Here is a 115,343-nt window from a genome sequence, read left to right on the forward strand (position 1 = left end):
GAGTACCGCGCATTTGAATAGTGCCAGTAAAGACAAGGTAGACCGCTTAGCGATTAAGCCGTTTAATCCAAGCTTCGCGATTACCCGTTTTGCGATGCAAAAGTTCGGGCATGTTAGCGATGCGATTGCGACAGGGCTTGAACATGGATTTGACTCGGGTCACTCGCTTGATCATGTTTATTATAATCAGCCTAGTGGACAAAATAAATTTGGGCAAGCAATCGATAAATTTTATTTGAGTAATATTGGCTGGCAAGGCATTCGTATACGCCGCGCCCATATATTAGAGCTGGCACGTATAGCACTTGCAGATATCGAAGACAAAAACCAAAGTAGCGCTAAGCCATACCAACCAAAACTATTAGATATCGCTAGTGGTCATGGCTTTTATGCCTTTAACCTGTTGACAGAGTTTACCGATTTGCATGCAGAGCTACGAGATTATGAGATGCATAATATCCAAGCATTGCAAGCAAAAGCAGAGCAGTTAGCGATTGCTGATCGAGTCACTACATGTCAAAAAGATGCTTTTGACGTAGCAAGTTATCCTGATTCTGATAACATAAAATTTGATGTAGCCATCAGCTCAGGCGTGTTTGAATTGTTTTCTGATAATGCGTTACCAACGGCAGCATTGGCAGGTATTTATGACAGTTTAAAAGCGGGCGGCTATTTGATTTACACCAACCAACCGTGGCACCCTGAGCAAGAGTTTATCAGTAAGACGTTGAACAACCATCGTGGCAGTAGTTGGGTGATGCGTTGTCGCTCGCAAGCGGAGATGGATCAATTGGTTGAGCGCGCCGGCTTTAAAAAGGTTGCCATGCGTATCGATCGCTTTGGTATCTTTACCGTGTCATTGGCGATTAAAACGGCATCAATCGATGATAAGTAATAAATGAATAATAAATCCATCAAGCCTTATGAGCGTGTCCAACTTTTTTCCGGAGGTGGCTCGCGTTTTGGCTATTATTTAGGTAGCTATGCGGCATTAGTTGCGCATGATTTGACGCCAGATATGATCATTGGTACTTGCGGCGGGAGCTTATCCGCTTATCTGGTCAACCTAGCTCCTGACCCTAAGGACTTGCAAGCGCTGATGTGCAGCCGCGAGTTGTATCGTGTCATTGCTGCAATCAGACATGTCTCGCCAGATGAAGCCAATAGGCGTGTAAAAATACGTTATATGACTCATGCAGTCAAACGTTGGCGGTTATCAAAGCAGCGAGATAATGGACAAAGTCAGCAGCAAGCAGACAGCTACGAGCGACTATTAGACGAGTTACAGCAGTTGGCGATGTTTCGTATCGATAATGAGGAGCAATGGCTCGATGAGCTATCTAGCTTTGCATCTAGCGAAAATGGCAGTAGCCAGCCTAATGCTAGCACCCCTGAGATAGCCATCATTGCCAGTCGCCTTTATCAAGCGCCTATTGATGGTTTATATAATGAACAATTAAAGCTACAAGAATTGTTATTTGCACCGCCACGCTTTGAGCATTTTGTATCAAGTCTGACTGACGGGGAAATGAGATCACCTGCGCACGCCTTTGCCAGTGAGCGGATACATCAGGCGATAGAGATACGGACTCAATGGGATTTTGCACCAGTGGTTCGTGCCTCTATGGCAGACATGTACTATCTGCCGCCCACGCATATTGCAGAGCTTGGCTGGTGCTTAGGTGGGGTCATTAATCTCACACCGATTGAGCTAGCCTGTCAGTTGGGTGATAGCGTATTTGCGGAGACTAAGGCAGGTTATGACTCATGGCTAGCTGCTCCCGCGATTCAGCGGGTTTTTGGTTTTGATCCTAATGAGCGATTGTCAGCCGTACACGGTTATCAACCGATGGAAGTAACGTCGCACACTAATACTGCTAGCAACAACCATCAGCTACATTGGTTACCGTTTGCCGATAATGAACAGCAGTTAGCAGGTCAAAATGTGCAAAAGCGTTTTAATCTAAAGCAAATGACCGTCGAGCTGATACACGCTGATTATGATGGTTTTGTGCAGCAAATGCAGGCGCAATGGCAATATGGTTACCAGCGCACGGCCGACTATATACAGCAGCATAGTTTATGAAGACTCACGCAGAAGATACCGCCGAAAACCATACGCCGCATATTATTATCGTCGGTGGTACAAGCGGGATTGGTTTGGCACTGGCTGTTCATCATCACCAGCTTGGCTGGCAGGTGAGCGTTGTTGGTAGTAACGTTGCAAAGATAGAAAGCATCAACAGCCAATATCCGACTCTTAAGACTTATGCTTGTGATTTGACTGATGACACGCAAATAAAAAATCTACTACAGACATTGTCCAGTGTTCGCTTTGACAGGCTGATTTATAGTGCGGGTAGTTATTTAAATGAGCGTGTCCAACATCTGAACCAAGCTGACAGTGATAAAATGTTAGCGATTAACTTGCAGGCATTTGAGCAGGTTTTTAGATGGGCAAGTGAGCAGTTAAAGCAGCAACATCAGTCACTGGACTTTGCCAAAGACTGTAGACCAAGCCTCATCTGTATCGCCTCTATCGCTGGCACGATGGATTATCCGTATGCCAGCCTTTATGCGAAAAGTAAGCGTGCGATGATTGCGACTGCTAGCGCTTATCGATTGGCGCTTGACCCTTATGATATTCAAGTGACGTGCATTGCCTCAGGATATATTGACACCCAAGCATTGCATGATTTGAATGATGGTGATGCCAGTCACAAACCATTTATCATGAGTGTGCAGATGGCTGTGGTAGAGGTTATGCAGGCGATTGATAATGACGTAGAACTAGCGATATTTCCACGATCTATGCGCTATATCACTCGGACGCTAAACCACTTACCCAAGCCATTACTCAATTGGATATTACGCAGTAAGCTGGATAAGCCTTCTTAACCAAGCATTGTCTTAATCAAAAATGGGCCGCTCATCCAAATTGCCAATAGAGTAGGGTGAATACTGGTACTCCAATCAGTAAACTATCTACCCGATCTAATACGCCGCCATGTCCAGCCAGCATCGTACCGGTGTCTTTTACCCCATGTTGGCGTTTGAACGCAGACTCTAATAAATCCCCCGCGATACCACTCACGGCTAAACTGTAGGCTGCTAGCAAACAAACTAACCAGCTAAAAGGTGTGAGCCATAATCCTAACGAAGAAGCCAATATAGCTGCAAGTAAACTACCAAAGACCGCGCCTTCAATGCTTTTATTTGGGCTGATGGTTGGTGCTAAACCTCGTTTAAACCATTTATGACCCAGTAATCGTCCGCATAAATATTGGGCAATATCGTTGAACTGGCTAGCGAATAGTACAAACAGTAACACGCCGTACTGCTCACGTTGCCACGTTAATTGCTGCAAGGCGATAAGGCTAATAATCAGTAAAATAAAGGCAGTGCTAAAGACGATATCTAATGCATTTAAATGTGCAGATGCACTGATAGGGGTTGAGATAGGTACTGAAATAGCTGCTGAATGTTTCTCATGAGTGCTGGTGATTGGTTGTAATCCACGCGCTTGGAGCTTACGGATGAGCCATGCCTTGCCATTTAAGCACCATAAGCGTTTGAGCTCGTAGCCGCCGCGTAGCCCGATTAAAATAAAAAAGGCAATGAGTAGCCACTGATAAGGATAAGACTGATCGTACTGACTAGGGTTCTCTAGCTTAGCGATACTGTAGCAAAGACATAGCGCAACCAGCATAAACCACCAAGAGCGTGCAATCAGATAAATCTTAGGCAAGCGAGTACGTAGACGAGGGATAACCAGTATGCCCCAAACCAAACTTACTACCATCATAAGTCCGATAACAAACAGCGTATCAGTAGACATGTTTTAGCACTCAATCAATAGATGGCGTGTAAAGCCTCCTTATAATAATAGCTTAAATGCTACTTTAACCCTAGTGTCAGACATTATCCATGACAGGTATAGAGTCTGTTTTGGTACTCATAGTATGACTGATGGACGCAAGCGGATAGCGTTTGGGCGGCGCAATGATGCTGGTCAACGCTACTTCGTCTAAATTGGGGTAGTCGAGTCGATAATGGCCGCCACGACTCTCAAGGCGCTGATAAGCAGATTGAACGATCAATGTTGCCAGTTGCAATTGTTTTGACAATTGATGTTGCGCTAATTGATTTTGGTCTAATGTAGTATTAGCCAATGGATAGTTTACCAATTGAATATTGCCAAGTTCGTTTTCATCAGAAATATTGTCATCACTCATATCAAGTGGATACCGCTCCATATCTGCAAGCTGCGCTTGCCACTGCTGAATTTGGGTCAGGGCTTGCTCTAATTGTTGGGCACTACGTGTGATGCCCATATTGGCGGTCATGAGTGATTTTAAAGCGTTGATGATTGCGGTGATATCAGTGTCTGAATGAAGCGCCCTATTTGCTGTGTCATGCAGATGCGTTGATGCTATCGTCAACGGCAGGACAATAGGTTGCGTATCTATTAATACTGGCGATGACCACAGGTCAGTGGTTGGCTGCTCAAACGCATCATAGGGTGCGTTATCCAGTTTAACTATTTTGTCTAAATAATGTGGCAAGTGGCTAGCAATATTACGGCCAACCACCACACATTCTAATAAAGAGTTACTTGCCAAACGATTGGCGCCGTGCAGACCTGTATATGCCACTTCACCTGCTGCGTATAGCCCTTGTACATCGGTCAAGCCATCGGTAGAGGCGACCACGCCGCCACAACTATAATGCGCTGTCGGGGCAACGGGGATAGGGTCGGTGGTAATATCGATACCTAGTGGCAATAAGGTTTGATAAATTTGCGGGAAATGCTGCTGCAAAAAGTCTGCTGACAAGTGGCTGACATCAAGATGTACATAGCCCATGCCATTTTTTGAAATTTGCTCTGCTATCGCACGTGCGACGATATCTCGCGGTGCCAACTCTGCGCGCGCATCAACCTCTAGCATAAAGCGCTTGCCTGTCTGCGGGCAATACAGCCGTCCACCCTCACCGCGAAGTGCTTCAGAGATTAAAAAACTGCTGTCATCTAAGGCTAGACCTGTCGGGTGAAATTGCACAAACTCCAAGTTTGCCAGACGGCAGCCGGCTTGCCATGCCATCATCACACCATCACCCACGCACACATTAGGCGCGCTGGCACGTTTAAACAATTGCCCTAAGCCGCCACTCGCGAGTACGACGGCCCGACTATAAACCGTAAACTGACGTTGGTTGTCATGATCGAAAACAGTGGCACCGTAGCATTTTTTATGGTCAGTATTGTCAGAGTTATTTATATCTGACTCACCAATAGCACCGATATTAGGGCGTGTTAATAACGATAAGGCTTCATGATAAGGCAAGATGGTAATGTTAGCAGCGGCCTGCACTTTTACCGTTAAGGCTTCCATCACATGTCGCCCAGTCGCATCATCTGCATGCGCCACACGGCGACAGCCATGTCCACCTTCTTTGGTTAAATGTAGCTCACTAGTGCTTAGGGCAGTGGCTGCTACTGGTAGAGCGTGTGGCTGAGTATCATTAGGGCTGTGTGCCATTTGAGTGAAGGGAACGCCTTGCTCACATAGCCACTGAACCGCCTGTTGCCCTGCACTCAATATATCAGCAGTGTTCGCCGCATCACACAAACCTGCACCAGCGATGAGCGTATCAGACACATGGTCGGTTACGCTGTCAGTTTTATCTAAACTGGCGGCAATACCGCCCTGCGCATAGTGGCTCGAACAGACATCGAGCGCGGCTTTGCTTAAAATAGTAATGTTCAGCGACTTTGGTAAGGATAGCGCGGTACTCAAGCCTGCCAGACCAGCCCCAATAATAAGAACGTCAGTCTTTACAATATTGCTCATATCACTGCTACTCCTGTTATTTTCATAGGAAATAGTACTGGTCTCATAAGCTGATGGCGACTGACTCATGCTAGGCTGCCCCAACGTTAGCGAACAGCGCACGGTCTTTTACGATATCGCCACTGGCAGCGACTCGTTGCTTTTGTGCTTCGGCAAAATCAAGCATACGTTGCAAAGGTTTTCTAGCTGCTGCTGCCAGTTCAGGTGTCATCAGTACTTCACCGCTACTATGAGTTAGGCACTGCTCAATCCCTTTTAGACCATTCATCGCCATCCAAGGGCAGAACGCGCAGCTCTTGCAACTTGCGCTCTCACCAGCAGTTGGTGCGGCCAAAAACCTTTTATTTGGTGAGCGTTTTTGCATCTCATGCAAGATACCCAAATCAGTGGCGACGATAAAGGTATCAGCATCCATCTCATAAGTGGACTGGAGTAGTTTACTGGTTGAACCGACCACATCAGCAAGGGCAACCACGCTATCAGGTGATTCTGGATGTACCAACACTTTAGCATTGGGGTGCTCTTCTTTTAATTGCATCAGTTCAGTGGCTTTAAATTCGTTGTGCACCAGGCAAGAGCCTTGCCACAGCAGCATATCTGCGCCAGTCTCAGCAGCAATATATTTACCCAAATGACGGTCAGGGCCCCAAATGATCGGCTCACCTTGCGCATGTAGATGACGGACGATTTCGATACCGACAGACGATGTCACCACCCAATCAGCTCTTGCTTTCACTGCTGCGCTAGTATTGGCATAGACGACAACCGTACGCTCAGGATGGGCATCGCAGAATGCAGAAAATTCATCAGCAGGGCAGCCCAGATCCAGCGAACATTCCGCTTCCAAATCTGGCATGAGTACGGTTTTTTCCATGCTCAAGATTTTGGCCGACTCGCCCATAAAGCGCACACCAGCGACCACCAAGGTTTGGGCGCTATGGGCTTGTCCAAAACGTGCCATCTCAAGTGAGTCACCGACACAGCCACCTGTCGCCAATGCTAAGTCTTGGATAAAAGGATCAACGTAATAGTGTGCGACTAATACAGCATTGTTATCTTTCAATAATTTTTTAATGTTTTCTTCGACCACAAGGCGTTCAGCACGAGGCAAATCTGCTGGCATCTTAGCTTTGGCATATTCGATGTTCATCTGAGTAGCGATGCGATTGTCCGTGCTCATGATGGGTGCGTCGTAAGGATAAGTTTTCATAATGGCAGCCTCTGTTGGTGCGATAACGATAAATGTGTGTGCTAAAAACAAGATAATTAGCGATAAGAAATTGATTAGTTATATTAATTATGCTCATTTTGAGCATAAATACAAGTGTTTTTTGTATACTTGTCGATTTAGCGTATCTAGTTTTAGCCTTTCTAATGAGAGATAAAACCAAGCGATATTAATTTCGTCAGTTTTATTTATTCATCTAATTTGTTATTTATCCATCGATTTTGATGTTGTATGCTTACAACGACAGGCTATGATAGTTGTAGATTCACGCTATACTAGGGCGTACGTTAGCTATCAAGACTGATGGCTTTTTCATGACATTTCAAAGAGAAAGAGGATAATACCCAAAGCCATGACGTTGTCTTATTCACATGCGCACCAGCAAGGTAGCGGCACGACAGAGGTGGTCGCAGTGTTGGTGGCTATCACAGATCATATCGCTCGTGTCCTGACCGTTGACCAAGGCAAGCTATTGCCAAATGGACCACTTATGCCGCTACATCGCTCGCTGCAGGCAGGCGTACGTCAATGGGTAGAGGAGCAAACGCAGCAGCCGCTTGGATATTTGGAGCAGTTGTATACCTTTGTCGATACCAATAGACGTAATATCGACGGTCATGCGCTGGTGTATGTTAGCTATCTGGGTTTGGTACAAGAGACACAAACGCAAGAGCTCCAAAGCAAAGCGCTATGGCGAGATTGGTACGATTACTTCCCTTGGGAAAACCACCTAGATGGTATGCCTAGCATCATTATGGACTTCATCGTGCCTGTGCTCTTAGAATGGGCTGATACTGCCAAAGACTCGATTATTCGACAGCGTCGACGTCAGCGTATTGGATTATGCTGGGGATTGAGTGAGTCATTTTTGGCAGGTGGCGAGTTCACAGATACTGAATCGGCGAGTGACAACGCTCATGACAGCAGAGAGTGGATTGCAGAGCATGTACTGCTACGCTATGAAATGCTTTATGAAGCAGGATTGATACCTGAAGCACCTAATTATCCGCCCAATTATCAAGCGGTTGTCTTGCCAGATGACTGGTCACAGCGTATAGGCATACCGATGTATTATGATCATCGCCGCGTGATTGCCACTGCTATTTCAAGGCTGCGTGCTAAGATTGAATATCGACCGCTTATCTTTGGTTTGATGCCGGACGTTTTTACTTTATCGCAGTTGCAGCAGAGTGTTGAGGCATTATCAGGCATACGTTTACACAAACAGAATTTTCGCCGCTTGCTTGATTCGCAAAATCTAGTGATGGAGACGGGAGAGAGTAGTAATGCCCAGCGCGGTCGACCCGCCAAGCTATATTGCTTTCGCCATGATATCGAGCTACAAAGCCTATTGATGGATAGTAAGCTTCCTAAACGTAAATAGTTAATAAAATTTGGTCAATTTCACATCTAAATCTACTGGTTAAATAAAAAATTTGTCACCTTTCCTTGCGGGGTAGCCAACTTTACGCTATATTTATGCTCATTTTGAGTTTAAATATTCAGAAGTTTCTATCCATATCATGCCTATATGAGGGTCAAAGATGACAATTGAAAAAGAGCCAGCATTGGATGAAGTATTACTTAAACCCTTGGTTGAAAATGCGCTAACTGAAGATTTGGGCAGACGCGGTGATGTAACTTCACAAGCCACTATCCCAGCTGATATGCAAGCGCAGCTACAGATTAAGGCGAGGCAAGCAGGCGTGATATGCGGTATGGATTTGGCGCGTTTGTCTTTTGCTTTGGTCGATGCGCAAATTGAGTTTGTAGTGCAAGTACAGGATGGGGAAACAGTCGTCGCTGGTACAGTATTGGCCACCGTTCGTGGTAATGCGCGTCACTTGTTGACAGCAGAGCGTACAGCATTGAATTTCATGACGCATCTCAGTGGTATTGCGACAGCGACACGTCAAATTGTCGATAGCGTGGCGCAATATCCTGCGCAAATTACTTGTACGCGTAAGACCATCCCAGGCTTGCGTATTGTGCAAAAATACGCTGTACGCTGCGGCGGTGGCCGCAATCATCGCTTAGGGTTGGATGATGCGATTTTAATTAAAGACAATCATATTGCCATTGCCGGTGATATAAAGACCGCTATTCAACAAGCCCAAGATTTTGCTGGGCATCTGATTCCGATTGAAGTCGAAGTAGATACTTTAGAGCAATTAGAGCAAGCATTAGATGCGGGCGTGAACTTGGTACTGCTAGACAATATGTCGCCAGAAACCCTATCGCAAGCGGTTGCTATGTGCAAAGGTCGGGCAAAGACCGAAGCATCAGGTGGTATTACGCCTGAAACGGTACAGGCAGCTGCAAGTACAGGGGTTGACTTTATCGCGATGGGGTATTTGACGCACAGCACTACTGCCTTGGATATTGGTCTGGATTTTAGTGCGTAAAATAAGTGTTACTAAACGCTTAATGCATTCTGATTGGTAGGCCTTTCATAATAGAAGTGGTTATTGATTTTGTGAGTCGTAATTTTGCGAGTGAGCAATCTATTTACCAATAATAGGGTTCTATATAGACAGATTTTTCGCCAAGATGATGTAAGAGAGTAACTAGCCAAAGTTAATGATTTTATTAGCTTATATGCCTATGTTACAATGTAAGCTACAATGCCGTTTTTAACTGTCTATTGGGTCATCGTTGCACTCGCACGATGGCCTTATCTTTTTGCACAAGTGGTATCAATAAACAAGCGAGCGCTCAGTGAACACTGAAATTATCAAGATAATCTTAGCCTTTATGGTATTGATCAACCCATTTAGTGCATTGACGTTATTTTTGGACTTGACTCGCGGCTATTCGATGAACAATCGACGTAAAGTCGCGCGCGTTGCTTGTCTGACCATTTTTATCACCATCAGCTTTTTTACGCTTGCAGGTGAGACGCTCCTAAAAACCCTTGGTATTTCTATTGGGTCGTTTCAATTGGCGGGCGGTATATTGGTGTTTCTGATTGCATTGAATATGATGAATGGTGACGGTAACCCCGTAAAGCCTGATCAAGAAAATTTCGATGTTGATCATGTGAAGGATGCACCAGTTTCGATGGCTGCTGCCGTTGTACCACTTGCGATACCAATGATGATTGGACCTGGCGGCATCTCTACGGTTATCATTTATTCATCACAAGTCTCAGGCGTTTTGCAGGTATCTGCTATCTTGATTGCTGGCTTATTCATCAGTCTATTTTGTTATTTGGCATTGATGGCTGCAGGTCGTATCAGCCGTTTATTGGGTGATACTGGCCTGAATATTATGAGTCGAATCATGGGTATGCTATTAGCTGCCGTATCTATCGAAATTATCGTTAATGGCCTACGCACGCTGTTCCCTGCTTTGGTATAACGGTTTTATCTGTTAAGCCATAAAAAATTGATTGCTATCACAAGCACCTGATATAAAAAGTAAAAAGCCAAATATGTCTAAACATATTTGGCTTTTTTTTGCGCGGTACATTCAGCTACTATAGTCGTTCAATATAATTTGGATACAAGAAAGGCGAGTAAAAGTAATACAAGTCGTAGACTAAGCGAGACTGACACCGTATCTAATTTATAGAGGATTGACTATATTAACTATGATATAAGTGCCACGCCAAGTACAGCATTAATATACCCACTAACCCATCAAGTATGTTCCATGCTTTTGGCTTCGCAAATAGAGGTCTAAGCAAGCGTGCGCCATAACCCAAGGCAAAAAAGAAACAGAATGACGCACTGACGGCACCCACACCAAATGCCAGTTTGCTACTAGCACCTGTTGAAACCATGCCAACGAGTACCAATGTATCTAGATAGACGTGCGGGTTGAGCCATGTAAAGCCAAAACATAGCAATAGTGCTTTTTTTAAGCTAGTAACGGCCTGACCATCGACGGTCAATGCATGTGATCGTTTGATACTGGCATACAAACTTTGCAGACCATAAACCAGCAAAAATAGTGCGCCTGCCAATCTCGCGATATCTACTGCATGTGGATAACGAGCTGTCACCGCGCCAAAGCCCGCCACGCCTGCTGAGATTAATAATGCATCGCTAACAGCACAGAATAAGCAGATAAAAAAGATATGTTCACGTTTGATGCCTTGTTTTAGCACAAAGGCGTTTTGTGATCCAATTGCTAAGATAAGCGATAGCCCAAGCAAAAAGCCGGAGATATAATCGGTTGTGTTCATAGTAAAGTGCTTATCATTTTGAAGAGTAGGAATATTGACACTTTGCTTACTGGCAGTGCCAAAAAAAGCTGTTAAGATAAGCCATCAAGTGAGTAAGTGCAATAGCAATAAAAGTGAATAGGCGAGGAGCAGAGCAAGTCATGGTCATGAGTTTGACAAGAATGCTACAGTCATTTGGCCAAGCGCCCGATGACCTGCCAACACAAGCGGCTAAGAACGCTCGGGAAATGGGTGCCAGTCAAGAGATAGAGTCGGTCGCTAATGATAGTAATAGTGCTAGTGTCTCTAATGAGGGCAAAAAAGCTAACCATAAGCCTTCTGTGCTGACGCCGCCCGAGCGTGCCAATCGTATTTGTGATGCCTTGGCACAAGTGAGTGATATTCGAACGCCCACGCCTTTGACCGATCGCTATTTGTCCAATCGTGCCCAAATGCGCCCGACCAATAGACCTCCTTTTGACCCCGATACTTTATGGTATCTCAAACATGGATGCTGTCCGATTATGACTGAGCTTGTTGATGTGGTCGACGAAGCCACCCTAAATGCCATGCCCATTGAGGCTGTTGCGATATTAGACCGAATCAATGGTAAGCTGAAGCGCTACCGTGAATGGAGCAGCGAGCTCAACGAACAGCAACAGCAGCAACATAATGAGCGTCAGTTCGTCATCGACAAGCTGGTGTCTGAGAGTATTCCAGAAGCACTACATCATTATGAACAACTACAGCGCTTCAGCCCCCATCGTACCAAAAACAATATGGTCCAAGGTAAGATGACGGCAGGAGATATGTTGACCGATTTGTTTCTTGAGATAGATTATGAGCTTGATGAGTTGCTAGATGAGCTGCATCAAACGGTGATGAATCGTCTGGCCTCCACACACCGTTATGTCAAAAGCCGTACGCAAAGCTAGCGCTCTTTTTAAAAGAGAATGATCATCTATAAACACAATGCACAACAATATAGGGCTTTAATAAAGCCTTATTTTTTTGTTTAATAAAAGCATGACCAATCAATATAATTGGCTACGTTCAAATCGCTTTGCTTAAAGTATGAACCAAAATAATAAAGAATTTGCCAAACCATTCTACCAAGTAATAAGGACAACCTGATGACCCAAGTGACTGCGATGCTCGTGATGTTTATACTATATGGGGTGCTACCAGCCGCTGGGTTATATCTGGGCTATCGTGGCATCAAGAAAGTCACAGCGCCAAAAATGCTCGAATACAAAGCGATGCCGCAATTGGGTTATATCCCTGAAAAGAGCCTACCAGTGGAGGTCAAAACAGCGCTAGACCAAATCAATGAAAAAGGCGAGAAGCTGCGTGTTATTTATGGCGATACCAATAATGATGGCAAAATTGATGATAAAGATACCATTACCGAAACTTATATTATGATTCAAAACTTAATGGACAGGCATGTACCACTCGCCGTTGCAGACTATCGCCGCTTGCATGACTTAGATGTGGGGGATGGTGCGCTCGCTGATACGACCAAAATCAAGCACTCTAACGTCACGGGTAAAGAGGCGCTATTAGATGTACTAAGCACGATTAATACTCAGTTCGATGAGTTGCTGAATGCCTCCTATCATCAGGATGGTCAAAAGTTGCTAGTAACCAATCGATATCTACAATCCCGCTTTGATAATCCTACTGGTAATACAGAGCTTCAAAAGCTTGATCACAATGTCAGTAGTGCCAATAGTGATGTGAGCAGTGATGTAAATATTCAGGCGATTGAAAGTCCAACTGGTACAAATGTGAGTGCTGAGGATATTAAACTATAGATGCAGAGTTTTGTGATTAAAGGACAAAATGAAGAGTAAGCATATATGAGCATCTTAATAGGCATTGGCATTGTAACGACAGTTACTACCTTTTATCTGGGTAAGAAAGGCTGGCAAGCTTTCCATAAAGCTGTTGGTATTACGCCAGGTGTGCTCGTCTATCAGAATGATAATGCACCATTATCATTCTCTACTGTAAAGTGGCAGCAACTAAATTTGCATAAGAAACATCTGCAAAATCTGCCAGAGCAGCAACTGCGGCAATTAAAACGTATCGATGAAAAAGTGAATCATTATCAAGCGTATCAAACAGCGCTACAAGCTCAGCATAATACGCCTGCCATAACAGAACAACAATTTGTACTAAACAAGATGCTGCATACTCGGTTGCCAGAAATGTTAGCCAGTCATCACCATCTAGTAAATGTGAATAGAAATATTCACAAAAGGAGTGGCGACAATGTGAGTACTGACAGTGTAGGCAATGACAATAAAGCGGAAGCTAATGAGTTATTACAGAGCGTTTTAAACAATATTGAGCAGCGTTTAGATAAGTTGCTGGCGCAAATGGATACGCAGCAGTTGCAGGAATTGCGAGTAATGAAAAGCTATATCAATAGTCACGATAGCTAAGTCTACATCGTCAGAATTACAACGACTTGCTATAAATGACATAAAAAAAGCTGCCAATGATTATTCATCACTGGCAGCTTTTTTATGTTTACGCTAAACCTATCAAAGATTTAGAATAATGTTAAACCAACTTAACTAGCGTTTATCGTTGCGGTCACGAGTGTTACGTGTACCACGACTGGCAGGGCTAGCACTGCTCTTAGGTTTTGCGCTGCTGTTGCGATTGTCGCTACCACTGCGGCTATCGCTACGACTGTCAGTAGCACGACGCGCTTTAAGCGGCTTGCTTCTGATACGTTCTTGCTTCTCTTTCGCTGCGCCATGCAGACCCGTACCATAACGAGGACGCAAGCTCACAAGATCAGTCAAAGTATTGATGTCTTTTCTGTCGAGTTCTAAGAAACGACCAGTACGTAACTCTTTTGGTAGGGCAATCGTACCGTAGCGCGTGCGTAGTAGACGGCTAACTTTCAGGCCTTGTGACTCAAATAAGCGGCGTACTTCACGGTTACGGCCTTCTTTCAGCTGGACGTGATACCATTTATTGACGCCTTCACCGCCACCGTCTTTGATATCTTCAAACTTTGCAAGACCGTCTTCTAGCATGACACCAGCCGTTAATGCACGGGCAATCTCAGGTGTCACTTCACCCAATACACGTACCGCATATTCACGAGTGACTTCACCAGAGGGATGCATTAAGCGATGCGCCATTTCACCATCATTGGTAAACAGTAACAGACCCGTTGAATTAATATCCAAGCGACCAACCATCACCCAGCGGTCATGAGTCAGCTTCGGTAAACGCTCAAAAACGGTTGGACGGCCTTCTGGATCTTTAGCAGAGCAGACTTCGCCTTCAGGCTTGTAGTAAGCGATAACACGGCGACGCTTCTCATTTTCAGAGGTGTATTTAATCTGACGGCCATCAACGCGAATCTCATCGCCTTGTTCGACGCGGTCACCAATGGTCGCAGGTCCGTTATTCACGGTAACGCGACCCGCTTTGATGACTTCTTCCATCTGACGGCGTGAACCCAGTCCCATGCGGGCGAGGGCTTTCTGTAATTTTTCGTCTTTCATAATCATAACCTTGAGTCGGTGGGTTTACATTTCTCAATGTAAAAAAATTGGATTGACTATTCTACGCTATTTTGACGACTTTAGCACGTAAACCAATAGCTTATAATCATGAGTATTTATAGCAAGATGAATAATAATAGATAGAAGTCTAGTTTAGTGAATTGCAGTAGGTAAAAAGCGTATTAATAAGTTGTTTTCTAGCACATTTATTTTTAACGAATAATTACAATAAATTGTCTAATCAAGGTCAGTTTTTGTAAACAAATATCTATTGAAGAAATTTCATTTACAGGGTATTGGTCAACCTCCACACAATGATTTGAATACTTAAATAGCGCAGTATATGATCGATTTTTTATGATAAATTATTTTTTATCTGATATTAAAACCATTGAAAATAAAAGGATACAAGGTATCTGTGTATACAATTCACGATCTGTTATATATGAATTTATAAATATTGCGTTGCTCATAGTTTGGGTGTATATTTGATGTATAGATTCATTTTTATGAATGTATTTAGTGCAACATAGTGTGCTGCTTTGATTCACAAATATAAATATGAGTAACTGTTATGGTTTATAAATATTTCATTTTTGTACACAGACGTCTTTTAATAATGAGCTTAACTTGCTTGTTTATTATGGGATTGCTTACAGGTTGCACGATAACTTCAGGACTTCAGTCAGGAGCTTTACCTGAATCTGGCACTTTTACAGCGGAGAATGGCTTACAGTTTCATATTCAGCCTTTAAGTCTGGCAACTTTACCACGTACAGTGGTAGCTACTCCGACTCAAGACCTTTATAACCTAATAAAAACCTCTGGGCGAGTCAGCTATGGCATCGCAAAAGGGGACATACTCAATATTATCCTCACCAACTATCCAGATATCAATGCTTCTACTACTAGCCTAACCGTTGATCAACAGGGATTTGTACAGTTCCCACTGATAGGACGTATTCAAGCCAGTGGGATGAGCGTGCCACAATTTACCGCGGCGCTACAAAGTAAGCTTCAGCGTTATCTTAAATTCTCAGACCCTCAGGTCAAAATTATCAATTATCGTGGCAGCAAGTTTTTTGTAGATGGGGCAGTGAAGCAGTCCGGAGAGTTTGCTATTGCAGATGTGCCGATCTCAGTATATGGGGCTATCTCTATGGCTGGTGGGACGAGTGAGTCTGGAGATTCAAATAATATTGTGCTCAATCGTCAAGGCAGTAGCTATCAATTAGGTATTCAGTCTTTGCAGAAAATGGGCCTATCCGCCAATCAGATATATCTACGAGATGGCGATGCTATCCATGTTAATAGCCAAAGCCGTAATAAAGTCTATGTACTTGGGGAGTTTGGCAAGATTGAGCCAGTCGCGATTCCTGAGCAAGGACTGAGCTTAGCGCATGTGCTAGGCGAATCAAATGGATTGAATTCCAATACAGCCAATGCGGCCAAGGTATACATCGTTCGGGATAACCCGCAGTACCAATATACCAATATTTATTATGTCGATATGCAGAGCCTCACAAGTTTGGCATTGGCCAGCCGCTTTGATATGCAAGCCAATGACATCCTCTACGTCGACCCAACAGGTTTGGCACGCTGGAATCGTATTATTAGCGCGATACTGCCTTCAACCTCTGCAATCAACGTAATCTCGGGACTGTAGGCGTCAACTATAAAAGGCATCAACTATAAAAGGCATGAATGATGGGCGCATTTGATAATATCTTGGTTGTTTGCATCGGCAATATCTGCCGTAGCCCAATGGCAGCTGCGCTATTGACAGAGCGTTATTTAGAAAAGTACATTGACTCTGCTGGGTTATCAGCACTAATAGGACACTCTGCAGATAAGGTGGCGATTGAATTAATGGCCACTCACAATATAGACATAAGCTCACATGTGACAAAGCAAATTAGTGATGTGTTGGTTAAAAATGCCGGTTTAATTTTAACGATGTCAATTGAGCAAACTAAGTGGATAGAGAGTCGATGGCCGTACTGCCGAGGCAAAACATTTCGAATCGGTCACTGGTTAGATAAAGATATCATCGATCCTTATCAGTTGGATGCGGCAATATTTGCGGGCAGCAAACAAGACATTGTCGATAGCCTTGAACAATGGAATGACAAAATTAGTGACGCACCGTCAGTCAAAAATTGGACGCTAAGCGAATGCTATTAATCGATCAACATTGAATAATGAGTATATGGTTATGAATAATATGGATTCAAAAGACCTATCAATGCCTACGGGCGAAAAAGACAATGACAACATCGACTTAATGGCTATGGTTTTGGTTTTGTTGCGTGGTTGGAAAATCATCGTGCTTATGGCAGCACTAGGATTTTTGATAGGATTTTTGTATATCCGTTACGTCAACCCGACCTTTAAAGCAGATGCACTGATACAGATTGAAGAAAATACGCAGGGCGTAGAAGCGCTTGGCGAGAATATCTCGGGTTTGGTTAAAGAGGAAACGAGTAAAACGGAGACCGAAGCCGAGCTCATACGCTCTCGCATGATCCTAGAGCCTGTGGTTGATTTATTGCACTTACGTATTCGGCTGACTGATTCTAATATTGGATACATCGATAGAATAAAGAACAATCGCATCGATACTCAGATAAATACACCTGAGGGTGTATCACTTAATACTAGCAATGGTGTAGTACAGATTGATCAATTTGATGTATCACCCGAATATCTGAATCAAGCCTTTACGCTAGAAAAATCTGCAACAGGATTTGTCTTGAGCAATGGCTTTGATGAGTTTAAAGGTCAACTGGGTCAGCCGAATCAGTTTAAAGGATTGGACGGTCAAATTAATATCACTGTGACTGAACTGCCGAGTGATGGCTATCCTATCAATATTACCAAGCAAACCTTAAAGACCACAACAGATGCTATCAATAGCGCATTGTCTGTTGATGAACGAGGGGAGCAAACCAGTATTATCCAATTGTCTATGATAGGTACGAACCAGCAGCAAGTCACCACCATACTCGATCAGATAGTCCAGTCTTACGTGGATCAAAACCAATCCCGTGGCTCTGAAGAGACCACCAAAACCCTTGCTTTTATGGAAACGCAAATTCCCGCATTAAAAGAAAAGCTTGCGACCTCTGAAACATTATTTAATAATTTCCGCAAAAAATACGGCACCATCGATGTGGGCAAAGAGGCAGAACTGCTATTGAATGAAAAGTCTCGAATTGGTGAGCAACTCAATGACCTTAAACTAAAAAAAGCAGATCTGACCACCTACTATACCGAAGAACATCCAATGGTCATTCAGATAAATGAGCAGCTCAAAGTTCTAAATAATCGGACACAAACAATAGACAATACTGTTGTTGGTTTGCCTGAGATTCAGCGAGAATTTTTGAAGTTATCGGAAGATACTGCCCTGAACAGAGAGATCTATCTGACCATGCTCAAAAATTATGAGCAAATGAAAATCGTTGAAGCTGGTCAAATTGGTTATGCACGCATTTTGGATAGACCAACCAGCACCTTTGATGCCATCGCACCGAATAAATTTCAGATCATTATATTGACCATGCTCATAGGTACGATGCTTGGGGTGATATTGGTTCTACTCAAAAATCTTATTCGAAATGTGGTAAAAGATCCAGAACATTTGGAGTCCAAAACAGGGATACCTGTCATTGCGACGATTCCACGTTCACCCTCAATATCTAAGCTTGGTAAAAACAAAAAAATCACCGATCGCATGCTTGCCCATGTGGATCACAACGGTTTAAGTTACGAAGCAATTAAGAGTTTAAGAACAAATCTTATCTTTGGGATGCCGACAGGGGCCGTAGTTGGGCAGTCTGCCAAAGTCATACTGATCACTGGAGAGAGCCCGGGTGTTGGCAAATCTTTTATCACGGCCAATCTAGCAGAGGTGTTTTCTCAGCTCAACAAAAAGATTTTGGTCATTGATGGAGACATGCGTTTAGGAGAGTTGCATAAGATGTTTGGTATGAGCCAGGATGAAGGTCTGGCCGATTATTTACTACAGGATGAAAGTAGCCTTATTCCAGTGAGTGAACATCAGGTTGATAGTGATATCTCTAAATTGAATCTCGAAAGCTTTATCCAATCGACTGGTATGAAGCATATTGATTTTATATCGCGAGGACGGCAGTCACATAACCCCACCTCATTACTGACAGGAGAAAACTTTACTCATCTGATGGCAACATTGAAAAAGCAGTATGACTATATTGTCATTGATGCACCACCAATACTAGCGGCTTCAGATGCCATGGTATTGGGACAACATGCAGATAAGGTACTCCTAGTGACTAAATTCAATCATTCAGTAGAAGGACAACTGGTCTATGCCATCAAACAGATGGGCAAAGCCAATGTAAAAGTAGATGGCATTATTCTCAATGACGTACAGCAAAGCATTATAAATAAGTATAGCTATCATTACCATTATGCTTATGGGCATAACCAGTAATAGAGTGGCGACGGTATCTTCCATAAGCAATATAACTTAAATAGGTGAGTCTTATGTTGATAAAGACAGAGTCTGACAATGCTTATCAAACATCTCACGATTTCGATCGATGGATGAAGCGTACGGCTCTGTATTTATTATCGCTACCACGATTTGTCAAATGTGCCATTTTATTTGGCATTGATTTTATGTTGTCGGTATCTTGCTTATTTTTAGCATTGATATTACGTCAAGGTTATATTGCTCATCATATTAGCCCTACGTTGTTAATTCTGTACGCTTTCATTCCTGTCATAAGCCTTTACTTGATTGGGTTTTATAGAGGGGCTTCTAGAGGGTTTTTTGATGCAGCTATGGGACGTGTACTACAGCTATTTCTATTACTCATTATCGTTTACCAATTCATTATTTATCTGAATCCGTTACCATCGATGCCACGCTCTGCACCCATCATATTTCTATTCATATTTTTTATTTGGTTATGGAACAGCAGATTGATGATAAGGGCACTATTGACACGTTCACAGAGATTGGATGAAACCGCTAATTCAGACAAATGCTGTGAAAACGTGATTATTTATGGTGCGGGGGAAGCGGGTAGAGAGTTAACAGAGAGTTTGAAATACACGCATAAATACAATGTAGTGGCATATATCGATGACAATCATCAGCTGACAGGTGCTTACTTGCATGGCAAAAAAATATATGCTGATCATGCGCTACCGCTATTGATTGCCCAGCTCAATGTCTCACAAGTGATTTTGGCAATGCCCTCTATGGGCCGTGCGCGCAAAAAACAAATCATGGACAGTCTGTCAGGTATCTCTATCAAGATAAAAGACTTACCAAGCCTACGAGAGCTGGCTGATGAGCAAGTAACCGTGAGCCATATACGGCCAGTAGATATATTAGATGTCCTAGAACGAGACGCCGTGGAGCCGGTAGAAGAGCTACTACAAAAAAATATCACAGGTAAAAGCGTCCTGGTGACAGGAGCAGGTGGTTCTATTGGTAGTGAGCTGTGTCGACAGATCATGAAAAATAAACCAGCCTGTTTGGTACTGTATGAGCAGTCTGAATATGCGCTGTATACCATAGACCAAGAGCTTAGAAATCAAAAAATAGAGCATATGGAATACCAAGACATTGACATCATCAGTATCATTGGAAGCGTGAGCAACGAAAAAAAATTGGCTTATATATTCAAAAATAACCATATAAAAACTATTTATCACGCGGCGGCATACAAGCATGTACCTATTGTCGAGTCTAATCCGTTTGAAGGGGCAATTAACAATACCAAAGGCACTTATCACTGCGCTCGTGCGGCGATACAAGCACATGTTGAAACGTTTGTCTTGATTTCTACTGACAAAGCCGTAAGGCCTACCAATGTCATGGGTGCATCCAAACGCTTGGCCGAACTGGTCTGTCAGGGTCTGAGTCAGAGCAATAGCCATACTTGCTTTAGCATGGTGCGTTTTGGCAATGTTTTGGGGTCATCAGGGTCTGTTGTGCCACTTTTTACCAAACAAATTGAGCAGGGTGGTCCTATTACCATTACTCATCCAGAGATTACCCGCTATTTTATGACGATACCAGAAGCGGCAAGCCTTGTGATCCAAGCAGGTGCAATGGCATTTGGTGGTGAGGTATTTGTACTAGATATGGGTGCACCGGTCAAAATTATTGATCTGGCCAAGCGCATGATTCGTCTGACAGGTTGTGAGCTAAAAGATAACAGTAATCCGAATGGTGATATTGAAATTATCTTTACTGGACTGAGACCGGGTGAAAAGCTCTATGAAGAGCTGATCATTGGAGAAGACAATATCGAAGCTACCTTTCATCCGTTAATCATGCAAGCGATGGAGCACAGTTTTCCTTTGGCTGATATCGAAAAAATACTGTTTGAGTTTGTAGAAAGAGCCAAAAACCAAGATGTGGCATGGCTAAAAACACAGTTTAGGTTTTTTGTAGAGGGGTATCAGGAAGGAAATGATACCGAAATTGAAAAGGCGGATGTAGAACCCATGGGTGTGGTTAGTTAACATTTTAAGAAAAATTGACGTAAGTAAACCAATAGAGTGGTTATAAAGTATGCTGCGACTAGCCAAAGAATTATTTGCCTTGTTAACCATAGATCAGCGTCGACGCTATTTGTCTTTGCAGATCATGATGGTTTTCATGGCGTTTATGGAGCTGTTAGGAATTGCTTCTATAGGTCCTTTTATGGCTTTAGTTGCTGACATGCAGCTGCTTGAAACCAACGCGTTTCTTAATAGTATATATGTAGCCAGTGGTGTTAGTACGCACACAGATTTCTTGTTTATAACGGGTCTGTTTGTACTATTGATGCTAGGTTTGGCTTCTGTCCTATCAATGATTACCACATGGCGTTTGTCTTTATTTGCTTATTCTGTTGGTACAGAGATTAGCGATCGTTTGTATCATTATTATTTACGAAAAGATTGGCTTTTTCATGCTAGTGGAAGTAGTGCTCAATTAACCAAGCAAATTGCAACTGAAGCATTAAGAGTGACAAACTTTATTATTTTGCCATTTATACAAATGAATGCTCGCTTGGTATTAGCCGTATTTATCTCGATTAGCATCTTTATTTATAACCCACTGATAGCAACCGTAGGGGTTGTATTATTTGCTAGCGGCTACGTCATCATATATAGAGTAATCCGCAAACGTATTGCCCTCTACGGAGAATATGTCTCTACTACCTCAACAGATCGGTTTAGATTGATGAATGAAGGTTTCGGGGGTATCAAGGATGTACTACTTTACAATCGTAGACATGATTTTGTTCATCAGTTTGAGACGAGTGGAAAGTTATTTGCTCGCGCTCAAGGCGTGAATACGGCATTGAGTCAAGCGCCTCGCTATTTGATGGAGCTATTGGCTTTTGGTGCAATGATTGGTCTGGTCTTAGTTTTATTGACGACGCGTGACGGCAATTTAAGTCAAGTTTTACCTGTATTGACCGTCTATGCCCTTGCAGGGTTTAAGTTATTACCGGCTTTGCAACAGATATATCATAGTGTTGCTACGATTAGAGGTAATACCGCGGCTTTTGATTCTATAAAAGAAGACTTACTGGCTTCATTAGTCATAGAAGATGAGCAAAGTGATACTTCAGATATATTAGACAATCGATCAATTGATCTATCAAAAATTAAGAATATACGACTGAATAGAGTCAGCTTTACATACCCTAATAAAATATTGCCAGCACTAGACAATATCAATATCAATATACCTGTCAACTCTACAGTGGGTTTTGTCGGTGAGTCGGGATCAGGCAAGTCTACAGCCATCGATTTGCTACTCGGTCTTATTTCACCGAATACAGGAGCATTGATGCTTGATAATATCATTATCGATAAACAAAATAGAAAAGCTTGGCAGCAATACATAGGATTCGTACCGCAAAGTATATTTTTGAGTGAAGGCAGTATCACTGAAAACGTCGCTTTTGGCATATGCCATGATGATATTGATTTAGCAAAAGTCAAACAAGCGGTGAAGCTTGCTCACCTTGAGTCGCTGGTTGAGAGCTTGACTGAAGGTTTAGACACGAAAGTTGGGGAACGAGGGGTTCAACTATCAGGAGGTCAGCGACAGCGTATTGGTATAGCCAGAGCACTATACAATCAAGCTGATGTGTTGGTGTTTGATGAAGCAACAAGTGCCTTAGACGGTATTACTGAAAAAGTCATAATGGATGCTATTGAAGAACTCAGTGGACAAAAAACCATCGTAATGATAGCTCACCGATTGAAAACAGTAAAAAACTGCGATGTCATCTATCTTATGAAGCAAGGCAGAATAGTGGAGCAAGGGACGTACCAACAGCTTATAGATAACAATCCCATGTTTAAAAAAATGGCTGAGTTCTCATAATGAATGCATTATAAGTGTATGAGAAAATTCGTATCGCTTCACAAAGTTTTTAGCAGTAACAGACAGGGATCATAGATTTTTAACTTTTAGACAATTTATGCGTGAGGTGCTAATCATGACCGCATTTGAGAGCCCATTAGTCAGTATCATTGTACCTGTCTACAACGTTGCGCTGTATCTTGATGAGTGTTTGAACTCTATTAAAATGCAAACGTATCAGAACCTTGAAATAATCGTAGTAGAGGATTGCTCAACTGACCATTCTATACAGGTGTTACAACCTTATCTAAAAGACAGGCGCATCAAATTCATTAAAAACGTCAAAAATCTAGGCCTGTCAGCTACCCGTAATAAGGGGATTGATTTGGCTACCGGTGTATACATAATGTTTGTCGATTCTGACGACATCATAGATTTAAGCTTAGTAAAGACCTGTGTCGATTGTGCGACAACAACCAAAGCAGATTTAATCACGTATGGCCATGCACAATTTAGTGACACTCCTGAAACTGTAAAGCAGCCTTGCTCTCCATCTGATTTAGAACTAATAAGCTATAAACAAGGAAATGAGTATTTCAATCTAGACCATTATTGTTGGGCAAATTTCATTCGATTCAGTGTGTTAAAACATTCGAATATCCGTTTCCCAATAGGGTTTTATTATGAGGATGGCCCTTTTCATTGGCATTTAGGTCTTGAGATAAAAAATAGATATTATTTACCAAAAAAAATGTATTTATATCGAAAGCATAGTAAGTCTATTAGTGCACTGAGTAGCGAAAATGGTCGAAAGTTATTAGATGCTTTTACGCTGGAACTAGAGATAATCGCACTTGTAAAGCGTTACAGACGAGATGAATTGAAAAATGTACTGTCAAGGCGCCTTATAGATTTTAACTTTTATAATCTCCTTTATATCGATGATGCATTTTTAGCATCTGCATTGATTAAAGTAAAAGTAGTTGAGAGCTCAATGCGAGAAAATGATTATGAGCAGGTCTTTAATTACCGAAGTATTACAGTTTTATTCTTAACTCTAGTACCTAACTATATATCCTTACCTTTTCTAAGATTGATCCGAATAATTCTGCATAAGATATTTAAACCTACTCGTAAACTAATCCGTAATGCTTTCAAATACTTTTCGTCTAATAACGAAAGTGATGTAACTTATCAGGATGTATAGCATGAAAAAAATATGCTTTATTGCAGGTAATCTTAATAATTCTGGCGGCACAGAAAGAGTGACTAGTGTGGTAGCCAATGAATTGGTTGAAAAAAATTATGATGTTTCAATATTGAGCCTGGTAGATGGTAACGAGCCTTTTTTCACTTTAAATAAAAATATTCAAATTTACTCGTTATATCCTCAGAAAATATCTTTTAAAAAGAATTTTCTACCCACGATTTGGAAGATACGTAAATTTATCAAAGAACACCAAATCGATAGGGTTATTGTTGTTGATAGTAACTCATGCCTATTTACAGTACCTGCATTGTTTGGGCTAGATATAGAGCATATCTGCTGGGAACATTTTAACTTTAATAATGATTTAGGGCGATATAGTAGAAGAGTGGGACGTCAATTAGCAGCGCGATACTGTGATGCCGTGGTTACGTTGACAGAGAGAGATAAGCAGTACTGGTTAAGAGGTACATCGCATAAATCGCAAATAATAGCGATAGCTAATCCTTGTCCTTTTCCACCTCAAACCGATAGCAAAATAAATGGCAGCAATACGGTCTTGACTGTTGGCGAGCTCACAAAAGTAAAAGGATTTGATTTATTGCTCGAAGCTTGGGTTCAAGTAAATAGCACTATGCCGAATTGGAAGCTGGTCATTGTTGGTGAAGGCGAAGATAGGAAAAAGCTAACAAGTTTTATCAACGATCATAACTTGGTAGATAGTGTTGATTTAGTGGGACGTACTTCTGATGTGAGCAAGTATTATGAAAAAGCCGATATATTTTGCTTGAGCTCTCGCTTTGAAGGTTTTCCTATGGTTTTGCTTGAAACATTGGCGTTTGGTTTGCCTGTTGTGAGTTTTGACTGTGATACAGGACCTGCAGAGATATTAGAAGATACAGGTTCTATCCTAGTGCCTAGAAGCAATATAAGCCAGCTTGCTTCATCTTTAATTGATTTGATGAAGGATGAGCCAGCTCGAGAATCAATCAGTTTAAAAGCTAAAGAGAAGTGCGAAAATTATCAGCCAGAGAATATAATAAATCAGTGGATTGAATTATTGGAAAGGTGAAATTAAGTTATGCTAATATTTTAAATTTGATATATATTGGTAGTGACGTTATAGTTTTTAATTAATTTTAAAAAATTGATTATATCTTTAATAAATATATTTAGTAGTGTTGATGTGATTTTAGTTATATTGGATTTTTATATACCACCGAGTCTTTTTTCTATAAAAATAAAGGACGCATCATTTGAAAATTTTAATATTAACAAGTAGCGTCAATAACTCGGGAGGCACAGAGCGAGTAGGCTCTATGCTAGCTAATGGATTGTCTGAGGTCGGATATGAGGTATTGCTAGCGAGCATAGCTGATGGCGATATGCCTTTTTTTTCTATTAATAAAGAAGTTAAATTGTTGTCTTTAATGAGCTTTCCAAAATGTAAGTTATGCCGTATTCCAAATACTATTTATAAATTAAGAAAGTTACTAAAAAAAGAACGCATTGATACATTAATTGTAGTGGACACTTTATGCATTCAGTTTACTTTGCTCGCTGTGCTGGGGCTGCCAGTAAAGCATATATGTTGGGAACATTTCGGCTTTAGTAATAATATAGATAAGCCCCAAAGAAGATTTGCTCGTCAATTGGCGGCCCGATACTGTGATTCCGTTGTCACGTTAACTGAAAAAGACAAACAGCATTGGCTAAATGGCACACAGCATAAATCACAAATCATAGCCATCGCTAATTACTGCCCATTTCCACCTCAGTATTTCGATAAGGAAAAAAATACGAAAATAGTATTATCGGTAGGTAGCTTAACCCATATTAAAGGGTTTGATATGTTACTTGAGGCTTGGATACAGGTTAATAAAGCGCTGCCAGACTGGAAGTTGGTTATAGTAGGAGAGGGAGAGGAGAGACAAAAACTCACAGAGTTTATTGCAGAAAACCACTTGGCAGATAGTGTTGAATTGGTAGGCCGCACCTCTGATATTAGTCAGTATTATAAAGACGCTGAAATTTTTTGCTTAAGTTCTCGCTTTGAAGGTTTTGGTATGGTGTTAATTGAAGCGTTAGCTTTTGGTTTGCCGATAGTCAGTTTTGATTGTGATACAGGACCTGCAGAAGTGTTAGAAGGTACAGGATCTATATTGGTACCTAAGAATGATATAGAACAGTTATCCTTGTCCTTAATTGAGTCCATGAAAGACAAGCAAGGTCGGAAGCTAATTGGGTCAAAAGCTAAAGAGAAATCTGGTTTTTATCAACCAGAAAAAATAATAAAACAGTGGATTAAACTGATTGAGAGTTAAAATAAATTTTATAAAAAATTCATTGCAATGAGTTTTATTAATTAATCTGTCATAGGCTAACAATGAAAATACTATATATCATCACTGGTCTAGGGCAAGGAGGCGCTGAACGAGTTGTTTGCGACTTAGCAGATGAGATGGTCAAACGAGGACATCAAGTCAAAATCATCTATTTTGTAGGTCAGGCACTCACCAGACCGATATGTAAAGATATTGAGTTAATCAAAATTGCCTTAACCAATACAATGTCGCTACCTATAGCGTATGTATTGCTATTAAAAAGCATTAAAGGTTATCAGCCTGATGTTGTGCACTCGCATATGGTACATGCAAACATTTTAACGCGCTTGGTCAAACTAGTGACACCCATAAATAAATTGATATCGACAGCGCATAGTAGCAACGAAGGCGGCGCGCTACGTATGCTAGCCTATCGACTGACCAACCCTTTAGCGGATATAAGTACCAATGTGAGTAATACGGCAGTTGCAGCTTTCGAATCAAAACATGCAGTACCTAAAGGCAGCATGCAAACCATATACAATGGCGTGAATTTTGATGACTTCAGTTATCGTTTGCAGGCAAAAATTGAGATACAAGATGAGTTGGAGTTAGATGAAAGTAGCAAGCTCATTTTAGCAGTCGGTAGTTTCAATGAAGCAAAAAACTACTCTAATTTGCTAATGGCCATCAAGTCTTTAAAAGCCTTCAGCTCTACTCCTTTTGTACTACTCATTGCAGGTGATGGTGAGCTAAGGTCAGAAATTGAAAGGCTGATTGTAGCGTTAGAGTTAGATAAAAACGTTATCTTATTAGGACGAAGGCATGACATATCGACATTGATGTGCGCTTGTGATGTTTTCGTTTTATCCTCTGATTATGAAGGTCTACCAACCGTATTGATTGAAGCGCTCGCTTGCCAAGCTAACGTTGTTTCCACTGATGTTAGCGGTGCACATGAGATATTAGATGGTTATGGCAGCATTGTACCTATTAGACAACCTAAAGCTTTGGCAAAGTCTATCGCAGACACTTTGCTCATTGAAAAAAAGAACATACTGGGACGGCAACATGCTAAAAATAAGTTTGATATAGAGATTGTTTCAGACGAATGGATGAAGGTATATGATGAGAAATAATCAGCACTTCTTCGAACGATTTTCTAATCCCACTATTTTTTTATTAGTTACGACTGTATTTTTTTTTAAGATCATTGCTTTTGTTTTAATGGAATATGGCATTTTAGTCATAAACTTAGGAGGTGGTAGTGATGCCAATTATTACAACTCTTATGCTGAAGGCCTTACAGATACGGCAGTAAATATTTGGCCAATATTATTAAGATGGTTGAATGATATTGGTTTATATTCGCGTGACGTGACTACTTACCTTTTGTTTTTCTTAAGCCTGATAGCTATTCCGATGATGGTGGTTAGGCTTTCAGGTCTGACGTTTAACAAAAATCAGAAGTATTATTTGTACTCCTTGCTGGTTTGTTTGATTCATCCAACCATATTCTTTTTTTCGACAGATATTTTTCGTGATGTATTTATGGCGTTTTGCTTTTTAGCAGGCTGTCTGACAGTAAAGGGGTTTCTGAAAAGTAATAGCCTATTGATTTCTACTTTCTATTTTTTATTGTCTGTTGCAATTGGTTTTTTCTTGATAGAGATTAGAATTTATTTGGGTTACGCTTATTTACTCAGTCTTCTGTTTTTTAAAATAAGGTTTACAAAAAGTAGAGTTGTCTATTTGGGTTTTTTATACTTTTCACTTCTATTTATAGCCAACTATGTAGGTGTTTTAGACTTACTCACTGAATATAGATCTGGGTTTGAGGCGTCAGGAGGTGGTTCAACTCTAGGTCTAAGCTTCTCTAACCCTCTATTATTTATACCTAATTTTATCATCAGCTTTTTGGGACAGATGTTAGGTTTGTATATTACCAACCCATTAGCACTTGTACTGTTCATACTTGAAACCATTCCATTCTTTTTTATGCTTGTATATGTGTTAAAAAATATAAAATTCGCAGACAGCTTTGTACGCTTTCTCATTGTGTTCTTTGTACTTTATGGCAGTGTTTGGCTGATTGGAAATGATAACTTAGGGACAGCAGTTCGTTTGAGAATATATAATTATTTGGCTATATATATCAGTTTCTTCTATGTTTTAAGACTTAAAAGTAGTTCTTTGAGAAAGCTATCCTCTAATAAACGAGAGGGAATTAATAGATGAAAATAATTATTTTAGGCACCATTGCTTATAGTCTCTATGGTTTTCGTGCGGATCTCATCAAAGCGTTGGTTAAACAGCAGCATACTGTCTATGCATTTACGTCTGAATATACTCAAGCAGAGTTAAAGAAGATAGAAATGTTAGGTGCTATACCAGTGACCTATCGTTTGAGTCGAGGGGGTTTGAACCCTTTGTCTGATATCAAAATTACGTATCACTTATCTAAAGTGATTAAAAGTATGGCGCCAGATATTGTGTTCTCTTACTTTTCTAAACCAGTCATCTTTGGAACGTTAGCAGCAAAAATGGCAAAAGTTCCGCAAGTGGTAGGTATGCTTGAGGGGTTAGGGTATTGTTTTACAGACCAACCCGAAGGCCTGAGCAAAAAAGTGAAAGTTATCAAAGCGATTCAGGTTCTGCTATATAAAGTGGTTCTGCCTCAGATAGACACGCTCATATTTTTAAATGCTGATGATCCTAATGATTTGTTGAAGAAGTACAATATACGAGCAAAGCAGGTAGAGGTTCTAGGCGGCATTGGTTTGAGTTTGAGTCATTACGAGTATCAGCCTGTAGTGAATATTCAAAAGCCTATTAAATTTTTATTTATTGGACGCTTATTAAAAGAGAAAGGTATTCATGACTTTATTTCAGCGATAAAAATAGTAAAGAAAACATATCCTGAGGCCTATTTCACTATCTTAGGGGAAATAGATGTATCTAACTTGGGTGCATTGCAAAGGTCAGAGCTAGATGAGCTGATTGCATCAAAAGTCGTCAATTACCCCGGTCAAGTTGATAATGTAAAAGATTGGATTGCCAGTCACCATGTATTTGTATTGCCGTCTTATCGTGAAGGTGTGCCACGTAGCACTCAAGAAGCGATGGCCATTGGAAGGGCTGTTATAACCACTGACGTACCTGGCTGTCGTGAGACAGTCGTTGATAGTGTTAACGGTTTTTTAGTCGAGAAATGGAATCCACAAGCCTTGGCTGAAAAGATGATTTATTTTATAGAGCATCCTGAACAAATCGAGAAGATGGGTATTGAAAGTTATAAAATAGCGCAAGAAAAATTTGATGCCGATAAAGTCAATAAACGATTACTAAATATGTTGGGTTTATAAATGATAAAACGACTATTCGATATCGTAGGTGCGACTGCCGCTCTGGTCGTGTTGTCTCCTGTATATGCTGTGACCGCTTATCAAGTGAATAAGAATCTGGGGTCGCCAGTCTTATTTCGTCAGAGACGTCCTGGTTTATATGGTCAACCGTTTGAGATGATAAAATTTCGCTCAATGAAGGATAGTGTAGATATAAATGGCAATCTATTAGAGGACAGTGAACGTCTGACATCCTTTGGTAAGGCACTGCGTAATACTAGCCTAGATGAGCTGCCTGAGCTATGGAATGTGATTAAGGGAGATATGAGTCTGGTAGGCCCAAGACCGCTACTGATGGAATATTTACCATTATATAGTGCTGAGCAAACTTATCGGCATAGTGTCCGTCCAGGCATTACTGGCTACGCACAAGTGAATGGCCGTAATGCTATTGGATGGGATGAGCGGTTTGCACTTGATACTTGGTATGTGGATAACCAGTCATTGTGGCTAGATATCAAAATTTTATGTAAGACGGTGAAAAAAGTCATCGTCAAAGATGGTATTAGTGCTGATGGGGAAGCGACCATGAGTAAATTCACAGGTAATAGCGTTGATCATAATACGCTTTGATGAGGAATATATGCTAAACACTCCTTTTTCTCCATGGCCAAGTTTTACTCAGCAAGAGGCCGATGCCGTTAGCCAAGTATTGTTATCCAACAAAGTTAATTATTGGACAGGGACCGAGAGTCGTGAATTTGAGACAGAGTTTGCTAATTGGGCAGACAGCAACTACGCCATCGCTGTGGGTAATGGCACGCTAGCGTTAGATTTGGCATTGCAAGCGCTCGATATTAAAGCCGGCGATGAAGTGATTGTCACACCGCGCACCTTTATCGCCAGTATCTCTTGTGTGGTGAACGGTGAAGCAAAACCTGTATTTGCTGATGTCGATGAAGCCACAGGCAACATCACCGCTGACTCTATCAGTGCCGTACTGACGAAAAACACCCGTGCTATTATATGTGTGCATTTGGCAGGCTGGCCATGTGATATGGACAGCATTATGGCCTTGGCTGATGCGCATGACTTATATGTGATAGAAGACTGTGCGCAGGCACATGGGGCACATTACAAAGGCTGTAGCGTGGGCAGTATTGGTCATATTGGCGCATGGAGCTTTTGCCAAGATAAGATTATGACCACAGGCGGTGAGGGCGGTATGGTCACCACCAATGACGAGCAGCTATGGCGCAAGATGTGGGCGTACAAAGACCATGGCAAGAGCTATGCAGCCGTGTATGAGACAGAGCATGCGCCCGGCTATCGCTGGTTACATGAGAGCTTTGGCACCAACTGGCGCATGACTGAGATGCAGTCTGTCATAGGACGTATTCAACTTGAGCGAATGAGTGATTGGACAGCCAAACGTACTGCTAACGCCCACACGATATTAGAGGCCTGTGCCAAGTGGGCAGAGAAGGGTTATTTGGTCGTGCCTACGTTAGAAGACACACCGCATTTTTCAGACTCTAAACATGCGTACTATAAGCTGTATGTATATGTGAATGCAGACAACCTGCCTGAGGATTGGTCACGTGATAGACTCATCCAAGAGATTAATGCGTTAGGTGTACCGTGTTTTTCTGGTACGGCATCAGAGGTGTACTTAGAAAAAGCGTTTGATGATACAGGGTTACGTCCAGAGACTAGATTACCAGTTGCAAAACAGTTGGGTGAGACCAGCTTAATGTTTTTGGTGCACCCCACGCTCACCACTGCTGAGATTGCGCAGACAGTAGAGGCTATTGATAGTGTGTTTGGCTCAATAGCTAAATGAAGCGTTGCTGATACGCATTGATATTCCGTACAGAAACGTCAGTCTGATATCAGTTTTATGGTTTATTGAGTTGTTAATTAAAGATTATTAGCATTTTATTAATCATAATGCGACACTGCTTAATAGAGTCTTTATAGAAATTTATGAGTATCTAACCTAATGCCATGCTAGGATTTTTGGACGCAGGCAGGTACAATATCACTATCAATCATACCTTGATTAAGGATAAGACAGGCATGCAAGCAATTGCGGCGCTGTCTTTATTTTTTTGTCATACCCTCTATTGGAGTTTCTATGTCTATTGCGTCTACTACCCAAGAGTCTGCCACCATTTTAGACGGCAAATCACTTGCCAAACAAATAGAACAACAACTACGCACGCGCGTAGATGCTATCAAGGATAAGACAGGACGCACGCCGAGCTTGGCGACCATATTGGTTGGTGCAGATCCCGCTTCTGCGACTTATGTGCGTATGAAAGGCAATGCCTGTAAGCGTGTTGGTATGGACTCTATACGGGTTGAGATGCCAACCGAGACCACCACTGAACAGCTCATGGCAAAGATAGAAGAGCTGAATAACAATCCAGACGTACATGGCATTTTGCTACAGCATCCTGTCCCTGCACATATCGATGAGCGTGCATGTTTTGAGCAGATCGATTTGGCAAAAGACGTAGATGGCGTGACTTGTCTTGGTTTTGGTCGTATGGGCATGCAGCAGTCAGCCTATGGCTCGTGTACACCGCAGGGCATCATGCATTTGCTAGAGCATCACAATATTGAGCTCTCAGGCAAAGAAGCAGTGGTCGTAGGTCGTAGTGCAATCTTGGGTAAACCAATGGCGATGATGCTATTAAATGCCAACTGTACCGTGACCATTTGTCATTCTAGAACTCAGGATTTGGCATCGCATATTAAGCGTGCTGATATCGTGGTTGGTGCAGTAGGCGTGCCTGAATTGATTAAAGCAGAGTGGATCAAAGCAGGCGCAGTTGTCATCGATGCAGGGTTCCATCCTACCGATGATGGCGGCGTGGGTGATATCGAGCTACAAGGCGTAGAGAATATCGCTAGTGCTTATACGCCAGTGCCGGGCGGTGTGGGCCCAATGACCATCAATACGCTTATCCGCCAGACGGTCGATGCGGCTGAAAAATCAGCGGGTTTGTAGTTCGATTAAAAAAATAGTGATAGGAATACTGATTGCCGATATATGAGGGGCCTGATGCAGTAATAACTCAGGCTAAATCAACCACATTTCAGTTGATAGGACCTAAACATGGCTAAAAAAAACGTGGGTATTCATGAGCGGCTACAGAGTATTGGTAGAGAGTTTGTCGACATTTGCCATTACGTTATCTTATTTTTAATCAGTGTGGTGGTGGTGTGGACGGCAGGCAAGGAGTTTATTGAGATCGTTCAAAAAGGCTCAGCGGACTTAAAAGATATCTTGATGTTGTTTATTTATCTTGAGCTACTAGCCATGATAGGTATTTATTTTAAAACCCACCGTCTGCCCGTACAGTTTTTGATATTCATTGCGATAACGGCGTTGTCACGGCATTTGGTGGTCGATGTGCAAGCCGTTTCAGACTATTTTCATTTGTGGCTGCTAGCGACGATTTCTGTGGCGATTATGCTGCTAAGCGGCGCTATCGTGATACTGACATGGACAGCCAAAACCTTTGGCCGCCCAGAGGACAATCTCGATAAGCAGCATGCAAACCTAATCGTGAATGCATTGTTGCCCGATAATGCGCAAGCGCCTGATAGTCATACCAAGCATCGCCGTGAGTGATATATAATGATCAGAACAAAAAAGGGCTACCAGTGGTAGCCCTTTTTATATCTGATATTTTACATTACAGCCACTTTAGGCGCTTAAAGTTATAGTACAAGTAACTACATAGTGCGATGATAACAACCATGATGACAAGGTAGGCATACTTCCAATGTAGCTCAGGCATAAAATCAAAGTTCATGCCATAGATGCCAGCAATGGCCGTCGGTACGGCTAAGATACCTGCCCATGCTGCCAGCTTACGCACGACCTCATTCTGTCCCATATTGACCATGGCCATATAGGTGTTCATAACCACGCTCAGCATCTCATTGAGACCATTGATGGCATCTAGCGAGTGCAAAAGATGGTCATTAACATCGCGGAAGTAGGGCTTAGCGGCTTGAGAAAATCCAGAGACAATCTCGCTTTTTTTATGATTGATAAAAAAGCTACAAATGTCTTGGACAGGCAGGATAATAGCACGCATATGTACCAGCTGTGACTTGAGCTCGTAGAGGTTTTTTAAGGTACCCTTATCGAACTCGTAGGTAAATACATAGCGTTCTTGCTCACGCAAGTATCGACCCAGTCGGTCGGTGATCGGCATATAGTTATCGACGATAAAATCGAGTATGGCATGTAGCACAAAGATAGGGCCCATGCGAAGCTTTTCGGGGCGACGATGACAATGTTCACGCACAGGTGCATAAGAATTTGATGGCCCATTACGGATGGTAATCAGGTAGTTTTTGCCCATGAATATCGCCGTCGTGCCGTAGCGAATGACGTTGTCCTCTAACTTGGCTGTACGCAGCACCACAAAGACCATATCATTGTCGTAGTTCTCAACTTTGGCACGTTGATGATCTGCAAATGCATCCTCAATCGCCAGCTCATGTAGATCAAAGGCTTCTTTGACCTTCACCATGGTTTCTAGACTGGGGTCATAAAGACCGAGCCAGATAAATTGACCACTATTATTCAGCGCACGACTGACATCATTGAGTGCCACTTTATAAAGGTTTTCACCCGTCTTACGTGAGTAAGCGTAGCAGTTGACGACTTCATCTGCGCTCGATAGGTCAATATCCTCGTAGCGCTCAGAGTCGGGATCATAGACCGTCATGGTCTCAATGGTATCCTCACTCGTCGCAGCGACATCACCATAAATATAACTGTCATCGCTGTCTAGATAAAGATGCTGGTCGTTCATATGGGCATATATATGATCCATATTGGAATCAGGTGCAATGCGAGCTGTCTTCTTAATCAATTGATTATTATCGTTTTCCATACACCCTCCTGTCATATAATCAAAAACGTCAATAATCGAAGTTTACCGTGAGCATGGCTACTGTTTTAGCGTGTGCTCACTTTACCCACAGTAAGTCGGTTTTAGAGTGCATAGCTTTTTAGCGTCTCGATATCTACCAATGCCAGTAGGCTCTCATGACAAGCTTCTAGCTTAATTTGCGGGGCAATATCAAAATCTAACGCCTCAACCCAGCGCAGTGCACAGATACACCAGTAGTCACCAGGTTTGAGACCCGCAAAGTTGTATTCAGGTAGGGGTGTTATAAGGTCATTGCCACGACTGGCAGAGAAGTTTAAAAACTCGCTGGTCATCTTGGCACAGACGGTATGCTGACCGACATCATGGTTGCCTGTATGACAAAACCCATTACGATAATAGCCGGTAATAGGATCGAAGCAGCAGCTGGCAAGCGCCGTGCCTAAGACATTGGTTTGGTTGATGGCAGGGTTTGGGTGGTAATCAGATGACATAAGGCTTCCGAGATAAAAATATGTGTTAGTGTATCATGAGTCTATACCGATGATGCTGCCGTAATCATGCTCATTATCTAATGGTTAACAAAAAATAAACCTCTTGGCTATGCGCCCAATATTAAGCCAAATACATCAGCGATAACGGCTGTGTCCGCTACGACCCTAGCCTGCAGTTGGACAGTAATTAGATAGTGATTGTGGCTAATTGTCACTAGGCGAACCTTGAGTGCTATGCTAAACTAAAGCATAAAGTGCCTTGATTATTTGTCGCCGTTTTTTAGCGCATAAAGATACTCGTCTTATCATTCTAAATTATACTTATTATTCACCCTTTTGCGGTTACCTGGTTTGTTTATAAATAATTGGGTCAATGATGTTGCGCGTTAAATATAAAAACACAACGTCAATACTCGGCAAATCACCTTTTAAGTACCGCATCAGTACCGCGTTTTTGGTAAGCGATACGCCAAACAAGGATTTATTGTGTCTGTTAGTTCTGATTCTGCAAAACCTGCCCAGCCAAATGCTACCAACGAAACAGTGACTCAGTCTGCTGAAAACAGTGCTGTCTCCAATCACAAGCCATTCTTAAGTACCTTTGCCAGCGATGTGGCCAATAGTTGGCTGCTGCCAGACGGTGTGGTTGATGTGTTGTTTGAAGATGCCCATAAGCAAGAAGTGCTTAGACATCAGTTAATCGAGCAGCTTATTACGCATGGTTATCAGCTGGTTTGTCCGCCGATGATTGAATTCACCGAATCTTTGCTAAGCGATGCATCAGAAGATCTTAAGCGTCAAACCTTTAAGATTATTGATCAGCTGACTGGCCGTCTAATGGGTGTACGCGCTGACATTACCCCGCAAATTTTGCGTATAGATGCGCATCACGGCGGTACCGGTATTGCGCGTTATTGCTACGTTGGCGATGTGATTCATACCTTGCCATCTGGTCTGTTCGGCTCACGTACTCCATTACAGTTAGGCGCTGAGATATTTGGTTGTGCGTCACTTGCCGCAGATATCGAGCTGATAGATGTGCTGTTTACGATGGTCAATAAGCTCAATATGAGTGCGACGCTGCATATAGATTTGGGTCACGTGGCGATATTTAAACGCTTGGCTGAGTTGGCTGAATTGTCAGACAGTGATACTGAGCAACTGATGTACTTATATGCCAATAAAAACCTGCCAGAGCTCAAAAGTGTGTGTCGCACGCTACCGATGGGCGATGACTTTTATGTGCTAGCACGTTTCGGTCATGATATCGCTAATCTGTTGGCAAAACTGTCAGACAACGCGCAAAAAGACAGCCAGATCGCAACGGCTGTGGATGAGCTACAACGCCTAAAATCACATCTACAAGAGCAGTGGCAGTGCCCTGTCAGTATCGATGTGACTGAGCTATCAGGTTATCATTATCACACGGGCATCGTATTCAATGGTTATATCAATAGCGAAACGCAGCCACTCGTACGTGGTGGCCGCTTCGATGGTATGCAACGCCAGACACAGACGCTGCGTGAGGCCACCGGCTTTAGTATGGATGTCAGTCGTCTGCTAGCGCATACTCAGCTAGACGCACCGACGGTTGTACTGGTTGATTTTGCCGCCAGCAGTCAGGCAAATAACGATCAAATGCAAACCTTGTTGGGCCAAGTTGAGAGTTTACGTCAGCAGGGTTATCGCGTCACCATGCCATTGGATGCAGAAGACCGTCCAAATGACGTGACGCATCGATTGATCATGACGGATAGTCAATGGCATCTGCAAACGGTTTAATGACCAATTTATTAAGCACAATCACTAAGTATCAGTTATTCACTATAAGCTGTTAAAACGCTAAATGAGTCGTTAGATGCATAAGTACAGGTATCTTCGACAGAGTTAGGTTGGTTTTTAATGGTTATTGCACACACCTCAATACATAAAGGTAAGGATTGATCATGGGTAAGAATGTCGTAGTTTTGGGTAGCCAATGGGGCGATGAAGGTAAAGGTAAAATCGTTGATTTGCTAACCGAAAAAGCCTCAGCAGTCGCACGCTTTCAAGGCGGCCATAACGCTGGTCACACATTGGTTGTCGATGGCAAAACCACTGTCTTGCATCTGATTCCATCAGGTATTTTGCGTGAAGGCGTTACTTGTTTCATCGGTAACGGCGTCGTGCTAGCCCCTGACGCATTGTTAAAAGAGATGAAAGAGCTAGAAGACAATAACGTACCTGTACGTGAGCGTCTGCGCATCTCTCCTAATTGCCCACTAATCATGCCATACCACGTAGCGCTTGACCAAGCACGTGAAGCCAAACGTGGCAGCGGCAAAATCGGTACGACAGGTCGTGGTATCGGTCCTGCGTACGAAGACAAAGTTGCACGCCGTGCCATTAAGCTTGCGGACTTGTTCCGTGAAGACTTAGAAGAGAAACTACGTAACTTAATCGAATATCATAACTTCCAACTGACTCAGTATTATAAAGTTGACGCGATTGATTTTGATGAGACTTTGAAGCTTTGTAAAGAGTGGAAAGAAGAGATTAAAGGCATGGTTACTGATGTAACCGAAGATCTAAATCAATTGCGTCTCGCTGGCGAAAACCTAATGTTCGAAGGTGCGCAAGGTACGTTACTTGATATCGATCATGGTACTTATCCGTTTGTGACCAGCTCAAGTGTAACTGCTGGTGGCGTATCTACTGGTACAGGCATCGGTCCATTGTATTTAGATTACGTATTGGGTATCACTAAAGCTTACACCACGCGTGTTGGTAGCGGCCCATTCCCAACAGAATTGTTCGATGATGTTGGCGCTCATTTGGCCAAAGTTGGTCATGAGTTTGGTGCGACGACTGGTCGTGCGCGTCGCTGTGGTTGGTTCGATGCTGAAGCATTACGCCGTGCAGTAGTACTGAACTCGATGTCAGGTATCTGCTTGACTAAGCTTGACGTATTAGACGGTCTTGAAGAGTTGCTAATCGGTGTGGGCTATAACCTACCTGAGACTGAGTGTGCAGGCGCACATGATGCTGAATTCTATGAGTCAGTCACGCCTAAGTACGAAACCATGCAAGGCTGGAGTGAGTCAACCGTTGGTGTAACCAACTATGACGATTTACCAGAGAACGCTAAAAAATACATCAAACGTATCGAAGCATTGATTGGTTGCCCAGTTGATATTATCTCAACTGGTCCTGATCGCGAAGAGACTATCGTATTGCGTGACCCATACGACGCATAATTGCAGTAACATCTTTGTATTTGTTTCACTATTAATAGCTATATTGATCGATAAAACCCCAGTGCTGAGCACTGGGGTTTTCGCTTTTGTCAGAATTCATAGCATTATCAACCATTAATACATAATAAATTTACTTTTATGCAAGGTATGGTCATAAATTAGCGCTATCATTTATAGTCTTAATCATTATAATAGGCAGCAATCCTATGTTGGCGCTCAGGTTTTAGATTTGACTAACAATAAGTTAGTTAAATCTGCCCAAGTCAACATTGCGGCTAAAGATAAAACAAAGCATTAACTCTTTCATTTTTTACCGAATTTATCATTTATTAGGAGCTTTTCATGGCTAACGAACGTACTTTATCTATCATCAAACCTGACGCAGTTGCTGGCAACCACATCGGTGCTATCTACAGCCGTTTTGAGCAAGCGGGTCTAAAAATCGTTGCAGCTAAAATGATGCAACTTGATGATGAAAAAGCAGGCGGTTTCTACGCTGAGCACGCTGAGCGTCCATTTTACAATGATCTAAAATCGTTCATGATGTCAGGTCCAGTACTAGTATCAGTACTAGAAGGCGAAAACGCTATCGCTCAGCATCGCGAAATCATGGGTGCTACTAACCCTAAAGACGCTGCTGAAGGCACTATCCGTGCAGACTTCGCTAGCAGCATCGATGAAAACGCAGTACATGGTTCAGATTCTGCAGAGTCAGCAGCACGTGAAATCAGCTACTTCTTCAGCGATGATGAAGTATGTGCACGCACGCGTTAATAGCAGCGATTATTAATGTCAGCTAGCATTTAGTATATTGATTGTTGATAATTGGTTTTGCAAGACGGCTTATATCTTATGGGTATAGGCCGTTTTAATTAATTGCTCATGTGCAGCTTCGACTATATCTCCAACTTCGACTATAATAGAGCAAGCTGAATTGAAATCGGTCAAGATTTGCCTCATTATCTTATATTAGTCAGCGTTAGCAATCCTTTGTCAGCATTATTTTACTGGATTTTTGCCAGCCATTTGGTAAAACCAGTTGTCCAAAAATATACGCTCACAAAGGATTGCTCATGCATTCATGCCATACCTATGTACGGCAAAGCTCATATCAATAATTGCATTGCTCATTTACGCTCATGCAAAAAGGTTACCTATTATGTCCACTGTTCAAGCTCCTACTCAACACGTACCTGCCAAACTTACTGATAGCATTAAGCTGGTAGACGAAGCGCACGCAAAGACCAATCTACTTGGCATGACGCAAGCGCAATTGGCTGACTACTTCAAAAGTATCGGTGAAAAACCGTTCCGTGCCACGCAGGTGGTGAGATGGATATATCAGCAAGGCGTGACAGACTTTGAGCAAATGACCAATTTGAGCAAGTCGCTGCGTGATAAATTGTCGCTCAATGCTTGTGTGGTGCCGCCAAAAGTGATTCATCGTCAATATAGCGATGATGGTACACGTAAGTGGGTGTTTGAAGTCACTGGTGGCTCATTGGTTGAGACCGTTCTTATTCCTGCAGATGACAGCAAGTTAAATGGTCGCAAAACCTTGTGTGTGTCTTCGCAAGTGGGCTGCGCATTGGACTGTAGCTTTTGTAGTACTGGCAAGCAAGGGTTTGAGCGTGACTTAACCGCTGCTGAGATTATCGGTCAGTTGTGGGTGGCTAATGCTTCTTATATGACTGACGAGAATGACAGCTTAGAAAACGTCGATCATAGCCTATGGGAAAACAACGTCACCAACGTTGTGATGATGGGTATGGGCGAACCGCTATTGAATTATAAACCAGTGGTTGGCTCAATGGAGCTGATGCTCAGCGATCATGCTTATGGGTTGTCAAAGCGTCGCGTCACTTTATCGACTTCAGGCGTCGTACCTAAGATGTATCAGCTCGCGCAAGATATCGATGTGGCATTGGCTATTTCATTACATGCACCCAACGATGAGCTGCGCAATGAGTTGGTGCCAATTAACAAGAAGTATCCGTTAGAAGAGTTGATCGCTGCGGCAAAAAACTATGTGTTTGACGTCAATCCACGTCACAAAAAACATGTCACGATTGAGTATGTGATGCTTGATGGCGTCAATGACAGCAATGAGCATGCTCACCAGTTGGTTGCGTTATTGGAAGGGTTACCAAGTAAGATTAATCTTATTCCGTTCAATCCGTTCCCACATGCAAACTATGACAAATCAAGCAACAATCGTATTCATGCGTTTAGCAACATATTGAGCGAAGCAGGTTTTGTTTGTACCATTCGTCAAACCCGCGGTGATGATATTGATGCGGCCTGTGGTCAATTGGTTGGGCAAGTGGCGGATCGTACTAGACGCTCAGCCGCATGGCAGCAAAGTATCAAAGACCGTGAAAACGTTTAGGGGATTCTTCAGAAGATAGCCTTAATATCTGATTTGGTATGGATTTTTAACTCTCTTTTATCTGTCGCAACGGTAATGAAAATGTAGCAATAACGGTCAAGGTGGAATAAGGGCGCAATTAGTCACAACTAAATTGTACTTATAGGGGTTAAATCTATTAAACTGATGCCTCGAGGATCGAACGCATTGAATCACAGTTTTATGATGGCGGCTATGATGACTTCTAAAAATTCTTGTCAGTTCAAATATCAAAAAACATTTTTTAATCGTCACAAGCGAGCAGATGCATCGACTGACCGAGCCGTGATGTCAAAGCCGGTTATCCTAGTGGCAGTAATTGCTGGACTGCTGCTAAGCGGCTGTCAAACCACACCGTCTAATGATTTGACTAGCAGCACGCCTTATCAGACATCGACTCGGCCCAGTGATGATCGCAACTTGGATCAGCAAGAGATTGCTCGTGTGCGTACGTCACTTGCGGCTCAATATATCCGCAAAAATGAGCTTGATACGGCGCAGCGTCAGCTCGAAAAAGCCTTTGCTGCCGATAGCCGTTACGCGCCAGCCTATGATATGATGGGTGTTTTGCTGCAACAAGAAGGCAGCCGCATCAATCTTGCAAAAGCCGATGAGTACTTTAAAAAAGCCATCGCGCTCGATAAAGAGTTTGTGCAAGTACACAATAATTATGGTGTTTATTTATCACAAACAAAACGCTATCGTGAGGCGGCAGAGCAGTTCGAGATTGCAGGGGCGTCGCTAGGCTATGAAGGCCGCATCGGTGCGTTAGAGAATCTAGGGCGTACTTATCTTCAGTTAAAGGATAATAGCGCCGCTGCCAAAGCATTTTTGCGGGCACTCGATGGCAATCGCAGTAGCATTATCGCCCATATCGAATTGGTCGATTTGTTGCTAGAGCAGCAGCGTGTGCCGCAAGCCCAACGTCTATATGATGAGACGTTGATGCTGGTGCAAGGGCAGGGTATAAGCCCGCGTTTACTGTTACAAGGTATCAAGCTTGCTGCAGCACAAAACAACATAACAACACGCCAGCAATTGGCACACAACCTTTTATCCGCTTATCCACTCAGTGATGAAGCGAAACAACTTAAGACTTGGCTGAATAATCCAGAGGCACCATGGAAATGACCACCCCATCATCGAATACTCAATCTAACGCTCAGGGATCATTTGGTGCCGTGTTGCAGCAAGCCCGTAAACATAAGAAAGTGAGCTTAGAGGAGGTAGCAGCCGAGCTGTTTATCCTCAAGCGTCATTTAGAAGCCTTAGAGACCGAAAACTTTACTGAGTTGCCGCAAGCTGCCTTTGCTCGCGGTTTTGCGATTAACTATGCCAAATACTTGGGTCTTGATTCTGCAAAAATCGCTAGCAGTTTTGATACCGCTTACCCCAAAGAGCTCAAGGCTAAATCGATTAATAACACCAATACGCCACTGCGTCCGATGGGTACCTTGCAGCGTGACACGCACAATCGCATTCGTTTCAACCCGCTACTGATTTTAGGGGTTGTCGGGCTTATCATCTTGGCCGTATTTTTATTCCGTATGGTAAGTAATGCCAGTCAAGAGAACAACGCGGAGCCAGTGTCTACGGTTGAAGACATATCCGCTATCGAGCAAGCCCAAGGGGCGGCCATCGATAACGATACCAGTGGCGTTGGTGCCTCTGGCTCTGCATTGAACCTAGGAGATGCTGGTACTGCGTTTTTGAATATGAAGCTGACAGCTGATGCAGTGGTTAGTATCACTGATGCGTCTGGTAACAGCTTGATAAGTGGTACTCAGACCGCCGGTGATTATGATTTATCAGGGACGCCGCCGTTCAATGTGCAAATTGACAATATCGACAATGTCAGTTTGATGCTCAATCAGCAAGCAGTCGCTCTAGAGACTTATGCTACAGATAAGCAAGCAACTTTTGAGTTAACCCCATAATGTTAGCCTGACGTGAGTTGCCAGCCTTAATGGCAATTTTCAGTCGCTAACCTATGTGGTTTTTAGTATAGCGACGCTATTTATACACTGTTGATACGCTGATTTTCGTGCATTACCCTGTGTTTTTTTATTTCTGTTTGAAGGATTCATGTATGTCAATGCCATCGCCTATTAATCGTCGTTTGACCAAAAAAATCTATGTCGGTGATGTCGCGGTTGGTGGTGATGCGCCAATCAGCGTCCAAAGTATGACTAACACAGATACTTGCGACGTGGCAGCGACGGTAGCTCAGATTGAGCGCTGCGTTGAAGCTGGTGCTGATCTGATGCGGGTTTCTACACCGACGATGGATACGGTCAAAGCCTTCGGTGAGATTCGAAAGCTAGTCAGCGTACCTTTAATCGCCGACGTGCATTTCGATCATAAGATTGCATTGGCCGTTGCCGAAGCGGGTGCCGACTGTCTGCGCATCAACCCTGGTAATATCGGTAGCGATGCCAAAGTACGTGAAGTCGTCGCCTGTGCCAAGTACCATAACATTCCTATTCGTATTGGCGTCAACGCAGGCTCTCTAGAAAAAGACATTCAGCGTAAGTATACCGAGCCGACCGGCGAGGCAATGCTTGAATCAGCGATGCGTCACATTGACATTTTAGAACGTCTCAATTTTGATCAGTACAAAGTATCTGTTAAAGCCAGTAATGTATTTTTGACATTGGATGCGTATCGTTTGATCTCTGCGCAAATTGACAACCCATTACATTTGGGTGTGACCGAAGCGGGTGTATACCGCACTGGTGCGGTCAAATCTGCGATTGCCCTTGGTGGTCTTTTGCTCGATGGTATTGGCGATACCATTCGTATCTCACTGGCAGCAGAGCCTGAAGAAGAGATTAAGATTGGTTTTGATATTTTAAAATCGCTGAATATTCGCTCTAATGGCGTAAACTTCATTGCTTGCCCAAGCTGCTCACGTCAAGAGTTTGACGTCATCAGAGTTATGACAGCTTTAGAGTCACGTTTAGAAGACATTCGTGAACCGATGAATCTGTCTGTGATTGGTTGCAAGGTAAATGGCCCAGGAGAGGCAAAAGAGGCCGATATCGGTATCGTTGGCGCGGCTCCGCGTTCATTGGTATACCGTATGGGCCAAAAAAGCCACCTAATCGATACCGATAATTTGGTCGACGAAATAGAAAGCATGGTACGTGCCCACGCAGAAGACTTGGCTAAAAAGCGAGAGAATGAGATCATTCGCGTTAGATAAGCCAGACGCTCACTCATATATAGACAATAAAGATAAAAATATTTGTTAAATTTTAAGGACATAACCGTACCATGATCAAAGCTATTAAAGGGTTCAATGATATTTTGCCTAACCAATCAGCAAAATGGCTGCATCTAGAAGCAATATTGGCTGATGTGCTGGGCAGATACGGTTATGAGCATATTCGTTTGCCTATCGTTGAACAGACGGATTTGTTTGCACGAGCGATTGGCGGTGCCACTGACATCGTCGAAAAAGAGATGTATAGCTTTACTGACAAATCAGATCCACCAACGCCATTGGCATTACGTCCTGAAGGGACGGCAGGGGCAGTACGTGCGGTCATCGAGCATAATTTGCTACGTGGCGATACGCCAAAACTCTGGTACATCGGTCCCATGTTTCGTTACGAGCGTCCACAAAAAGGCCGTTATCGTCAGTTTCATCAGTTGGGTGTGGAGAGCTTTGGTAGTGCGCTACCAGACGCTGATGCTGAGCTGATTGCGATGACGCATCTAATGTGGCAAGAGCTAGGCTTGAGCGATGAGATGCATCTGCAACTAAATAGCTTGGGTGAGCTGGATGAGCGCCATGCCTATCGCGAAGCCTTAGTTGAGTATTTGACAGATAAAAAAGACCAGCTAGATGAAGACAGTCAACGTCGCCTGACCACCAATCCGCTACGTATCTTAGACAGTAAAGAAGCAAGCACTCAGGCCCTATTGGCTGACGCGCCAAAACTGGCTGAATTTTTGGGCGAAGAGAGTGTGGCGCATTTTGAGCAGGTGCAGTCTTATCTAACAGCACTTGGTATTACTTTTGAGATCAATCCGCATTTGGTACGTGGTCTAGACTATTATAATAAAACGGTTTTTGAGTGGGTGACTGATAAACTTGGTAGCCAAGCGACCGTTTGTGCTGGTGGTCGCTATGACGGCTTGATCGGACAATTGAAGTCTATCGGCAAAAATGACGATCAGTCAGACAAAAAGCCTGTAAAATCTGAGCCTGCTGTTGGATTTGCGATGGGTCTTGAGCGTTTATTACTATTGATGGAAGTGGTGGCACCGATTGCTGATGTATCTGCTTGTGATGTGTTTGTTGTTGCTCATCCAGAAGTGTACAGTGCAGGCGTGGGTTACGCGCAAAACTTACGCTACAGTCGCCCAGATGTGCGAGTAAAAATGGCGAGCGCCACCAGCTTAAAAGCACAAATGAAAAAAGCGGATAAATCCGGTGCTGCATTGACCATCATCATCGCTCAGCAAGAGATTGATGATAATACGATCAGCATTAAAGACATGCAAACAGGTGAGCAAAAAACGGTTGCACAAGATTGGCTGTCTAATAAAGACAACTTTTTAGGTCAGTAATCGGTTTAGGCTTTCGCATCCGCACCTCAATGTAAATTTATCAGGTAAACACATATGGCTTTGACCCCTAATTCGCCGAATGCAGACAACTCCATGCAAGCGTTAAAACAGTATGGCAGTTATATTATTACTGCTATTTTGGTGGCACTGGCCGCCTATTTTGGTTGGACTTATTGGCAAAACAATCATGCAAGAGTAGATACGGTTGCCGCCGATCAGTATGCAGACATTCAGCGATTGAATGAAGAGGTCAATTTGGCTTCACAAAACCCAGATTTAGAAGCAGAAGCACAGGCGTCTTTAAAGCAAAGCCGTGGCCAGTTGGACAAAGATATCGACGCTTTGGTCAGCACGCATGGTGAGTCAATCTATGCTTGGCAAGCACTGATGATAAAAGCACGTCAGCAAGTAGACAGTGATGATTTTACAGCCGCTGCTGAGACATTTAAGCAAGCATTGGCCATCGATTTGGGTGATGCAGGATTGGAGGCGATTACTCGTCTACGTTATGCCAAAACGCTTTTAGCTGCGGGCGATGCCGATGCAGCATTAGCAGAAGCCAACAATGATATGCCAAGCTCATTTGAAGCCAGTCAACAAGAGCTATTAGGTGATATTTACTTAGTACAAGAAAATAAAGACTCAGCCATCAAATCTTATAACAATGCGTGGAAGCTACTAAGCAGCCGTCAAGAAACGCGTGCAGTACTGGCATTGAAGATGGAAAGTTTGGGTCTGTCTCCTGAACCCATTGCTGAGCAAACCGCCCTTATTCAAGAGTCCGCTGCTATTGAACAGCCACTAGTGGTAGACAGCTCAGAAAGCACTACTAACGAAGGCGCTCAGTAAGTCAGTAGAATAGTATTGAGCATTGGTAATCATTTAACGTTTTTTGCCTATGACCCAATGATGACTGATTTGCTATCGGCCCATTCACCAATTAATAATAATTTATTTGTAGTGAGAACATATAATGACTCAATCTATTCGCTCTAACAACATGCTCAATATGAAAACCATTAAAACCACTGCTATGCATGTTGCGGTACTGGCTGTCATGAGTACGGCAGTCATTGGATGTACCCGTGGTATCAAGCCAGTGGTTAACGATCCGGTCAAATTGGTACAAATCGCTCAGCCAATCAGCGTGTTACAGCCAGTTTTTAGCACCGATGTTGGCAATAAAAAAGCCAGTAAAAAAGACCCATTGAACTTGCAAGTGGGTTATGCCAATGGTCAAATCGTGACAGCATCGCGTGGCGGCGAGCTAACAGGGTTTAATGCCACAGGCGAGCGTGTATGGTCTATCAATGTTGACGAGCAAATCACTGGCGGTGTCGCTGTGGATGCACTCAGTCAAACGGCGGTGGTCAGTACTCGCAGTGGTAAAATACTGGCATTTGATAGTGCCACTGGTGCAAAACGCTGGCAGCACCAGTTATCAGGTTCTGTATTAACACCTGCACTGATCGCCAATAACCGTGTGGTACTGTCTGCAAATGATGGTTTCTTACATGGTCTATCACTGCAAACAGGGCAGTCGGTATGGCAGTTTGCGACCCAACTCCCTGCCATCAGTGTGCGCGGTAGTGCTGCACCTACTTTACTAGACAACCAAACGGCGTTATTGGCAACGGCTGATGGCCGATTGCATGCGATTACCATTGATAATGGGCTGCCGCAGTGGTCAAGACGTGTCGGTATTGGTACTGGTAGCAGTGAAGTTGAGCGCATGAGCGATGTGGATGGTATGCCTATCGTTGACAAGAACCAGCTATTTGCAATCAGTTACAGCGGCCAGTTGCTAGGAATTGATTTGGCATCGCGTCAAGTGATGTTCGTTAATGAATTGGCAAGCCTAAATGCCTTGGCAGTGAATCCAAAGCAAGTGATTGCTACGAGCTTAGAGGGTAAAGTCATTGCTTATGATCGTACTAGCGGCGAGACCTTATGGGAAAGTGATGCACTGGCTTATCGTGATCTCACCAACCCTGTTATGATTGGCAACTACATTGCCGTTGGCGATCTAGATGGTGTGATACACTTATTTGACCCTGCTACTGGTAACATCGTTAGCCGTGTCGAGACAAAAGGGGCGTTGACCAGCTTGCAAGTACAGGGTAGCCGTTTGATGACTCAGAGCACATCAGGGCAAGTCGCTATCTGGCAACTGACGCGCTAATAAACGAGCAAGACCTTAAATAAATATAACACCTTAAATAAATACAATCAAAAATATGACCACTGATGGGTCATTTTGATAAAATTATTAAGTGCTTATACTCCTTATTGCTTTTTGTGACACAAACGCTGCTTAGTCAGCGTTTAGTGCCTTGTGTAAACTGCTTGTTTAACGACAGGCTTTCGCGTACTCTATGCGACCGATACGCCATAGGCGTTATCCATATATATACTAAATTCAGCCGGTTTTTTAATTTTACAATAGCTGGCTATTGTTTCATCATTTTTTAATTTTCGGCCAAATATAGTGCATTCATACTATTGTTGAACAACTGGTATAAGAATTGCTGTATTGTCCGTCATTATGCCTTTCACTGAGAGTAACCCATGAGTATCAAGCCTGTCGTCGCCTTAATTGGTCGTCCAAACGTCGGTAAATCTACCCTATTTAATCAGTTCACAAAAAGTCGGCAGGCATTGGTTGCTGATCTTTCAGGATTGACTCGTGACCGTCAATACGGTGATGCTACCTATGAAGATAAATCTTTTATTGTGGTAGATACTGGTGGTATTGGTGAAGCCGATGATGGCCAGGGTAATATTGATGACTATATGTCTGAGCAATCACATACCGCCATTCATGAAGCAGATATCATTGTATTTGTGGTTGACGCTCGTGCTGGTATGATCGGTGCAGATGCTGAGATTGGCAAATTCTTGCATACCTTAGGTAAGCCTGTTTATGTGGTTGCCAACAAAGTCGATGGCGTCCATGACTCTGCACCTGCAGAATTCTATGCATTAGGATTGGGCGAACCGTATCCTATGGCTGCCAGCCATGGTCGCGGTGTGGGTAATCTGCTTGAAGTGTTGACCGCTGACATGCCTGAGCAGCTGAACGTGGTAGAGCCAGCAGGCTTGAAACTTGCCATTATCGGTCGTCCAAACGTGGGTAAATCGACGCTCGTCAACCGTCTGTTAGGTGAAGATCGAGTCGTAGTATTCGATATGCCTGGTACGACACGTGACAGTATTTATATTCCTTATAAACGTGAAGGCAAAGACTACGTGTTGATTGATACCGCTGGTGTACGTCGCCGCGGTAAGATTGACGAAAAAGTAGAAAAGTTCTCCGTTATCAAAACCTTGCAGGCGATTGAAGACTCTAATGTGACCGTTATTGTTATCGATGCTCATGAAGGAATTGTCGATCAAGATTTGCACATGATTGGTTATGCCCTAGATGCCGGCCGTGCTCTAGTCGTTGCCATTAATAAATGGGATGGTCTCACTCAAGATCAAAGAGACTATATTAAGATTGAAATGGATCGCCGTTTTAACTTTATCCCTTATGTAAAAATACATCTAATCTCTGCACTACACGGCACAGGCGTGGGTAATTTATACCCCTCTATCTTGCGTGCTTATAAGTCTTCAATGTTTGAAGTATCGACCAATCGTCTGACTCAGATATTGCAAGATGCTGTCACAGCGAATCCACCGCCAACAGTGGCTGGTCGCCGTATCAAACTGCGTTACGCCCATATTGGTGGTCACAACCCACCAGTGATCGTGATTCATGGTAACCAAACCAGCTCGCTTCCTAAGAGCTATCAGCGTTATCTAGAAAACCAATTCCGCCAAGTGTTTAAGCTTGAAGGCACACCGCTTAACGTGATTCTCAAGCAGAATGACAATCCATATGCCAACAAGAGCGATACACCAACCAAAGCGAAGGCACAGCAACTGCGTCAGCGTGAACGTAACCGTACGCAAAAATTCACGACCAAAGACAAAAAGCCTCGTTAATTGTACAATTGACTGATGGATAATCTGTTTTACCGTGCTATTGAGTACGGTAAAACATACCCAAAATAGGGTTAAGTAACTCTGCAATTCTTATGCTGTCACTGAAATCAAAAATCAGTCGCAAAACGCCTAAATGTTTTTCTTATCACGCCTTCAAAATACCTGTACTATAAGTGAAAATTACCTCAAACCAGTAGAGTGATATGAACAGCCGTTCGTCTCAAACCATGCCCGTGCTTATTTGGCGCTCTGTCGTACAAGCTTTAGTTGTGGCTGTGTTGGCAGGTATCTTATTGTCTTTTGTTTATGGCTTGGTACATCACTATCAAGATAAGCATCGACATATCCAGCAATTAGCGGCGCTACTGACAACCAGTGCCTCGACTGTCGATGGTGCAAATGTGGTGGCTGAACAAGTAAATATTTTGTTAGAGAATGAGCCAACGATTCAAAGTATCGTTTTTTATTCAACCACTCAGCCTATCAATGAGGTCAGTCCCTTACTCGATGACTGGAAAAATGCATTGTTTGCTGACACTGTCAGCTTTAACTACCCAGTGGTCAGTAAGTATATCGGCAACGCAGATTCTAAACGTTCAGGCTCTCATCAACGACTAGAGACGGCTTTATTAGAACACAAGAGTGAGAGCGCCGAAAAGACTGCATCAATCACTGACGCCACTGAAAACAGTACATTGATTGGTTATATCAACATTACGATGGATGTAAATATCTTACGGATGCATTGGTTTCGTAGCATCCTATGGTTATGGCTGATAACCGTTACTTTGACAGTGCTCTTTGCGCTATATATCTTCAGAAAACTTAACTGGCCTATCAGAGACATCGAAGCATTGGTCGCTGTCTGTAATACGGTGACAAAAAATCCAGAATTGGAACAATTACCCGTTATTCCGCAGCGTTTTAACTTTCAAGAAATGGTACAAATAAAACAAGCGTTGGTAGTGCTATTCAATCGACTACAAGACACCAAACAAGGCTATGAAGCCCTTGCTGCCTTTGAGCAGCAATTGCACAATAAGGATGTGTCGCTTGATGTACAGCTGCACAACTTTCAAAGCATGATATCTCATGAATTAAAAACGTCATTAAATGCAATTGTAGGTGGTTTGCAGTTGCTAGATGATGACACCTTAAGCAACGAGCAAAAAGACGCGGTTGAAATCATCAGCAATGGCAGTGACAAACTGGTGCTATCACTGGATCAGATTATCCAACTGAACCAAATCCAAAAAGGTCAAATAAGACTGCATACAAACGAGTTCAACCCGCTACAACTGATTGCAGATCTTTTGGCGATATTTGAACCCATTGCTAATCAAAAAGGACTGCGTTTGGTCAGTAATATCCATCATATAGACTACAGTCTGTATGGCGATTCAGGAAAAATCGAACAAGTCTTGTCTCTATTACTCAGTAATGCCATTAAGTTTACGCCAGCGGGGGAGGTCACGATTACCTCGCAACTGACCCATTTTAGTAAGAGCAATCGTTGGCAGATCAGTGTCAAAGATACGGGCATTGGTATTGATAGTGAGCATATAGATGACATCTTCAATCCGTTCTTTCAGGTAGATTCATCACAAACTCGGCAGTATGAAGGGTCGGGTGTTGGGCTGCCTATCGTCAAGCAAATGACCCAGCTTATGGGCGCTAGTATTGAGGTCGAGAGTATGTTGGGCGTAGGCACTCAGTTTACGTTGACCATCGCCATGCCCAACCAACAGCAGTCGAGGCAGCAGCGTCTACTGGCAGGTTTGAACATTATTTGTTTTTATCATCAAGAAATAGGATCGCTGGCAAGCGAGTTAGAATCTTTGGGGGCTACTGTTATCTGTCATCAGAAACCTCAACGGGTCATCGATGAGATGAGTAATAGCAAAATTGAGATGGTGATGTTCGCTGAGGATGTTTTTCCAGATAAAGCGGAATTATTAGCCAAGCGTATTCGTGAATATGAACGTACCGAAAGTGATAAACGTGCCTTATTGATATATTGGTATCCGCAGCATCGAGTGCGTTATATGGACAGCTTTGAATACGGCTTAAAAGCGGCTGGTATTGATTACTGCCATAGCGCTGCTTATAAAGGCAAAGCCTTAGGTGATTTACTCAAGCGCTGGCTGGTATGGACATAATATCTAGTCCAAAAAATCTCATTAAATGAGGCGTTCTTGTATCGTCTGTACGCGTTAGATATCTTTATAGGGACTCTTATCTTAGCCGCTTTTTAATGCTTGATTATCAATAAAAAAGACGCCTCAAATGAGGCGTCTTTTTGGCTTTATGACAAGCATCATGAACAGATAAACGACCTTTTAGAACAGGTTTTTTGCCCAGCGTACGACGCGTTGCCAAGTACGGCTCATAAAGCCAGACTCTTCAACGTCGCTAGTTGCCACGATAGGAACAGAGGCAACTGCTTTACCGTCGATAACGGCCATCATTTTGCCAATTTCTTGGCCTTTTTTGATGGGTGCTTCTAAGCTTTCAGGAATATCAACCACAGTGGTGATTTTATTCTTTTGCGTTTTGCTGGTTAGAATCTGTAAATTGTCACCAATAGCCAGCTCAACCTCATCCGCTTCCCCGAACCATACTGGGATTTTGCTAACGAATTGTCCAGCAGGTGCTTTGGTAACGGTAGTGAAGTGGCCAAAGCCCCAGTTCAATAATTCACGTGATTGATCAGCGCGTGCTTGCTGACTCTTGGTACCCATGATCACAGAAATTAGGCGCATACCTTCGCGATTACTAGAGGCGACCAAACAATAACCTGCCGCATCGGTATGGCCAGTTTTTAGGCCATCGACGGTTGGATCAGTAATGAGCAGGGCGTTACGGTTGCCTTGAGTAATACCGTTATAGGTAAACTCTTTTTCTGAATAGATACTGTAGTAGTCGCCGCTATTTTTGATAATAGAGCGTGCCAGTTTGGCCAAATCCAAAGCAGAAGCCAAATGACCTTCATCAGGCATACCAGTCGCATTGACAAAATGAGAGTTCTCCATGCCAATCTTTTCTGCTTGTTCATTCATCAAGATAGCAAATGAGGCTTCGCTACCAGCGATATGCTCAGCCATCGCTTTTGACGCGTCATTACCTGATTGAATGATAATACCGCGTAACATGTCAATCACGCTGGCAGTTTTATTGACTGGCACATACATACAAGACTGGCTGCTACTGCCACGGCACCAAGCGTTGGCACTCATCAGTACTTGCTCATCTTCTTTGAGATCACCTGATGCTAGGCGCTGCTCAATGATATAACTGGTCATCATTTTGGTTAGAGACGCTGGCGGTAGCGACTCGTTGGCGTTTTTCTGTGCCAAAATCTCACCAGTATTATAGTCCATCAATACATAGGCGGTATTATCCATCTCAGGTGGCTGTATGGCTGCGTTTGCCATCACTGCACTCATCGAGATACTTACACCAACTACCAGCTGTACTAGCTGATTTTTTACACGCTTTACTGTCATATATCATTACACCGCATCATGGAGCCAAATGTATCTATCGCTCATACTCAGTACCAATTTTCATGCATTATTTCAATCAGCATGTCTCAAACACCACCTATCAGGTGATATCGAAATGAAAATAAGAAGGGCGGTACGATAGACATAAAATTAACGCCTTATCTTAGCAAAATGCCAACCGATGGGGAATCGATAAATGCAAAAATAAGGCAGGATAAAAAAGAAAAGTGACGATCTATCAAGTGTTTGCTCTCATCTAAATATATGGGCTCTGATAAGAACGAATACTATACACACAAAAAAGCCTGCTGTAATGTTCGTCAATGACCAACAGAATTACAGCAAGCTTTTCTCTTACATCTATCAAAATAACGAGCGCCTCTCATTATTATGATTGACACTTATTCAACCGCTCTAGCCAATACGATTGTTTGTTTATTATCATTGATTTGGATAACCTGTATCCGGCTAAAGATTCCGACAAATGCGCTTATGGATCATACTCTTGCGACTACAGTCATGGCGTTGACCAAACAATCAACCAAGAAAATAGAGCACAAGTTAGAGATAGTAGTAAAAAATAGAGCTAAAAAATTTTAAGGAGCGAAACCAAAAATTTAGAGGTCACTCAGAACTTATTACTATTCAGAAAAGGTTATTAGTAATCAGCGTTCGCCAAGTCTTCACACAGTGCCTTATTGTCTTGCTTTGAAAAGCCCATGGTCCAGCTACGAATACCTTGTAGTATCTGGCGGTAGTCTTGCTGTGTAGACAGGTATTGAATAGCCGCTTTAGGGTCTTCCAAAGAAGGCATTAACTCATGCAATTGTACCGTGTACGACTTATAAAACCGCTGTTTTTGCTTACCATTAAGCATCGGTGGGCATATCTCTGATAGTACCTGCATGACGGCAATTTCATGTTTGGTAATATTGATACCAGACATATCCAGCGGAATAGTGGTCGCAGGATTATTTGCAGCATGAGATGCTTGAGCCAACATGGCAACAGACGTTATCAGTCCTGCAATCCCAATTTTTGAGGCAGTATTTGCTATCACAGAAGCTATAGATAATATCGATTGATTCTTCATTCAGGATGACACTCGCTTATCATTATTTGATGGTCATATGTTAATGGGTAAAAAAACAAAAGTCACATAAAATATTGATTTATGTGTAGATATCTTGTGAGCCAAGGGTATTTTTTAGAAACATATCAGTAGCATATACCAAGGAAGTTACGCCAATATAAGCACATCGGTTTGTATTGTGCTTCGCGGTTGCTTATTGTAATCTGATGCCCTAGCATCAGCACCATAACAACAAAATGTTCATCTGATATAACATATTGAGCCAACATGAAATTCTTAATTAGCAATGACGATGGTGTGTATGCACCAGGGTTGATGGCATTGTCGCAGGCGCTATCTGCCATCGGAGAGGTTGTGGTCGTGGCCCCAAATGATGAGCAAAGTGGCTATGCCAGTGCGTTAAGTGTCGCCAGGCCCTTGCACACCCATCGATTGCCTTCTGGTTTTATAGCGGTGAATGGCTCGCCAGCAGATTGTGTGCATTTGGCGCTGCATGAGCTGTACCGTGACACGCACTTTGATTGTGTGATTACTGGTATCAACTCAGGGGCTAATTTGGGTCAGGATGTGATGTTTTCGGGTACTTTTGGTGCGGCATTGACCGCACAGCTCTTTGGCATACCTGCCATTGCCACCTCGTTAGTTGGTGGCGGTGTCAAAAGCGGTGGGCAGGAGTCAGCGAGTGATTATCAAATAGCGGCAAATGAGATCATTAAACTATTGAGCAATACGCCAATATTGAATATTCTCAAAAATTTGCCCTATCATGTATTAAACGTTAATATTCCTGATGTAAACAGTAGCAGTGATATTAAGGGTCAAAAAATCACCTCATTGGGGCATAAGCAGATCGCACAGCCTGTCCGTCATATGATTGACCCTCGCGGACGCGATGCGTACTGGCTGTCTCTGCGTAAAGGCAAAAGTGACGCTCCACTATACAAGCTAGCTAACGAGTCTGGAGCACATGAAGTGTCTGTAGCAAATAAAGGAATGCTCGAACATGAATGTTTGTCATCAGCGCAAGAGATGACGGATGATCAGGCAGTGGCTTTGGGCTATATCAGTCTCTCCCCAGTGCGACTGCATCATACCCCAGCCGGCGCACTGGCCAAGCTCTCAGAGCTAGAGTGGTAGGCTCAGCATGAGACAATCAACAAAAATATGAACGATGCCAATGAAAAATACGGTTTTTACTGTATGATTTATCAATCAGCTCGACCAGACTGTAAAGCATCATGAGGATATCGCGCATTGAATATGTCAAAAAGCTTTTAAATGAGCATTGATTGAATGGAAGAAACATCTTAGTAATACCACAATAGATAAGCGACACAAAGAATAGGAACCTTGTATGAAAAACATCATGACTGGATCACGTTTTGCAAAAGCGGCGTTGATCGGCACTATGGCAGTGGCGACGTTGACAGTGGTTGGCTGTGCAACCAAACCAACTTATCAATCGGCCAACCAAGCAGGTCCTAAAATCATCACCAACGCGCAAGGCGTTCCTAACTACCACCGTGTTCAGCGCGGCGATACGGTCAGTCAGATTGCGGCACGTTATCGTCTTAACTATCGCCAAATCGGTGCGATGAATGGCCTAGACAGCAAGTATACGATCTATAGTGGTCAATGGCTCAAACTGTGGCAGGGCAACGCTGCACCAGCCTCGAATAACAACAGCTACAGTGCACCAGCACAGTCGCAAACGACTTATACACCGCCTGTGACACAGACGCCACCGCCAGTATATGAAGTGACGGCCAATGCCACCTCAGGTTATGAGTATCCTAGTAGCAACCAAGTGACTCGTAACTTCGATGCCGCTGCTGGCAATATGGGCATATGGTTTGCTGGGAACATGGGTGACCCAGTACTGGCCAGCCAATCAGGAACGGTGCTTTATTCAGGCAATGGCCTCACAGAATACGGCAATTTAATCATGATTCGCCACAGTGATAACTACATCACGGCTTACGCGCATAACAGTCAGCTACTGGTCAAAGAGGGCGACGCGGTACAGCGTGGCCAGCGTATTGCCAATATGGGCAGCAGCGGCCAGACCAATCAAGTAGGCCTAGAGTTTCAAGTTCGCTTAAATGGCAATCCGATTGACCCACGTGCCGTACTTGGGCGTTAATGTTGAGGTAGGGTCGCTGATGGCTTGGCGACCTTGAGCCATTTTATTTACTCATGTTTGAGACTTTTTATGAAATTTAAAAAACAATACCTCACCTTTATGCCAGCATTAGTCATGGTTGGGTGTACAAGCCAGCAGGCGATGCAGACTAAGCCTGTCCGTCAAGGCAGCGTCGAGATTACTCAGACCCAAACCATTCAGGTCAAACCAACGCCAGCGCCGGTTGTAAAGCCGCAACCAGCACCCAAGCCAAGCTATAACAGTTTTTCTGATTGGAAGTCCGACTTTTCTATGCGTGCGATCTCATCAGGTTATGATGCTCAAATCATTCGCCGATTGCTTGATTCAGCCTATCTGAATCAGCAGGTTATCTCGCTAGATTCAGGGCAGCCTGAGTTTTCTAAGATGCCATGGGAATATGTTGATTCTGCTGTATCGAGTGGGAGAGTGAGCACAGGTAAGCGTAAGTTTGCAGAGCAGCGTGCATTTTTGTCTCAGCTAGAATCGCAATATGGCGTCGATGCAGAAACCATTGCAGCTATTTGGGGCATGGAGTCATCATATGGTGCGGTAACGGGCAATAGTGATCTGCCAAGTTCGCTTGCCAGTCTCGCCTATGATGGTCGTCGGCAAGAATTCGCTGAAGCTCAGTTATTGGCACTTGCAACCCTGCTACAACGCGGTGATGTCTCATGGTCACAGCTTGAGGGCTCTTGGGCAGGCGGTATGGGAGAGACACAGTTTATCCCTGAGACATGGCTCAAACAAGGCGTTGATGGTGATGGTAATGGACATCGTAACCCTTGGGCAACAGGTGATGCACTCGCCTCTACAGCCAACTACCTGAGTAACTCAGGGTGGGTTCGTGGTCTTGCGCCTTTTTATGAGGCAACCGTACCTGCCTCGTTTGACTATTCGACAGTCGGTAGTAAGCAGCCAGCGGCTAGATGGGCCGCGATGGGCGTTGATACCATAGACGATGTGTACCTAGATGCTAATACGCAAATGGAGCTATGGCTGCCAGCTGGTAAAGACGGTCCGGTACTACTGCTCAGTCCAAACTTTGATGTCATCAAGGTTTATAACAATTCATCGAGCTATGCATTAGGGGTGAGTCTGCTGGGCAAGACCATTGATGGACAAAGTGGCCTCAGAAAGTCATGGCCTCGTTATGAGCGTCCATTATCGACCACCCAAGTCGCCACTTTGCAACGTCGTTTGACCAGTATGGGTTATGATACCAAAGGCGCTGATGGCATCGTCGGTACCAATACTCGCATGGCATTTCAACGCTGGCAGGGAGACAATAATCAGACGCCAGATGGCTTTATCACTCAAAGCAGTGCCTCTTCATTGGCCTCATGGTGAGAGAAGCTGTTGCTGTTAATACGTGATGTAAGCGCCGCTATTTTTGACCGCTGATGTTTCATGATTACGTTACTTTGTTCTACAAAAAGCACCTTGCCAAGGTGCTTTTTTTGCCTCAGTCTATGGGTGGTTTTGCTGTTATCTATCGAGACGATGAGTAGGGAGCACTCAAGCTGAATCTACTGCACTTTTGTTAAAACTTATCAGGACAAGGTTCGTACAAGAAAATTACGACTGTGAGTGCTAGACTCTAGGGCGTGTCCTCAATTCAATCGATAGTTATCTAAATGGGTTAAAAATGGCTAAATCTTGCCAAACGGCGTCGAATAGCTGACTAATATCTCGATATTATCTGCGCTATTTTTCTTGTTTGACTGCAATTTATCTCATTTTTATCATCATTTTTAAAATGAGGACACGCCCTAGAAAATGGATTTTTTAAACCACGTTTTTTAACAGCAGTTTTTAGATGATAGTTTTCGAATAACAGTTTTCAAATAATAAATAAATAGAATGACCCAAAGAGTGTGCGATATGATTACCATGGAAGAACTGCAAGCGGCGATAAAGCAGCGTATAAATAACTATAACGATACCGACTTTCCACTACAAAACAGAGCGCTACTCACTTGTGATTTATTAGGCAGTCGCAACCATATCTTGGCGCAAAACATCACCTCGACATTTGATGTGCCCAGGCAGAATCTATCTGCGATGGATGGCTATGCGATTGCTAAAGGTAGCGAGCTATCAATAGACAGCGCTATCGACATTATTGGAGAGTCTCAAGCTGGCTGCGCTTATACAGGTGAACTGGTAGCAGGGCAAGGTGTCCGTATTTTTACCGGTGCGGTAGTGCCAGACGGTTGTAATACGGTTATCATGCAAGAAAACACCAATTTTTCAGATATCAAGGCCACTGTAGACAAGTCGCGGCCTTATGCTATAACGCTATCGCAAGCGGCTCAGGTTGATAAACATATCCGTAAACAGGGCGAAGAAATTGAGTCTGGCGAAGCCGTTCTAAAGATAGGCAAGCGTATTAACCCTGCCGATATTAGCTTACTGGCAAATCTAGGTATTAGCCAAATCCATATATTTGAGCCGCTGACGGTAGGCGTTCTAGCAACTGGCGATGAGCTTGTGGCGATTGGCAATGAGCTGACCAGCTTAGCGCAAATATATAACTCCAATACCCCAACGCTCAAAAGCCTCTTATCAGACTTACCTATTGTTATTCGTGATTATGGCATTGTTCCTGATAACTTAGAGCAGACGACTGCTGCTGTCCATGATGCCATGCAAGACTGCGATGTCATTATCTCCACAGCGGGCGTATCTGTTGGTGATTATGACTTTTTGACCACTGTGATTGAGCAGTTAGGTCAAATCAATCACTATAAAGTAGCGATGAAGCCAGGCAAGCCTTTTGTGTTTGGTGAATTGAACAAAAATCTCGATAAGCCAGTGCTGTACTTTGGTCTACCGGGTAATCCATTATCCACAGTCGTTGGCGCGCTACAGTTTGTGATACCAGCATTGTGGCAGATGTCAGGCGCGGACCCGTTAGAGCAGCCTATGCAGCTGAGTATCCAAGCCACGCTCACCAATGACATCAGAAAGTCAGCAGGTCGTAAAGACTTCCAGCGTGGTGTGTTGTCACAGAATGAAGTAGGTAGTTATGAAGTCGAGAGCTTCACCAGTCAGCAATCTCATAGAATAAAGCAGCTTAGCCGTGCCAATTGTTTTATCGTATTGGATAAGGACAGCGGCAATGTCTCTGCAAATAGTACGGTTACGGTACAGCCTTTTTCTTGGTTATATAATTAATTCTCCATGTGTTAACTTACTATAAGGTGAGTATCAAACAACCGATAATGACTTCTAAAATGGTATGTTAAACGCAAATAATAAAGTAATGCTTATAGATAGTAAGCAATACTGACGGTAGTAAAATATGAGTGATAATAACGGCAACATAGGCAGTGCTCAACAGTACTCGCCACTGGAAAACTATGAACCCCTGACGGATGGATTTTCACGTCGTCTGACTTATTTGCGTCTATCTATCACTGATTTTTGTAATTTTAGCTGTGAATACTGTTTACCAAATGGCTATCAAGGTAAACGCCCTGATGACGAATTGAGTGTGCCTGAGATTGCCACATTGATACGCGGCTTTGCCCAAGTAGGGACTAAAAAAGTCAGGATTACTGGTGGTGAGCCTTCTATCCGCCGCGATGTTGTTGAGATTATAAAAACGATTAAACAAACTGATGGCATCGAGACAGTGGCGATGACTAGTAATGGTTATAAGCTCGGCAAGCATTTAGCCAGTTGGCAAGCCGCAGGATTGGATCAGCTTAATATCAGTATGGATAGCTTTGATGCCGCGACCTTTCATAAGATGACGGGCTTTAATAGTTTGCCGCAGCTGCTCATCGATATGGATACGCTATTAGAAACGACAGATATTAAACTCAAAATAAACGGTGTTTTGATGGCAGAGACGGCCTTTGAAAACCTCATGGATGCCATCGATTATGTAAAAGACAGAAAAGTCACGTATCGTTTTATCGAGTTTATGCAAACCAGTGACAATAGCGATCTGTTTTTTGCCCAGCATGCGCAGTCTGATATCATCACTGACTATCTATTGGATCACGGCTGGCAACCACATGAGCGTGGGAGTAGCGATGGCCCAGCGGTAGAGTACAGTCATCCTGAACATGTAGGCCGTATCGGTATGATCGCGCCTTATGCCGCGCATTTCTGTGATACCTGTAACCGCTTGCGAGTCAGCAGTCAGGGTAAAGTGCATTTATGTCTGTTCGATCAAGGCAATTATGATATTCGTCCGCATCTGCAGCAAAACAATGTGCAAGGACTGGTAAATACTTTACATGACTTTATGCCGATCAAGCCTGAGCACCATCATCTGCACGACTCTAACAGTGGCATCATGCACAATCTATCAATCATTGGTGGTTAAGGTGTTAACCATTAAGCATGACACACGACATTGAAGAGCTAAAGTGCCAACGACATTTTTAAACATACTATAAAATTATATGTATAAAGGACTTTTTATGAGTAAACCTGCTGCACAATTTATCCCACTTAATATTGCTATCTTGACCGTCTCGGACAGTCGTACGCTAGCACAAGACACCTCAGGGCAGTATTTAGCCGATAGTATAGAAGCAGCAGGTCACCATCTGGCAGACCGTCAACTTATCACTGACGATATCTATCATATTAGAGCCGTGATTAGTGGCTGGATTGCGGATCCGAAAGTCCATGCCGTGATAACAACAGGCGGCACAGGGTTTTTTATTAGAGACAGTATGCCAGAAGCAGTAAATGTACTGTTCGATAAATCTATTGATGGCTTTGGTGAAATGTTCCGTCTCATCTCAAAAGGTGAAATCGGCATGTCTACCGTGCAGTCGCGGGCAGTGGCTGGCATGGCAAATGGCACGGGTATATTCTGCTTACCTGGCTCATCAGGTGCGTGCCGTACTGGTTGGGAAAACATCTTAAAAGACCAGTTTGACAACCGTACGCGTCCGTGCAATTTTGTGCCGCATTTTTTGGCACAGAACCCAAGTCACGACTGATATTATCAATGATGACTACCTCAAATCATGTAGATGGCTTGGCAGGCATCGTTATTTTAGCGGGTGGTGCCTCTAAACGTATGGGTACGCCTAAAGCGGAGCTCATTCTGCCGACAGGGGAGCGCCTGCTCGACTATCATGTCCGTCATGCACTTGAGCTAACTGTGGCTGGTCCCAATCTGCCTATTATGATTGCAGACAATGGGCGCGGTTTTGTCATTGATGCAGATTTAATGCAGAACCGACCGCATTCGGCTGTTTCTCATATCCCTGATTATACTTCTAACGAGAGTGATGAGTCGATTGATACGGCTGGTGCATTGGCCGCTATTGAGTCTGCCATGCAAACATTGATTAAGGCAAATGGTTCAGCGACCATAGATAAGAACAAGTCATCATGGCTAATGGTCATTAGCTGCGATAGTTTGATACCAGCGACTGACTTGTGGCACGAATTGCAACGGGCGAGTGTTCAAGCCGCTGATAAAAATGTCATTTGCTTAACAGATGACAGTCACTTATACCCACTATTAGGACTTTATCAATTGGGCATTGAGCCTGACTTAAAAGCCTATATTGATAGTGGACAGCGCCGAGTGATGCAGTTTATCAAGCCTATGGCGCAATCTGTACCCTTTGCAAAGAGCTGGCAGCACTTGACCAATTTTAATACGCCTGAAGATTTTGCACAGGCATGTACGGCTTTAAATAATTTATAAAAAGTCTATCGAGAGAAATCATAAATGAATATCAGTAGCCAAGAAAACAACCAGTCGACCTTGTCTCATTTAGACAGTGACGGTGATATCACTATGGTTGATGTCAGTGGCAAGACCGCCACGACACGCGAGGCTCACGCTGTCGGGCAAGTGCGTTTTCCAAGCGAGATTTATACCCAAATTAAAGCCGCTGATGGCATGACCAAAAAGGGCAGTATCACCCAGACGGCCCATATCGCAGGTATCATGGCGGCCAAGCGTACGTATGACCTCATTCCACTTTGTCATCCATTACCATTAGATAAAATCGGCTTGAGCTTTAAGTATGACGATGCCAGCCATAGTATTAATGTGAGCGCGACTGTCAAAGTCACCCACAAAACAGGGGTTGAGATGGAAGCGCTAACCGCAGTCAGTGTGGCTTGTTTGACCATTTATGACATGACCAAAGCACTGTCACATGATATTGTTATTGATGGTGTTCATTTGGTCAAAAAGACAGGTGGTAAATCCGATTATCAGCATAAATAGCATCATCAGATTTTGTTTGAACACTTAGCCACATAATAAATATGAAGCTCGACAGCTTGCAATAAATGGAAGGTTTTATGAGTACTACTGATGTTATGGATAATGTTGACGTAGAAAAAAACAGTGAATCCTTGATGACTATTAATATTCTGTACTTCGCCAGTCTAGCTGATGAAGCGGGCTGTCATGAGGAAAGGGTGAGCATTGACTCATCAATGTCGCTTATTGATTTATATACACAGTTGAGTCAAACACATCGCTTCAGTCGTCCACAATCAGAGCTGCGAGTGGCGGTGAATGATTATTTCGCTAAGTGGACAGACCCTATTTCTGATGGCGACAGTGTAGTGTTTATCATGCCAGTCGCTGGTGGCTAAATAAATGGATAGATAGGTGTATAGGCGTTCATAACTATTTAACAGACAGTAGAATAAACAGAGAAAATACATGACAGATAATGTTCATAGCCATTCGATGACGATCAAGCGTAGTGTTGATGAGGTATATGCAGTCGCTGAGCGTGATGGTTTTGCTTTATTAGATGTAGCGATTGATGAAGACCGACTCAAAAAGATGCTTGATGACGACAGCTGCGGTGCATTTGTATGCTTTGAAGGGAGAGTTCGCAATCATAATAATGCCACTAGCGTTGATCGTTTGACCTATTATGGTTATGAGGATTTGGCGATCAATCAGGGACGCGCGATCATAGAAGAAGCCAAAAAACGTTTTGAGATTACGCACGCCATTGCGATACATCGTATTGGTGCTCTAGAAGTGGGCGATGTTGCCATCTGGGTGGGCGTGGTTTCTGCGCATCGTTACCCCGCTTTTGATGCCTGCCGCTGGATACTAGACACGGTAAAGGCAGATATTCCGGTATGGAAACAAGAGTATTACGAGGATGATTCATCTAAGTGGCTGAGCAATAATGGGTAAGTTAGCGTTATTAGCATCTACTGGTTTGCTAGTACTATTGAGCGCTTGTACGCAGGATAGCAGCATTAATACAGGGTCTGCTGCCAACTCATCTGAGTATACGCTACGTATCGCTGCTGCTGCCAATTTATCTGATGTACTGCCTAGTATTATTGACAGTTATCAAGCCAATAATAGTGTCTCTACTCAAGATATCGATGTCACATATGCCTCATCTGGTAAGCTGTATGCTCAAATCCAAGCTGGCGCGCCTTACGATGTATTTTTATCAGCCAACCAAGAATTTCCTGCCAAGCTTGCAAAAGAGAAAGAGGGTAGTCATTCAAACGAGATAACATACCCTCCGTTTACGTATGCACAAGGTCAGTTGGCGCTATATAGTGTGACTAAATCATTGAGTGAGCTCAATATAGAATCACTGGCTGATATCTTTACGAATGGTGCAACCGCTAAAATCACCATCGCCAATCCTGAGCTTGCTCCTTATGGCGCGTCTGCAAAAGCCTATCTGCAGTCACAAAAGATATACGATAAATTAAATGCCGAAAAGCGCTTGATACAGTCAGAAAATATCGGTCAAGCCTTTCAATATGCGCATACTGGTAGCGTGGATTATGGATTTGTGGCGCAGTCTCAGCTCATCGCGATAAAGGCTAAGTCTGAGCAGTTTATTACCTTGCCACCAGAGTCTTATCCAGCTATCTTACAAGATGGTATCGTTTTGAATGATAACCCCTCAGCGCTAGCTTTTACTGACTATCTACGCTCAACAGCAGGGCAACAGCATTTCTTACAAGCAGGCTATCTGTCCATTGAGTAATTCGCTAGATTGCCTCTTATACCCATAGAACGAGCCGTGACATTATATGATAGACCCATCGCTCATGTCAGATATGCTCAGCCCACTTTGGGTCAGTATTAAGCTTGCTAGTGTCACTACCTTATGCTTATTATTATTTGCTACGCCTATAGCCTATTGGCTGGCTAAGCCAAGTCGTAGACGATCCATCGGACGGCTCAAAATCGTACTTATGGGCATCATTGCTATGCCCTTAGTATTACCACCTACCGTGATAGGTTTTTATCTCTTATTGCTGCTTAGCCCTAGTATGGGTATCGGTCGTTGGCTAAGCGAGCATAATATTAGCCCGCTGATTTTTACTTTTGAAGGTCTGGTGGTGGGCTCTATCATTTACTCACTGCCTTTTTATATACAGCCTGTATATGCTCAGTTTTTGCGTATTCCGCAAAGCGTCGTAGAAGTGTCTCAGCTATTAGAACCCAGTCGTATCAGACGTTTTATGAGCGTGGCCTTGCCACAAGCGCGGGTAGGTATCATCCTTGGTGCTTTGGTGAGCTTTGCCCATACGATTGGTGAGTTCGGTGTCGTGCTGATGATAGGGGGGAGCATCTCTGGTGAGACTAAGGTGGTATCGATTGCGATATATGAGCAAGTAGAAGCGCTCAACTACGAAGCCGCACACATGATGTCTGGGATCTTGGTTATTATAGGGGTGATCATGGTAGCGTTGATTGCCAGTGTGAGCCGACTGAACCAGCGTCCATAGTATGCGTTGAAATCTCTTTTCGAAGTGTCTCTTTGAGGTGTATTGTAAAGTCTATATATAAAGATGATGTATGCAGATAACTACTAGACAAAATATATAGGCACAAAAAAACCTCAAGTAAAATAATACTTGAGGTTGAAACTTTTGTATTAAAACTAAGTTTTAAATATGGCGCAGCGGACGGGACTCGAACCCGCGACCCCCGGCGTGACAGGCCGGTATTCTAACCAACTGAACTACCGCTGCTAGTCGCTTTAGCATTTTACCTTTATATATAAAAGGCCCACTTGGCTAAAAGAGTGGTGGGTGATGACGGATTCGAACCGCCGACATTCTGCGTGTAAGGCAGACGCTCTACCAACTGAGCTAATCACCCTGAAATAAATTATATATAATTTATTTTTTACTGTCTCTAAAGCTGTCACCCTTTAGTTAAGTATTTTATTCAGTAAGAAGCTGTTTAAGTCCCCTTGCTGTGGGTGTGTATTATATAGATTTACAGATGGCTGTCAAACACTATTTTGAGTTTTTTCTAAAATAATTAAAAATTCCTTTTTGATATCGTCAATATTCAGCTGTTAAGTCAATAGTGACAAGGCGTTGCCAATAATCTGCTAATTATTGTTATCTGTTGTTTGATAGCGAAAAGCTACTATACTATGCATACTTTGTTCGTTGATAGGGCTGATGGAGGCCAATATAAATACTTTTGCTATTAGAGAGACCTTTACCAACTGGTCGTGGGGAGACTTCGCTGGCCTGGGTTTGGGACTGCATATTGTACTGATGATAGTAATGACGCTACGAATTGTTTCGGTGCAGCGTAATATTGGCGTGTCGATAGCTTGGATTGCGGTGCTTTATACCGTTCCTGTGTTTGGATTTGTTGCTTATATACTGCTGGGCGAGCCTATGATTGGGCGCCGCTACCGCGAACGCGTGGATCAAGTAAGCACGATGATGAACGACATGGCACGGCGTGAGCATTTGGTGTTTGATAAAGGGCAAGAACTATTGGCCACTCATTATCGGGGTGTTAGTCAAATAGGCACACGCTGGACAGGGTTTGGCGTATTTCCCAATCATGATATGCAGCTATTGACAACGCCTGCTTCGATTTTTCAGCATTTGATTGATGATATTCATGCAGCACAGCGTATTGTGTTGATGGAGTTTTATATCGTCTATCCCAAAGGTCAGGTATGGGAGGTGATAGAGGCACTGGCTGTGGCGGCGCAGCGCGGGGTCGAGTGTCACATATTAGCCGATAGCGTGGGCAGTCTCAGTTTCATCAATAGTAAGGCATACCGTACCTTAGAAAAGGCAGGCGTGCTTGTTCATCAGTCGTTGCCAGTAGGGTTGTTTAAAACCTTGTTTAAACGTTCTGATTTGCGCAATCATCGCAAAATGGTGGTCATTGATGAACATATTGGCTATATCGGTAGTTTTAATCTGGTCGATCCGAGGTTTTTTAAACAAAATAAAAATGTCGGTCAATGGATTGATGTGGCGATAAGAACGACCAGTCAGCATCCTATTAGTATCAACACCGCGATGGCTAAAGTGATAGTTACCGATATCGGTGCTGAAAATAATGATAATTTAGCTGAGCTGAATCTACGCGTCAACAATTACACCCGTAAACTGTATGTGATGAGCCCCACTATTAACGATTTGAACAGCCGAGTAAAAGTGCTGAGCGATGATATGGAGCATCACGATCAGCCAGATATCGGCGCGACCTCGATTGTGATACCGACCATGCCAGTCGTGGATAAGGTTCTCGCGCAGCTGATTCCTTCGGCGCCGCAGCTGACCGCTCATGTCATTTACAACACGTTGGTGACGGTGATTCATCGTGCTAATAAGCGAATTCGTATTACCACGCCTTATTTTGTCCCTGATGAATCGCTATCGGGGGCGCTAATGATAGCGGCTAAGCGTGGGGTGGAGGTGACGTTGATTGTGCCCGAAAAGGTGGATTCATTTTTGGTACAGCACGCCTCACAGGCCTATTATCAAGAGCTGTTAGATGCTGGCGTGACCATTGCTTTGTTTAAAGGTGGTTTGTTGCATGCCAAAACCGTGGTCATTGATGATGATTATTGTTTGTTTGGCACGGTCAACATCGATATGCGTAGCTTTTATTTAAATATGGAGGTCAGCTTGGCCATTTATACGCCAGAGATGGTCGCTCAAGTGGCCTATTGCCAAGACATCTACTTACAAAACTGCCATATTTTGAGTTTGGAGGAGTGGCAGCAGCGCCCAGGGTCAAAACGGTTGTTCGATAATGTCGTGCGATTGTTCAGTCCTTTATTGTAGCGCCTGAGATTTTGAGTTAAGGTAATCGGTCAGCAGTGCTCTATTATCGTGATGGACGCATCGCTTTTATGATCAACTCATTTGCAAAAAGGACAGGCCCATTTATGTCTGCATCGCCCCTAACACCCCTTGATTATATTGCAGTAGGCTACTGGCAAGATTTTTTAGCTGGGCGCGCCATCGCAGGTGGTATCGCGTATGAAAAAGAGCTACGTGCTTGTGTGTTGGACGAGTCGCTTGAGAGTTTGCAGCGTGTAGATACCTTGTTGTCTCAGGTACGCCGTGATCTGATCAGAGGAGCGCTATGGGACGAGGCGACACTGCTGGGTGATGAGTATTATCGTAACTTTATGGTATTTTTGGGTATTTATGCGGGCCGTGTGTTGGCGTCTCAATGGCAGAATCAGCCGCAGTGGTACGGTCAGTTTGAGCTACGTAAACGCTATCCTAATCTATCATTGATTAACGATGATTTTTATCAGCACATGGCAGTGTCCTATGGTGATAATCAGGATGATACCGTGGTAAAATCATTGTTTTTCGTGTTAGAGCCCATCGGTCTGCGCCTATTTGGGCATATCGATCGTCAGTTTGACTCGGTACAAGGCAATCAGGTAGCGAGCGGCCTATACCAAGCAGTGATTGAAAGACTGCCAAACCTATTAAGCCAATCTAATGGTACAGCTGTCAATGTAGCTGCACAAAATACTGCTGAAGATAATAATGTAGATGTACACCTGAATACGCATATAAGCATCAGCCAATCGACTCATACGCATCAGCCCACACAACAGACGCTGAGCAATCATGACAGCAATGAGTTTCAAGAACACATTGCTGTAGAAATCCGCTCGATTGCCGCTAACGCCTATGAGGTACTGGCCAGCCAAACGGCTATGGACACAAAACCCCTCATTCAGCCTGAGTTGTCTGAACCAGAGCCAAAACCAGAACGCGCCGTCACTGACACTCAGCCTCCTATAAATATAAAGTCGTCGCCAATAGAGCCACTACCAACGAAGCCATCACCCATACTAGACATGTTTGCTCAACTACTCATAGAGCTGGATGAGATTGAGGTGCCACAAACTGCTGGTCAGGATAACTATCAGCAAGCCTGTAAGGTGCTAGATCAGTTTGAGCAGCATATTGATAAGCAAGACAAGCCACGTGACCAGATTGTATTTTCAGATAAACATATAGTGGCAAAAACCCAAGCACTACAACAATTACAGTCATCTGTCGAAGCTGGGAATACCGCGGCTATGCTGCGCCTTGCGATTTATGAACTGCTTAATGAAGGATTGGTCACGGATAAAAAGGATGCGACAGAGGCAGGGACAGCGTTGGTTAAGCAAGCAGCGAGCAAAAATGACAGTCGTGCGCAGCGACTCCTCAGTAAGATGTACTATCAAGGGATAGGGGTGGTGCAAGATACTGACAATGGCAAACATTGGTTAGAGCAGGCGGCAGACAATGGTCACATAGCCGCGGCGAGTCTGGTGCAGCAATGGCAACAAGCAGAAGCTCTAATGATGACACGAAAACAAGAGCAGCACAGTACCAAGCGTTATCTATGGTTATTTGCTGCGGTGATTGTGGTCGCATTATTGATCATAATTATTGTCTGACTGTTTTTAGGGCATGTTTTATTTAATGCATCTAGATGACTGTCGATTTTAAATAAGGCAACTCAACTGATGCGATGTAACTAATCTAATCCAACTGATTTGATTTAACTGGGGCTACTAAATTAATGACATACCTGAGTTCGGTTATTTTGATCCATTAACTTTTAAAATATTATGGTTACGCGTTAAATTCAGGTAAAATTGGCGCGTTTTTATACTTACTCTCTTATTGCTTGATCCATTACTAAATTGGGCTGCTTCATGCCATCATCTCATGTACCATCTGATGTTTCTTCAAAATTGACCGACCCATCGTTAGAGACTGGTCAAACCGTGCACGATACCCCGCTGTATTATCAGGGCTTAATCAGCATAATAAAGCCACTATATCGCCTGCAAGTATGGCGTCGATCTCATAAGCGCGATAACTATCAGCAAGAAATCGATCAGCGTTTTGGTAAGCAATATCCACCGCGACCAGTGATGCATGGCAGCAGTTATAAAGGCGTTGTTTGGTGTCATGCCGTCTCTTTGGGTGAGACCAATACAGTCGCGCCTTTGCTAGACATGTTATTGGCGCATGGTTATCAGATATGGCTGACCAATACCACGCAGACCGGTTTTGCCCGTGGTGCCAGTCGTTTCGCCGTTGAGATTGCTACAGGACAGATGAGTCACAGTTACGTGCCAGTTGATAGTCCCGCAGTGATTGAGACGTTCTTGTCCCATGTACAGCCTATCGCCGCTTTGTTTGTAGAAACGGAGCTATGGGCAAATATTCTGACCAAATTGTCCGAGCACCGTATTCCAAGCATACTCGTCAATGGGCGATTATCGCTGTCTTCTTTTCAAAGTTATCAGAAGATTGGTGCGGTGAGTGCCAGCATGATGAAAAACTTGACGTTGATAATTGCTCAAGACAGTGACTCGGCCAAACGCTTCAGGCAACTGGGTGCTCATAGCGCACAAATCCGTGTGGCAGGTTCGCTCAAATGGGTGATTAATACCCCCAAATCTGATGAAGAAACGGCAGATAAGAAAATGCCTCTAGCACTGCAAAAATCCAAGCTGGCAGAGGAGTTTGGTACAGCATCTCGACCAGTATGGGTAGCGGCAAGCACCCATGATGGAGAGGAGGCGATAGCACTGGCATGGCAACAACAGATATTGTCTAGTCCGGCGCTAGCAGAAGCATTATTGATTATCGTGCCGCGACATCCTGAGCGTTTTGAAGCAGTTGCAACGCTGATCGAAAAGACAGGATTAAAGATGGCAAGGCGTAGTGATACAGGCGTTATCAGTGCGGATACACAAGTTTATCTGGCGGACAGTATGGGCGAGATGATGACGTGGTACGCTCTGGCAAATGTGGCATTCGTAGGTGGCTCATTGGTCGATGTCGGTGGTCATAACCCTGTTGAGCCTGCGAGTGTCGCGACACCTGTTGTCATGGGGATATATACCCAGTCTTGTCAAAACGTGGTGGATACATTGTCTGAGGTCGGCGCACTGTATCAGCCAAACAATGACTTGTATCGTCCAATTACGGCAGACAATAGCAATCACCAGCAGTCAACCGAGCAGCCTAACGCTATGCCTCATAAAAAATCCTCTCGCAAACGCTCAGCTGATGACCATGCACGTCTCTATCAGCAATTGCATAACTGGCTGAGTGACTTGCCCTTATCGATTCAAGCAGGGCAGGCGGGCACGCAAATGACCATGCAGCAGCAAGCCGTATTGGTTCGGCAGTTTACGATGATCGAAGATGCGATTGAGCAGCGTTTGACTCAGAAGCCAAGCCAAGAGCAACATCTGAGCCAAGAACGGCACCTAAGCCAAGAGCAATTATGAACTGTATCTTATTACCAGTTGAAAATGTCTCATCAGGCGTTGCCCATATCACGGCGCTGACGCAGATCAGTCATGTGCAGACAGTGCTGAACGCCGCGGTTGGTGACACACTTAAGATTGGGCAATTGGGTGGTAATCTGGGTACGGCTGTCATCGATAGCATGACGGCTGAATGTATTCAGCTGATTAATGTAAAGCTAGACATGTGCCCACCAGCCAAACTGGATTTGACAGTTGTTCTAGCACTGCCGCGCCCTAAGGTGCTGCGGCGCTTAATCATGGATATGACTGCGCTTGGTGTGCGGGATATTATTTTGGTTAACAGCTATCGAACTCAAAAAAGCTATTGGCAAAGCCCTATGCTCGAGCGTCTTGATGAGTTTGTGTTAGAGGGACTGCAACAAGGGATTGATACCATTGCGCCTACTATCACGTTAGAAAAACGCTTTAAACCCTTTGTAGAGGACAAGCTGGCAAGCTGGATAAAGGGTAGCGCTATCGCCGCGCATCCTTATGGTGCACAATCGTTTTCGCAGTTTTTACGACAACAGCCTTCACTAGGACTGCCCAGCTTGGTCTGTATTGGTGCTGAAGGCGGGTGGATTGATTATGAGATAGCGCTGCTAGCCGCACAGCACTGTGATGCCGTACACATAGGGCCTCGCATATTACGCACAGAAGCGGCGGTCAATGCTATCTTGGGACAGTGGCTACTATAGACTGAAGTATCCAAAGCAAATCTTATTGAGTAATGGCAAAGGCTCAGCCCAAAGAAAGCGTTGATTAATCAAAATGATGCGTCGATTTGTGGGTTAAATAAATGGATTGATAATTAATCTCATTTCCATTAGTATGTGGCTTTGATATGTTACGGTCTTACTAGCGCTGATCATTGGTGTTTTGGGAGCTGTTTTGTGTCACCATCTATCTTACCTTTTTTTTATAGCACCATTATGGGGAAAACCATGTCATTGAACGCTATGAGCGCGACGCTAACGTCTACTAAGCTTATCTTACCTGTTGCCGTATTTGGCATGATGTTGGGTTTGGCGGGTTGTAGCAATTCATCTACCACAGAAGAAAGCGCAGAGACAGACACCACAGCGGCTGGCACTGAACAAGCTGCTATTGATGATGGTGCTACTAGCGCAGATGGTCAAACCATAACGATTTATTCATCACGTAACGAGCAGTTGATTAAGCCATTACTTGATCGTTATACCGAACAGACTGGTGTCAAGATTGAGCTGGTCACAGACCAAACCGGTCCATTGATGGCACGTCTAAAAGCTGAAGGCCAGAACACGCCAGCCGATATGCTGTTGACCGTTGATGCTGGTAACTTATGGCAAGCAGCAGAGCAGGGTCTATTGCAGCCTGTGTCTTCTACCATATTAGAGGCCAACGTGCCTGCAAAATACCGCGATCCAAAAGGTCAGTGGACAGGCTTGTCATTGCGCGCCCGTACTATCTTTTATGACCCAAGCAAAGTCAGTGCCGACCAGTTATCTACGTACGCAGATTTGGCCGATCCAAAGTGGAAAGGTAAGTTATGCCTACGTACGTCTAAAAAGGTCTACAACCAGTCACTTGTGGCCAGTATGATGGAACATTTGGGCGAAGAAAAAACCGGAGAGATCGTTCGTGGTTGGGTCGATAATCTGGCCACTGACGTGTTCAGTGATGACGTAGCGATGCTAGAGGCAATTGCTGCTGGTCAATGTGAAGTCGGTATTGCTAACAGCTATTACTATGGTCGCTTGCTTGATGAAAAACCAGACTTCCCAGTCAGTATATTTTGGGCAAACCAAGGCACGACTGGCACGCACGTAAATATTTCGGGCGCTGGTGTGGTCGCAGGGTCAGACAATCCAGATGGTACATTGAAACTGATTGAATGGTTGTCATCTGATGAAGCGCAAGGTCTTTATGCCAGCTCAGACAAAGAGTTTCCAGTGAAAGAAGGTATTGATGAGTCAGAGATGCTCAGATCGTGGGGCCCATTTAACAAAGATGACATCAGTGTGCAGAAGTTTGGCGAATTGCAAACCCAAGCGATTCAATTGATGGACAAAGCAGGTTATAAATAGGCGTCACTACCAATAGTACCAATCTCAAAAACGATAGTAATTGAGAGGTGAGCTTAGATACTAGTCTAGATATTAGCTTAGATACTGGAACAGTAAGTTGATAAGTTGACTGGCTAAGTTTGATATGGCTCATCGTGTTTTTGAGGTTGGTATGACTTAAGGTTGCTATACGTATGACACGGTAATAATTTATGAGCATAACGCCAGACGCGTCTGTACATCAAAGCGATACAGTCGATGCTGCTATTGAGACTACCCGTAATAATAAGCATCAGATAGTCAGTCAAGACCATGCCGTGCGTAAACGTATCTTTTCAAAATCAGTCTTAGGGCTGATTTCGTTGTTTATGCTGGTGCCAATTTTGATCGTGCTGCTATCGTGGACACAGCCTGTCGCTGATATCTGGACGCACATGGCAGAGTATGTACTGCCACAAGTGCTCAAAAATACGGCGATACTATTGTTTATGGTGACCGTTATTGCAGGCACGGTTGGCACCGGACTTGCTTGGGTAACCAGTATGTACCGGTTTCCTGGGCAGCGGTTTTTTTCGTGGGCGCTGATGCTGCCGCTTGCGATACCGGCTTATGTGCTGGCATTTGTCACGGTCGGCATTGTTGATTTCAGTGGGCCGTTACAGACAGGGTTACGTGATCTTGGCATCAATACTGCGATTCCCTCCGTACGCAATGTATGGGGCGCAGGGCTAGTATTGTCGTTGGCCTTTTATCCTTATGTTTATCTGCTGGCGCGTCAAGCGTTCTTATCACAAGGCAGGCGGGCGATTGAAGCAGGACAGATGCTGGGTTTAAGCCGCCACCGTGTGTTTTTTCGATTGGCATTACCACAAGCACTGCCGTGGATTATCGGCGGATTGTTATTGGCCAGCATGGAGACACTTGCAGACTTTGGCGCAGTGTCAGTCTTCAATGTTGACACTTTTACTACTGCTATCTACAAGGCATGGTTTGGCTTTTTTAGCTTAACCACAGCCGCACAGCTTGCCGCATTGTTGATTGGTGTGGTTTTCATTGTGGTATTATTTGAGCAGTATTGGCAAGCCAAGCGTGGCAGCTCAATCACCCAAGGCAGCAACCAACGTTTTGAGGTCAGTAAACCTGCAAAGATTGCCATGACACTACTGTGTACGTTCATCTTTGCGATTGCTTTTTTGATACCGTTTTTACAACTGATTTATTGGACAGCGTTGAATTTCAGGCAAGATTTTGATGCCCGTTATATTGATTTTGTGACCAATAGCCTGATGATTGCTGGTATGACCACGCTGTTTATTGCCTTTTTGGCGATTATTATTGCGTGGATTAAGCGGCAGTACCCTGATAAATCGACCAAGCTGATGACCACTTTGGCCAACTTAGGTTATGTCGTGCCGGGGACAGTATTGGCTGTAGGCATCTTTATTCCTATTGCATGGATCGACAATCAAATGATTGCGTTCGGTCTTACCTCACATCAGATACTATCAGGCAGTGTCGTCGTCATGTTACTTGCCTTATCGACACGTTTTATGACCGTCAGCTTTCAACCAGTGGATCGTCAGCTACAGCGACTAACAGTCAATCAGGAGGCCGCGGCAAAGCTGCTTAGTGACAGCCCTTATCAGCGCTGGCGTCATGTGATGCTGCCTGTGCTCAGTCCTGGAGTTTTAACGGCATTGCTCATGGGTTTTGTTGAAGTCATGAAAGAGATGCCGATTACCTTAATGACCAGACGTCAAGGCTGGGACACGCTCGCAGTTCGAGTATTTGAGATGACCAGTGAAGGCATGTGGGGGCGAGCAGCATTGCCAAGTCTTCTGATCGTATTGGTTGGTCTGCTCCCTGTGTGGATATTGCTGCGTCAAAGTGAGAAGTATGTCTAAGCAAAGCCTTTGCGTATCTAGCTTGTTTGTCTAGCACTAGCGCGTCTGTCTCTTTTTTCCTTACTGTATTTTGCACTGTTTTATGTATGGTGTATTCATCAATAGCGAACGGGTACCGTCTATGTATACTGATTTAATAAACCCTCCATCAGATGCCAAGTCGATAGAATCACAAATGCCTCTCAATCCTGTGACAAAGTCGCCAGTTAAGAGACCGCAAAGCCCATCCAAAAATGCCTTGAATCAAACCGATGCCTCATATCAAGACAGTAATCAAAGCAGCAATCAAGATAATAAGAAACACACTCACAAACAGACTGAGAAACCTATCGCTACCCATCCATATTTTAGTGTACAGAATCTAGTCGTAGGCTATGACGATACTATCGTCGTCAATGGTCTATCGTTGATGCTGGAGCAAGGAGAAATTGGCTGCTTCTTGGGCTATAGTGGCTGCGGAAAGACCACTGCATTACGTGCCATTGCAGGGCTAGAACAGAGTCGTGGCGGCAGCATATACCTAAACAATCAGCGCCTCACTGAACAGACAAAAAACAGCTCATTTACCGTAGCACCTGCCAAACGCGGTATGGGGATGGTGTTCCAAGATTATGCGCTGTTCGGTCATTTGAGCGTGGCAAAAAACATCGCCTTTGGCCTAAACAAATGGTCATCTGCTGACAAAAAAGCCCGTGTGGCTGAGATGTTGAGCCTTGTCGAGCTGACTGAGCATGCTGACAAACGTCCAAATGAGTTATCTGGTGGTCAGCAGCAGCGCGTGGCGTTGGCAAGAGCATTGGCACCAAAGCCCGAGCTATTGTTGCTCGATGAGCCATTTTCTAATTTAGATGTGGTGCTGCGTGAGTCGTTGGCCATGAGCGTGCGCGATATTCTCAAGCGTACGAATACCACTGCGATTTTGGTCACTCATGATCAAAATGAAGCGTTTGCATTAGCAGATAAAGTGGGAGTGATGGATCAGGGAAGGTTAGTCCAGTGGGCAACACCAAGCGAGCTGTATCACGAGCCTGTCAGTCCGTTTGTCGCGGAGTTTGTCGGTGAAGGCGCTATGATAGACGGCACCATCAAAGAAGGTCATGTCGAGACGGCGCTGGGCAATATTTATCGGCGTATGGAAGTTTATGGCGAGTCAGGCGAACCAAAGTACTGCGAATACGATTATCCAAACGGCACACCAATCAAAGTACTGGTGCGTCCTGATGATATCATTCATGACGATGACAGCACACAAACAGCGTTGGTCGTTGGACGTGTGTTTCGGGGCGCCAACTACTTATATCGGTTGCAGTTAGATGACGGGCAGACCGTCTTATCGTTGGTTGCCAGCCATCACAATCATGAGATTGGCTCGCATATTGGTATCTTGCCGCTGCTAGAGCACGTGGTGGTCTTCGACGAAAAAGACATCAATGCCACCACGTGGTCAGAATACGACAGATCTGAAAGAATAGACGAACATAGCTAATGGCGCTTAATCTTAGTCTATAAGCCTAGCAGGCTGTTCTACTCGTATGCTGAGCGGGTGGCTAATATATGCAAATAGCGACCAAGCCATTTGTACGGCTCTAATTGCGAGTAGCGTAGCTCCATTCTGATCACAGCTTCTGGGTCGTTATTACCACCGCGCTTGAGTGGTGTATAATCATGAAAGACGCGTAGACCGCTGGTGCGTAGGGTTCGGTATTGATGGGCAATGAGCCAAGACTCGACTTCTTCTTTAGCGACAGGATAATTAGGCGTTAGGCTTTTTTGGTTATCAGCTTTGTAGCCAACATTATCTAGTAAGTTAAAATTGCCCATTATCAGGTTACGATAATCGAAACTCGCAGGATTATAAAAGCACAACGATAGCGCGCCATTATCAGTAAGATGCTGATCGAAAAAGTCCATGACAGCCGCAGGCTCAGCCAACCACTCTAGTAGCGCATGACAGAGTATCAAATCGAACTTACCTTTCTCATCGCCGTTTACATTATCTGTTAGCTTTACTGCAAGATCTTGATACGGGCAAACGTGCCATGTGATATCTAATACTTGATCACTCTTTTCCGCACTGGCTTTTGCTTTTTCTAGCATATTCTCAGAGATATCATTGATAATCAGCGTATGACCGAAAGTGGCCAGTTCAACCGAAATCTGAGCCAATCCTGCACCCACATCTAAGATACGCAAAGGCCGACCAAGGTCTTTGCTCATTTGCGTACAATATTCAAAAATATCACGACGCAGTACTGCCAATCGGATGTCGCCTTTTAAACCACCATACACTTTCTTTTCGAAATGATCCGCAATGGCATCAAAGCTGCGGTCAGTACGTGTGTCTGCTGATAATACTTCTGCTTGTTCAACTTCTGCTGGTATGGAGTGGTTTGAGTCAGGTTGGCTGTCTTGAGGTTTAATTGGCATAAGGTATTCAGATCAATAATTAAGAGGGTTAGAGTATAGTCAGCGAACTACCAAACCGCTACGGTATTATCCTCACTAGAGGTACTATATGTACAATCTGCGGTCGGCTGCCTTGTCGCTGTTTTAGATTGCTTTGACTATAAAAAAATATTTAGTATTATCTAGCGTTTCAAACGTCTGTTAATGACCCATTTGAAAATAATTTTCGCTAAAACAATAACGACAAATACGACGATAACAAAGACCCACATACCATTGCCTTGTAGGTTTTCTTGGTAGGCTTTTGCCAAGTATGCTGATAGAGCCATAGCGACTAACAGTGCGCTCCAACGGACATAAGGGACAGCACGATTGTTATGGTTAGGAAAGCTAGTCACATAATCGCTGGAAAAGCTATATAGCACCATTGCTAGAATCCAAACAATCGCAAGAATGATATCCATAATAAGAGTAGCCTGTTAAGTCGTTATTTAAGTGATGTAAAAGATAAGTTAGTGTAGCGGTTAGAAATTTTTTGTCTAGTGTCACCAAAAAAATAGCATCATCGACGTGATTTAAATCATAATATAATCATGAAAAAAGTCAGTCATTTATTTACACACCCTCTCAAAAAATGGCACTCATTGGATGCTGTTTTTTGAGTTTTTACGCTGTTATATGTCAAAGGATATGATATGAAATCAATCAGCACAGTACTACTAACCGTTATTTTGTCTCTGTCATTTGCGGGTCAAGCGCAAGCACGTAATACACCTTGTTCAGGAAAAATGGGCGGCGTATCACATTGTTCAGCAGATGGTAAGTTTGTCTGCAAAAATGGCAAAATCAGTCAATCAAAACAAACGTGTCATTAGTGTTTTTTGGCATGAATTTATTGTGCCAAATATGACAACTAAGAAGCTGTATTGCTTGATTTTAATGGCAGTCAAAGCCCCCTAAATCAGCAAATTTGTGCTAAAATAGTTTCTTTTATTTACTATCAAAAATATCATCATTTTCCCAGTATTTTTCACGCTTTATCGTGCTGCTTTGTTCGCCATACAAATTGATTTTTATCAATGTTTATGGGGGACAATAATCTATCTATAAAGCCTGCAAAATGAATAACAGGGATATGAATGAAGGAGTGTATATGAGCGAGTCGGTCAGTCCTATTGGCATCGTAGATGAACTGAAGCAGTCCTATTTAGACTATGCGATGAGCGTGATTGTCTCGCGTGCACTGCCTGATGTGCGTGATGGGTTCAAACCTGTCCATCGCCGCGTGATGTATGCCATGCATGTGCTATCTAATGACTACAATAAGCCATACAAGAAGTCAGCACGTGTGGTCGGTGATGTCATCGGTAAGTACCATCCGCATGGTGACAGCGCAGTATATGATGCGATCGTCCGTATGGCGCAGGATTTCAGCTTGCGTTATCCGATGGTTGATGGTCAAGGTAACTTTGGCTCGATCGATGATGATCCTCCGGCAGCCATGCGTTATACCGAAGTACGTATGACCAAGCTGACTCACCAAATGCTTGCTGATTTGGACAAAGACACGGTCGATTGGGAAGATAACTATGATGGCTCTGAGCGCATGCCAAGCGTCATGCCAGCGCGTATTCCTAACCTGTTGGTGAATGGTGCAACGGGTATTGCTGTCGGTATGGCGACCAACATGGCGCCGCATAACTTGACCGAAGTGATCAATGCGTGTTTGGCCTATGCCGAAAACCCACAAGTTTCAGCTGAAGAGCTGATGTCACATATTTCAGGTCCTGATTTCCCAACAGGCGGTATTATCTATGGCCGCGCGGGTATTTTAGATGCTTATCGTACAGGTAAAGGTCGCTTGCACATCCGTGGTCGTTACCATATCGAGCCGATGAGCAATGCTGGCGTCAACCGTGATCGCGAGCGTATTGTATTCACCGAAGTGCCGTATCAAGCCAATAAAGCTAAGTTGATTGAACGTATCGCAGAACTCGTACGTGATAAAAAAATTGAAGGCATTAGCGAGATTCGTGATGAGTCTGATAAAGATGGTATGCGTATCGCCATTGACTTGCGCCGTGGTGAAACTGCTGAAGTTATTGTTAATAACTTGTTCTTGCAGACGCCGCTTGAGTCTAGCTTTAGTATCAATATGGTCGCGCTCGATAACGGTCAGCCAAAGATATTGACCTTGCGTCAGCTCATTGCTGCATTTGTCCGTCATCGTCAAGAAGTGGTGACACGTCGTACGATTTATGAATTGAACAAAGCGCGTGTTCGTGGTCACCTGCTCGAAGGCTTAACCGTTGCACTGGCTAATATCGACGAAATTATTGCGACCATTAAAGCGTCTGCAAACCGTGGCTTAGCACGTGAAAGCTTGCTAAATAATACGTGGGGCTCAGGTAGCGTCGTTGCGATGCTTACCGCTGCTGGCAGTCAGTCAGTGCGTCCTGACTATATCGAAGGCGAAGATCCTAAAGCACCGTTTGGTCTAATCGAAGGCGAAGAGCGTTATCGCTTGTCTCTTGAACAGGTCAATGCGATTTTGGATATGCAGTTGCATCGTCTGACTGGTCTTGAGCAAGACAAATTAACTGAAGAATACCAAGACCTATTGCGTGAGATTGCGCATTTAGAATCTATCCTTGGCGACTTTGATAAGTTAATGACCATTATCTCTAATGAGATGATTGAGATTCGTGATAACTTTGGTGACGAGCGCCGTACGGACATTATTGACTCACGTACTGACTTTAGCCGTGAAGACCTGATCCCTGAGCAAACGGTCGTGATGACAGTGTCGCGTACTGGTTATGCTAAGACTCAGCCAATTGACGATTATGTCGCGCAAAAACGTGGCGGTAAAGGTAAGTCTGCCACGGCGATGAAAGAAGATGATGTGATTGATCATTTAGTCGTGACTTCAACGCATTCTACTGTATTGTGCTTCACAGATAGTGGGCGCGTCTTTAGCTTACGTGGTTTTGAAGTGCCGATTGCCAGTCGCGGTGCACGTGGTCGTCCACTCGTTAACCTGATTGGCTTAAATGGTGATGAAACCGTTACGACGATATTACCGATTCCGAAAATTGTAGAGGATACATCGGTCACAGGTGAGATGTCAGACGCAGACATATTAATAGATAGTGATGATGACTCATTAGAAGGCAGCAACCAAGCAGAGCCGCCTTTTGTTTTCTTTGCAACGGCCAATGGGACGGTGAAACGCGTAGAGCTAAAGCAGTTTGCCAACATCCGCTCGAACGGTCTCATTGCAGTTGGTCTAGAAGACGGCGATAAATTGGTCAGCGCTCGTATCACCAGTGGTAGCCAAGAAGTGATGCTATTTGCCTCAAGTGGTAAAGCCATTCGTTTTGATGAAAACGATGCGCGTGCGATGGGCCGTACTGCTAAAGGCGTCCGTGGTATGCGTCTGGCTACTGACGAATTTATCAAATCATTAGTCGTTATCGAAGATGATGTCCGCGAGATTCTGATTGCTTGTGAAAATGGCTTTGGTAAACGTACACTCATTAATGAGTTCAACACCCAAAATCGCGGTGGTGGCGGTGTTATCGCTATCAAAACGAGTGAGCGTAACGGCGCACTCGTTCGTGCCACCAAAGTTGACCCTGAAGATGACATCATCTTAATCTCTGACAAGGGCACACTGGTACGCACACCAGTTGAACATGTGGCCAGTTCTGGTCGTAATACTCAGGGTGTTACCTTGATTCGTTTGTCAAAAGATGAAAAGCTGGTCGCTATGGCACGTGTTGAGCATCAAGAAGGTGACGATGAGCTTATCGATGCCATGAGAGAAGACGGTACATTTGATGTAGAAGGTCAAGAGCAGATAGATATTGATGCGGCGACTGGCAATACGGCGACCACTGACGTTGATGAGGCTATCGATATTGCCAATGACAATGAATGAGATGGCGAATAACTGTCTCAGCCGTTAGCTTTTTGGTCTGATTTCTTATATGATTGTTCTAGAAAAAGCCTCTGACGTTGTCGTCGGAGGCTTTTATTTTTTGATTCAAAATTTTCCCAACTTTTATCGTTATTTAACTTTATCGTTAATAGTTTTTATCGTCAATAACTGTCATCGCTCATACATTACACATAGGATTTAATTTTTTAAGGCTGTTGCTATGCTCACGACCAATCAAACTTTTCAAGGAACCATCGCTTCGGTATCATCGAGCTTTTTATTCGCGATGATGTTTTTGTTTGGGCTATTTATGTTGCCTTTGACGGGTACACAAGTGGCATCATGGCGCGTATTGATGATGCTACTCAGTTTGGTGATATTGGTCAGTTTGACCAAGCAGTGGCAACATGTGTTTGATTATATAAAGACGCTAAAGACAGTCAAGGAATGGCTAATATTTATATTGCCAGCGCCGATTTTGGGCGGACAGATTTGGCTATTTATGTGGGCGCCCGTTAATGGGTTTGGGCTGGATGTGACGTTGGGCTATTTTTTGCTGCCGCTCGTGATGATCGTACTTGGTCGGTTTTTTTATCATGAGTATATGAGTGTATTACAGTGGGTCGCCGCGATATTTGCAGCACTTGGCATCGGTTACGATATCATTCAGTATGGCTCGGTCTCTTGGGTGACGATGTTTGTGTGCTTGGGTTATCCACCGTATTATCTGCTTCGTCGCACGCTTTCTGTCCCGCCAATTACTGGCTTGTTGTTTGATTTGACACTATTGACGCCAGTGGTGCTTATCCTGCTTTATGTGACTGATGGTTTTAGTGTGGCCGCTGAGGACATAAAATTTTGGTATTTATTGCCATTGCTGGGTGCCTTTAGTGCGCTTGCGATGTCGTTGACGATGATTGCCAGTAGCAAGCTACCTGTTTCACTGTTTGGTGCGCTAAGCTACATAGAGCCAATGTTGTTATTTGTGCTTTCTATCACGGTGCTGAGCCAGAGCCATGAAGAAGGCGGCTCGCTCTTTATGTATGGCATGATCACGTTTGCGCTGCTGGTCATGTTGGCTGATAGTGTGAAAGGCTATCTCATTCGTCAGCGTAACGACCGCTTGCATGGCTATAGAGAACTTCAGATTGGCGGCTTTCCGCCACGTCGTCACTTTATCAATCAGCGTATCGATGGTGCGCTAACAGCCCATCGTTTTCGCAAGAAACGCCGCTATCAAAAAAAGCTGGTAAAGATAAAACAAAAAATCGCACAACTTGATATAAAATAAGCACTTACGTGCATTAAATGGACTCATGGCAGAAGTTAAGTCAATAGATGAACACTGGCATTGCTTATCTGTTTTGACTTTGACATAATGCCCGCCATGATGTAAGTACGATACATTCAAAGCGTTTATCTTAGATTGCGCGACGACCTTATTTGCAAAAGCCTCAGACGTTCTCGTCTGAGGCTTTTGTTTTTTTTAAAAATTGCCAAGGATGTGCCCCAATCTTTAAAGGCTGTTGTGATGCTGACTACTAACCAAACCTCGCAAGGCACGATCACTGCGGTGGCTGCCAATTTTTTATACTCATTGTTGTTTCTATTTGGTTTACTGCTACAACCATTGTCAGGGACACAAGTCGCTTCGTGGCGCGTGCTGACGATGTTTTTTAGTCTAGTGCTGCTGGTCACTGTCCTAAAGCAGTGGCAGCATATTTTTGACTATCTAAAAACACTGAAGAACGCAAAAGAGTGGTTTTTATTTATATTACCCACACCGATTTTAGGTGCGCAAATTTGGATCTTCATGTGGGCGCCCGTCAATGGCTTGGGGCTTGAGGTGACGTTAGGCTACTTCTTATATCCGATGATTATGATTGTGGTTGGTCGGTTCTTCTATAATGAAGACATGAGCCTACTCCAATGGGCAGCCATCGGATGCGCAGGCTTTGGTATCGCTTATGATATCTTTCAATATGGTGCTATTTCTTGGGCGACGTTGTTTGTCTGCTTGGGTTACCCGCCGTATTATTTATTGCGTCGCTATCTAGCCGTACCACCCATCACAGGTCTTATATCGGACCTTGTGTTGTTATTGCCAGTCGTATTGGTTGCGCTGTATATGAATGGTGGCTTTGAAGTCGCGATAACCAACCATAAGCTGTGGTATCTGTTGCCATTGTTAGGCATTATTAGTACCGCTGCCATGTCGTTGACAATGATAGCGAGCCAGAAATTGCCAGTCTCATTGTTTGGGACATTGTGCTACCTTGAACCGATATTCTTGTTTGTATTTTCGATCGCAATTTTAGATCGCAGCCTACATGATGGTGGTTCTATGCTGATGTATGGCATGATTTTTGTCGCGCTGCTGATTATGATTGCAGATAGTGCACTGGGCTATATGGCGCGCAAACGTGAAGATCGCTTACATGGTTACAATGAGCCACAAGTCGGGAGTTTCCCACCGCGTCGTCGTCTTAAAAATCGCCGTATCAAGGGCGTACTGATTGCGCACCGGTTTCGTCAAATCAAAAAATATCAGCAAAAGATAGACAAAATGACGCGTAAAATTGAAGCGTTGCATCTAGAATAATGCTGATGAGGTTAGCGTCCTAGTGGTTGATGGAGATGACTCAGCAGGTATTGTTTTCGGTAGGGTTCTACAAACTTGCTGTGTCAAAGGGATATAAATTAGGCTATTATCGAGGGCAGTGCTATCACGCTTTATTGGAGGCGAGGCATCCTTTCTAAGAGACTGTCTCTAAAAAATTAGAGCTGATTTAAAATAATATATGACTAGGACGGTTTATGTTACATCTTCATCATTTAGCAAACTCACGCTCGTTTCGTATCATCTGGCTGTTAGAAGAATTGAACGCCGATTATAAACTGACCTGTTATGAGCGCAACAAAGCATATCGTGCGCCTGATAGCCTAAAAAAAGTGCATCCGATTGGTCATGCTCCGATGCTAGAAGTGGATGATCGCGTACTGATTGAATCAGGTTTTATCATCGAGTATTTGATTAAGCACTATGATAAAGAAAAGCAGTTCAAACCTGATGATAGTAATGAATCGGCATGGGAAGCCTATACTTTTTGGCTACATTTTGCAGAAGCCTCGTTGATGCCACTATTGGTCATGCGTCTGGTGTTTACCAAAGTCGTATCCCAATCACCGATGCTCATTAGACCCATTAGCAAAAAAATCCAAGGCCAAGTCGAGAAAAATATGATCGGCAGTGGTTTAGAAAAAATGCTGGGCATGATGGAGGCGCATTTGAATAAAAACCATTGGTTTGCAGGCAGTGAGTTCAGTGCCGCGGATATTCAGATGCATCTTGCCGTGATTGGGGCCAATGCTGGTGCAGGGTTAGACAAGAATAAGTATGCCAATATCCTAAACTGGCTCAAACGCTGTGAAGAGCGAGATGCCTTTAAACTTGCAGAAAAAAAGGGTGGCCGTCTAAATTTTTAGCCAATACTGGTATAATTACTGACCAATGCTCAAGCAGCCATATAAACCAAAGGCTTTGTTTATCCATAAACAAAGCCTTTTTTAGGATAGAACAATGACAGACTTAAAAAAATCGCATAATGAAACATCAGAGACAGACAATGATGCAAATCGCATCGCCGTCCATAGCATAGATGACAGACAAAAAATCGATAGCCAGCAGGTGTCTATCAAGTCTTGGTCAAAAAAATTACTCGTGGTTATACTATGTGTGGCCAGTTTTTATGGTGGTTGGAAGTCTTATGAGTCCAATATGGTCAATGAGTGTACGGCGAATGGTGGGCAGATGGTAGACGGTCAAAGAACCATGATATGCCAGTTGTCGTAGCTACTGATGCTCATAAATATTGCTGACGCTGAGTGATTCCAAATAAAGTAGACACGTTGTCTTATGACCTGCGACTGAGCTAACTTAACACTCACTACATTATTTGTATATTGAATGGACTATACAAGGTTTAATCTATGCTTAAATTAACCTTTTTAGGCACATCAGCAGGCGTGCCCACCAAACAGCGCAATGTCACCGCATTAGCCATTGAATGTCTAAACACGCATGGCGCTCAACCAAATGGTCAATCACGAGCTGCCAATCACAATAATCAGAACAAAAAGTCGCGCCCATGGCTACTGATAGATTGCGGTGAAGGTACGCAGCAGCAACTGTTACATACCAAGCTCTCTTTGCATCAACTGGTCGCTATCTGCATCACCCATGTGCATGGCGATCACTGCTATGGCCTGCCAGGGTTATTGGCGAGTGCAGCCATGTCAGGACGCCGTGAGCCATTGACACTCATTGCCCCAAAAGCAATTGCTACACTGCTCGAAGCCATTACCTTAACCACGGAATTGTATTTACCCTTTGCTCTAAATTTTGTAGCAATTGAAGAGGTGTTATCTGAGCAAGGTAACACCAATAAGGTTAATATTCGCTTGAGCGACCAGCATCAGCTTGATATCGATATAACACCACTCTCACATCGGGTTGCTTCTCATGCATTTGGTATCACGCAGACCATCCATCATCGCACGCTTGATACGGATAAACTGCTAGCGAAAGGCATCCCTGCAAGCGCACTGTGGGGTAAATTGCAGCAAGGGGAAGACGTTATTACTGAGGATGGGTGCACGCTTTGTGCAGATGATTATGTCAATGATGACCTATCACGAACGCGAGTAGTGGTGGCTGGTGATAACGATACGCCAGCGTGTCTAATGGCTGCACTGGTTGATACGGATTTATTGGTGCATGAAGCAACGTATACACATGAGGTACTGACTAAGATTCAAGCCAAAAATCCAGAGTTTGATCCGATGCATAGCAGTGCGCAATTGGTAGGTGACTTTGCAGAGAAGCGCGGTATGAGTAATTTAATTGTGACGCACTTTAGCGCCCGTTATCAGGGTTTTGATAATCCTAATAGCAAGACGCCAAATATGGCATACATTCGTTTAGATGCTGAGAGCGTTTACAAAGGTAATCTATGGTTAGCGGCAGATTTTGACCAATATATGGTCGATGGCGCAGTTAACTCGGTAGGTAATCAAGAGAGCAGTCAAGAGGGCTGTCAAAAGAAAAACCGCGTGCAGTATATCGGCTCTGCACGCAGTGATTAGATATGGCTGAGCTTAGATATAATTTAGCGTTAGATATGGCTTAGCGCTTACCGTCTGCAATTTCCAATTGCGTTATACCACTCCAGTATCGACTGAACTGGTAAGCAACTCGTCCTGAGCGACCACCACGTTCAGAGGCCCAACGTAGCGCATCCTTTTTGATCTTGTCAGGCATGGTCTGACTTTCCAAAGTATTCTTAGCATCACTATCCATATCAGCTGAGATTTTCTGCTGCTCTAAATTTAGGTAATGCTGAACGATATGCAGATAAGTCTGCTGATCCATAGGATGGAAAGTGAGTGATAAACCGAATCTATCTGACAATGACACGGTCTCATCAATGGCCTCATAAGGATTGACTTCATCCGTCTGTCCATTGTAAATATCAATATTGTCTTTCATCATTTGCGGTAGCAGGCGACGGCGATTACTGGTGGCATAGACCAGTAGTTTGTCTTGCTCAGAGTCTAGCGAGCCATCAAGCACGCTCTTTAGTGTACGATAGCTTTCATCCTGACCATCAAACGCGAGATCATCACAGTATACGATGTAGCGGCAATTAGAATCTGCTGGTAGGGCATTAATGGCAGCGCGAATCTTATCTAATATTTGCAGATCATCGCGAGCAACCTCAATAATACGCAAGCCTTCACTATGATGGGCTTGAAGCAAGGCGCGAATCAATGATGATTTACCGGCACCGCGTGTCCCTGACATTAAGACGTGATTGGCAGGATAACCTTTAATAAACTGACGGGTGTTTTGTACCAGTTTAGACTTTTGCGTATCGATACCATGCAAGTCATCTAAGCTCAAAAACAAGTTGACTGATAAAGGCTCTAAATTGCCAGTGCGTCCACCAACCCAGCGATAAGCAAGTTGGTTCGGATCGATTTCAATAGTCGGTGTAACCTGCTCTTTTAAGTACTGACTGAGTAAGTCTAACAACGGTGCGGGTAGGGCATAAGTAGGCTGATTAGATGGCGTGGTTGGGATTATTGGTTGTGACATAGTGGCTCGAGTATTTAAGGTTGTCTTTAATACCATACCCAAAAATATCATTAACGTGGCTAAACTTTTGGCGCCTACTGAGCGTAGTATTAGGGTGTGTCATCAATTAGCACATTAATACATTTAGTGGCCTTAAAATGGCTAAATTTTGCTAAACATTGTCAGAAATTTTGTCAATATGTTCATATTAACGGCAAATTCTTCCTTGTTTATCTACAATTTTTCTCATTTTAAGTCTCACAGTCTAATTGATAACACGCCCTAGTCAAAATTATTCGCGCTATTATTATTTTTGGAAATGATACGAACGGGAAGGCAGTGATCTCACTATATTATGAGAAACAATACCATGGGAAATAGTGCCAGTAATTTATTTACTATACAAGCGTTGCAGAGACAATCTCAGCAATTATTGCCCATTATTACGCAAGAATTAGTCGCACAACACTTTAGTGAGATAGTACACCAGCGGATTGCTCAGCAAAGCACAGAACAAACACAAGATGAGCATGCGCAGGTTGTCAAAACACAAGATATTAAAACGCAAAACATCGACAATACTTACTTCCAAGGTCTAACACGTGCCCGACATCCACAGTTTGGTCAAGTCATAATTAAATGGCAGTTGAGTGCTGACGCTTACCCTATCTCTCCCGATTTAACTCACGAAGCAGAGGTTTTAGCTGCTGTAAATGCTTTATCAAGAATCAAAAATAATGCAATCGCACCGCTACTATTGGCGCATCATTGCGTAAACGTTCAGATACTAGAACAGCCTTGCAAGCTGGTAATATTAGTCATACCTTATTACCCTAATGGTAGCTTAGTGAGTCAGCTGACTGCTTCAAAACATCCGTCATTGACAGCGTCACAAAAACATCATTTCATCATGCAGTCTGCCTGTTTAATAGCCAATTTGCATCAGGCTGGCTGGCTACATAATGATATTAAACCTAGCAATATTTTGCTAGATTCTTCTTTCGATGATGCCTTGCTAGATAGTGCGGATACTAGCAGCACAATGCCTAATTTATTATTGACTGATTTTGCCTTGGCTGAGAGGCTTAATGAGCTAAAAGAGGCAAGCCATGCTGGTACACCCGCATATCTCGCATCTGAGCGCTGGCAAGGTCAGGGTACAACGGTGCAAAGTGATATCTACGCATTTGGGATAACGATGTATGAAATATTGGCGGGCAGGCGACCATTTCAGGTCAGCGCCAACAGCAATGACAAATTAAAAGCATGGGCGATTCAGCATTGCCAGCAACCTATTCCAAAGTTGTCATCAGAATATAGTCGTTATCAATGTATGGTCGATAAGGCATTGGCGAAGCGGGTAGAGAGACGGTATCGGAATATGGAAGAGGTACTGATAGATTTAACATTATTAAACAATCGCTAAGTTTATTATTTGATTGTCAAAAAGTGATTGTTTGTAGTATTCACATGTTACCCAGTCGTTGTTTTTTATGTTTGAATGGATATTCAGACTCATTTTAAGCGAAGTCGCTATAAGCTAATTTGGGTTTCCGTATTTCATTACAATATTTTATTACAATACAGTGAGAATATCATGGCTAAAGTACTTATCATTACCGGTGATTTTGTTGAAGACTATGAAAACATGGTGCCGTTCCAAGCGCTACTAGCGATGGGGCATGAGGTTGATGCGGTCTGCCCAGATAAAGTGGCAGGTGATAGCATCGCTACCTCAATACACGACTTTGAAGGTGACCAAACTTATACCGAAAAACGCGGTCATAACTTTGTCCTTAATGCGTCTTTTGACGATATTAATGTCGCAGATTATGATGCGTTGTATTTACCAGGTGGACGTGCGCCAGAATACTTGCGTTTGAATGCTAAGGTCATTGCAATGATTCAGCATTTCGCAAATACTGATAAACCGATTGCATCGGTTTGCCATGGTCCACAAATGCTAACGGCTGCTGGCGTATTAAAGGGTAAAAAAGTATCTGCTTATCCTGCGTGTCAGCCAGAAATAGAAATGGCTGGCGCTGAGTATGTCAAGTTACCTATGGATGGCGCTATTACAGATGGCCAACTGGTAACGGCGCCTGCATGGCCTGCCCACCCAGCTATGCTGAAGCAGTTTGTTGCCTTACTATAAGCTTTAATTAGGGTCTGTTGAACATTTTAATATCAAAAAGACCCTAGTATCGAGAGAGGATATTATATGTGCCAACTTTTCATCAGGGCTGATGACAGCTTGTGGCGCTCTAAAACCAAATCACTTCGAATTCAGGGCGTTGTCACCTCAATTCGTTTAGAAGTGTTTTTTTGGGATATATTAGAAGAGTTGTCATTTCGGGATCATATGGCGGTTAATCAGCTGATTACTAAGCTATACCTTGAATCTCTCGATGCTGATCATGATATTGGCAATTTCACCTCTTTTTTGAGAGTTTGCTGTTCTCGCTATTTATCCTTAATAGCCGATGGCGATCTTTCTCGCGAAACAGAATTACCTTTAGAAAAAGTCGATGCAAAAAATATCATTGAACGTGAAACCCTGCGTAAAAAACAACGTAGTGCCTTATTCAATGACAATGAGAAAAATCCATCTGTTCATTAGAACATCCCCTAGTTATGCCTATAGCAAGTGTATGAAAGCATTGATGCAGCGGGTAGAGAGGCGCTATCAGAGTATGGATGAGGTGTTGAAGGACTTAGAAAGGTCATAAAAGCAGATTAATACATCTGGCGAGTTATTTTATAGTTTTAATGCCAAATTTTAGACGTAAAAAAACCTGCTAAAAGCAGGATTTGATATTTGGTCTAAGATGTACTATCCGAAAATGGTGGGGCTGGAGAGACTCGAACTCTCACACCTTGCGGCGCCAGAACCTAAATCTGGTGCGTCTACCAATTCCGCCACAGCCCCATTTTCCGTTACTCTATCATTATTAGCGTTTAAACTCAAACACAATATAGACAGTTAACTGATTCGGTAGTGCGTCTCAGTGGTTGGCTATTATATAGAGTTTGAATAGTTTGGCAACCCCTATTTGCAATTATTTTTAATTAATTTACGTTTATTTTCGATTTTTATTTTAAGTAATTGATATTAATAAATATTTAATTTAGAGAATTGCTACTCTATTTGCTCTTTAGATAGTATCGTTTGGGAAGATAGGTCTAACTGCTGCAACTTACGGGTGAGCGTATTACGTCCCCAGCCAAGTAAGCTGGCGGCTTCTATCTTTTTGCCGCCGCTATGATTCAGTGCTGCCGTTAATAAGACGCGTTCAAATTCAGGCATTGCTGTCTGTAAAATGTCTGTTTTGCCGCTGTCTAAAGACTGCTGTGCCCAATCAGCCAATGCTTGTTGCCAATTTTGACCAATAGCAAGCTGAATCGTCTTAGCATCGGTGTTTATATTATCAGGATTTATACTATCACTGTTTGGCCATTGGGGACTTTGCGTCGAGGCTTGAGATGACAAGCTGTGGTCTGGTTGATGCCATGCTGCATCGGACGGAACATTCTCAAGCAGTTCAGGTGGTAAATCGGTGGCCATGACGGTATCACCAGTCGCCATGACCGTCAGCCACAAGCAGACGTTTTCTAGTTGACGGACATTACCGCGCCAGCCAAACGTTTGCATCAGTTGTAACGCAGCAGGATGTAAGTACTTGGGCGTCGTGTTCATCTGCTCAGCCGCACATTGCATGAAATAGGTGGCCAATGCAGGAATGTCTTCAGGGCGTGTGCGTAGCGGTGGTAGTGGCAGACGTATGACGTTAAGACGATAAAATAAATCCTCACGGAAACGATTCTGCTTCACCAATTCTTCTAGGTTTTGATGGGTGGCCGCAATGATGCGGACGTCTACTTTAATGGGCTGCTGACCACCGACGCGATAAAACTCCCCATTGGCCAGTACCCGAAGCAGTCGCGTCTGCGTGCTAAATGGCATATCGCCAATCTCATCTAAAAATAACGTGCCGCCGTCAGCCTGTTCAAAGCGGCCCTGGCGAGTGGTGGTTGCACCAGTGAACGCGCCTTTTTCGTGACCAAATAGCTCAGACTCAATCAGATCGTGGGGTATCGCTGCCATATTAAGGGCGATAAAGGGTTGCTGTTTACGGGGAGAATGCTGGTGCAAGGCGCTGGCAACCAGCTCTTTACCTGTACCAGACTCTCCCGTAATTAGCACCGAAATAGGCGATTGTGCCAGTCTACCAATGGCGCGAAACACCGTTTGCATGGCAGGTGATTGACCGATGATGCCACTAGGGTTTTTATTGCTTTTGGCATCGGTGGGCGTTCCGGTGTTGCTTTTGAGGTTCTTAGCAGGGCTGTTAGTAGGATTTCTAGCAAGAGAGTTATCAAGTGTCGTCTTAGGTTTTGCTTGTGTGGTTTTATGAGGCATTGCCTGAATGTCGGCAGGCACGTTGGCACTTTCTTGGATATTTGTCCCACTTGAATAATGGCTGCTGTCAATATTTGATGACTCGATGTTCGGCTGATAGTTGATCGCTTTATAAATCGTTGCGACCGCATCGTCCAAATCAAACGGCTTGGGCAAGTACTCAAATGCACCAGTTTGATAGCTATTAATCGCAGAGGTGAGATCCGAATGCGCTGTCATGATGACGATGGGCATGTCAGGGAAGTGCTGATGTACCCAATCACTAAAGGACAAACCATCCATCATTGGCATGCGAATATCGGTCAATATCACATCTGGTAGCTGGGCAACTAATTCTGGCTGCTTTAAGACATCATTGAGACGGGTCCACGCCGCTTGTGCTTGGGTAAAGCTGATAACGGTCAGTCCGGCATCCTCAAAGGTATCAGCCAATACCATACGTAATGCGGAATCGTCATCGATCAACCATAACGTTGCAGGTTGGTCACTTGGCATGTTATTTACAGTTACCATTGCGGGCTGAGCATTGCTTTTAGGTGTTTGGTTGTCGCTGTATTGAGTCATGTATCGGGCCTAATGAGCAATTATTTATGATAAGTTTGGGATGAGTTGTCTTATAATTTAGCAGCTTTATGCACAGATGTCGTTTATGTTTCGGCTAAAGGTTGATTAAAAGGCAGATATAACGTAAATCGAGTCTGCTTATCCTGTGATGATCCTGTCGAGCTGACATCGATCATACCATGATGATGGCTGATGATATCTTGGACGATAGACAACCCAAGACCCGTGCCTGCAGCACGGCTGGTCACCATCGGAAAAAATATCTGTCCAATGAGCGCCGGATCAATCCCTGAACCATTATCCGTGATGGTGATTTGCATCACTTGCTTGTGCTGCTGTCCTACAATTGTATGCTGAAAAGCAACGCGCGTCTGAATGTGTAGGGTTGGCTGGTAATCAGAGTCTCTGTCGGTTTGCACTGCAGCTGTTTGTGATTCTTTAGAATTAGAGATTTTGTTCTGTTGCAGCGTTTGCTCAAACTCAGTCATGGACTCACAGGCGTTATTGATTAAGTTTAAAAAAACTTGAATCAGCTGGTCTTTGTCAGCGGATAGCTCTGGCAACGACAAATCATAATCTCGCTGTAGCACTACTTGCGGATATTGATTCATGACCAGTGTCAACACATGCTCTAGCGGCTCATGGACGTTTAGCGTCTGCCAGTTTGGCAATTGATTGGAGCCCAGCAGTTGTCCGATAAGATGCGTCAAGCGATCCGTCTCTGAGATGATGATATCGGTATAGTTACGCAGCTTTTGATTCATCTTTTGCAAGCCATCACTGGTGTCAGCGCTAGGAGTTGATATCGTGCTGATGGTGGTAGGGTATTGATTGATAGTAGAAGCATCACTGAATTTGATAAATTGCCGCTGCAATAACTGCGCCGCCCCGCGAATACCAGCCAGTGGGTTTTTTATTTCGTGTGCCACTGAGCGTAGCATATGGCGAGCAACAGTATACTGCTGCTGTTGACGCTGCTCATCTGATATACGGCTTTGACGATCTTTGCCCCACATCTCAATGATGAAATAGGGCTGCTGCTCATACACAACTGGTGTCACGCTATAGTCGACCGATAGCGACAAATTACTATTTAATGGCGTTGCAATGATGTGATCGTGATCAATAAAAGGCTGCTGGTAGTTTTGCGCTTGTGCAAACCGTTCTGTCAGCGAATAGGGTCGCTCCTCAAGCGGCGCATGCTCAGTCTCAAGTAAGGTACTGGCTTTTGGTACCAATTCATCAGGTGCCAATAAGGTCAAAATAGACTGGTTAATCAGTCGGCCGCTACTAATGGCCAGCAGTTGCTCAGCTTGGGCGTTTAAGCGGGTGATCGATAGCTCATCATTCACCCACAAGATAGCGGTAAATAAATGCTGTGAGATAAATGCTAAATCAGGGGTTGTTTTGGTGGTAATAAAATCAGCCGTCATGGATAGTGCCCAAAAAAGTGAGGATGCTTAATATAATATTTAACCATAAATCAAGACTATAGAGCGGCAAAACTGGTGATTTTTGCAAAAAAAACGTACAATGCGCTCAGCCAATTTATCTCTAGCAAGGTCAGCCATGTCCAAAACTTCTACCGAGTCAGTGAACACGACAACGACAGCCGCTCTATCAGCCACACAAAACGCTGCGACAGAAACCGTCACTATCTTTAATCCTGCCGCGCCTAGCGTAGTACAAGAGCAGAGCCAGACAGATACCAGCCAACCTTATCACCATAAAGCCAACCACAATCAAAATCGTAGTATCGCACAAAGTAGTGATGTTACGACCGCCAATGCGACTGCCACTATGCCAGTCAGTGCGGCGCCAAAGATTGGTTTTGTGTCATTGGGTTGCCCAAAAGCACTGGTGGATAGTGAGCGTATCATCACTGAGCTGAGCCGCGATGGTTATCAAGTCGCCAGTGATTATGAAGGTGCCGATTTGGTCGTGGTCAATACGTGCGGCTTTATCGAGTCAGCAGTACAAGAGTCGCTCGATGCCATCGGCGAGGCCATCAGCAAAAATGGTAAAGTGATTGTCACAGGTTGTTTGGGCAAAGAAGCGGACAAAATCCGTGCAATGCATCCGGCAGTACTCGCAGTGACTGGCGCGCATGCCTATGACGAAGTCATTACGGCCGTCGCGCAGCATGTGCCCAAACCAAATCGTAGTAAAGATGCCAATTACGACCCAAAGATAGATTTGATCAATGAGGCGGGTATTAAGCTTACGCCAAGTCATTATGCCTATCTAAAAATATCAGAAGGCTGTAATCATCGTTGCACGTTCTGCATTATTCCAAGCTTACGTGGTGATTTAGACTCGCGTCCAATTGATAATGTGATGAATGAAGCGTTGGCACTCAAAAACGCTGGCGTGAAAGAGCTGCTCATCATCTCGCAAGATACCTCAGCTTACGGGCTGGATCTGAAATATAAAACCAGTTTTTGGAATGGGATGCCGCTCAAGTCAAAATTTTATGACTTATGCCAAGCCTTGAACGGTCTGGGTATTTGGGTACGTCTGCACTATGTCTATCCATATCCACACGTAGACAAAGTCGTTGAGCTGATGGGTGAGAAGAAACTCTTGCCTTATTTAGACATTCCGTTTCAGCATGCCAGCCATCGTATCTTAAAAGCGATGAAACGCCCTGCGCACAGTGAAAACACTTTAGAGCGTATCAAAGCATGGCGTGCTATCTGCCCTGATATCGTGATTCGTTCGACCTTTGTGGTCGGCTTCCCTGGTGAGACCGAAGAAGATTTTCAGTGCTTGCTTGATTGGTTGACAGAGGCTCGTCTTGATCGCGTGGGTGCCTTTACCTATTCAGAAGTTGAAGGCGCTGTTGCCAATGCCTTGCCCGACCATGTACCTGAAGACGTTAAGCAATCTCGCTACGAGCGCTTGATGACGCTTCAGCAAGACATCTCCGCACAAAAACTGCAAGAAAAAGTCGGCAAAACCCTCATGGTATTGGTCGATGAGATTGATAGAGAAGAAGGTATCGCCATTTGCCGTAGCTATGCGGATGCGCCTGAAATCGATGGCCATGTCTATGTCGATGACATTACCGATCAGGTCAAAGTGGGTCAGTTTTTGACTGTGACGATTGATGATGCTAGCGAATATGATTTGTTCGGTAGTTATCAGAGGTAGAATACCTGTGTGACAGACACGCAAAAATTGCCCAATGGCGGGCAGTTTTTGCTACAATTAGCGCAATTTAGCCTTTTTAATACGTATGCCTATATAGGCGGCGTTGTGGGCAAACTCGATTTGTATTTTACCGATAATGTTCTTTATAATTCAATGATAAAAGGTGACCTCATGTCTGACAAAAACCCGCGTTACGCTCGTATCTTGCTAAAACTCTCAGGCGAAGCCTTGGCTGGTAGCAAAGACATGGGTATTGATACCGAAGTGCTCGACAAAATGAGCTTGTCTATCGCTCATTTACGTGGATTGGGTGTCCAAGTGGGTATCGTGGTCGGCGGTGGTAACTTATATCGCGGTGCCCAATTACAAAAAGAAGGTTTGGTCGGCCGTGTGACTGGTGACCAAATGGGTATGCTTGCGACTGTGATGAACGGTTTGGCCATGCGTGATGCGCTTGAGCGCCGCAATATCAAAACACGCCTGATGTCAGCCTTGCCAATCGGTGAAGTGACTGAGAGCTATAGCAGTCGTAATGCGATTCGTTATCTCAAAAACGGTGAGGTTTGTATCTTTGTCGCAGGCACGGGCAATCCATTCTTTACTACGGATACCGCTGCTTGTTTGCGTGGTATTGAGATTGAAGCTGGCTTGATCCTAAAAGCGACCAAAGTAGATGGCGTTTATGACAAAGACCCAAGTCTGCATTCTGACGCGGTCAAGTATGACGGCCTGACCTTTGATGAAGTGTTAGAGCAAAAACTTGGCGTGATGGATTTGACGGCTATTGCGTTATGCCGTGAGCATAACGTACCGCTACAAGTGTTTGATATGACCAAACCCAATGCCCTATTGAATGTCATCATGGGCGAAAATGAAGGCACCCGTGTTTTTCATTAATCAGACAGCACACAGATAAATAAAGAGCAATCATTGGTCAATAGCCAGTTGCTTAGACAATTAAAACCTTACATAGTTAACAATAAAGAATTTATCGATAGCGATAAATAAGGACACACAATGATCAAAGAGATTAAGCAAGACGGCGAATCACGCATGCAAAAAACGTTGGAAGCGCTTGAAAGCACTTTTAGCAAAGTTCGTACAGGTCGTGCCCACCCAGGTATGCTGTCAGGTGTGATGGTCAACTACTACGGTTCTGATACGGCACTTAACCAAGTAGCCAGTGTCAACGTTGAAGACTCACGCACATTATTGGTTCAGCCATTTGACCGTACGATGGTACAAGCCATTGATAAAGCGATTCGCGAAGCAGATTTGGGTCTAAACCCAATGACCGCTGATGTGATTCGTGTACCAATGCCAGCATTGACAGAAGAAACACGCCGCGATATGCAAAAACTTGCGCGCAGTGAAGCAGAGAGCAGCCGAGTCTCTATCCGTAATATTCGCCGCGACATGATGAACGACATCAAAGACTTGGCAAAAGAGAAAGAGATATCAGAAGATGACGAGCGCCGCGCGAGTGATGATATCCAAAAAATCACTGACAAATATATCGAAACCATCGATAGCCGCTTGAGCAAAAAAGAAACTGATTTGATGGCCGTTTAAGACGGGCTATTGTGGTTTATCACAATAACTGGTTAAGCGTCACCCTTAATAGTAGACAGCCAATACTTCATTGCTATTGGCTTTTTACTATTATATGCACTATATTTTACCTGCCATAACATATCGATTTTCAGATTTTAATTATGGTAAGTTTGTGAATTGCCCATATCGCACTTTTTAATCGCTGCTATGCACGTTATTATTATTCTACCTTAACAATAAGCACTCTCGCCTATGTCTACCTCAGCCGCTTTGGCTCCTGCTATTATTCCTCGTCATATCGCCATCATTATGGATGGTAACAACCGCTATGGTAAAGCCAATGACTTGGGTAAAGGCCAAGGGCATGTGGCTGGCAAAGACGCGTTAGATCCCATCGTTGAGTACTGTGTTGATACAGGTATAGAGGTGCTGACCGTATTTGCTTTTTCTAGTGAAAACTGGCAACGTCCACCCAGTGAGGTGGCGTTACTCATGCAGCTATTGGCCTCAACCATCCATGATCAAATGCCTCGGATGAACGAGTATCGCATTCGCCTGCGTTTTATTGGCGACCGCAGTCAACTCAGTCATGACTTGCAAGTTTTGATGGCAGATGCTGAAGAAAAAACCGCAGCGTTTGAGGCCATGACCATGGTGATTGCGATCAGTTATGGCGGACAGTGGGATATTGCGCATGCTGCCAAGCGGTTAGCGCAGCAAGTGCAAGCGGGGACGCTAAACGCCGAAGATATCAACAAAGAGATGCTAGGTGAGCACGTGCAACTGGCAGACACGCCAGCGGTAGATATGCTGATACGGACTGGCGGTGAGTATCGGTTGTCCAATTTTTTATTGTGGCAGTCGGCTTACGCTGAACTCTTTTTTACTCCGACACTATGGCCAAACTTTGCAGCAGAAGAGCTGGCGACGATGGTGACAGAGTTTGCCCAGCGTCAACGCCGCTTTGGCAAAACCAGTGAGCAGATAGTCATCGAACAACAGCAATAGTAAAATATTCGTCTTCAAGACGATATCATTTATATGCAGGCGGTGATGAATACTGCTTGCTTGTGATGTGATAAACCGTTTTAATTGGTGTCAATCGCTATCAGTAAGCCATGGTTGATTGGCTGTTATACTGCATTTTTGACCCTATGTTATTCATTATTATAAGGCTCGATAAGTATGTGGCAACGAATTAAGACGGCTATTGTTCTCGTTATTATCGTTGGTATTGCAATGTTTGCGAGCCAAACCCCTATTTTATTTGCACCTCTATTGGCCGTTGGCGTGATTATCGCCGCGCACGAGTGGGCCAAATTAATGCCCAAATGGCGTCAGCCTGTAGTGTTCGTGCTAATGGTTTTAGTGATAACCCTCATATCGCTGATGTTTAAGGTGACTTGGCTGTTTTGGTGGGTGGCTTCACTCGTTATATGGCTGATGGCGCTGTCTTGGGTCAGGGTCTTCCCGACACAGACGAGATGGTATGGTAAGCAGCTGGCTCTGATGGGTGTGGTTATCTTGACCGCGTCAATCACCGCGATGTTTTACCTGTGGCAGCTATCGGCATGGTGGCTACTCTATGTCTTCTTATTGGTCTGGTGTGCAGACAGTGGTGCTTATTTTGTCGGTCGTAAGCTTGGTCGCCGAAAGATGGCACCCAATGTCTCACCCAATAAGAGCATGGAAGGATTGGCAGGTGGTCTTGTCACAGGTCTACTAGTCGTGATTGCGATTAGTGTCTTTAAGCTGCAATTGACAGGTGTGCCACTCATTGCATTTGTCACATTATCAGCGATAACGATTTTGGCTTCTGTACTGGGTGATCTGTTTGAGTCGATGCTCAAACGCCGCGCTGATGTAAAAGACTCTGGCACGATTTTGCCAGGTCATGGCGGCATACTGGATCGTATTGATTCGCTATTATCAGCAACACCGATCTTTGCACTGGGTTTTTGGGCGATACAACAGTTTGGCCTAATCGTGGTATAGCGCGATAGGGTAGCGGTCGCTTGCTATTTCATAAGTTGCCTCTCAATCTGTATCGCTACTCACTAAATTTTTTGATGTTTATCACACCGTATTTATTTTCTTCTTTTATTTATAAGTATCATAGGCACCACTGGTTATGACGCAACGCATCGCCGTACTAGGCGCGACAGGCTCGATTGGTGATAGCACGTTAGCTATCTTAGCGGCACAGTCGCACCAGTATGAAGTATATGCTTTATCAGGCCATCACCGTTTGGACAAATTATTTGCGCTTTGTCAGCAGTTTTTGCCCAAGCGCGTAAGCGTGCCGACAGCAGCGGTCGATGATTTTGCTAAGCGTCTCAGTAGCGCAGGTCTTGATATCGACGTGGTAGGCGGCGAGCAAGGGCTGATAGAGATTGCGACCGACTCTCAAACCGATACGGTGGTTGCGGCTATCGTAGGCGCAGCAGGCTTGCCTTCTACTTTAGCGGCTGCACGTGCAGGCAAGCGTATTCTGCTCGCCAATAAAGAAGCCTTGGTGATGGCAGGGAAGGTCATGATTGATGCGGTCAAAACGCATCATGCTACCTTGCTGCCACTCGATTCAGAGCACAATGCTATTTTTCAATGTCTGCCATCCGCTATTCAGCAAGACAACACCCAAATCCACCAGTCAGAACATGGTGTACGAAAGCTGTGGTTGACGGCGTCAGGTGGTCCATTTTTACAACAGTCTTTTGCTCAAATGCAACAGGCAAGTGTGGCAGAGGCGGTCAAACATCCCAACTGGTCAATGGGTCAAAAGATATCCGTCGACTCGGCGACGATGATGAATAAGGGGCTTGAGCTGATCGAAGCCTGTCATTTATTTGATTTGCCCGAAGACAAAATAAATGTGGTCATTCATCCGCAAAGTATCATTCACTCAATGGTAGAATACAGCGATGGCAGCTTTTTAGCGCAGCTTGGCAGCCCAGATATGAAAACACCCATTGCACATGCGCTTGCCTACCCAAACCGTATCGACAGTGGCTCGCAGCCGCTAGACTTATATGCGCTCAGTGGTTTGGAGTTTATCGAACCTGATCTACAAAAATTTGCCTGTCTGCGTTTGGCTCGTCAAGCCATGCAAGCAGGGACGCAGGCGACTATTGTCTTAAATGCAGCCAATGAGGTCGCAGTGGCCGCATTTTTAAATGGACAAGTTCGCTTAACTGACATTGCAAATATCAATGAGCAAGCCTTAACTGATATACAGCTGCCACCACTAAGCGCGGCGGCTGATATAGAAGACATATTAGCCATTGATCAGATTGCGCGTCATCTTACTGACAAGTTAGTGATGAAGTTAGTGCAATGATAGCCAAATCATAATACGAGTCTTTATTTGAAAAACGACTATAGTCAGTTCAATATAATTTCGATACAAGGAAACCGAGTGCAAGTTATACATTAGTATGCTTAGCGAGGATGACGATGTAACGGATTTATATAGACTTGACTATAGTCAAAAGACGATGTTCAGCATGCTTAAATACAGCTATTAATAAAGATGCTAAGAGACAATACTGAGAAACAATCATGACGTTTTTATTAACGATTCTTGCGGCCATATTTGTCTTAGGGCCACTCATTGCCTTACATGAATGGGGTCATTACATCGTAGCGAGGCTTTGCGGTGTCAAGGTGCTGACGTATTCTATCGGTTTTGGCCCAAAACTATTTGGCTGGACGAGCAAAAAGAGTGGTATTGATTATCGCATCTCCGCGCTACCGCTTGGCGGCTATGTCAAGATGCTCGATGAGCGCGAAGGCGAGGTTGCCAAAGATGAGAAGCATCTGGCCTTTAATCATCAGCATCCGCTAAAAAAAATTGCGATTACCGCTGCTGGCCCTATCATGAATTTTATCATTGCTATCGCTTTGTTTTGGGTGTTGTTTATGACCCCATCTGAACAATTAGCAACCAAAATTGGCAGTGTATTACCAGGCACACCTGCGGCAATCGCACAACTGCCGGCTGGTGATAAAATCGTCGCTATCGACGGGCATGACGTTCAGACGTGGGAAGGGATCAACTATCGCCTCGCTGGGCGTATGGGTGAAACGGATAATGTCAGTATCACGCTGCAGTCGGATGCTCAAAGCAAGCCATCGACCAAAACCTATCAAGCACCTATAACCGACTTTATGCAGGGCGATGCACAGGGCAAAGATGCCTTGAGCAGTTTTGGGATGCTGCCGTGGCAACCTGATATTGCCCCGATTGTCGGCGACTTAACACCTGATGGTGCTGCTAGCCGCCAAGGTCTACAGGTTGGTGATCGTATCACGGCCATCAATGATGAAGCCATCAAAGACTGGATCAGTGCCACACGTATCATTCGTGATAACCCTGAGACGTTGCTGAATTTTACCGTATTGCGTGATGACAAAGTTGTGCAGTTAGCGATCATGCCTCAAGGTAAAAAAGACAATCTGGGCAATGATTATGGGCAAATCGGTGCGATGGTTGAGCAGTCAGAGATCGTCATTCCTGATGCCTATAAAACCACGGTAGCTTATGGCCCTGGTGAGTCACTGGTTAAGTCATTTGAAAAGACGGAACAGCTAGCCGTTATGACGGTCAGCTCGATGGGAAAAATGCTGTCAGGTATGATTGGTTTGGATAATTTGTCAGGTCCTATTACTATTGCCAAAGTGGCCAAACAGAGCTTTGATATCAGTTGGCAGATGGTCTTGTCTACGGCGGCTTTAATCAGTTTGAGTCTGGCGGTACTAAACCTGTTACCCATTCCAGTACTGGACGGTGGTCATATCGTTTATCACTTGATTGAGTTAATACGAGGTAAGCCACTCTCTGACGGGGTACAGATGGTGGGTCTTAACATCGGGCTAGTCTTACTGGCAGGTTTCATGGTGTTAGCAATTGGTAATGACATCAGCCGGCTGTTTTAGTCGATTTATCGATAGTATCTTTGATAAAGCACGATATACTAATGGTTTTACGACTGCTGGGCCTCAATTGTTGTTATGATACACGCAATACTTTGTGTCGCGGTCTCTGTACTAATCGTAATTTTTAGTTTATTTTGTGATGCATTTTATATAAAGTGTTCTGAGTCACCCACACATTGGTTACGACTTTGTGCGAAACGGGCTAGACAACATATACTTTTTACCTTAACTTAAGCAATTTTTTATTGACGGATAGTGTTTATGCGTACGCCTTTATTTATGAGCGCGGCTGGGTTGCCGTTAGTTGTAGCGATGATGAGTATGCCAGTTCATGCTGCAGAATTTGTAGTAACTGACATCGGTTTCAACGGCCTACAACGCCTAACCCCTGATAGCCTCTATCCGGTCTTACCTATTACGGTAGGAGATACGGTAAATGACAGTCGCTTAGCCGCCAGTATTAAGGCGCTATATGCTACTGAGAATTTTGCCGATATTCAAAGCCGTGTCGAAGGCGGTCAGCTAAGGTTTGATGTGGTTGAACGTCCGACCATTACTGAGGTCACTTTTGAGGGCAATAAGCTCATTCCAAAAGAGGGACTTGAGCAGGGACTGAAAAATGCGGGTCTTTCTGCTGGCGATGTACTAAAGCAGTCTACGCTACAAGGCGTGGCCAACGAATTGCAGCAGCAGTATATCAGTCAAGGGTATTACAACAGTAATATTGAAGTAGACCAAACCGTGCTTGATGGCAACCGTGTCAAGCTGGACGTACGCTTTATCGAAGGCAAGCCTTCTAAAGTGGTCGATATCAATATCATTGGTAACAAGCACTTTAGTGATGAAGAGATTAAAGACGTCTTTGCCGTAAAAGAATCGTCTTGGACACGCCTGCTATCAAAGTCTGATCGTTACGCTCAAGAAAAGCTGGCTGCCAGTCTAGAAAACCTAAAAGCCCTATATCAAAACGATGGCTATGTGCGCTTTTCAGTCGATAATGCGGTACTAAATATCAGTGAAGATAAAAGTAGTGTGTTTGTCGAAGTCAGTCTGACTGAAGGTGAGCAATATCAGTTTGGTGATGTAAACTTCTTGGGTAAACCAACGTTTGATACCAATGAGCTAAAAGAGCTGGTAACGTTTGACCCTAATGAAAAATATTCACAAGCCAAACTAGATGCCACGACAGCAGCGCTCAAAAGTCGCTATGGTAATGAGGGTTATTACTTAGCCCAAGTAAGACCAGTACCTCGTATCAATGACGAGACCAAAATGGTCGATATTGATTACTATATTGATCCGGCGCGTCCCATCTATGTTCGCCGTATTAACTTTACGGGCAATATTAAAACTCAAGACGAAGTATTACGCCGTGAGATGCGTCAGTTAGAAGGATCACTTGCCTCAAGTGAAAAAATCCAATTGTCACGCACGCGCTTAATGCGTACAGGCTTCTTTAAAGCCGTCAATGTCGATGTGAAGCCAGTTCCTAACCAGCCAGATCAAGTTGATGTGAGCTATACAGTAGAAGAGCAGCCATCTGGCAGCTCGACCATTGCAGCGGGTTATTCACAGAGTGGCGGTGTGACCTTTCAGTTGGATCTGACTCAGAATAACTTTATGGGTACCGGTAACCGTGTCAAAGCGGCGTTATCACGTTCAGAAACGCGTGATTCTTATAGTTTGGGCTATACCGATCCGTACTTTACAGAAAACGGTGTCTCGCAAGGTCTGAGCGGATACTATCGCAAAACCAAATATGATGATGATAACGTCAGTAATTATGTGACTGACTCATATGGTGCGACGCTTAATTACAGTTATCCTGTTGATGAAACCAAGCGTGTGAGTGCGGGTATCAATGTTGATAATACCAAAGTGCGTGGCGGTCGATACTTGGGAATCTCTAATGTTCAAGAGATTCTAGATGATGGTGGCACACAAACATTTGACGATGATACTGATGGCGTTTCGACATTTAAGAACGACTACCAAACCTATAACTTGTTACTTGGCTGGGACTACAGCACGTTAGACCGTCCAGTGTTCCCGACCAAAGGGATGAGTCACGCAGTTGACGCGACCATCGGTCTAGGTGATGCCAATTACCAAAAACTCGTCTATAGTGGTAACGTATACTACCCATTGTATAAAGGTACCGTCGCTCGTGGTTATACCAAGCTTGGCTATGGTAACGACTTGCCGTTCTACGAAAACTTTTATGCTGGAGGCTACGGCTCAGTACGTGGTTACGAGTCATCTACCCTAGGGCCTAAATCACAAGTCTATTATGACGCGGTCACTGATCCAGATAATCAAACCTTTACCGCAGAAGAGGTCGGTGGTAACGCCCTAGCAACGTTCGGTGCTGAACTGATTTTGCCAATGCCATTTAAAGGTGATTGGGCAGATCAAGTACGTCCTGTATTGTTTGCTGAAGGTGGTCAGGTATTTGATACCTCTGACAAAGAAGATCGAACTTTCAACGACTCAGATGTGCCATTACTGACTCAAGACAATGACTTCCGCTATAGTGCGGGTGCGGGTATCACTTGGTATACGCCAATTGGGCCGATATCACTTAGCTATGCCGTACCTTTCGGGGATAAAGAAGGTGATGAGACTGAAAAAGTCCAATTCCAGATTGGTAATACATTCTAAGAAGTCATCCTTGATTCACGCTGTTTGATTCGGTTCATTTACGGGCTCAAACAAAAGATCATCACGTCTAGTAGGTCGTCAAAACACATGGTTATTTTGACGACCGTTTCATTTATAACCCTACTTTATTAATAATAATTATGATAACGATTGAGCAGCTTATCACTCGAATTGAGCAGCGTCAGCCTGTTGTAAACAAGGCTGAAATATATGCTGAGCAATTGTGTCAACCATTCACTAGCGTCGGTAGCCTGACGACTGCTGATCAAAAGCAACTCAGCTTTTTGGCAGACCCGCACTACATCACTAGTTTGGCCAGTAGTCAGGCAGGTGCTGTATTAGTCACGCAACAATATCGTGACCAAGTACCTGTTAATTCAATCGCTTTAGTCGTTGCCAGCCCTTATTTGGCATATGCTGCTGCCAGTCAGTTGTTTGCCCGTGAGTCACGGTCTGAAGGCATTCACCCAAGCGCTGTGATTGCTGATAGCGCAGTCATTGGTGAGCAGGTCAGTATTGGGCCTTTTTGCGTAATTGGTGACAATGTGCAAGTGGGCGCTCGTAGTTCACTCGCAGCTCACGTGGTCATCGAGGCTAATACCAGTATTGGTACGGATTGTGTGATTAAGTCGCAAGTGGTTATCGGGCACGACTGCAGTATTGGCAGTCATGTGAGGCTGCATGCGGGCGTCAGTATCGGTTCTGAAGGATTTGGGTTTGCACCTACTAAAGATCCTAGCACCACAGGCTGGGAGCGTATTGCTCAGTTAGGCCGTGTGATCATCGGTGATCATGTTCGAATCGGTAGTCAGAGCTGCGTTGATCGTGGCGCTATTGACGATACGGTCATCGGCAACCATGTTATTATTGATAATCTGGTACAAGTGGCACATAACGTACGTATCGGTGATGGTACTGCTATCGCTGCTCAAACGGGTATTGCAGGTAGTACTACTATTGGCAAACGCTGTATCATCGGCGGTGCAGTCGGTATTACAGGACACATCAATATCACCGATGATGTGACTTTGTCTGGTATGACCATGGCCACCAAATCCATAAAAACCGCTGGATCATATTCCTCTGGCACTGCTGCAATGCCCACTGCCAATTGGCGACGTGCGGCTGTACGCTTTCGCCAGCTTGGCAATAACTGATTGCCATATAACCCAATAAAAAACTTAAGATACAGCAAGGAAGCATCCTTATGAACAGCAATAACATAGATACCCCAACTGACGAAGACATTAAAAGCTTGGCTGAGCAAGGTCTGACGCTGCCATTAACTTACCACACTATTAAGCACTATCTGCCGCATCGCTATCCTTTTATGCTGGTGGATAGAATTGTGTGTTGCACCCCTGGTGAGTGCATTACTGGTATCAAAAACGTGACGATTAATGAGGAATTCTTCAACGGTCATTTTCCTGACGAGCCAATCATGCCAGGCGTATTGATGGTAGAAGCCATGGCACAAGTATCAGGTGTGCTTGGGTTTATTAGTGCTGGATTAACCGCAGAAGATGGCTATTTGTATCTTTTTGCAGGGGTTGATAAAGTTCGCTTCAAGCGTCGTGTGATTCCGGGTGATCAGCTGATTATTCGTGCCAAAACAGTGATGCAGAGACATGGTATTTATAAGTTTGATTGTACTGTGCATGTCGAGGACGAGCTGGCCGCTAGTGCTCAAGTTATGATTGCACGTCAAGAGCAGCAAAAGGTCAAAGACGCGAAAGAGGCTTAATTTTTTAGTAAGCCAAAGTGCATGCAAACTTATATTAGATCGACTACTACAACTAGAATTAGCAGTTATATTTGACAACGCAGCTTATTATTAGCCTCATGGTTAGGCTAGATGGGTTGTGTTTTGCTTACTATTTACTCGTATTAAATGATACAAGGGTCCACACTATGAGTCAGATTCATCCCACAGCACTCATCTCCCCATCTGCGCAGATTGATGAGACTGCTATTATTGGTCCTTATTGTATCGTTGGTGACGAGGTGTCAATTGGTGCACATACGGTGTTACATCGTCATGTGGTCGTGACTAAGCTGACTCGTATCGGTGAGCACAATCAAATTTATCAATTTGCCAGCATTGGTGAAGATCCTCAGGATCTAAAGTATGCGGGTGAGCGTACTTGGCTTGAGATTGGCGATCATAATACGATTCGTGAAGCATGCAGCTTACATCGTGGCACTGCTCAAGATGGCGAGCTAACCAAAATTGGCAGTCACAACTTACTGATGGTCAATACGCATGTGGCACATGACTGCGTGATTGGCGATCACAATGTACTGGCCAATAATGTCGGTGTGGCAGGGCATGTGACCATTGGTGATCATACGATTATCGGTGGTAACTCAGGTATTCATCAGTTTTGTACAGTAGATGACTATAGTTTGATTGGCGGTGCCAGTTTAATTCTAAAAGACGTTGCTGCATTTACGATGGTATCTGGCAATCCGGCAAAAGCGCATGGACTCAATATTGAAGGCATGCGCCGTAAAGGCTGGTCAAAAGAGACCATCAATTTTTTACGCGAAGCCTACCGCACAATTTTCAGATCGGGCTTGACGACCGTAAAAGCGCTTGAGGTTCTGAGTAATGAGATGCTGCCAAAAGAGCCAAAGATTCAGTTGCTCATTGACTCCTTACAGAAGAGTCGCCGCGGCGTAGTGCGCTAAACACCTATTTAGGTACTATAAAAGGTAAGCCAAGGTATTGCATTTCACACTTTTAATGTACCAGACTTTTACCAATGAGAGATGATATTGCTAAAGGCCATAACCAATTGTTATGGCCTTTTATGTTTATGAGCACTTGACTTTTTTAGTCGCTTAGCAGAAACTTCACAATTATATATTGTTAGACTCTAGTAACTTATTTTAACCAACCGCTAATCTGTAGTCTCTTTAAGTATCTGTCTTAGACTTTCAATGAGTTTGATAGCTTAAAGGGAATTACTATTGAATTTTAGGAGCGTCGCATGGCAGAGCAAAGGGAAAATTGGTCTAGTAGGACGGGGTTTATTATCGCCGCTGTCGGTTCAGCTGTAGGATTGGGTAATATATGGCGTTTTCCATATGTGGCTTATGATAATGGTGGTGGTGCATTTATGGTGCCATACCTGATCGCTTTATTCACGGCAGGTATTCCACTACTGTTTTTAGATTATATTATTGGGCATAAATATCGTTCAGCGCCGCCGCGCGCTTATAAAAAGATGGTGAAGTCTGCTCAGTTTATCGGATGGTGGCAGACTCTCGTCTCCTTTGTCATTGCCATTTACTATGCTGCCGTCATCGTTTGGGCAGGCAGTTATATGGTGTTCTCTTTTGGCCAGAAATGGGGAGAGGATACGACAACCTTCTTTGTCAGTGACTTTATCAAACACACAGGGGATCTAAACGCGGTATTTGTACCGCAGATGTTTATAGGTCTTATCCTTGTTTGGGCATTGGCGATGTTGATTATGTTTGGCGGTATCCGTAAGGGTGTTGAGCTTGCCAACAAAATCTGTATACCATTACTTATTGTACTGTTCGGTATCATGGTATTCAAAGCGCTGAGCTTACCAGGCGCTGCCGTTGGTTTGAACGCATTCTTTGAGCCAAATTGGGAAAAAATGAAAGATCCTAACGTTTGGCTTGCCGCTTATGGCCATGTGTTTTTCTCACTGTCAGTAGGTTTTGGTATCATGGTTACCTATGCCTCTTACCTTAAAAAGAACACAAACCTCACAGGTGCAGGCTTGGTTGTCGGTTTTGCCAACTCTTCTTTTGAGCTTATCGCAGGTATCGGTATCTTTGCTGCCATTGGTTTTATGGCAGTATCGACAGGCCAAGATGTCGCAGAAGTGGCCAGTGGTGGTGTTGGATTGGCGTTCTTTGTATTCCCAAAAATCATCTCTACGATGGGTGCCAGTGGTGATTTCGTTGGTTTCTTATTCTTCGGATCGTTAGTGGTTGCAGGTATCAGCTCTTTGATTAGTATTCTTGAAGTGCCTATTTCTGCCTTCCAAGATAAATTTGACTGGTCACGCAAGAAAGCCGTTACGGTAATTGGTGGTGTTTGTGCTGCTATATCTATTGTTGCCTTCTCTACCGGCAGCTCGCTGGTATTGGTCGATGTGATCGATCATTTCGCCAACAATATCGGTATCGTCGCTGGTGGTCTGCTGTCAATTGTCAGTGTCACTTGGTTTAACCGCCAAAAAATCCCAGGCCTACTTGATCATATCAACCGCATTTCTAGTGTCAAACTTGGCGGTGCTTGGGTATTCATGCTAACGGTTATTACACCGACTGTCCTTACGATTGCTTTGGGTCTAAAGCTGATCGATTTGGTTCGAGAGCCTTATGAGGGATATTCAACCTCTATCCTATTATTCTTTGGTTGGGGCGTTGTGGTATTCTTTGGATTGGGTGCATTTATTATGACTCGTATCAAAGGTCGATACGATGATGAGGATGACAAATCACGCTTACTTGATGATGCTCGCTAATCAGATTGAAATTTTAATAGGAACTTATTATGAGTACTTCAGCCATTATTTTTATGATTATTTCGATGCTGCTTATCTGGGGTGGTTTGATTGCCGCAATTTTGCATCTAAGAAAGCATCCTGACATTCCTATGAGTGAATTGCCAGATGATCATATTTATTAGTCTCTAATAGCTAATGAACGTGTGAATAAAAAAATGCCAGTCAGGTTTTCCTGACTGGCATTTTTGATTTTATATCTTAAAAAATATACATACAGCCATAGTTAGCGCAAGTTCAGCTCAGGTACCGTTTGACCACGCTTAGTATAGAACTCGACGACAAACTCATCAAATGTGTCTTGTTCAATGGCATCTCTCATGCCCTGCATCAAACGCTGGTAGTAACGCAAGTTATGAATAGTCGCCAACTGAGCACCTAGCATCTCTTTGCATTTATTAAGATGATAGAGGTAAGCTCGGCTGAAGTTCTGGCAAGTATAGCAATCACACTCAGGATCTAGTGAGCCTTCATCGTTACGATACTGGCTATTACGGATACGAACCACGCCAGCGTTGTCTGTATCGCCTGTGACAAAGTAGTGGCCGTTACGCGCGTTACGAGTGGGCATGACGCAATCAAACATATCGACACCGCGACGTACACCTTCAACCAAATCCTCAGGCTTACCAACGCCCATCAAATAGCGTGGCTTATCTGCCGGCATATCATCAGGAAGGTAATCTAGGACATCCATCATCTCATCTTTTGGCTCACCAACAGACAGACCACCAATAGCATAACCATCAAAGCCAATATTTAGCAGACCTTCGAGTGATTGCTGACGCAAATCAGGATACATGCTGCCTTGTACGATACCAAATAAGGCATTGGTGCTACCCAGTCTGTTGTGCTCATCTACGCAGCGCTGTCCCCAACGTAATGATAGCTCTAAAGACTTTTTGGCTTCGTCATGAGTGGCAGGATAAGGCGTACACTCATCAAACTGCATGACGATGTCTGAGTTTAAGCTGTACTGAATTTGCATCGATTTTTCTGGAGACAGAAATACCTTAGCACCGTCGATAGGAGATTTGAAGTCGACACCTTCTTCGGTGATTTTACGCATGGCACCCAGACTGAATACTTGGAAACCACCTGAATCAGTCAGGATAGGCTTGTCCCAATGCATGAACTTATGCAAGCCGCCAAACTTATCAATCACCTCGGTACCTGGACGTAACCATAGATGAAAGGTATTGCCCAAAATAATATCCGCACCGATGGCCTCGATATCACGTGGCAGCATACCCTTGACCGTACCATAAGTACCAACAGGCATAAAAGCAGGAGTTTGCACATCGCCATGATTGAGATGAACTGTACCACGGCGCGCACGCGTTTCGCCGATGGCTGTTTTATGTAAGACAAATTGCATATGATTATCGCTATTTACGCTATGAAAATGGCGATAATTATAGCATTGTTAGCGGTTTTTTTGGACATATAGTCAGAGAATCACTGAACTGCTACGGCGTTGCCCTCCCTAAATGTACTACTTGTACCATCTTCAGTCGGCTGCCTTGTACCCATTTTAGCGTTCTTTAGCTATAGATATTGGATGTCATCGATATACGCTCGATACACACTTTGTTCAATACCGCTTTGTCATAACCAAAAAATACAGATAGCACCCCAAAAGACACAGACAGCAAGTGGCGTCATTGATAAAGTACCACTTATACGGGTGAGGCAATCAGAGTCATCAGAATTATTTTAAGAAGCAGACGTATTTTAAGAAATTAGGGAAATAATATGAAAAAGACAGGTTATTTATTATTAATGGGCGGATTACTGTTGATATCAAAAGGGGCGATGGCTGCTGAGCCAGAAGAGCCAGAGTACACTTTATTGACGCAAACAGGCGACTTTGAGCTGCGTCGTTATGACGATCAGCTCGTGGCGCAAACGTGGGTGAGTGGTGATCAAGACGCCGCCAGTCGAGAAGGGTTCAAAGTGTTAGCGGATTATATCTTTGGTAATAATACAGCACCAACGGGCGGCAGTAGTAAAATTAGCATGACAGCGCCTGTCACGATGCAGTCTGAGGCCAGTGATGAATCACAAAAAATTGCGATGACAGCACCAGTAAGCATGCAGCAGGAGGATGGGAAGTGGCGCGTGCAATTCACTATGCCAAGTCAATATACGATGCAAACGTTACCAAAGCCCAATAATCCAAATGTTGAGATTATTGAAGTGCCTGCACAGACTTATGGTGTGATTAAATTCTCTTGGCTCGCAGGAGAGGACAAAGTAGCGGAAAAAACCGAAGCGTTGCAGACATGGATGCAAGACCAGAATCTGACGCCTACAGGCGAGCCTGAATTAGCACGTTATAACCCACCTTGGACGCTACCATTTTTGCGCCGCAATGAGGTAATGATTGCCTACGAGTCAAAATAGTAGCCGCAGCTCAAGGATATCATTTTTAATAAGTATGTTATTTATCTGCTTCAACGATTCATAGGTTTATAAAAATTAGCCCCATAAAAAAAGACAGCAATCGCTGTCTTTTTTGTATTCAAGGTTTTGGGTAGCTTGTCTAGTTTTTTTGCTCGCGGATGATATTTAGCATACGGCGTAATGGTTCAGCTGCGCCCCATAGGAGTTGATCACCGACAGTAAATGCACCTAGATACTCAGGACCCATATTGAGCTTACGCAGGCGACCTAACGCAACAGTCAAAGTACCAGTAACGGCCACTGGCGTTAAGCGGTTCATGGTGGCTTCTTTGTCATCTTCAACCAAATCCAACCACTCGTTGCCGCTATTTTTCAGCGCCGCTTCGATTTCTTCTAACGGAATGTCTTTTTTGAGCTTAATGGTTAAGCCTTGTGCATGACAGCGCATGGCACCAACGCGGACACACATACCGTCGATGGCAATCTTATCAGCTTCAGAATTACCAAGGATTTTGTTGGTCTCAACACCACCTTTCCATTCTTCTTTTGACTGTTTATTCTCTAGTTGAACATCAATATAAGGAATCAAACTACCTGCTAGTGGCACACCAAAGTACTGAGTAGGAAAGTCTGCTGAACGCTGAGTCTGAGCGATTTTTTTGTCGATCTCAAGAATCGCGCTAGCAGGGTCAGCCAACTCGTCTTTGACCGCATCATGCAATATGCCCATGCCGCTGATAAGCTCGCGCATGTTGTTGGCACCAGAGCCGCTAGCGGCTTGGTATGTCATGGCGCTGACCCATTCCACCCAGCCTCTATTAAACAATTCACCGATGGCCATTAGCATCAACGATACGGTACAGTTACCACCAATGAAGTCTTTTTTACCACTGACTAAGGCACTATCGATGACAGTACGATTGACAGGGTCAAGAATGATGATGCTATCATCTTTCATACGTAGTGTGCTTGCAGCGTCAATCCAATAACCACTCCAACCACCATCACGTAGAGGCTGATGCACTTTTGAGGTGTAATCACCACCTTGGCAGGTGATAATCACATCACAAGCAGCAAGTGCTTCAATATCATGAGCATCCTTTAGTTGACTGGTTTCAATACCCTCGAATGTGGGCGCATTGCCGCCAGCATTACTGGTTGAAAAAAATACAGGTGTGATGCCGTTGAAGTCGTTTTCTTCTTGCATACGTTGTATCAATACTGACCCGACCATACCGCGCCAGCCTACCAAGCCTACTGTTAAATTACTCATGAAATCCAATCCTATTTACAGTTATTTGTTGCATCGTCAACCAGTAACAATGCCGTGAATGGCCTAAAAAAGCAAGACGTTTTGGCCATTATTTGGTCGTTTTTCATGCACAATTAACTATGTTCACTATAACTTTAAGTTATTACTGTTAATTGGGATAGCGCTAGCATTGTAATTATTTATTGTCATTGCCATAGTATCGTTATTCACCAGTAGGCGAAAATTCTATGAAATGCTACAGTAACCTTCACTATCTATAATCAATAGCCAATCTTAGACAAAATATATAGATGACAGCACGAGACTGAGTATCATTTTTTGCTCCGCTGTTGTTTGTCTTTTAGCTCATGATGTCTGTCGTCATTGGCATTATTATCACTTTAACAAACGGTTAGTAACTACTATGGATCTCTCACTCTTCTATTACGGTATACAGTGGTTGGCAGGATTCATCGCATTTGTCACGATTTGGGGCTGGATACCACTTGATAACTGGTGGGTACGTGGCGTTGAGTTTCCACGTATTCAGATCATGGTGCTTGGCATCGTTGCGTGGATTGGTATGCTAGGGTTTTGGTCAGAGTGGCAGACCGGGCAGTGGGCGCTGTTTATTGTGCTTAGTATTACTTTGGCGTTTCAATTGAGAATGATACTGCCTTATACCAAATTATGGAAAAAAGAAGTTCAAAAAGCAAAGGACAAATCGGACAAGCAAGCACATCATATAAAAATCATGGTATCAAACGTCCTTACCCCTAATGATGACACACAAAAACTGGTGGCGTTGGTTGAGCAAAAACAGCCTGATATTTTGATTACTTTAGAAACTGATAAAAAGTGGGAGAAAGCTTTACATCAAATCGAGTCTGACTATCCTTATACGGTAAAAGTGCCGCTTGATAATCTGTATGGCATGCATCTCTATTCTAAGCTTGAGCTGATAGAGCCTGACATTAAGTATTTGATCATAGATGACATACCCTCCATTCATACGCAAATGCGTCTGCAAAGTGGTCGAGTGATTTGGTTGTATTGCTTGCATCCTATGCCGCCAAGTCCAACGGAAGCAGATAAATCAACCACTCGCGATGCTGAGCTACTGATGGTTGGTAAGCACATAAAAGAAAACGATCAAACGGCGATATTGGCAGGTGACTTAAATGATGTGGCATGGTCAAAAACCACTCGCCGTTTTCAGCGCATTTCTGGATTGCTAGATCCTCGTATTGGTCGACACTTTATCAATACCTTTCATGTCAAATACCCATTTCTACGCTGGGCATTGGATCATATTTTCCATAGTGCTTGTTTTACGGTAGTAGATATCAAGCGTATGCCATCGATAGGTTCCGATCATTTTCCTGTGATGACAACTTTGCAGTATGAGCCAGAAGAGGCCAGCCAACAAGAGGGTAATGCCCCTACTGCAGAAGCCAATGATATAAAAGAGACAGATCACAAAATACATGAGGGTAAAAAAGAAGGTAAAAAGGTTTCAGAAGAGCATCGGCAAGAGCAACGCCGTTTTGTTTAAGATAGGGTATGGCTCGTGCATTGGAAAAGCGTAAAACTTGCCACTGTCACGTAAGCATATGCTTACGCTAAATAAGGTTTTTAGCTTCTATTCCTACCAAATTGATTGACCTATAATAGCAACCATCAACACAAGGATACGTAAGGATACAGTGTTGAGATGGTACTAATAAAGCGCAGGTCAGCCCACTGTCTTATATTACTGTTCGCGACTTAGGATGAGTCGACAAGGAAGAAAGATAATAATAATAACGTGAAGTGTAAAAGCTCCGAACCAATCGCCCTAGGTTCGGAGCTTTTCTTTGTGCGTAAGTTTTAACTTATAAATAGCTGGTTTAGGCATGCTAGTGTTATATATATTTACCGCGTTATATACTTCGCAAAAAAGGGTACATGCATTTGCATATACCCTTTTATTATTTCAGCGACTCATTGGTTCTTAGCCAACTACTTGTACGTATGCACCGGCACGTAACTCTTGTAACCAGTCTTCTTTGGCTTGCGGCGCTAGACGTTGATACAACGCTTGACGCGCCATATTGCGACGGTACTGCTCGCTAACATCTTGTTGACGTGTCTCGTCTACTTTCAAAATATGCCAGCCAAACTGGGTTTTGAAGGGTGCAGAATAATCGCCAACCGTTGTGTTTTTCATCACGGTTTCAAATGGGCCGACCATATCTTCTTGGCTTACCCAATCAAGATCCCCACCGCGACCCGCTGACCCTGGATCATCTGAATAGGTCGATGCTAGAGCAGAAAACTCAGCACCATTACGCAGTTGCTCATATAAATCATTGATTTTTTGCTCAGCCAGTGCATCCGTCTGTAGTTCATCTACTTTGACCAAGATATGACGAGTATGCCACTGCGGTATCAGCATTTTAT

97 protein-coding genes and 3 tRNA genes (2 of these 100 cut by a window edge) are annotated in these 115,343 nt (G+C 43.8%); 80 read left to right on the forward strand and 20 right to left on the reverse strand.

What is annotated here, in order from left to right:
- The 3 genes in view from IP510_RS00230 to IP510_RS00240 are tightly spaced (at most 3 nt apart) and all read left to right on the forward strand, a layout consistent with a single transcriptional unit that may run on beyond the window.
- Nucleotides 1-895, forward strand: partial view of an alpha/beta fold hydrolase gene (locus IP510_RS00230; protein ID WP_194362806.1) — the 3' end only. Its footprint begins 1,745 nt before the window's first position; 895 of the gene's 2,640 nt are visible here — the last part of the coding sequence; its start codon lies off the left edge, out of view; the stop codon is at nucleotides 893-895.
- A gap of 3 nt (nucleotides 896-898) precedes the next feature.
- Nucleotides 899-2,086 (forward strand): patatin-like phospholipase family protein, encoded by a 1,188-nt coding sequence (locus tag IP510_RS00235; RefSeq protein ID WP_194362807.1) that lies wholly within the window; start codon nucleotides 899-901, stop codon nucleotides 2,084-2,086.
- Nucleotides 2,083-2,898: an SDR family NAD(P)-dependent oxidoreductase gene (locus tag IP510_RS00240; RefSeq protein ID WP_194362808.1), complete on the forward strand. Its 816-nt coding sequence runs from the start codon at nucleotides 2,083-2,085 to the stop codon at nucleotides 2,896-2,898. The genes IP510_RS00235 and IP510_RS00240 overlap by 4 nt, the downstream gene beginning before the upstream one ends.
- Before the next feature lie 31 nt (nucleotides 2,899-2,929).
- Here IP510_RS00240 and IP510_RS00245 read toward each other — a convergent pair whose 3' ends face one another.
- The 3 genes from IP510_RS00245 to nadA form a co-directional block, all read right to left on the reverse strand.
- The gene (locus IP510_RS00245) at nucleotides 2,930-3,838 is read right to left on the reverse strand and encodes a phosphatidate cytidylyltransferase (protein WP_194362809.1); all 909 of its coding nucleotides are present in this window, start codon (nucleotides 3,836-3,838) and stop codon (nucleotides 2,930-2,932) included.
- A gap of 76 nt (nucleotides 3,839-3,914) precedes the next feature.
- Nucleotides 3,915-5,852, reverse strand: a complete 1,938-nt coding sequence (nadB, locus tag IP510_RS00250; protein WP_194362810.1) for an L-aspartate oxidase — start codon at nucleotides 5,850-5,852, stop codon at nucleotides 3,915-3,917.
- 70 nt (nucleotides 5,853-5,922) lie between these two features.
- The gene (gene nadA / locus IP510_RS00255) at nucleotides 5,923-7,062 is read right to left on the reverse strand and encodes a quinolinate synthase NadA (protein ID WP_194362811.1); all 1,140 of its coding nucleotides are present in this window, start codon (nucleotides 7,060-7,062) and stop codon (nucleotides 5,923-5,925) included.
- Between the two features lie 370 nt (nucleotides 7,063-7,432).
- Here nadA and IP510_RS00260 point away from each other — a divergent pair, with 370 nt between their 5' ends.
- The 3 genes from IP510_RS00260 (at nucleotide 7,433) to IP510_RS00270 (ending at nucleotide 10,440) form a co-directional block, all read left to right on the forward strand.
- Nucleotides 7,433-8,464 carry an NUDIX hydrolase gene (locus IP510_RS00260; protein ID WP_194362812.1) on the forward strand — a complete coding sequence of 344 codons (1,032 nt, stop codon included), beginning with the start codon at nucleotides 7,433-7,435 and terminating at the stop codon, nucleotides 8,462-8,464.
- Between the two features lie 160 nt (nucleotides 8,465-8,624).
- A complete protein-coding gene (gene nadC, locus IP510_RS00265) occupies nucleotides 8,625-9,485 on the forward strand; it encodes a carboxylating nicotinate-nucleotide diphosphorylase (protein ID WP_194362813.1) in 861 nt (286 codons plus the stop codon).
- 313 nt (nucleotides 9,486-9,798) lie between these two features.
- Nucleotides 9,799-10,440, forward strand: coding sequence for a MarC family protein (locus tag IP510_RS00270; RefSeq protein WP_194362814.1), 642 nt, complete (start codon nucleotides 9,799-9,801; stop codon nucleotides 10,438-10,440).
- A gap of 226 nt (nucleotides 10,441-10,666) precedes the next feature.
- Here IP510_RS00270 and IP510_RS00275 read toward each other — a convergent pair whose 3' ends face one another.
- Nucleotides 10,667-11,269, reverse strand: coding sequence for a LysE/ArgO family amino acid transporter (locus IP510_RS00275; protein WP_194362815.1), 603 nt, complete (start codon nucleotides 11,267-11,269; stop codon nucleotides 10,667-10,669).
- 146 nt (nucleotides 11,270-11,415) lie between these two features.
- On the opposite strand from IP510_RS00275, the gene IP510_RS00280 reads away from it, so the two are divergent.
- The 3 genes from IP510_RS00280 to IP510_RS00290 all read left to right on the forward strand — a co-directional run bounded on the left by IP510_RS00280 (nucleotide 11,416) and on the right by IP510_RS00290 (nucleotide 13,698).
- A complete protein-coding gene (locus tag IP510_RS00280) occupies nucleotides 11,416-12,183 on the forward strand; it encodes a hypothetical protein (RefSeq protein ID WP_227669394.1) in 768 nt (255 codons plus the stop codon).
- Between the two features lie 198 nt (nucleotides 12,184-12,381).
- On the forward strand, nucleotides 12,382-13,065 hold the full coding sequence (locus IP510_RS00285; RefSeq protein WP_194362816.1) for a hypothetical protein: 684 nt from the start codon (nucleotides 12,382-12,384) through the stop codon (nucleotides 13,063-13,065).
- Between the two features lie 45 nt (nucleotides 13,066-13,110).
- Entirely contained in the window at nucleotides 13,111-13,698 is a 588-nt protein-coding gene (locus tag IP510_RS00290) for a hypothetical protein (RefSeq protein ID WP_194362817.1), read from the forward strand.
- A gap of 135 nt (nucleotides 13,699-13,833) precedes the next feature.
- Here the strand turns inward: IP510_RS00290 and rluB are convergent, their stop codons facing one another.
- The gene (gene rluB / locus IP510_RS00295) at nucleotides 13,834-14,781 is read right to left on the reverse strand and encodes a 23S rRNA pseudouridine(2605) synthase RluB (protein WP_194362818.1); all 948 of its coding nucleotides are present in this window, start codon (nucleotides 14,779-14,781) and stop codon (nucleotides 13,834-13,836) included.
- A gap of 619 nt (nucleotides 14,782-15,400) precedes the next feature.
- Here rluB and IP510_RS00300 point away from each other — a divergent pair.
- The 15 genes from IP510_RS00300 to IP510_RS00370 all read left to right on the forward strand — a co-directional run bounded on the left by IP510_RS00300 (nucleotide 15,401) and on the right by IP510_RS00370 (nucleotide 33,670).
- Nucleotides 15,401-16,447 (forward strand): polysaccharide biosynthesis/export family protein, encoded by a 1,047-nt coding sequence (locus IP510_RS00300; RefSeq protein WP_227669395.1) that lies wholly within the window; start codon nucleotides 15,401-15,403, stop codon nucleotides 16,445-16,447.
- A gap of 41 nt (nucleotides 16,448-16,488) precedes the next feature.
- Complete coding sequence (locus IP510_RS00305; RefSeq protein ID WP_194362820.1) at nucleotides 16,489-16,965, forward strand: low molecular weight protein-tyrosine-phosphatase; 477 nt, start codon at nucleotides 16,489-16,491, stop codon at nucleotides 16,963-16,965.
- 31 nt (nucleotides 16,966-16,996) lie between these two features.
- Nucleotides 16,997-19,258 (forward strand): polysaccharide biosynthesis tyrosine autokinase, encoded by a 2,262-nt coding sequence (locus tag IP510_RS00310; protein ID WP_227669396.1) that lies wholly within the window; start codon nucleotides 16,997-16,999, stop codon nucleotides 19,256-19,258.
- Nucleotides 19,259-19,311: 53 nt separating this feature from the next.
- Nucleotides 19,312-21,309: a polysaccharide biosynthesis protein gene (locus tag IP510_RS00315; RefSeq protein ID WP_194362822.1), complete on the forward strand. Its 1,998-nt coding sequence runs from the start codon at nucleotides 19,312-19,314 to the stop codon at nucleotides 21,307-21,309.
- Between the two features lie 181 nt (nucleotides 21,310-21,490).
- Nucleotides 21,491-23,173, forward strand: coding sequence for an ABC transporter ATP-binding protein (locus tag IP510_RS00320; protein WP_265087545.1), 1,683 nt, complete (start codon nucleotides 21,491-21,493; stop codon nucleotides 23,171-23,173).
- A 115-nt stretch (nucleotides 23,174-23,288) separates the two neighbouring features.
- The gene (locus IP510_RS00325; RefSeq protein ID WP_194362824.1) at nucleotides 23,289-24,359 is read left to right on the forward strand and encodes a glycosyltransferase family 2 protein; all 1,071 of its coding nucleotides are present in this window, start codon (nucleotides 23,289-23,291) and stop codon (nucleotides 24,357-24,359) included.
- Nucleotide 24,360: 1 nt separating this feature from the next.
- On the forward strand, nucleotides 24,361-25,431 hold the full coding sequence (locus tag IP510_RS00330) for a glycosyltransferase family 4 protein (protein ID WP_194362825.1): 1,071 nt from the start codon (nucleotides 24,361-24,363) through the stop codon (nucleotides 25,429-25,431).
- Between the two features lie 184 nt (nucleotides 25,432-25,615).
- The gene (locus IP510_RS00335; RefSeq protein WP_227669397.1) at nucleotides 25,616-26,683 is read left to right on the forward strand and encodes a glycosyltransferase family 4 protein; all 1,068 of its coding nucleotides are present in this window, start codon (nucleotides 25,616-25,618) and stop codon (nucleotides 26,681-26,683) included.
- 62 nt (nucleotides 26,684-26,745) lie between these two features.
- Nucleotides 26,746-27,822, forward strand: a complete 1,077-nt coding sequence (locus IP510_RS00340) for a glycosyltransferase (RefSeq protein WP_194362826.1) — start codon at nucleotides 26,746-26,748, stop codon at nucleotides 27,820-27,822.
- Nucleotides 27,809-28,921: a hypothetical protein gene (locus IP510_RS00345; protein ID WP_320154162.1), complete on the forward strand. Its 1,113-nt coding sequence runs from the start codon at nucleotides 27,809-27,811 to the stop codon at nucleotides 28,919-28,921. Before IP510_RS00340 ends, IP510_RS00345 begins: the two co-directional genes overlap by 14 nt.
- Nucleotides 28,918-30,048 carry a glycosyltransferase family 4 protein gene (locus IP510_RS00350; RefSeq protein WP_194362827.1) on the forward strand — a complete coding sequence of 377 codons (1,131 nt, stop codon included), beginning with the start codon at nucleotides 28,918-28,920 and terminating at the stop codon, nucleotides 30,046-30,048. Before IP510_RS00345 ends, IP510_RS00350 begins: the two co-directional genes overlap by 4 nt.
- On the forward strand, nucleotides 30,049-30,660 hold the full coding sequence (locus IP510_RS00355; RefSeq protein WP_194362828.1) for a sugar transferase: 612 nt from the start codon (nucleotides 30,049-30,051) through the stop codon (nucleotides 30,658-30,660).
- Between the two features lie 10 nt (nucleotides 30,661-30,670).
- Nucleotides 30,671-31,870: a DegT/DnrJ/EryC1/StrS family aminotransferase gene (locus tag IP510_RS00360; RefSeq protein ID WP_194362829.1), complete on the forward strand. Its 1,200-nt coding sequence runs from the start codon at nucleotides 30,671-30,673 to the stop codon at nucleotides 31,868-31,870.
- A gap of 294 nt (nucleotides 31,871-32,164) precedes the next feature.
- Nucleotides 32,165-33,043, forward strand: coding sequence for a bifunctional methylenetetrahydrofolate dehydrogenase/methenyltetrahydrofolate cyclohydrolase FolD (folD, locus tag IP510_RS00365; protein ID WP_194362830.1), 879 nt, complete (start codon nucleotides 32,165-32,167; stop codon nucleotides 33,041-33,043).
- Nucleotides 33,044-33,151: 108 nt separating this feature from the next.
- Complete coding sequence (locus IP510_RS00370; RefSeq protein WP_194362831.1) at nucleotides 33,152-33,670, forward strand: phosphate-starvation-inducible protein PsiE; 519 nt, start codon at nucleotides 33,152-33,154, stop codon at nucleotides 33,668-33,670.
- 64 nt (nucleotides 33,671-33,734) lie between these two features.
- Here IP510_RS00370 and corA read toward each other — a convergent pair whose 3' ends face one another.
- Nucleotides 33,735-34,889: a magnesium/cobalt transporter CorA gene (gene corA / locus IP510_RS00375; RefSeq protein ID WP_413786439.1), complete on the reverse strand. Its 1,155-nt coding sequence runs from the start codon at nucleotides 34,887-34,889 to the stop codon at nucleotides 33,735-33,737.
- 161 nt (nucleotides 34,890-35,050) lie between these two features.
- The gene (locus IP510_RS00380; protein WP_194362833.1) at nucleotides 35,051-35,440 is read right to left on the reverse strand and encodes a DUF2237 family protein; all 390 of its coding nucleotides are present in this window, start codon (nucleotides 35,438-35,440) and stop codon (nucleotides 35,051-35,053) included.
- Nucleotides 35,441-35,926: 486 nt separating this feature from the next.
- On the opposite strand from IP510_RS00380, the gene IP510_RS00385 reads away from it, so the two are divergent.
- From IP510_RS00385 to IP510_RS00440, 12 genes are all read left to right on the forward strand, one after another.
- Nucleotides 35,927-37,222 (forward strand): ATP phosphoribosyltransferase regulatory subunit, encoded by a 1,296-nt coding sequence (locus tag IP510_RS00385; protein ID WP_194362834.1) that lies wholly within the window; start codon nucleotides 35,927-35,929, stop codon nucleotides 37,220-37,222.
- A gap of 164 nt (nucleotides 37,223-37,386) precedes the next feature.
- Entirely contained in the window at nucleotides 37,387-38,676 is a 1,290-nt protein-coding gene (locus IP510_RS00390) for an adenylosuccinate synthase (protein WP_194362835.1), read from the forward strand.
- 342 nt (nucleotides 38,677-39,018) lie between these two features.
- On the forward strand, nucleotides 39,019-39,450 hold the full coding sequence (gene ndk / locus IP510_RS00395; protein WP_194362836.1) for a nucleoside-diphosphate kinase: 432 nt from the start codon (nucleotides 39,019-39,021) through the stop codon (nucleotides 39,448-39,450).
- A 385-nt stretch (nucleotides 39,451-39,835) separates the two neighbouring features.
- Nucleotides 39,836-41,065 carry a 23S rRNA (adenine(2503)-C(2))-methyltransferase RlmN gene (rlmN, locus tag IP510_RS00400; RefSeq protein WP_194362837.1) on the forward strand — a complete coding sequence of 410 codons (1,230 nt, stop codon included), beginning with the start codon at nucleotides 39,836-39,838 and terminating at the stop codon, nucleotides 41,063-41,065.
- 213 nt (nucleotides 41,066-41,278) lie between these two features.
- Nucleotides 41,279-42,214, forward strand: a complete 936-nt coding sequence (gene pilW, locus IP510_RS00405; RefSeq protein ID WP_227669398.1) for a type IV pilus biogenesis/stability protein PilW — start codon at nucleotides 41,279-41,281, stop codon at nucleotides 42,212-42,214.
- On the forward strand, nucleotides 42,205-43,020 hold the full coding sequence (locus IP510_RS00410; protein ID WP_227669399.1) for a helix-turn-helix domain-containing protein: 816 nt from the start codon (nucleotides 42,205-42,207) through the stop codon (nucleotides 43,018-43,020). Before pilW ends, IP510_RS00410 begins: the two co-directional genes overlap by 10 nt.
- Before the next feature lie 152 nt (nucleotides 43,021-43,172).
- A complete protein-coding gene (gene ispG, locus IP510_RS00415; protein WP_194362838.1) occupies nucleotides 43,173-44,288 on the forward strand; it encodes a flavodoxin-dependent (E)-4-hydroxy-3-methylbut-2-enyl-diphosphate synthase in 1,116 nt (371 codons plus the stop codon).
- 71 nt (nucleotides 44,289-44,359) lie between these two features.
- Nucleotides 44,360-45,661 (forward strand): histidine--tRNA ligase, encoded by a 1,302-nt coding sequence (gene hisS, locus IP510_RS00420; protein ID WP_194362839.1) that lies wholly within the window; start codon nucleotides 44,360-44,362, stop codon nucleotides 45,659-45,661.
- 54 nt (nucleotides 45,662-45,715) lie between these two features.
- On the forward strand, nucleotides 45,716-46,510 hold the full coding sequence (locus tag IP510_RS00425) for a YfgM family protein (RefSeq protein ID WP_194362840.1): 795 nt from the start codon (nucleotides 45,716-45,718) through the stop codon (nucleotides 46,508-46,510).
- A 124-nt stretch (nucleotides 46,511-46,634) separates the two neighbouring features.
- Entirely contained in the window at nucleotides 46,635-47,843 is a 1,209-nt protein-coding gene (gene bamB, locus IP510_RS00430; RefSeq protein WP_194362841.1) for an outer membrane protein assembly factor BamB, read from the forward strand.
- 386 nt (nucleotides 47,844-48,229) lie between these two features.
- Nucleotides 48,230-49,651, forward strand: coding sequence for a ribosome biogenesis GTPase Der (der, locus tag IP510_RS00435; RefSeq protein ID WP_194362842.1), 1,422 nt, complete (start codon nucleotides 48,230-48,232; stop codon nucleotides 49,649-49,651).
- Between the two features lie 203 nt (nucleotides 49,652-49,854).
- Nucleotides 49,855-51,810: a sensor histidine kinase gene (locus tag IP510_RS00440; protein WP_194362843.1), complete on the forward strand. Its 1,956-nt coding sequence runs from the start codon at nucleotides 49,855-49,857 to the stop codon at nucleotides 51,808-51,810.
- A gap of 180 nt (nucleotides 51,811-51,990) precedes the next feature.
- Here IP510_RS00440 and IP510_RS00445 read toward each other — a convergent pair whose 3' ends face one another.
- Both IP510_RS00445 and IP510_RS00450 read right to left on the reverse strand, forming a co-directional pair.
- A complete protein-coding gene (locus IP510_RS00445; RefSeq protein WP_194362844.1) occupies nucleotides 51,991-53,157 on the reverse strand; it encodes a D-alanyl-D-alanine carboxypeptidase family protein in 1,167 nt (388 codons plus the stop codon).
- Between the two features lie 658 nt (nucleotides 53,158-53,815).
- A complete protein-coding gene (locus tag IP510_RS00450) occupies nucleotides 53,816-54,250 on the reverse strand; it encodes an MCR_0457 family protein (protein WP_194362845.1) in 435 nt (144 codons plus the stop codon).
- Nucleotides 54,251-54,517: 267 nt separating this feature from the next.
- Between IP510_RS00450 and surE the strand changes: the two genes are divergently transcribed.
- From surE to modB, 12 genes are all read left to right on the forward strand, one after another.
- Nucleotides 54,518-55,387 (forward strand): 5'/3'-nucleotidase SurE, encoded by an 870-nt coding sequence (surE, locus tag IP510_RS00455; RefSeq protein ID WP_194362846.1) that lies wholly within the window; start codon nucleotides 54,518-54,520, stop codon nucleotides 55,385-55,387.
- Nucleotides 55,388-55,604: 217 nt separating this feature from the next.
- The gene (locus IP510_RS00460) at nucleotides 55,605-56,393 is read left to right on the forward strand and encodes a M23 family metallopeptidase (RefSeq protein WP_194362847.1); all 789 of its coding nucleotides are present in this window, start codon (nucleotides 55,605-55,607) and stop codon (nucleotides 56,391-56,393) included.
- Nucleotides 56,394-56,462: 69 nt separating this feature from the next.
- A complete protein-coding gene (locus IP510_RS00465) occupies nucleotides 56,463-57,761 on the forward strand; it encodes a lytic murein transglycosylase (protein WP_194362848.1) in 1,299 nt (432 codons plus the stop codon).
- Nucleotides 57,762-58,295: 534 nt separating this feature from the next.
- Nucleotides 58,296-59,591, forward strand: coding sequence for a gephyrin-like molybdotransferase Glp (gene glp, locus IP510_RS00470; protein WP_194362849.1), 1,296 nt, complete (start codon nucleotides 58,296-58,298; stop codon nucleotides 59,589-59,591).
- Nucleotides 59,592-59,718: 127 nt separating this feature from the next.
- Complete coding sequence (moaA, locus tag IP510_RS00475) at nucleotides 59,719-60,753, forward strand: GTP 3',8-cyclase MoaA (protein WP_194362850.1); 1,035 nt, start codon at nucleotides 59,719-59,721, stop codon at nucleotides 60,751-60,753.
- A gap of 97 nt (nucleotides 60,754-60,850) precedes the next feature.
- The gene (gene moaB, locus IP510_RS00480; protein WP_194362851.1) at nucleotides 60,851-61,381 is read left to right on the forward strand and encodes a molybdenum cofactor biosynthesis protein B; all 531 of its coding nucleotides are present in this window, start codon (nucleotides 60,851-60,853) and stop codon (nucleotides 61,379-61,381) included.
- A gap of 8 nt (nucleotides 61,382-61,389) precedes the next feature.
- Complete coding sequence (locus tag IP510_RS00485) at nucleotides 61,390-62,100, forward strand: molybdenum cofactor guanylyltransferase (RefSeq protein ID WP_194362852.1); 711 nt, start codon at nucleotides 61,390-61,392, stop codon at nucleotides 62,098-62,100.
- A gap of 24 nt (nucleotides 62,101-62,124) precedes the next feature.
- Complete coding sequence (gene moaC, locus IP510_RS00490; protein ID WP_194362853.1) at nucleotides 62,125-62,631, forward strand: cyclic pyranopterin monophosphate synthase MoaC; 507 nt, start codon at nucleotides 62,125-62,127, stop codon at nucleotides 62,629-62,631.
- Nucleotides 62,632-62,708: 77 nt separating this feature from the next.
- On the forward strand, nucleotides 62,709-63,008 hold the full coding sequence (locus tag IP510_RS00495; RefSeq protein ID WP_227669400.1) for a MoaD/ThiS family protein: 300 nt from the start codon (nucleotides 62,709-62,711) through the stop codon (nucleotides 63,006-63,008).
- A 70-nt stretch (nucleotides 63,009-63,078) separates the two neighbouring features.
- Nucleotides 63,079-63,570 carry a molybdenum cofactor biosynthesis protein MoaE gene (locus IP510_RS00500; RefSeq protein ID WP_194362854.1) on the forward strand — a complete coding sequence of 164 codons (492 nt, stop codon included), beginning with the start codon at nucleotides 63,079-63,081 and terminating at the stop codon, nucleotides 63,568-63,570.
- On the forward strand, nucleotides 63,563-64,390 hold the full coding sequence (modA, locus tag IP510_RS00505; protein ID WP_194362855.1) for a molybdate ABC transporter substrate-binding protein: 828 nt from the start codon (nucleotides 63,563-63,565) through the stop codon (nucleotides 64,388-64,390). The genes IP510_RS00500 and modA overlap by 8 nt, the downstream gene beginning before the upstream one ends.
- Before the next feature lie 46 nt (nucleotides 64,391-64,436).
- Nucleotides 64,437-65,138: a molybdate ABC transporter permease subunit gene (modB, locus tag IP510_RS00510; protein WP_194362856.1), complete on the forward strand. Its 702-nt coding sequence runs from the start codon at nucleotides 64,437-64,439 to the stop codon at nucleotides 65,136-65,138.
- 169 nt (nucleotides 65,139-65,307) lie between these two features.
- On the opposite strand, the gene IP510_RS00515 is transcribed toward modB, so the two are convergent.
- Nucleotides 65,308-65,384 (reverse strand) — tRNA-Asp (locus IP510_RS00515).
- 54 nt (nucleotides 65,385-65,438) lie between these two features.
- Nucleotides 65,439-65,514 (reverse strand) — tRNA-Val (locus tag IP510_RS00520).
- A 311-nt stretch (nucleotides 65,515-65,825) separates the two neighbouring features.
- Here IP510_RS00520 and IP510_RS00525 point away from each other — a divergent pair.
- From IP510_RS00525 to IP510_RS00555, 7 genes are all read left to right on the forward strand, one after another.
- Nucleotides 65,826-67,463, forward strand: coding sequence for a cardiolipin synthase (locus IP510_RS00525; protein ID WP_194362857.1), 1,638 nt, complete (start codon nucleotides 65,826-65,828; stop codon nucleotides 67,461-67,463).
- A 104-nt stretch (nucleotides 67,464-67,567) separates the two neighbouring features.
- Nucleotides 67,568-69,094, forward strand: coding sequence for a tetratricopeptide repeat protein (locus tag IP510_RS00530; RefSeq protein WP_194362858.1), 1,527 nt, complete (start codon nucleotides 67,568-67,570; stop codon nucleotides 69,092-69,094).
- A 261-nt stretch (nucleotides 69,095-69,355) separates the two neighbouring features.
- Nucleotides 69,356-70,948, forward strand: coding sequence for a 3-deoxy-D-manno-octulosonic acid transferase (locus IP510_RS00535; RefSeq protein WP_194362859.1), 1,593 nt, complete (start codon nucleotides 69,356-69,358; stop codon nucleotides 70,946-70,948).
- Nucleotides 70,945-71,667, forward strand: coding sequence for a 16S rRNA (uracil(1498)-N(3))-methyltransferase (locus IP510_RS00540; RefSeq protein WP_194362860.1), 723 nt, complete (start codon nucleotides 70,945-70,947; stop codon nucleotides 71,665-71,667). Before IP510_RS00535 ends, IP510_RS00540 begins: the two co-directional genes overlap by 4 nt.
- Before the next feature lie 246 nt (nucleotides 71,668-71,913).
- Nucleotides 71,914-73,038 (forward strand): extracellular solute-binding protein, encoded by a 1,125-nt coding sequence (locus IP510_RS00545; protein ID WP_194363244.1) that lies wholly within the window; start codon nucleotides 71,914-71,916, stop codon nucleotides 73,036-73,038.
- A gap of 191 nt (nucleotides 73,039-73,229) precedes the next feature.
- A complete protein-coding gene (locus tag IP510_RS00550; RefSeq protein WP_194362861.1) occupies nucleotides 73,230-74,921 on the forward strand; it encodes an ABC transporter permease in 1,692 nt (563 codons plus the stop codon).
- A gap of 121 nt (nucleotides 74,922-75,042) precedes the next feature.
- Nucleotides 75,043-76,407, forward strand: coding sequence for an ABC transporter ATP-binding protein (locus IP510_RS00555; RefSeq protein WP_194362862.1), 1,365 nt, complete (start codon nucleotides 75,043-75,045; stop codon nucleotides 76,405-76,407).
- Between the two features lie 38 nt (nucleotides 76,408-76,445).
- Here the strand turns inward: IP510_RS00555 and IP510_RS00560 are convergent, their stop codons facing one another.
- On the reverse strand, nucleotides 76,446-77,348 hold the full coding sequence (locus IP510_RS00560; RefSeq protein ID WP_194362863.1) for a methyltransferase domain-containing protein: 903 nt from the start codon (nucleotides 77,346-77,348) through the stop codon (nucleotides 76,446-76,448).
- A 161-nt stretch (nucleotides 77,349-77,509) separates the two neighbouring features.
- Complete coding sequence (locus IP510_RS00565; protein ID WP_194362864.1) at nucleotides 77,510-77,791, reverse strand: hypothetical protein; 282 nt, start codon at nucleotides 77,789-77,791, stop codon at nucleotides 77,510-77,512.
- A gap of 231 nt (nucleotides 77,792-78,022) precedes the next feature.
- Between IP510_RS00565 and IP510_RS00570 the strand changes: the two genes are divergently transcribed.
- The 7 genes from IP510_RS00570 to IP510_RS00600 all read left to right on the forward strand — a co-directional run bounded on the left by IP510_RS00570 (nucleotide 78,023) and on the right by IP510_RS00600 (nucleotide 86,415).
- On the forward strand, nucleotides 78,023-78,202 hold the full coding sequence (locus IP510_RS00570) for a hypothetical protein (protein WP_194362865.1): 180 nt from the start codon (nucleotides 78,023-78,025) through the stop codon (nucleotides 78,200-78,202).
- Between the two features lie 278 nt (nucleotides 78,203-78,480).
- Nucleotides 78,481-81,270 carry a DNA gyrase subunit A gene (gene gyrA, locus IP510_RS00575; RefSeq protein ID WP_194362866.1) on the forward strand — a complete coding sequence of 930 codons (2,790 nt, stop codon included), beginning with the start codon at nucleotides 78,481-78,483 and terminating at the stop codon, nucleotides 81,268-81,270.
- Between the two features lie 220 nt (nucleotides 81,271-81,490).
- The gene (gene rarD / locus IP510_RS00580) at nucleotides 81,491-82,561 is read left to right on the forward strand and encodes an EamA family transporter RarD (RefSeq protein WP_194362867.1); all 1,071 of its coding nucleotides are present in this window, start codon (nucleotides 81,491-81,493) and stop codon (nucleotides 82,559-82,561) included.
- 240 nt (nucleotides 82,562-82,801) lie between these two features.
- Complete coding sequence (gene rarD, locus IP510_RS00585) at nucleotides 82,802-83,872, forward strand: EamA family transporter RarD (RefSeq protein WP_194362868.1); 1,071 nt, start codon at nucleotides 82,802-82,804, stop codon at nucleotides 83,870-83,872.
- A 215-nt stretch (nucleotides 83,873-84,087) separates the two neighbouring features.
- A complete protein-coding gene (locus tag IP510_RS00590) occupies nucleotides 84,088-84,756 on the forward strand; it encodes a glutathione S-transferase (protein ID WP_194362869.1) in 669 nt (222 codons plus the stop codon).
- 94 nt (nucleotides 84,757-84,850) lie between these two features.
- Complete coding sequence (locus IP510_RS00595) at nucleotides 84,851-85,123, forward strand: hypothetical protein (RefSeq protein ID WP_194362870.1); 273 nt, start codon at nucleotides 84,851-84,853, stop codon at nucleotides 85,121-85,123.
- Nucleotides 85,124-85,260: 137 nt separating this feature from the next.
- Nucleotides 85,261-86,415, forward strand: a complete 1,155-nt coding sequence (locus tag IP510_RS00600) for a ribonuclease Z (protein ID WP_194362871.1) — start codon at nucleotides 85,261-85,263, stop codon at nucleotides 86,413-86,415.
- A 40-nt stretch (nucleotides 86,416-86,455) separates the two neighbouring features.
- On the opposite strand, the gene IP510_RS00605 is transcribed toward IP510_RS00600, so the two are convergent.
- Nucleotides 86,456-87,427, reverse strand: a complete 972-nt coding sequence (locus IP510_RS00605; protein ID WP_194362872.1) for an ATP-binding protein — start codon at nucleotides 87,425-87,427, stop codon at nucleotides 86,456-86,458.
- Nucleotides 87,428-87,761: 334 nt separating this feature from the next.
- Here IP510_RS00605 and IP510_RS00610 point away from each other — a divergent pair, with 334 nt between their 5' ends.
- The 3 genes from IP510_RS00610 (at nucleotide 87,762) to IP510_RS00620 (ending at nucleotide 90,026) form a co-directional block, all read left to right on the forward strand.
- A complete protein-coding gene (locus IP510_RS00610) occupies nucleotides 87,762-88,832 on the forward strand; it encodes a serine/threonine protein kinase (protein WP_194362873.1) in 1,071 nt (356 codons plus the stop codon).
- Nucleotides 88,833-89,000: 168 nt separating this feature from the next.
- Nucleotides 89,001-89,561 carry a DJ-1/PfpI family protein gene (locus tag IP510_RS00615; RefSeq protein WP_320154165.1) on the forward strand — a complete coding sequence of 187 codons (561 nt, stop codon included), beginning with the start codon at nucleotides 89,001-89,003 and terminating at the stop codon, nucleotides 89,559-89,561.
- Between the two features lie 66 nt (nucleotides 89,562-89,627).
- Complete coding sequence (locus tag IP510_RS00620) at nucleotides 89,628-90,026, forward strand: ribbon-helix-helix domain-containing protein (protein WP_194362875.1); 399 nt, start codon at nucleotides 89,628-89,630, stop codon at nucleotides 90,024-90,026.
- A 224-nt stretch (nucleotides 90,027-90,250) separates the two neighbouring features.
- Here the strand turns inward: IP510_RS00620 and IP510_RS00625 are convergent.
- The 3 genes from IP510_RS00625 to IP510_RS00635 form a co-directional block, all read right to left on the reverse strand.
- A tRNA-Leu gene (locus IP510_RS00625) sits at nucleotides 90,251-90,335 on the reverse strand.
- A 210-nt stretch (nucleotides 90,336-90,545) separates the two neighbouring features.
- Nucleotides 90,546-92,390, reverse strand: coding sequence for a sigma 54-interacting transcriptional regulator (locus IP510_RS00630; protein ID WP_194362876.1), 1,845 nt, complete (start codon nucleotides 92,388-92,390; stop codon nucleotides 90,546-90,548).
- Nucleotides 92,391-92,473: 83 nt separating this feature from the next.
- The gene (locus IP510_RS00635) at nucleotides 92,474-93,823 is read right to left on the reverse strand and encodes a two-component system sensor histidine kinase NtrB (RefSeq protein WP_194362877.1); all 1,350 of its coding nucleotides are present in this window, start codon (nucleotides 93,821-93,823) and stop codon (nucleotides 92,474-92,476) included.
- A gap of 136 nt (nucleotides 93,824-93,959) precedes the next feature.
- Between IP510_RS00635 and rimO the strand changes: the two genes are divergently transcribed.
- The 13 genes from rimO (at nucleotide 93,960) to IP510_RS00700 (ending at nucleotide 109,368) form a co-directional block, all read left to right on the forward strand.
- A complete protein-coding gene (gene rimO / locus IP510_RS00640; protein ID WP_194362878.1) occupies nucleotides 93,960-95,543 on the forward strand; it encodes a 30S ribosomal protein S12 methylthiotransferase RimO in 1,584 nt (527 codons plus the stop codon).
- 171 nt (nucleotides 95,544-95,714) lie between these two features.
- Nucleotides 95,715-96,440: a UMP kinase gene (gene pyrH, locus IP510_RS00645; protein WP_194362879.1), complete on the forward strand. Its 726-nt coding sequence runs from the start codon at nucleotides 95,715-95,717 to the stop codon at nucleotides 96,438-96,440.
- A gap of 120 nt (nucleotides 96,441-96,560) precedes the next feature.
- Complete coding sequence (gene frr / locus IP510_RS00650; protein ID WP_194362880.1) at nucleotides 96,561-97,115, forward strand: ribosome recycling factor; 555 nt, start codon at nucleotides 96,561-96,563, stop codon at nucleotides 97,113-97,115.
- A 234-nt stretch (nucleotides 97,116-97,349) separates the two neighbouring features.
- Nucleotides 97,350-98,105, forward strand: coding sequence for a polyprenyl diphosphate synthase (gene uppS / locus IP510_RS00655; protein ID WP_194362881.1), 756 nt, complete (start codon nucleotides 97,350-97,352; stop codon nucleotides 98,103-98,105).
- Between the two features lie 177 nt (nucleotides 98,106-98,282).
- Entirely contained in the window at nucleotides 98,283-99,092 is an 810-nt protein-coding gene (locus tag IP510_RS00660) for a phosphatidate cytidylyltransferase (RefSeq protein ID WP_194362882.1), read from the forward strand.
- Nucleotides 99,093-99,228: 136 nt separating this feature from the next.
- Complete coding sequence (gene ispC, locus IP510_RS00665) at nucleotides 99,229-100,434, forward strand: 1-deoxy-D-xylulose-5-phosphate reductoisomerase (RefSeq protein WP_194362883.1); 1,206 nt, start codon at nucleotides 99,229-99,231, stop codon at nucleotides 100,432-100,434.
- A gap of 221 nt (nucleotides 100,435-100,655) precedes the next feature.
- The gene (gene rseP, locus IP510_RS00670; protein WP_194362884.1) at nucleotides 100,656-102,032 is read left to right on the forward strand and encodes an RIP metalloprotease RseP; all 1,377 of its coding nucleotides are present in this window, start codon (nucleotides 100,656-100,658) and stop codon (nucleotides 102,030-102,032) included.
- Nucleotides 102,033-102,293: 261 nt separating this feature from the next.
- Nucleotides 102,294-104,693: an outer membrane protein assembly factor BamA gene (gene bamA / locus IP510_RS00675; protein WP_194362885.1), complete on the forward strand. Its 2,400-nt coding sequence runs from the start codon at nucleotides 102,294-102,296 to the stop codon at nucleotides 104,691-104,693.
- A 140-nt stretch (nucleotides 104,694-104,833) separates the two neighbouring features.
- Nucleotides 104,834-105,850, forward strand: a complete 1,017-nt coding sequence (lpxD, locus tag IP510_RS00680; protein WP_194362886.1) for a UDP-3-O-(3-hydroxymyristoyl)glucosamine N-acyltransferase — start codon at nucleotides 104,834-104,836, stop codon at nucleotides 105,848-105,850.
- A 50-nt stretch (nucleotides 105,851-105,900) separates the two neighbouring features.
- Nucleotides 105,901-106,437: a 3-hydroxyacyl-ACP dehydratase FabZ gene (gene fabZ / locus IP510_RS00685; protein WP_194362887.1), complete on the forward strand. Its 537-nt coding sequence runs from the start codon at nucleotides 105,901-105,903 to the stop codon at nucleotides 106,435-106,437.
- 167 nt (nucleotides 106,438-106,604) lie between these two features.
- Nucleotides 106,605-107,384 (forward strand): acyl-ACP--UDP-N-acetylglucosamine O-acyltransferase, encoded by a 780-nt coding sequence (lpxA, locus tag IP510_RS00690; protein WP_194362888.1) that lies wholly within the window; start codon nucleotides 106,605-106,607, stop codon nucleotides 107,382-107,384.
- Between the two features lie 302 nt (nucleotides 107,385-107,686).
- A complete protein-coding gene (locus tag IP510_RS00695) occupies nucleotides 107,687-109,204 on the forward strand; it encodes a sodium-dependent transporter (RefSeq protein WP_194362889.1) in 1,518 nt (505 codons plus the stop codon).
- 29 nt (nucleotides 109,205-109,233) lie between these two features.
- Nucleotides 109,234-109,368 carry a methionine/alanine import family NSS transporter small subunit gene (locus IP510_RS00700; RefSeq protein ID WP_194362890.1) on the forward strand — a complete coding sequence of 45 codons (135 nt, stop codon included), beginning with the start codon at nucleotides 109,234-109,236 and terminating at the stop codon, nucleotides 109,366-109,368.
- Nucleotides 109,369-109,469: 101 nt separating this feature from the next.
- Here IP510_RS00700 and tgt read toward each other — a convergent pair whose 3' ends face one another.
- The gene (tgt, locus tag IP510_RS00705) at nucleotides 109,470-110,621 is read right to left on the reverse strand and encodes a tRNA guanosine(34) transglycosylase Tgt (protein WP_194362891.1); all 1,152 of its coding nucleotides are present in this window, start codon (nucleotides 110,619-110,621) and stop codon (nucleotides 109,470-109,472) included.
- A 377-nt stretch (nucleotides 110,622-110,998) separates the two neighbouring features.
- Here tgt and IP510_RS00710 point away from each other — a divergent pair, with 377 nt between their 5' ends.
- Nucleotides 110,999-111,649, forward strand: coding sequence for an SOUL family heme-binding protein (locus IP510_RS00710; RefSeq protein WP_194362892.1), 651 nt, complete (start codon nucleotides 110,999-111,001; stop codon nucleotides 111,647-111,649).
- A gap of 139 nt (nucleotides 111,650-111,788) precedes the next feature.
- Here IP510_RS00710 and asd read toward each other — a convergent pair whose 3' ends face one another.
- Entirely contained in the window at nucleotides 111,789-112,922 is a 1,134-nt protein-coding gene (gene asd / locus IP510_RS00715; protein WP_194362893.1) for an aspartate-semialdehyde dehydrogenase, read from the reverse strand.
- Nucleotides 112,923-113,325: 403 nt separating this feature from the next.
- Between asd and IP510_RS00720 the strand changes: the two genes are divergently transcribed.
- Nucleotides 113,326-114,456, forward strand: coding sequence for an endonuclease/exonuclease/phosphatase family protein (locus IP510_RS00720; RefSeq protein ID WP_194362894.1), 1,131 nt, complete (start codon nucleotides 113,326-113,328; stop codon nucleotides 114,454-114,456).
- Between the two features lie 438 nt (nucleotides 114,457-114,894).
- Here IP510_RS00720 and IP510_RS00725 read toward each other — a convergent pair whose 3' ends face one another.
- Nucleotides 114,895-115,343, reverse strand: the 3' end of a protein-coding gene (locus tag IP510_RS00725; RefSeq protein WP_194362895.1) for a peptidylprolyl isomerase. Its footprint extends 946 nt past the window's final position; only the last 449 of its 1,395 coding nucleotides appear in the window; its start codon lies beyond the right edge, outside the window; its stop codon occupies nucleotides 114,895-114,897.

The organism is Psychrobacter sp. NG254 (genome assembly GCF_015277735.1).
Lineage (GTDB): Bacteria > Pseudomonadota > Gammaproteobacteria > Pseudomonadales > Moraxellaceae > Psychrobacter.

What these genes read in the sequence shown, in the direction of transcription:
- IP510_RS00235 (WP_194362807.1), top strand. Translation starts at nt 899, where the DNA reads ATGAATAATAAATCCATCAAGCCTTATGAGCGTGTCCAACTTTTTTCC.
- IP510_RS00240 (WP_194362808.1), top strand. Translation starts at nt 2,083, where the DNA reads ATGAAGACTCACGCAGAAGATACCGCCGAAAACCATACGCCGCATATT.
- IP510_RS00245 (WP_194362809.1), bottom strand. Translation starts at nt 3,838, where the DNA reads ATGTCTACTGATACGCTGTTTGTTATCGGACTTATGATGGTAGTAAGT.
- nadB (WP_194362810.1), bottom strand. Translation starts at nt 5,852, where the DNA reads ATGAGCAATATTGTAAAGACTGACGTTCTTATTATTGGGGCTGGTCTG.
- nadA (WP_194362811.1), bottom strand. Translation starts at nt 7,062, where the DNA reads ATGAAAACTTATCCTTACGACGCACCCATCATGAGCACGGACAATCGC.
- IP510_RS00260 (WP_194362812.1), top strand. Translation starts at nt 7,433, where the DNA reads ATGACGTTGTCTTATTCACATGCGCACCAGCAAGGTAGCGGCACGACA.
- nadC (WP_194362813.1), top strand. Translation starts at nt 8,625, where the DNA reads ATGACAATTGAAAAAGAGCCAGCATTGGATGAAGTATTACTTAAACCC.
- IP510_RS00275 (WP_194362815.1), bottom strand. Translation starts at nt 11,269, where the DNA reads ATGAACACAACCGATTATATCTCCGGCTTTTTGCTTGGGCTATCGCTT.
- IP510_RS00280 (WP_227669394.1), top strand. Translation starts at nt 11,416, where the DNA reads ATGAGTTTGACAAGAATGCTACAGTCATTTGGCCAAGCGCCCGATGAC.
- IP510_RS00285 (WP_194362816.1), top strand. Translation starts at nt 12,382, where the DNA reads ATGACCCAAGTGACTGCGATGCTCGTGATGTTTATACTATATGGGGTG.
- IP510_RS00290 (WP_194362817.1), top strand. Translation starts at nt 13,111, where the DNA reads ATGAGCATCTTAATAGGCATTGGCATTGTAACGACAGTTACTACCTTT.
- rluB (WP_194362818.1), bottom strand. Translation starts at nt 14,781, where the DNA reads ATGAAAGACGAAAAATTACAGAAAGCCCTCGCCCGCATGGGACTGGGT.
- IP510_RS00300 (WP_227669395.1), top strand. Translation starts at nt 15,401, where the DNA reads ATGAGCTTAACTTGCTTGTTTATTATGGGATTGCTTACAGGTTGCACG.
- IP510_RS00305 (WP_194362820.1), top strand. Translation starts at nt 16,489, where the DNA reads ATGGGCGCATTTGATAATATCTTGGTTGTTTGCATCGGCAATATCTGC.
- IP510_RS00310 (WP_227669396.1), top strand. Translation starts at nt 16,997, where the DNA reads ATGAATAATATGGATTCAAAAGACCTATCAATGCCTACGGGCGAAAAA.
- IP510_RS00315 (WP_194362822.1), top strand. Translation starts at nt 19,312, where the DNA reads ATGTTGATAAAGACAGAGTCTGACAATGCTTATCAAACATCTCACGAT.
- IP510_RS00320 (WP_265087545.1), top strand. Translation starts at nt 21,491, where the DNA reads ATGGCTTTAGTTGCTGACATGCAGCTGCTTGAAACCAACGCGTTTCTT.
- IP510_RS00325 (WP_194362824.1), top strand. Translation starts at nt 23,289, where the DNA reads ATGACCGCATTTGAGAGCCCATTAGTCAGTATCATTGTACCTGTCTAC.
- IP510_RS00330 (WP_194362825.1), top strand. Translation starts at nt 24,361, where the DNA reads ATGAAAAAAATATGCTTTATTGCAGGTAATCTTAATAATTCTGGCGGC.
- IP510_RS00340 (WP_194362826.1), top strand. Translation starts at nt 26,746, where the DNA reads ATGAAAATACTATATATCATCACTGGTCTAGGGCAAGGAGGCGCTGAA.
- IP510_RS00345 (WP_320154162.1), top strand. Translation starts at nt 27,809, where the DNA reads ATGATGAGAAATAATCAGCACTTCTTCGAACGATTTTCTAATCCCACT.
- IP510_RS00350 (WP_194362827.1), top strand. Translation starts at nt 28,918, where the DNA reads ATGAAAATAATTATTTTAGGCACCATTGCTTATAGTCTCTATGGTTTT.
- IP510_RS00355 (WP_194362828.1), top strand. Translation starts at nt 30,049, where the DNA reads ATGATAAAACGACTATTCGATATCGTAGGTGCGACTGCCGCTCTGGTC.
- IP510_RS00360 (WP_194362829.1), top strand. Translation starts at nt 30,671, where the DNA reads ATGCTAAACACTCCTTTTTCTCCATGGCCAAGTTTTACTCAGCAAGAG.
- folD (WP_194362830.1), top strand. Translation starts at nt 32,165, where the DNA reads ATGTCTATTGCGTCTACTACCCAAGAGTCTGCCACCATTTTAGACGGC.
- IP510_RS00370 (WP_194362831.1), top strand. Translation starts at nt 33,152, where the DNA reads ATGGCTAAAAAAAACGTGGGTATTCATGAGCGGCTACAGAGTATTGGT.
- corA (WP_413786439.1), bottom strand. Translation starts at nt 34,889, where the DNA reads ATGGATCATATATATGCCCATATGAACGACCAGCATCTTTATCTAGAC.
- IP510_RS00380 (WP_194362833.1), bottom strand. Translation starts at nt 35,440, where the DNA reads ATGTCATCTGATTACCACCCAAACCCTGCCATCAACCAAACCAATGTC.
- IP510_RS00390 (WP_194362835.1), top strand. Translation starts at nt 37,387, where the DNA reads ATGGGTAAGAATGTCGTAGTTTTGGGTAGCCAATGGGGCGATGAAGGT.
- ndk (WP_194362836.1), top strand. Translation starts at nt 39,019, where the DNA reads ATGGCTAACGAACGTACTTTATCTATCATCAAACCTGACGCAGTTGCT.
- rlmN (WP_194362837.1), top strand. Translation starts at nt 39,836, where the DNA reads ATGTCCACTGTTCAAGCTCCTACTCAACACGTACCTGCCAAACTTACT.
- pilW (WP_227669398.1), top strand. Translation starts at nt 41,279, where the DNA reads ATGATGACTTCTAAAAATTCTTGTCAGTTCAAATATCAAAAAACATTT.
- IP510_RS00410 (WP_227669399.1), top strand. Translation starts at nt 42,205, where the DNA reads ATGGAAATGACCACCCCATCATCGAATACTCAATCTAACGCTCAGGGA.
- ispG (WP_194362838.1), top strand. Translation starts at nt 43,173, where the DNA reads ATGTCAATGCCATCGCCTATTAATCGTCGTTTGACCAAAAAAATCTAT.
- hisS (WP_194362839.1), top strand. Translation starts at nt 44,360, where the DNA reads ATGATCAAAGCTATTAAAGGGTTCAATGATATTTTGCCTAACCAATCA.
- IP510_RS00425 (WP_194362840.1), top strand. Translation starts at nt 45,716, where the DNA reads ATGGCTTTGACCCCTAATTCGCCGAATGCAGACAACTCCATGCAAGCG.
- bamB (WP_194362841.1), top strand. Translation starts at nt 46,635, where the DNA reads ATGACTCAATCTATTCGCTCTAACAACATGCTCAATATGAAAACCATT.
- der (WP_194362842.1), top strand. Translation starts at nt 48,230, where the DNA reads ATGAGTATCAAGCCTGTCGTCGCCTTAATTGGTCGTCCAAACGTCGGT.
- IP510_RS00440 (WP_194362843.1), top strand. Translation starts at nt 49,855, where the DNA reads ATGAACAGCCGTTCGTCTCAAACCATGCCCGTGCTTATTTGGCGCTCT.
- IP510_RS00445 (WP_194362844.1), bottom strand. Translation starts at nt 53,157, where the DNA reads ATGACAGTAAAGCGTGTAAAAAATCAGCTAGTACAGCTGGTAGTTGGT.
- IP510_RS00450 (WP_194362845.1), bottom strand. Translation starts at nt 54,250, where the DNA reads ATGAAGAATCAATCGATATTATCTATAGCTTCTGTGATAGCAAATACT.
- surE (WP_194362846.1), top strand. Translation starts at nt 54,518, where the DNA reads ATGAAATTCTTAATTAGCAATGACGATGGTGTGTATGCACCAGGGTTG.
- IP510_RS00460 (WP_194362847.1), top strand. Translation starts at nt 55,605, where the DNA reads ATGAAAAACATCATGACTGGATCACGTTTTGCAAAAGCGGCGTTGATC.
- IP510_RS00465 (WP_194362848.1), top strand. Translation starts at nt 56,463, where the DNA reads ATGAAATTTAAAAAACAATACCTCACCTTTATGCCAGCATTAGTCATG.
- glp (WP_194362849.1), top strand. Translation starts at nt 58,296, where the DNA reads ATGATTACCATGGAAGAACTGCAAGCGGCGATAAAGCAGCGTATAAAT.
- moaA (WP_194362850.1), top strand. Translation starts at nt 59,719, where the DNA reads ATGAGTGATAATAACGGCAACATAGGCAGTGCTCAACAGTACTCGCCA.
- moaB (WP_194362851.1), top strand. Translation starts at nt 60,851, where the DNA reads ATGAGTAAACCTGCTGCACAATTTATCCCACTTAATATTGCTATCTTG.
- IP510_RS00485 (WP_194362852.1), top strand. Translation starts at nt 61,390, where the DNA reads ATGATGACTACCTCAAATCATGTAGATGGCTTGGCAGGCATCGTTATT.
- moaC (WP_194362853.1), top strand. Translation starts at nt 62,125, where the DNA reads ATGAATATCAGTAGCCAAGAAAACAACCAGTCGACCTTGTCTCATTTA.
- IP510_RS00495 (WP_227669400.1), top strand. Translation starts at nt 62,709, where the DNA reads ATGAGTACTACTGATGTTATGGATAATGTTGACGTAGAAAAAAACAGT.
- IP510_RS00500 (WP_194362854.1), top strand. Translation starts at nt 63,079, where the DNA reads ATGACAGATAATGTTCATAGCCATTCGATGACGATCAAGCGTAGTGTT.
- modA (WP_194362855.1), top strand. Translation starts at nt 63,563, where the DNA reads ATGGGTAAGTTAGCGTTATTAGCATCTACTGGTTTGCTAGTACTATTG.
- modB (WP_194362856.1), top strand. Translation starts at nt 64,437, where the DNA reads ATGATAGACCCATCGCTCATGTCAGATATGCTCAGCCCACTTTGGGTC.
- IP510_RS00525 (WP_194362857.1), top strand. Translation starts at nt 65,826, where the DNA reads ATGGAGGCCAATATAAATACTTTTGCTATTAGAGAGACCTTTACCAAC.
- IP510_RS00530 (WP_194362858.1), top strand. Translation starts at nt 67,568, where the DNA reads ATGTCTGCATCGCCCCTAACACCCCTTGATTATATTGCAGTAGGCTAC.
- IP510_RS00535 (WP_194362859.1), top strand. Translation starts at nt 69,356, where the DNA reads ATGCCATCATCTCATGTACCATCTGATGTTTCTTCAAAATTGACCGAC.
- IP510_RS00540 (WP_194362860.1), top strand. Translation starts at nt 70,945, where the DNA reads ATGAACTGTATCTTATTACCAGTTGAAAATGTCTCATCAGGCGTTGCC.
- IP510_RS00545 (WP_194363244.1), top strand. Translation starts at nt 71,914, where the DNA reads ATGTCATTGAACGCTATGAGCGCGACGCTAACGTCTACTAAGCTTATC.
- IP510_RS00550 (WP_194362861.1), top strand. Translation starts at nt 73,230, where the DNA reads ATGAGCATAACGCCAGACGCGTCTGTACATCAAAGCGATACAGTCGAT.
- IP510_RS00555 (WP_194362862.1), top strand. Translation starts at nt 75,043, where the DNA reads ATGTATACTGATTTAATAAACCCTCCATCAGATGCCAAGTCGATAGAA.
- IP510_RS00560 (WP_194362863.1), bottom strand. Translation starts at nt 77,348, where the DNA reads ATGCCAATTAAACCTCAAGACAGCCAACCTGACTCAAACCACTCCATA.
- IP510_RS00565 (WP_194362864.1), bottom strand. Translation starts at nt 77,791, where the DNA reads ATGGATATCATTCTTGCGATTGTTTGGATTCTAGCAATGGTGCTATAT.
- IP510_RS00570 (WP_194362865.1), top strand. Translation starts at nt 78,023, where the DNA reads ATGAAATCAATCAGCACAGTACTACTAACCGTTATTTTGTCTCTGTCA.
- gyrA (WP_194362866.1), top strand. Translation starts at nt 78,481, where the DNA reads ATGAGCGAGTCGGTCAGTCCTATTGGCATCGTAGATGAACTGAAGCAG.
- rarD (WP_194362867.1), top strand. Translation starts at nt 81,491, where the DNA reads ATGCTCACGACCAATCAAACTTTTCAAGGAACCATCGCTTCGGTATCA.
- rarD (WP_194362868.1), top strand. Translation starts at nt 82,802, where the DNA reads ATGCTGACTACTAACCAAACCTCGCAAGGCACGATCACTGCGGTGGCT.
- IP510_RS00590 (WP_194362869.1), top strand. Translation starts at nt 84,088, where the DNA reads ATGTTACATCTTCATCATTTAGCAAACTCACGCTCGTTTCGTATCATC.
- IP510_RS00595 (WP_194362870.1), top strand. Translation starts at nt 84,851, where the DNA reads ATGACAGACTTAAAAAAATCGCATAATGAAACATCAGAGACAGACAAT.
- IP510_RS00600 (WP_194362871.1), top strand. Translation starts at nt 85,261, where the DNA reads ATGCTTAAATTAACCTTTTTAGGCACATCAGCAGGCGTGCCCACCAAA.
- IP510_RS00605 (WP_194362872.1), bottom strand. Translation starts at nt 87,427, where the DNA reads ATGTCACAACCAATAATCCCAACCACGCCATCTAATCAGCCTACTTAT.
- IP510_RS00610 (WP_194362873.1), top strand. Translation starts at nt 87,762, where the DNA reads ATGAGAAACAATACCATGGGAAATAGTGCCAGTAATTTATTTACTATA.
- IP510_RS00620 (WP_194362875.1), top strand. Translation starts at nt 89,628, where the DNA reads ATGTGCCAACTTTTCATCAGGGCTGATGACAGCTTGTGGCGCTCTAAA.
- IP510_RS00630 (WP_194362876.1), bottom strand. Translation starts at nt 92,390, where the DNA reads ATGACTCAATACAGCGACAACCAAACACCTAAAAGCAATGCTCAGCCC.
- IP510_RS00635 (WP_194362877.1), bottom strand. Translation starts at nt 93,823, where the DNA reads ATGACGGCTGATTTTATTACCACCAAAACAACCCCTGATTTAGCATTT.
- rimO (WP_194362878.1), top strand. Translation starts at nt 93,960, where the DNA reads ATGTCCAAAACTTCTACCGAGTCAGTGAACACGACAACGACAGCCGCT.
- pyrH (WP_194362879.1), top strand. Translation starts at nt 95,715, where the DNA reads ATGTCTGACAAAAACCCGCGTTACGCTCGTATCTTGCTAAAACTCTCA.
- frr (WP_194362880.1), top strand. Translation starts at nt 96,561, where the DNA reads ATGATCAAAGAGATTAAGCAAGACGGCGAATCACGCATGCAAAAAACG.
- uppS (WP_194362881.1), top strand. Translation starts at nt 97,350, where the DNA reads ATGTCTACCTCAGCCGCTTTGGCTCCTGCTATTATTCCTCGTCATATC.
- IP510_RS00660 (WP_194362882.1), top strand. Translation starts at nt 98,283, where the DNA reads ATGTGGCAACGAATTAAGACGGCTATTGTTCTCGTTATTATCGTTGGT.
- ispC (WP_194362883.1), top strand. Translation starts at nt 99,229, where the DNA reads ATGACGCAACGCATCGCCGTACTAGGCGCGACAGGCTCGATTGGTGAT.
- rseP (WP_194362884.1), top strand. Translation starts at nt 100,656, where the DNA reads ATGACGTTTTTATTAACGATTCTTGCGGCCATATTTGTCTTAGGGCCA.
- bamA (WP_194362885.1), top strand. Translation starts at nt 102,294, where the DNA reads ATGCGTACGCCTTTATTTATGAGCGCGGCTGGGTTGCCGTTAGTTGTA.
- lpxD (WP_194362886.1), top strand. Translation starts at nt 104,834, where the DNA reads ATGATAACGATTGAGCAGCTTATCACTCGAATTGAGCAGCGTCAGCCT.
- fabZ (WP_194362887.1), top strand. Translation starts at nt 105,901, where the DNA reads ATGAACAGCAATAACATAGATACCCCAACTGACGAAGACATTAAAAGC.
- lpxA (WP_194362888.1), top strand. Translation starts at nt 106,605, where the DNA reads ATGAGTCAGATTCATCCCACAGCACTCATCTCCCCATCTGCGCAGATT.
- IP510_RS00695 (WP_194362889.1), top strand. Translation starts at nt 107,687, where the DNA reads ATGGCAGAGCAAAGGGAAAATTGGTCTAGTAGGACGGGGTTTATTATC.
- IP510_RS00700 (WP_194362890.1), top strand. Translation starts at nt 109,234, where the DNA reads ATGAGTACTTCAGCCATTATTTTTATGATTATTTCGATGCTGCTTATC.
- tgt (WP_194362891.1), bottom strand. Translation starts at nt 110,621, where the DNA reads ATGCAATTTGTCTTACATAAAACAGCCATCGGCGAAACGCGTGCGCGC.
- IP510_RS00710 (WP_194362892.1), top strand. Translation starts at nt 110,999, where the DNA reads ATGAAAAAGACAGGTTATTTATTATTAATGGGCGGATTACTGTTGATA.
- asd (WP_194362893.1), bottom strand. Translation starts at nt 112,922, where the DNA reads ATGAGTAATTTAACAGTAGGCTTGGTAGGCTGGCGCGGTATGGTCGGG.
- IP510_RS00720 (WP_194362894.1), top strand. Translation starts at nt 113,326, where the DNA reads ATGGATCTCTCACTCTTCTATTACGGTATACAGTGGTTGGCAGGATTC.